Below are 115,343 nucleotides of genomic sequence, written 5' to 3'. Positions count from 1 at the left end.
GCGCGGCGGATGCATGTCGCGGGGTTGCATCACCAGGATTTTTACTTGGGACACTTGTTGATCCGCCAAGGCGACGATGATTTTGACGTGCGGGTCATCGATCTGGGCCGCGCACGGGCGTCCGCCAACCTGTCGAAGCGCTGGATCATCAAAGATCTGGCACAGTTAGACTACTCCGCCCGACACATGCGAATCCGCGAGCAAGTGCGGTTTCTGCATGGTTATTTCGGCGGTTCACGGAGACTCGACCCCGCTGAAAAGCGCCTCGTACGACGAATCCGCAGCAAATCCCGCTGGATTGCACGGCACTCGCAGAAGAATCGGCTGTGAGGCTTGAGGCGACAGGCTTGAGGGGTGAGGCTGTGGACTTTCGGCCGTAGTCGGTAGGACAGTAAACTGTTCCCATGTTCTGACTGGGTCCCGCTTTACTCACGCCTGTTTCCGCGCGCCTCACGCCTCAGCAGCATCGAATCTTGTTGCGGATTCTGGTACCGTCACCGGTTGATGCGGTCTTGTTGTCTTGAGCGGCCGCCGTTTGCCGGGGCTCTTCGGTGTTCCATGGGGATTTCTATTCATGAATGATGCCACCGCTGCTTTGATTGTGGCGATCATTTCTTATCTCGTCGGCGCGATTCCGTTTGGCTATTTGATTCCCAAATGGTGCAAGGGGATCGATATACGCGAGCATGGCAGTGGCAATCCGGGGGCGACGAATGTGCTTCGCACCATGGGGAACGAGTGGGGAATTCTGGTGCTTTGCCTGGACCTGCTCAAGGGACTGTTGCCTGTTTGGCTGTTGCCGATGTGGCTGTTACCCAGCGACAGTCCGGCCATGCTCCATCTGCGTGTGCTGGCAGGCGTGGCGGCCATTGTGGGGCATATGTTGCCGGTCTATTTGCAGTTTCGCGGCGGCAAAGGCGTGGCAACCGCCTTGGGGGTGGTGATCGTGCTGGGAGGATGGGGAACACCGGTGGCTGTGTCGATGTTTCTGATCACATTCGCGGCATGGCGGCTGGTGGCGCTCAGTTCGATGCTGGCGGTCAGCGCATTCGCGATTACGCAACTGGTGATACTTTATCCGTACCCGTCCCAGACGTGGAGCTTGCTGGGTTTTAGCGTTGCGGCACCGTTGCTGATCATCTATCGGCACCGCAGCAATATCGTGCGGTTGTGGAATCGCGAGGAGGAAAGAACGGAGATCGGCAAACGCTCTTCGACAGTAAAAAGCGAGGTGCCGACAGATTCGGGCGAAGATTCTGCGGCGTGATTTGCTGCGGCGCAGCGGTTGCTGGGCCGACGACGCAAAAACGGGCAGGCTTTTAGCCGACCCTGATATCGTTGGTCAATTCCAAAACTTCGTCGATGGTGTTCATCGCCGCGTGCGATGCCAATTGTTTGGCATAGTAGCTGTTCGTCCGTCCCGTGAGCACGAGATGGTCGGCCAGCAGATCGACCTGCAAACCTTGAATCATCCCATTGGTGTGCTTCAGAACCTGTTGGCGGACGCGTTCGTCAAGCGGCATTTTTAGCTCGGCCGCTGGCGTATGCAATCGCATGTCTGTTTCCTCCTTGATGAAAAGTCGCTGTGCGATTTCGTTTCTCAAGTTGCCGGAAGACGAGTCGGCGGACTCCAATTGCATGAAGCAACCGGCGGCCCGATTCCGGTTTTCGGCAATGCGGAGAACTTGCGTCAGCGCGGTCTTGATGAAAGCCCGCTCGAACGGCCAAGCCATTTGCATCGCAGAAAGAAGCCAATCGCGTTTCTCGTGTCCTTGATGTCGCGTCGACTGATTGTACTGGAGCTTGAGGGACTTGCGGGCGGCAGGCTGCTCGTCTTTGAATCGGCTCGTCAATAAGAGGGGACAACCAAGGGATGTCCTCAAAGAACCGCTCAACAAATCCAACACCCAACTGTAGTGCATCCCCCACAATACGTCAAACGATATCTAGCGGCTTACCGTCTGATTCATGAAAAACTCATCATGATTCTCACAAGGCGTTCCCGCGCGAGGACGAATTTGCGATGATACTCGCACGCTCCAAAACCAACCCGCCATTGTGCGGCAACAATTGGCAACGTTTCGACTCATTTCCCCCATCCGAATTTCAATACAAAAACACAAAAGGAATGATGGACACTATGGATCAACCCGCCTTGGAGTTTCTCAAAGCGTTATTGGCCGCCCCCAGCCCCTCAGGCTACGAGCAACCGGTGCAAGCCGTCGTCCGGGAATTCGCCGACAAATTTGCGGCTGAGGTCAGCACCGACTGGCACGGCAACGTCATCGCCGCCGTCAATCCGACCGGCTCGCCGCGGATCATGCTCGCCGGGCATTGCGATCAAATCGGCTTGATGGTCAAACATATCGACGACGATGGTTATGTCTGGGTCGACCCGATTGGCGGCTGGGATGTGCAGATGCTGATCGGCCAAAACATGCTGATCCACAACGCCGCAGGAGCTGTCCCCGGTGTCATCGCCCGCAAAGCGATTCATCTGCTCACCCCCGATGAACGCAAACAGGTCCCCGAGATGTCGGATCTCTGGATCGACATCGGCGCCAAGGACAAAGCCCAGACGGAGGAATTGATCGCAGTGGGTGACCCGGTAACGTTCGAATTGGGATTCCGAGAATTGCAAAACGGCCTAGCGACCGCTCCCGGCATGGACAACAAAGTGGGTGCCTGGGTGGTAATGAATGCTCTCAAGCAGGTGGCTGCCGGGAATCCGCAGGCAGCGGTCTTCGCCGTTTCCACTGTTCAAGAAGAAATCGGTCTGCGTGGTGCCAAAACGAGTGCTTATTCCATTGAGCCGCAATTGGGTATTGCTGTCGACGTGACGCATGCCACGGATTGCCCGACCGTGGACAAACAAAAGTATGGCGACATCAAAATGGGCAGCGGCCCGGTTGTGTACCGTGGACCGAACGTCAATCCGGTGATGCACGAACAACTGAAAACGATGTCCGCCACGAGCAAAATCCCTGCGCAAATCGCCGGCATCTCCCGGCCCGCGGGGAACGACGCCAACGCCATGCAAATCAACCAAGGGGGCATGGCCACCGCTATTGTGGCGATTCCCAATCGGTATATGCACAGCCCGGTGGAGGTGATTTCGCTGGACGACCTAGAAAATGCCGCCCAACTCATCGCGGAATTTTGTCTGTCGCTGACGCCCGAGAGCGACTTCACACCGTAATTGTGAATTTGTGCGTGCCCAGTGAAATTTGCATGAACCGTCGACGGCAATTTTACGTTGCCGCTATAGATAGACGATTTTCACCGAAACACCGGACCTGACAGCAAGCTATGCCGAACATCACCTGCCCCCAATGCCGTGCCGAAATTGATGACGATTTGTGGGAAAGCACGGGACGGGCCGAATGTCCGTTTTGCGGGGCGGACATGCCGGAATTGGCGGCTGCTGCTCCTGCTGAAAACAGAACCAACGGTGCGGAAGATGGACGGATTTCCCTGCCGCCGTTGCCGTCGAAAAGTGTGATTCAGATCATCGAAGTCTCGCCCGACCGCCGCGTATTTTACATACCTGGTGGCCGAGCGGGCGCCATCGGTTTTTTTGCGTTGGTCTGGAACGGCTTTATGGCGGTGTTTACGACGGTGATGATATCGACGGGAGTCGGCGACAAACCGGGCGATATGCATCCCTTGGGAATCGTCGCCTTTATCGGTTTGTTTTGGCTCATCGGACTTGGCTTTGCGTACTGGTGGGTCAAAGCCAAATTCCAAAGGCTGTTCGTGATGCTCGAACCGAAACGGGTCGTGATCCAACGCGTTTTGTTCGGCCGCAAGCGTGTTGCCGAAACCGAGTTAAAGAAGACATCGCGGGCCGAACTGATCGAGTCTTACCAGCAAAATAACAGACCGGTGTATCGCATCGAAATCGTTGGTGAGGATCGTTCCGCTAAGTTCGGCACGTCGTTGAAACGGGAGGAGAAGAACTGGCTCGTCGACCGCATCAATGAGTTTTTGCACCCCGCCGGGACGCCGCCGACCGGTGCTGCCAAGTTTTGTTCTGAATGCGGTGAAGGCCTCCAAGAGGCCGTACCCGACCCTGTGACCGGGGCGGTGACGTGTCCAGCTTGTGGCACCATGGTTTCCACCGCGAACATCGACGCCGAGGGGGAGTTGGCCGAGGCTCAAGAGAATGCGGAGATCGACACGGCCGAGTTCGCCCAACCGGCCGACTTGGTGATCGATGAACAACGCGGGGATCATCTGAAGTTTCATCTCCCCATCTGCTCGCACGCGACGCTGTCCTGGATCGTGGCTGGCATAGCGTTCCTGTTTGGCGGAATTTTTCTGGCAACCAGCCTGTCGAGTTTGTTGAATTTTGAAAAATTTGATGTCGTGAAAACGTTGTTCCTCATCCCGTTTCTGATGGGCGGACTGGTGCCAATCAGCGTGGGCCTATTCGCACTTCTCGGACGCATCACGACTGATATCACCGCGCAACGGATCAAAGTCCGCTATCATTTGGGCTTGATCGGCAAGTCCAAAGAGATGGTGACCGACCAAATCACCGAAGTGAAACTCATGACCGGCGCGCCCTCCAACCCCCGCATCCAGAACAAATCAGGCCGGTCGCACAGCAATAACATCGCCGCCAGCGTGATCAAATCAGCCAACCACATGATCCCACTGACGCTGATCCACAACAAACCAACCGCCCGCTACGTCACACAATTAGTACGACGGCAATTGCGAGAAATGGGTGTCGAGTTCCCGTAGGCCATGTTGTGCACAGGTCTCCGCACCCCACATGTTGTGCGCGGGTCTCCGACCCCGCACTCGCCCGACCGTAGGTCTCCCCACGCAGGCATGAGGCGTGAGGGAACAGGCGTGAGGCTCGCAAGCCAAATCAAACGAGCGCCCAACCCGCCGTAAACGACGGGGCTAATACCGCTACGCGGGGCGCCCGGTGAACCGGGCTTTGTGTTCACTACGGTCTCGGTGTTTGTCGTCCAATTATTGCCTCCTCAGTCGGCTGGCAACGTTAGGACAGCATGACCGAAGGGCTGCGCCGGTAAATCTTGCTGGTCGTTTCACGTTTGAACAGTGGAGAGGGCAACCCAACTGGCTCGAAATGGGACGACACATCATGCGAACGATTCCCTACATGTGCTTGGCGTGCAGTGAGATCGCCGACGTTGCGGTTCCCATCGGTGAAACGGGACCGGGGGAATGTCCAATGTGTGGTGGCGAGTTGACGTGCGATTTTGATTTGCCAGTCAATGAGCACGTCCGGGTTGAGGTTCAGACGCCGGAGCGATTGCGGTTTAGTTTCCCGTTGCGTATTGAACTCCTGTCGACAATTGACATCGTGGCAATATTATTTTCCAGCTTACTGCCCGCTATTCCCTTTTTCATTATAGCATACGAACGATATCAATCCCCGCTGAGGCCATTTAGCCTTACGGGACTCATGTATTGGGGATTGTATTCCATTTTCTGGTGGGGGGTTATGAGTCTAATCGCAATCGCAGACTGCCGAGGACGTAAAGAAATTGAAATCGATCACGATCAACTTGTCACCATTTTTGTGCTCGGTCCTTATCATTGGACTCAGAGAGTGTCATTAACCAAAATCAGCAATGTGATAAACCAAGTAAAAGCGAAATCGCTCGACGCACCAGTTCAAAGAGACGAACAACTAGCAGGTTTCTGTTACTTGGAGAAGGATAATCGCTCCAATGCGTTGTTGACAGCAAACGGCTCACGCAAAATCGCCCGCTACGTCACGCAACTCATCCGCCGACAACTGACCACCATGGGACACGAACTACAGGATGGATAAGATTTTTCCCATTCAATGCCGTAGCTGTGCGGAAAATATGGATGTCACTGCGGACATTGACGTAGCGGCCCCCTACAAGTGCCCAATGTGTGGCACGGATATCGCGATTGCTGAGGCGGAGGACTTCGACCTGCCCTGCCCGGCTGCGGTTGTGATTGAAGAGCATACCGCCGAGCGTTTGCGTTTTCGATTGCCGCGATTCTTGCCGAGATCTGATGGACACCAATTGGCGCGGATTTGTTTGATGGCATATGCCGTTTTTCTCATACCGATAGTTGGGATTTCGCTTGTATTTCATAGTCGACCAGGAACTGGTTGGATGATATTCCCTATCGCGTTCCTTCTATTGGCTTTCGTGATAACGTTAAAGACCCTCAGAAGTTTCATGTTGCTTGAATTCTCGAGCAGTCGGATGGTCATTCGCCATTTTTGGGGGCCATTGGGGTTCAACTTCGCATATAACGTCGTGCCTCCCAGAAATGTATATTTGGAGTCCACGAAATCCAGCCTAAACACATTTTTCTGCTCGTCCGACATTGTCTGCGTGAAGACGAGAAGGCGGACGATTCGAATTGATGCATCACCAAGTCCCGACCTGGCCCGCTACATCACCCACCTCATCCGGCGACAATTGATCACCATGGGACACACACTGCAGGATGGATAAGACCTTCCCCATTCAATGCCGTAGCTGTGCGGAGATCCTGGACGTTGCTGCGGACATGGACGCCGCCGCGCCTTTTAATTGTCCCTTGTGCGGCGCGGACATCGCAGCTGCCGAGGCGGAAGACTTCGATCTGCCGTGCCCGGCGGAGGTGGTGGTTGAGGAGCAGAGGTCCGAGCGATTGCGGTTTAGGCTGCGGTCGAGTTTACCTGGGTCGAATGGCCAGATGTTACGTTTCTTGTTTTCATGGGCACTGCCAATCGATGCACTTTTTTTAGGAATTTGTATCGTATCGGTGAGCAACGGGCATCCGGCGACCGTATTCGAAATATTCACTTTGGTAGCATTGAGTGCGTTCATGGCGTTATTTCTGGCAGTGTTTTTTCGTTTTCGCTCAACTTTCATCGAGTTGTCAGGCGGGCAATTGACAATTGGAGTGCGTTTATGGTTCATAAGGTCTCAGCGGCAACGTCCTATTGATGCTATTACATGCGTGGAGTCGAGGAGCATAAAATCGGATCTTTGGCCGTTTCGATCTCATGTTTACTTCACTCGTGTCCAGGTTGGCCAATGGGGTCGTCAATTTGCGGAATCATCAAATCCCGACCCCGCCCGCTACGTTACCCATCTCATCCGCCGACAACTGATCACCATGGGACACAAACTGCACGATGGCTGAGACATTTCCCATCAAATGTGGTAGCTGCACAGAAATTGTCGACGTCGCTGCGGACAGTGACCCAGCCGCCGCCTACAATTGTCCGATGTGCGGCGCGGCTATCGTGATTGCCGAGGCGGTAGACTTTGAATTGCCGTGTCCGGCGGAGGTGGTCATCGAGGAACAGACGCCTGAGTGTTTGCGGTTTCGGCTGCGGTCAAGTTTACGAGGGTCGAATAGTCATGCGTTTGGTGTGACGGTTTGTGTGGGATTCCCAATTCTTGTCCTGTTATCGGAAATTGGAATCGCTTGGGTGCGTTCCGGCCATCCACCGGGGGTGTTCCAATTATTGACCCAAGCAGCAATTTGCACTCTCATCGCGTTTTTTCTGGCGTCTTTTATTCTTTTTGGATCGACGACCATCGAATTGTCACACGGGGAGTGCTTCGTGCGAGAGCGAGGATTCTTCCTTCCGGTTAAGTGGCAATGTCCTATCGGCGACATGACATTCGTGAGAACCCGAAGCAAGCGATCTCGGCTATGGCCATTTCGTATTTCTGTATACTGCACCGATGTCACGATACGATGGCGGGGCAGCTACCAATGGGCAGAATCACCAAATCCCCGCATCGCCCGCTACGTTACCCATCTCCTCCGCCGACAACTGATCACCATGGGACACAAACTATACAATGGATGAGATCTTTCCCATTCAATGTCGTAACTGTGCGGAGATTATAGATGTCGCTGCGAATATTGACGTAGTCGCGCCATACGAATGCCCTTTGTGCGGCGCGGACATCGCGATTAGCGAGGCGGAGAATTTCGATCTGCCTTGTCCGGCGGAGGTGGTGATTGAGGAGCAGAGTGATAATTTCTTGAGATTTCGGGTGGCAGATAGTCCCAGAGGTAGCGACAGCTTCTATTTGGGACGATTGTTTTTAGTCATCGGTCTCGTTTTTTTAGGGTGTGTTGTATTGATGCACTTTATCGACTTCGATTTTTGGCCTCGATATTTTGACGATCCCCTTTTTGTTTTAATGTACGGATTAGGCTTTCTGGGCACAGGTGTCCTTCAAATGACGCAAGCAAGATCACTAGAATTGGCCGGAAATCATCTGACCGCTCGATATCATGTTCTTGGGGTGACTTATTTTCAAAAGAGGACTCGTTCGGGCCTAATAAACAGCGTACACGTGGTAATACCTGCAATAACTATTTGGCCAGTTCGTATTTGGCAAGTTGTCATTGCCGATCGCCCTAAAACACATGGACGTTTTTTAATTTTCACGTACAACCTAGACGCTGCCCGCTACGTCACCCACACCATCCGCCGACAATTAAAAACCATGGGACACAAACTACAGGATGGATGAACCCAAGGGGGAACGTGAGCGGAGTCCCGTTTTGACGGGGCCGGTGGGTAGAGCGGTGATGGTGCTGGCATTGCCGGTGCTGGTTGAGCAATTGCTGAGCTTCAGCGTGGGGATGGTTGATACCTATCTCGCCAGCATGAGCACCAATGCCACCACGGCGGTCGGGTCAGCGGCGTATGTGGGGTGGTTGGCGTCGTTGATCATTTCGTTTGTGGGCACCGGTACCACGGCGTTGGTTGCGCGGCATTGGGGGGCGGGTGAACACGACGCGGCCAATCGCATTGCCAATCGTTCAATGGCCATGGCGGCTTGCATGGGACTGTTGGTTTTCGTGTTCGTCTTTGTTGCAGCACCAGGGTTTGCCATGTTGCAACAAATGGAGGGCGAGACCTATGACATCGTCGTCCGCTACCTACGGCTTGACGGCCTGGGGATGATCTTTGCCAGCATCACGCTGGTTGGCTCCGCTGCACTGCGCGGCGCGGGCAATATGCGGACGCCGATGAAGATTCTGGGCATCGTGAATGTGCTGAACGTTATTGTCTCGGCCACATTGGTTTACGGCCTCGGTCCGATTCCGGCGATGGGCATTGATGGCATCGTGATCGGAACGGTCGTGGCCCGCACGAGCGGTGGCTTGTTGATGATTTGGGTGTTGTTTCGCGGCAACAGCGGGTTGCAACTGCACCGTCACGAAATTCATCTCAAAGGCTTGGAAGTCACCCGCATCATGCGAATTGGCCTGCCAGCTGCCTCGGAGGGGATCATCATGTGGGCGGGAAATCTGTTGTTCCTGATGATCATTTCACGGCTCAGTTTTGAAGGATTCAGCAAGCCGTTTTATGCGGCGCATATCATTGGCATTCGCGTCGAGGCGCTCACGTATCTGCCGGCGGTCGCTTGGGGACATGCGGCAGCAACAATGATCGGGCAGGCGCTGGGCGCGGGCGATGCTCAGCGCGCGCGACGCGCGGGGCAAATGGCGGTCCTGCAATGCAGTCTGCTGGCAGTCGGGTTGATGGCGTTTTATTACTTCGGGGCGGAATGGATTTATACGTTGATGACCAAAGATGACGCCGTCCGCGCCATCGGCATACCCGCCTTTCAGTTTATGGCGCTGTTTCAAGTGCCGTTGGTATTGTCGATTGTCTACGTCTTGGCGCTGCACGGCGCTGGGGAGACGCGGTATCCGCTGATCTTCACAATCATCGGCGTGCTGTTTATCCGCGTGCCGCTGGGGTATGTGTGCGGCATCGTCCTACACGGCGGACTGATCGGTGCCTGGATCGGCATGAACGTCGACGTCACCGTCCGCGCGATACTATTGTTCATCCGCTTCCGCTGGGGCGACTGGCAAGGCACTCGTGTGTAACGGCACTGACAGTCGAAAACGGTGACGCGGCCTGATCAATACGGATAGGCCACATCCGCCATACCTGCGTCGGTGACAGCGCCGTCCGTGATGCGGACACCCAAATCGTGTTCTACATCCCACGGAGCATAAAATTCAATTCCGATCGATACGGTGCCCTTTTTTTCCGGGTGCACATAGATCGTGGCTATTTCGACAATTGCGTCCAGTTCGTTGCCGGTTTTGATGGGGGGTAAGAATTCACTGACGTCATCACCACCGCTGACATGCATCGCAATCCCTTCTTGATAGACGGGATAGACAGTCTCGTAGTAATCGTAAATCGCCTTACGAACCAGCCGCTTGATTTCGGCACCGTTGGCTACGAACGCGTCAATCGCCGCTTGTTGAGCGGGCGAAGGTCCCGTCTGTTGCGCGCCGGAGACCAGCAGCGCCACCAATTTTTCCGGCCCTGGATCACCATTGCCAAGTGCCCCGTGGAAATACTTGGATTTTATTACGACCACTTTCGCGGCATCTAAGTTGTAGGAACTGTTTTCCCAACGCTCGATAGAGTCGGGATTATCAGGGTCGATCATCGGGACAGCTCCCAATCCACCCACGTTAGCGCCGCAGCCAATACACGACGAAAAAATTAGGTAAGCAAGATTTCGTAATTTGGCAAGCATGGCTCTATTCTCACGAATTGAGGTCTAAGAGGCAAACGCGGTAGCAGAGAGGAAGTCGCTTCATTGGGCATGCGCTGCGACGTCGTACATCACTAGCGTTTGGCCTCCGGTTCCCGGTTGGATGCGGGCGGTGAGTGTGATGGCGTTTTGTACGAACGTGATGGCGGCGCCGAAAGTTGATTTCTCGATGCTCTCTTCATTCCAACCCAGGGCAGAGATCTGCCGGCGACAGTTTTCGATCGCCTCGTCTGGTTCGATGTCAGCGGTGTAGGAGGTGAACTCGGGTGTTTCGAACGTAGCTTCGCCTCCCGCTGGAGCGGGGAGTTTGCGGGTGTCGATGTTTCCCATGTGCAGGAATTCGACGGATGTTTTTTGCCCTTCCACCGAATCGCCCAATGTGTTGAAGAACAGCCGCAGAAGATACCCCTCTTTTTCGTAAATCCGTAACCAGGATTGATCGGTGTCGAGCGCTGCGACAGACTGTTCTCGTTCCTGCCAACCTGCTGCGGAGAGTTTTTCGCGATAGAACTCGCGGGCCTCTGGAATCGTCAGCGGGGCGAGGTAGCCGATATTGTTTTTCTCTGTTGTTTGATAGTCGCCCCCTTCGATGCGGGGAAATTTTTCCAGGTCGAGCATGGCCACAATTTGCTCCATCGTGGCTGCCTCGGGAAGTTTCACCGTTGGTGTGGCGGGCGACTCAGGCTCGTCTGCCGGTGCCCCGACGGTGTCCACTTCGCGCGGTGGCGTATTTTCTTGTTTTGGTTTTTCCGGAGACTTGGCAGACAGGCCCTCGATCGTTTCGGGACGACCGTAGAAGCGCACCATGCCGCCGCTGCTGATGGCGAGCAGTTTTCCATCGGGCGACCAAGTCACGAGATCGGGCGTGGCGTTTTCTTCTTCGATGGTTTGTAGCAATTTTTGAGCGGCAATATCCCAAACGCGGGCCCGCGCATCCATACCGGCGGTGGCCAGCAAGTTTCCATCAGGTGAAAACGCCAACGACGCCACGCCGAACTCGTGTTTCAACGTAGCGGTGAGTTTGCGTTCATCGACCGACCAAATCATCGCGGCGTTTTCAAAGTCGACTGTTGCATCGGCCGTCGCTATGTGTTTGCCATCGGGCGAAAACTCCACGTCGCGTACTGAAATGGCCCGTGGTTCGGAGAGAGCTAAGGGACCAATTTTTTCACCAGTCTCAGCGTTCCAGAGGACCACGTCATCCCAGACAGAGACAACGGTTTTTCCATCGGGAGAGATATCTGAGAAAACCGACTTGGGAATTTTGGTATCGATCACCGCCAATGGTCCGGCGGAATCGGTTTTCCAGGTTTTGACCAGCCCGTCATAACCCGATGAGACGAGCGTCTGACCGTCTTGGGAAAAGGCGACGGAAACGATTCCGGTTTCGTGCTCCTCGATCGTCTGTTTCAATTCCTTGGTCGTGAAATCGAACAGATGGATTTTTCCGTCACCGCCGGCGATCGCTAGCAATTTGCCATCTGCGGAAATATCGACCGCGTCCGCTTCGACAATCGTTCCGGTCAGCGGATACAGGTCTTCGAATTGATGCAATGGCTCTTTGTCGCCGATTTTCCACAGCGTGGGTATGCTCCCCCCGGTGACAAATGTGCGGCTGCCGGGTGCGAACGCGAGGGCGTTGAAGTCGATGACGTCCACTTCCATCTCGGCGAGTAGCTGTAGCGGTTGGTAGCCTTGCTCAGCCGGTGGGGGTGTTTTTGTGGTTTCTTCCGACGAACTCTCAGTCGCCGGTGTCGTCGCTGTGTTTTCGTCAGCACCGCCGCAGCCGATGACACCCACTGAAACGAGAACCGCTAACAAGAACACCCTAATATCCTGACGAAACATCGTGCGAAGACATGTCTTCATCGCTCAGCCCCCTGTTGAGAAGAAACGGTCTCGATTACGAGCGCGGTGCTGGTGTGGCACACCGGAAAGTTTACTCACTTTAGGGGACATTGCTATGGCATTCTTGCGGAATTGCCTGGCGAATGCCGATGTGGACGCGGATGACGTTGGCTGCTGTGTCTGTATGCGACGTCGGGAACGACCGCAAGCGGTCGGTTTGGGATTTGGGTGATGTCGCCGTCATTCCTTTGGTGAAAAATCACAAATTGAGTTGTTGAGCTGCCAGGTAATAATACGTGCCGCGTTTGGCGATCAGTTCGTCGTGTGTTCCCGTTTCGACGATGGCCCCGTCGTGCAGTACGAGGATTTGGTCGGCATCGCGGACGGTGGCGATTTTGTGGGCGATGATGAACGAGGTGCGGTCGGCCAAAATGGCATCGAGGTTTTTTTGAATCTCGCGTTCGCTCAAGCTGTCGAGCGCGCTGGTGGCTTCGTCCATCACCACAATGCGTGGATTGCGATACAAGGCGCGGGCGATGCTAATCCGCTGACGTTGTCCGCCCGAAAGCGTTAGCCCAAACTCGCCGACGACCATGTCGTAGCCCAACGGCATCGCGCGGATGAAGTCATGCGCCCCGGCCAACGTGGCGGCCTCCTCCACTTGCTGACGGTCCGGATTCTCATCCCCGAGGGCAATGTTTTCTAGAATCGTGCCGCTGAACAGCAGGTTTTCTTGCAGCACAAACCCGATCTGCTTTCGCAACGTGCCCAAGTCGATCCGTTCCAGGTCCCAGTCATCGATGGTGATCGTGCCTTCGGTCGGTTGATACAGTCCTAAGAGCAATCGAGCCAGGGTTGTTTTGCCCGAGCCGCTGCGTCCGACGATGGCGATGCGTTGTCCCGGCGCGGCTTCGAAGGAAAGGTTGCGCAACACATAGGGCGCCCCTTTGGTGCCGTAGTGGAAAAAGACGCGGTCGAATTTTACCCGGCCGCGAATGACTTTAGGATAGACACGTTCTTCCGGCGGCGGCTGAGGTTCGGGGTCGTTGTCGAGCACGTCGCTCAACCGTTCCAAGGAGACGCGGGCTTGTTGCAGTTGGTCCCACAGTCCGATGACCCCCGAGAGCGGTCCGATGACTTGTCCGGCCAGCATGTTGAAGGCCATGAAATCGCCCAAAGTCAATTCGTTCCGCTGGACCAACGTCAGTCCATACCAGAGCAGCGCCACGTTGCTGAACACACCAATGGCGCCGTCGATAGCACCGAAAGTTTCTCCTAGTTTTTCACTGCGATATTGCGACTTTAAGTACTTCTCGAACAGGAGTTCCCATTTTTTCTGCATCGGCTTTTCCACGGCCATGGCTTTGACCATGTCGATCCCGCCGATGCTTTCAATCAGGTTGGATTCATGAGCGGCGCCATCTTCCATCAACCGGCGATGCATTAACTTCATGATCGGGCTGACGATTAAAGTGAAGGCCACGAAGACCGGCACGAACGCTAAGACCACAGCCGCCAAACGGGCATTGAGCATGAACATCACCACGAAATAAACGACCACCATCAACGAATCGAGCACGACCGTCATCGTGCCGGCGGTGAACAGCTCGCGCACATTTTCGTTGTCGCCAAAGCGGGCCACGATGTCGCCCGTTCGCCGCAATTTGAAAAACCGCGTGGGCAACTGCAGCAAATGTTCGTAAAACTCGTGCAACATGGTGCGGTCGAGTTTCTGACTCAACCGGACGGCGACCATGCCCCGTAACATCGTCATGCCGATTCCGAAGACAGAGACCACGACCAACCCCAATGCCAGCCAATTCAGAGACAGAAGACTCCCGGGAGGCGCGGTGCCGTCTGGTGGACCGGCATCGGCGGGCATCAGTACCGAATCGATGATGTATTTAGTGAATAACGGCGCGGCCAGACCGACGACTTGCAGTAACAATGAGATCGCCAGAATCACACCCAGCGTCTTAAAGTTGCTCTTCATTAAATTGGTTAAGCGCTGCGCGGCTTTGGGTTTAGTGCGAATCCGCTCCGCGGCCGCCGTGGGAGTCACCTCCAGCGCGAAGCCACTAAACTGCGTTTCCAACTCTTCCAGCGTGACCCGGCACTTGCCCATCGCGGGGTCGGCAATGTACGCGTAGTTCTCATTCAATGCGTACAGCACCACGTAGTGGTAGCCCTGCCAAAAGAGGACGGCCGGCAATTGCAGTTTCGGCAACCGATCAGCGGTGAGCTTCAAGCTTCGTGTTTCGTAGCCCACTTCGTGGGCGGCATGGATCAATTGAGTCAGCGACGCCCCCATGGTGCTCACGCCGGCCAAGTCGCGCAAACGGCTGACGCCGACGGGACGTCCATGATGCGCAGTGATCATGGCCAGCGACGCGGCTCCGCAATCGACCTCCTCGTGCTGGGGGATATATGGAAACTGGTACCGCCGCCAAAATCCACCCAATCCGGTTGAGGGCGGAGTCGGTACATGTTCGCCGGTTGGTGCTACCTCCTCCTCAGCCGGCATCTCCATGGCTGTGACGGGCACCAGCGCTGCGGGCGGAGCGGTTGGTTCGACGATGTCTTCCGGTTCGGTGGTCGTTTTCGCGGCATTTTCCGCAGCTATCGCCGCATCCCGCACCTGGGTGGTCACCGTATCAAAGTGTTCGGCCGCGTCATCCGCGCGAGTATGCGCGGCGCGCTCTTCGAAGTAGGTCCGTACTTGCGGAACGTCGTCCAGTAATCTGCAAAAGTCGGCCGCGGCCAGCGTCAGCATGGTGACCGGTCCGTCTGCCTGAAATGTAAAATAGCTGCCAACCGGTGGCCGCTCCACCAACGCACTGCCGCCGAATGTATCTCCCGACGTCAACGTTGTCTGCACTTCCCCCTCTTTGACGACGTTCACACGACCCGATTGAATCAAATAGAAATGTTCGGGAACTTCTCCAGCGGTGAGGATCGAGTCTTCTGTAGGGAAGTCCTGCGATTGGAACTGATCGACCAGTTCTCGCAGCTGCGGCGGCTTGAGTTGCGTGCCGAGTTGCCCCACCACCTTGATGAAATTCCACAACTGCAAGCGATCGGCATAACGGTCAAAATATTGCCGCAGGTCGCCGTTTTTCTCCAGGAGACTTTGCACAGCTTCGGCCGGAATGCTGATTAGCGTGCTATCGGCCGCGGAACGAATCGTGGCGTTGCGCGGCGCATTGCTGACCAATGACATTTCGCCAAAGTGATCTCCGTCGAACAGCGTATTTAACGGGAGTTCGTCGCCGTTCTCTTCGTGAAGCACACGGACTTTGCCAGAGTAGACGACGTACATCCGGTCGCCCACATCTCCTTGCCGAAAAACGACCTGCCCGAGTTTATAGTGGCGGATATCCGCTTGGTCGCGGATGGCTGCAAGCTCTTCGTCGGACAGCAACGAAAAGCAACTGCAGTCCCGCAAGCAGGTTTCCAATTGATCGACGTTCATTCAGTTTTCCTAACCGGGCGGCAGATGTAGCATCAATGTCCTGAGAATGAAACAGCCAGTGTAAACGTCCCGCATGCGAAGATCGACTACATAAACGATAAAAGATTCCGAACCAGCCGTTTTCCGACAGACGCTGGACCGAAATCACCCGCCCGGTTACGCTAGAGACTGTTTCAAAACCCGGTTGCGCTTGTTTGAGATGTTGAAATTCAAGTGTCAGCGAGATGCGTCAGAGTTTTTTGAGACTAGTTTTAGAGAAAGCCGGAAAGCGTCGCTCGTGAGTGTCCGATGTTTGCTGGATTCCGCCACCATTTATGCCATGATCCCCATTGCGGGGTTACCTGTTCCGTCAAATCAGGAGTACCGATTGTGCGCCACCATTCGACTTCACGCCGTGACTTTCTAAAAACATCCACAGGAGTTGCCGCAGCGGGTCTCGCGGCTCCCTATCTTTGGCCCAGCGCTCTGTTCGCTGCCGACAGTCCGAACGAACGCATCAATGTGGCTTCGATTGGCGTGGGTGGACGAGGTTCGGGAATCGGCCGGCAAGCGGCTGGATTGGGAAACATGGTCGCCTGTTGCGATGTCGATAGCCAGCATGCGGAGAGGTTTGCTGCGCGGATTGACGGAAACTGCGCGACTTACACTGATTACCGCAAACTGTTGGATCGCAAAGACATTGATGCGGTGACGGTCGGTACTCCCGATCATTGGCACGTAAAAATCTCTATTGATGCGATGCGCGCCGGCAAGGATGTCTATTGCGAAAAACCACTAACGCTCACGATCGACGAAGGCAAACAAATCTGTCGCGTTGTGAAAGAGACCGGCAAGGTCTTCCAGGTCGGTACGCAACAGCGCAGCGAAAATGAACAACGCTTTCTCAAAGCGGTCGCGATTGCCCGTAGCGGTCGTTTGGGCGACAAGCTACACGCGCTCTCTTCGGTTGGCGAAGCATCGAGTGGGGGGCCATTCAATGTGACCAAACCGCCGACGAATTTGGATTGGGATATGTGGCAAGGCCAAGCTCCGGAAACCGGGTACATGGCGGAACGGACGCATCACAATTTTCGCTGGTGGCAGGAATACTCCGGCGGGCAGGTCACCGACTGGGGCGTACATCACACCGACATCGCCCTGTGGGCCTTGGGATTGGATGAGACTGGCCCGACCAAGATTTCTGGAAAAGGAACATTCAACAAACAGCAGGACTGTTACAACGTCGCTAAAAGTTTTGACTGCATGATGGACTTTGACGGCGGACATCAAATCCAACTCACCAGTGGAGGGAACGAGTTGGTCATCACCGGCGATCAGGGAAAAATCCGCGTGAATCGCGGCGGACTTACTGGGAAACCAGTCGATGAAATTGCTGCGAGCGCCGAGGAAACCGACTGGCTTAACGACGAAGTCGAAAAACTGTACCGCAAAATGCGGATCGCGGGGCACATGCAGAACTTTTTCGACTGCATCAAAAGCCGCGAATTGCCGATTTCAGACGTCTACACACACCACCGCTCGGTGAGCGCCTGCCATTTGGCCAATATTGCGATGATCCTAGACCGTGAATTGACCTGGGACCCCAAAAAGGAAGATTTCGTTGGCGACGCCGAAGCGACATCGATGCTCAGCCGCGAGCAACGCAAACCGTATACGGTTGATGCCTAATCGACGTCGCGTGCGTCAGGATGCACATTACGGCGTAGGACAACCGATTAGCCACCAAAAAAACCTCACGCTAAGGCGCAGAGCTTGCAAAGTGGATAATCACTTTCCGCGAATTCGCATTGCGAATGGAATGAATCGGGAATTTGAATCGCAATCCATGAATACCGAATGTCCCCACTGCCAGACGCGTGTGAACCTTTCGGCGGATGGACGGTGCCCAATGTGCCGCCGCACGATCGATGTCGCCTCGCAGGACGCGGCCGAAGAGTCGTCCATTGAAACATCGCGCGAGCAATCGCGATACGATGCAGTTATCGACGTTTTGTTGTGCCCGATGTGCGGAGTGGCTTCTCCGGCTGGCAGCATGAGTTGTCCAAATTGCGGGGAGGATTTTGGCACACCGACCGGCAGCATGTGGCGTCAGGGCAACAAAACTCTCGTCATGCACAAAAACGCTGAGATGCCGAACCGTTGCGTCAAAAGCAATCGGCCTTCTACCCGCTACCTCAAACGCAAATTGTCGTGGCATCATCCGGGATGGTACGCATTGATCCTCGTTTGCAATATGATCGTCTATGCGATTGCCGCACTCATCGTACGCAAAACGGCGACCATTTACGTTGGGTTGAGCGAAGAATGGTTTGTGCGGCGACAGCGGGCCATCTTAATCAGTTGGACGTTGTCCCTGTTGGGAATCGCCCTTTTAGTGACTGGGATTGCGCTGGTTGATGCGTCAGAATACGCGGTGGCTATGATCCCGCTTGGAATCATCCTGCTGTTGGGCGGATTAATTTATGGCGTCGTGAGGGCGCGAATCGTAGAGGTCAAAAAAATCAAAGATGATTACATCTGGCTAAATGGCTGTTGCGCCGAATATCTTGACGAACTGCCTGAATGGACCGGCGAGCTGTTGTAACCGCCTGGCAAATCGCAAAACGCCAAGCAAATCAGAGCTCCTTAAAGGTTTCGGTCATCCCGATTTGGGGAGCCGTCGCTCAATAAACGAGTGACTCGATCGCCGGTGATTACTGGCCGTTGCTGGCAATCGCCTTCTGTGTTCGCAGGTTTCCGGACCGGTACGCCGTCGCAATCGCCTTGGGGACATCGGCTTCGGCCAATACGACCTTGGCGCGGTTTTCCTGGGTGAGCGCTTTCATCTCTTGCTCGGTGGCCACGGCTTGGGCGCGACGTTCTTCGGCACGAGCACGGGCCACGCGGACATCCGCCTCGGCCTGATCCGCCTGCAAACGGGCACCGACGTTTTCGCCCACGTCGACATCGGCGATATCAATCGACACGATCTCGTAGGCGGTCTGTGAGTCCAAACTGCGATCCAACACCGCTTTGGCAATCAACATCGGGTTGGCCAACACTTGCTTGTGGCTATCGGATGAGCCAATCGCCGAAACGATCCCTTCACCCACGCGGGCGATGACTGTTTCTTCGGTCGCACCACCGACGAGTTGTGCGAGATTGGTCCGCACGGTGACACGTGCGCGGGCCTTGAGTTGAATCCCATCCTTGGCGACACCATCGAGGGTTGTCCGGCCCGAACCGCGGCGGGGGTCGGGACAATCAATCACCTTGGGGTCGACGGAGGTTTGCACGGCGTCCAGTACGTTCCGGCCGGCCAAGTCGATGGCGGCAGCCGTATCCCAGTCCAAATCGATTTTGGCCCGGTGGGCCACAATTAACGACTGAATGACGCGGCGGACGTTACCTTGAGCCAAATAGTGGGCCGAGAGCGCCCGTGTATCGATCGGTGGCAGTCCTGATTGAACCGCCATGATTTTGGACTCGACGATCACCATCGCATTGACTTTTTGCAGCGACATGCCGATCAGTTGCAAGATGCCGATTCCGGTCCGCGTGACGAAAGCCCGGAGCCAGATATTGAAATATTTGATCCCTACAAAGGCGGCGACCAAAAAGAGCAGCCCTCCCACGAGGAAAACCGCCGCCATGATCAAAAATTGAGGGTCGTCCATTTTGCTCGTCTCCGTATGACCAGGATATCAGTGTCGGCAGCGATCCCGCCGGGCTGAAGGTCCTAACAACTTACGAGATTACCTAGCGATTTGCAATTCCACCAGTCGCACAGAAAAGTCCACGTTTCAAAGCTCCTTGTCGAGTGATGCAGTCGCCAGCTCCCGCGTTTGCTGCTCGTCATTCTCCTCAGAATCGTCCGACTTGCGGCCACCGACGATTTGCGTGAAGTCCATATAGACCATATTCAGCGACGGCACGATAACTAACGTCAAACCGGTAGCGAAAACCAGCCCAAATGTGAGCGTCACGGCCAAGGGAATCAAGAATTTGGCCTGGAAACTGGTTTCAAACATCAAAGGCATCAATCCGGCCACCGTGGTCAATGTCGTCAGCAGGATCGCACGGAGCCGCAATTTCGCGCCGGCGACATTCGCCTCAAACGGCGTCATGCCCTGATGCACGCGGCGATTGATGAAATCGACCAAGACCAGTGAGTCGTTGACCACAATTCCGGTCAGGGCCACGCAGCCAATAAAGCTCAATATAGTGAGCGGATTGCCCGTCACCCAGTGTCCGATGATCGCCCCCAACACCCCAAAGGGAATGGCCGCCATCACGACAATCGGCTGTAAGTAAGCTCGAAATAGCCCGGCGAGCATCATATAGATCAACAACAACGACACTAATCCGCCAATCCACAAGCTGCCCATCGCTTTGCGGAATTCTTCCCCTTTTCCCAATTCTTCGAGCCGGACCTGCGGATGTTCTTTGCGCAGCTCAGTGGAAAACCACCGACGCACATCCGCCATAATGTCCCGCGAGTTGCCCTGTTCGTCGTTGATTTGGCCGATGACCGTAATCGAGCGTGTCTGTTGGCTGCGATGAATCGACGTGAAGCTCTCCCCTTCGGTGAGCCGCGCCACTTCGTTGACCGGAACCCAACCCCGATTGCCGGTCGTCGCCGGGGTGGGAATCCACATCGATTCTAAATTGTAAATGTTGTAGCGAAAGGACTTGGGATAGCGGACCATTATTTTGACGTCTTCCCGATCCCGCGTAATCCGCCGCACCTCGCGCCCATAAAACGCGCTGCGGACATGGCTGCCCAACAGCGTTTCCTGAATGCCGGTCGGCCGTCCCGCATCGCGCATTTCGACGCGGACTTCTCGTTTGCCCCGATCATGGTTGTCGTCCAATCCATAAACCCCTTTATATGTCGCCAACTGCGCCTTGAGTTTTCCGGAGACGACTTTTAACTCCTCAAAATCATCACCTGCAATTCGGAGTTCGATATCCTTGCCGCCGGGACCGCCGCTCATGGCTTCCCAAGTGACGGAATTCACGCCCGATAGTTTTTCCGACACACCGCGCAACTCATCCAGAATCTGGTCACTGGACCGGTTGCGCAGTTCGGCCGGTTGCAGTTCGATAATCAACTGTGCCAAATGCGGTTGGCTGAAATCTCCCACAGCACCCGCTCCGGTGAAGTCAATTTGCAGCGCCACGAAGGATTGCACATTGACGACTTCCGGCAAGGATACGGCATATTGCGTTAATTCGTTGAGCCGTTTTTTGGTGGTGGCGGCTGGTGTTCCGACCGGCATCTCCAGGCCGGCAATGATTGTCTCGCTGTCCATTTCTTGCACCATGACGATCTCTACAATGCCGCCGGCGATCAGGCCAAACGAGGCAATAACCAAAGCCAGCGCGACGGTCAGCGTGACGTAACGCCAACGCAGCGTGAAGCGCAGCAACCGTTCGTAGGTCCCGTTGATCGCCCGCATGATCGTTTTTTCTTGTACGGCGCTGAGCCAATGAAAAAATCTGCGAATCCTGCCCGTTGGTTGTTGATCGCGTTTTTCGGCATCGCTGCGGTGGGGCGGAATATGAGATAAGTGCGCCGGAAGAATCACCAGGGCTTCGCACAATGAAACGCTCAAGGCACACAAGACCACCATCGGCAGCACGCCCATAAAGTCGCCGATTTGCCCCGTGATAAACAGCAACGGCGCGAATGCGCCGATCGTGGTCAAGATGGCGACCGTGACCGGCCACATGACCTCTTCGGCTCCGACGATCGCTGCTTGGCGGGGAGGCATCCCCTCTTCGACGTGTCGATAGATATTCTCGCCGATTACAATCGCATCGTCGACGATAATTCCCAAGACGACAATCAACCCCATCATACTGATCAGGTTCAATGTCTCGCCAAACGCCCACATCATGATGAACGTGCCCATGAACGAAATCGGCAAGCCGATCGCCGCCCAAAATGCCACACGCCAATTCAAAAACAGCACGAGCGAGAGCAGGACCAAAAACAACCCAGACTTGCCGTTGCGGGTCATCAGGTCCAATCGCCCCTCAACGAATCGGGCCAGGTCGCTGTGCAGGTCAAGTTCAAAATTGCCATCAATCGGCTCCGAGGCACTGGTTTCGTATACCTCCTGCAAATCGGGTCGGCCCATGGCCCTGTCCATAACCCATTCCATCGACGAGCCCACCAGCGCTAGCGGTTTCCAATACCAAACTTCTTTATAGGCTTTGCGGAATCCATAGGGATCAAAATCCAGGTCGCGTTTTTTTCCGGCAACATAGGCTTTGACCATCCGCGCGATTTGGATGGCATCCTGGTCGGCCGTTTTGAAGACAATGCAGCTAGCCGACGGTTTGCCGTTGAAATAGCACTCCAGGTCGGACTCGATGAATTCATCGATCACCACTGCAACGTCCGAGAGTAAGATCTTGCGGCCGTCGGGTGTACTTCGCACGACGATGTCGAGTAGTTCCTCCCCTTCCCGTTCTTCGCCGAGCGTACGCAGTGTCATCAACGTTCGATTGCTTTCCAATTCCCCGCCGGAAACATCGCGATTGGTTTGGCGAATCGCATCGGCGACTTCATCGAAGGTGATGTCATATTGCCGCAACCTCTCGGGGCGAATTTCGACGCTGATTTCGTCTTCCCGCGTTCCGGAAACCTCCACATCGCTCACACCGGGTAGCAACAACAAGTCGTCGCGAATCTTGCGGGCTTCGCGTTTGAGAATTTTTTCGCCGCCGTCCCCGAAAATGGCAACGCTGATCACCGGTAGTTTCGGCTCCATTTTGCGGACAACCGTTTTCTCAGCGTCGTCCGGCAGGTCCTGGATCGCGTCGACTTCGACCTTGACCTCCTGCAGCACACGATCGACATCTTTGACTTGGCTGTAGAGCGTAACCGAGGTCATCGATAAGCTCTCCGAGACCGTCGACTCGACCTTTTCGACCCCGTCGATATCGCGGACCGCCTCCTCGACTTTGATCGTAATCGCCCGCTCGATTTCTTCAGGCTGCACGCCGGGATGCAGGGTAGTGATCAAGAGCTTATTGGGTCGGGACTCGGGAAACATTTCTCGAGTCAAAGTGATCGAGAAAATTCCTCCCGCCACCAAAACCACGACCATGATCATATTGACCAAAACCGGGTTTTTGACGCTGAAGCTGGGAATGGACATAAGGTCGCTACTGCCCTCGGACGTTGAATCCAATCATCGAGATGTTTGCGCGAGCCGCCCCAATTTGATTACGACGCCCCCATTGTCTGCCGAGTCATTATAGGCGCCACGGCGTCGTGACAACATTTGCGAATCGCTGGGAATTGATGATTTTCCAGAATTGGTAAAAATCCGCGACCTGGCAATTCTTTCCCAGGGTGGCGCGGATTTTCCGCTTTCCCTAGGCTATGTTAAATCACTCTTGCGGGGAACTGTCCGCCAGTGGAATTTGCTGCTACGGCTCGGACAAACTTGACAGACGCTGATCATGGTCGAAGATGGGCGGATTGTTGTACCTCTCCTTTTTCATCTGTTTCGCCAACGACCATCGCATGCAACGCTTCTTGAAAATCATCCTTTCCGTAATGCTGTGTGGAGCGGCTTGGTTGTCGTTTGATGCATGGTACACGCCGTTGGAAGTGCGGCAGCAGGCTGCGGCGGCGAGAGTGACAGGCGGGCCAGACGAGTTTGCAGCTGCCAAAGCCTTCACCGAAGCTCTCTGGGGATCAATGCGCTGGGCAGCGCCCCTGGCTGTGCTGGTTGCTTTAGTGGCACTTTTTCAATTGCATCGGTTGGCTCCATTTTTATCCTCCGCCGGACGCGGTTTTCAAGCGGCAACGGCCACAGGTAATGAGCCGCACGACGCACGCCAAACGTGGCTGATTCGAGGATTTGTGGCTGCGTGGCTGATCATCGCCATGACGCAATTTGGCGAGAGTGTCGTGCAGCGGATGCGCGACTGGCAGAGCTATGGGCTGCATGCGGGACAGACGTCGTTGCCCAATCTCAGCGACACCAATTATCTGTTGATTCGCTACCTCGAAGAGGCGACGCCCCCGGATGCGAAAATTCTTGTACTCAGCGACCAAAAATTGTTTTTCCTGTCCTATTACCTCTTGCCGCGGCGGTTGTATCACCCGATGCATCCCGACAGTGAATTTGTGATTCCGCTGGCTCAAGGCGAGCGTCAGCTGGCTGCTTATACGCGCGTGGACTTGCCGGCCCAATACCTCGAAGAATTGCAACCAGACTACGTGCTCGAATACTTTGAAGGAGAGGCGTTCGTCGATCCTGCCCGAGTGCGGGAAGATCAGGGTTGGCTCAGGTTTTTGGGACAGGGGAAAGTCACCACTGAGCAACCCAGGATTCAAGTCATTTTGCGTCCCTATCCATCGGAGGGGACGCCGTGATTGGTTGGGGTTTGTTACTCTTCGGCCTGATTGGCCAATGGCTCTTCGGCGCCGCACTGGCCACGCTGATTCTCGGCCGCCGCATTTGGAGACCGTCTCCCCAGGGTGGATGGCTGACGAGCCGAGCTGAGTTGATTGGGTTGGGTATCGTGCTGGGAATTGCCGGGACGAGTTATGTGCAATTTTTGTGGGGACTGGCCGGCGGTCCGCTGGCGCGTTCGACGAGCATCGGTTGGGGAGTGTTGGGTTGTCTGGCCGGAATCGCCGCTTGGGGACTCAGCCGCGCCCCCCGCCCTGCTCCGCTGAGTCACGACGACCAATCCGCTTGGGTCCGTTTTGCTGCGACGATTGTTGTGTTGTTGTTTGTTTCGCTACTGGGCCAAACATTATTAACCCCGCAGCGACTGTGGGATGAACGGGCGATCTTTGGGTTGAAATCGATCGTGCTGTTTGAGGACGCACAACTGCAAAGCGCCGACTTGCTGCATCCAGATTTTGTCCAATACCATCCCCGCTATCCACTGCTGATTCCGTTGGCCGAACAACACATTTATGCCCTGCTGGGAAGCGCCGACGACCGCTGGGCGAAGCTGCTCTTTCCGCTGATGTACCTCGGCATGGTGCTCACATTTGCCGGGGTGTTGCAACGTCAGCTGCGGGCTGCTACCGCTTGGTTGTGGACGTTGGTCTTAGCCACCGTGCCTATTCTGGCGTTCAACGATTACGGGTTCCTCTCCGCCCAAGCCGATGCCCCCGTCGCCTGTTATCACGGCGTCAGCCTGCTCTATCTGTGGAGTTGGTTACGCACGCGGCGCAAAGAACAGATCAGTGCCCCTCGCCCGTTGATTCTCGCCGGCGTGGCTGCGGCAATGACACTTTTTACCAAGGACGAAGGAATCGCGCTGGCGCTCATCGATGGTGGCCTGTTGTGCCTGTTGGTCATTGTTTTGAACTGGGGACCGGAGAATCAAAAACTCGCGGCCCTAAAAACCGCGCTGGGTTGGACGGGACTCTTTGCCGTCACAACGTTACTGATTGCTGCCCCATGGTTCCTCTACCGTGGACGACTGCCGACGACGACGGAGATGAACTACAGCGGGCGAGTGAACTTGGCGACGCTCATGGCGGGACTCGGCACGCTGTCGTGGTCTGTACCACACATGCTGGGCGCCATGTTTCTGCAGGTGACCACCATGGGTCTACAGTGGTGGGGATTGCTCATTGCCGGGGCGACCCAACCGCGCCGCACACTCCGCCCGGAACAACTGTTGTTGCTGGGCGACGTAATCGGAGCATTGGCGGCCCTCTTGGTCGTCGGCATGATCGCTCCCACGCCGGTCGAAGAACACATCGGCGGCTCCAGCCACCGCTTTCTTATGCAGATCACACCGGTCGCGGTGCTGTTTATTGCTGGGCAGTGGAGTGGAGATGAGTAGTTGGTAGAGAGTGGCCGGTGGCCAGAAAGAAGTTCCGCTCCCGACCTCTCACGCCTGTCCCCTCAAGCCTCATACCTGCGTTGCTGGACGCGTTTGCGACGACTTGCCACAATAAGTCAACAATACAAAACACGAAGGAAGTTGCATGGACACCAAGAAACCGGGCGTTGTCAGTTACGATCAGGTCGGCGACGAGTATCTGCAAAACCGCAAGCTGCGCAAATCGGCGGGGTGGATTTTGTTGTGGGCTTTGGGTGTCGGGGCGGTGATTTCCGGGGATTACTTTGGTTGGAATTTCGGTCTCAAATACGGTTTCTGGTCGTTGGCGATTGCAACGGTGCTGATGGCGGCCATGTATATTTGCATGGTGTTTACCATCGCCGAACTCTCCGCGGCGCTGCCGCATGCGGGGGGATTTTTCTCCTTCACTCGCAATGCCTTTGGCCCCACAGGCGGATTCATTTGTGGGCTGACCGACACGATCGAATATGTGATCACACCAGCGGTGATCGTGGTGGGCATTGGCGGATACGTCAACAAACTCGTGTTCGGCGACAGCCCACCACCCGTAGGAGTTACCTTCTTATGGTGGTTTTTGTTCTACGCGGTTTTTGTGGCGATCAACATTCGCGGCGTGGAACTGACATTAAAAATCGGCTTAGTGATTACCGGCATTGCTGCGGCGGTTCTAGTTCTGTTTTATGTCAGTGCCATTTCGACCGGTGCCTTTAGTTGGGACAAACTGCACAACATCCCGGTGGCAGAGACCGCCGCAAACTCTTGGTTACCGCCGGGCGTGTGGGGAATCTTCGCGGCTTTGCCGGCGGCAATGTGGTTTTATTTGGCAATCGAACAACTTCCCCTCGCTGCGGAAGAAGCCCACGATGCCGTCAACGATATGCCCAAAGCACTGATCTGGGGCATGCTGACGTTGCTCGTTTTATCCCTGTGCACATTGGTGTTAAATACTGGTGTCGGCGGCGGAGCGGCGGAGATGGCTGTATCCGATGCTCCATTGGCCGATGGATTCCTAGCTGTGTTTGGCACTGGCACGGCATCGTGGCTGTTGATCCTGATTTCCCTCACCGGTCTGGTGGCCAGTTTTCACGGCATCATCTACGCTTACGGGCGCGTGTTGTTTGCCCTGTCCCGCGCCGGTTATTTCCCCCGCTGGATGTCGCTGACCAGCAAAAACCACACGCCTTATGTTGCCATCATTTTGGGGGCATTCATCGGCTTTGCCTGTGCGGTGATGATTGACTTTATGGGCGACAACAGCTTGGTCGGCAAGTCGCTGCTGAGCATGGCGGTCTTCGGAGCCGTGATTTCCTACGCGATGGTCATGCTCAGTTTTATTAAATTGCGGATCGCCCGGCCGAACATGCCGCGTCCCTATCGTAGCCCGCTGGGGATTTCCGGGGCAGTCGTGGGGTTGGTGCTATCACTGATCGCACTGCTAGCCACCTTCGCCGACGAAGCGGCCCGGCCCGGTGTATGGGGAGTGGCGATCTTCGTGTTCGTGGGGATTGTGTACTTCTTCGTTTACAGTCGGCATCACCTCGTCGCCCAAGCCCCGGAAGAAGAGGATGCTCTGATCGCCCAAGCGGAACACGAATTGTCGCATTAGCGATCGAAGACGCTTTGCTACATGTCCCGCCGATAATAACCAAAGAGGCCACGTTGGACATCCACGACAATGAGGTCACAATTGGAGATTCTTCCCTCTGGGCTGAGCGGCCCGCGGATGATCAGAGCGAAACGAGGTTCACCCTTATGGTTACGCAGTGGCAAAAACCACTTCTCAAGTGATTTCCATCGGCGAAGGCCTTGAGGCTTCTGCTTCAGCCATCGACCATATCCATCAGGAGGCGCACTCGAAAGAATTCTCTTCGCTTCCTCCACTGGGATTCTCAATACGACTTCACGGGTTCCGTCGGCGCCACCTGGAGGAATGGCAATTCCTTTTGTATACGTGTCAATGTGCTCAACAAGTTCGACGGAATCCGTTCTGGGAATGTTAGCCATCCGCAGTACGTTATCAACCGCCGAGTCCGCGCGTGCTTGGTTACTACGGTGAACATGTATTGCGACCGAAATGGCAAGAACCTCGTAAACACAAATCGCGACAAGGCAACCACAAGCGATCCGTTTCATCGCGGGCTCATCCATTGCGAAGAATCGTTTTTGTTTCTGGTTTCCGCGATTGAGAAGGCAACCAGAGACGGCGCAGCCAACAAGAAGCCACAATTACCGTGATTCCTAGCATACAAACAAAAAATCACTTCTCCAAGACCGCAAACTGCGACACAATCGCTTTCGCACATCGCAATCCATCGACGGCAGCGCTGATGATTCCACCGGCGTACCCCGCGCCCTCGCCGGCGGGGTAGAGGCCGGCGATGCCTGGGGTTTGGTAACTCTCGCGATCACGGTCGATCCGTACGGGAGAGCTGCCGCGCATTTCGGGGCCGACGAGCACGGCGTTTTTCAGGAATTGGCCGCGCCATTTTTTGTCCATCACCTTCAGTCCGCTGCGGACGGCTTTGAGGATCACCGGGGGGAGGACCTCCGACAGGTTGGCCGAGACAGAGCCGCGTTGGTAGGAACAGACTGGCGGGCGGCCGTGAGGGCGACGGTCGGCTAAAAAGTCCTCCGCGGATTGCACCGGACAGAGATAATCGCGGCGGCCAATCTCATAGGCGATCGCTTCGTACTTACGCTGCACTTCGACACCGGCCAGCGGATGGCTGCTGCCCATTTCCTCAGGCTCGAGCGTGACGACCAGACCGCTGTTGGCGAAGGGCGTGTCGTGCCGCGAATTGCTCATGCCGTTGGTGCAGAACATCTCCAGTTCTGACACACTCGGAATGATCGAGCCGCCCGCGCACATACAGAACGTAAACAAATCCTTTTGGCCGCGTGCGACGAGATTGTAGTCAGCAGCGCCGAGCAGGTCGTAGTACGACTCCTTGCCGTATTTGCGACGATTGATTTGGTCCTGCGGTTGTTCGATTCGCAGCCCCAGTTGAAACGCCTTGGCCCGCATCGGCACGCCCAACGCGTGCAACATGCGATAGGTATCGCGCGCGCTATGCCCGATGCCCAACACGACTGCCCGCGTTGTTAAGTAGCCGCTCGAAGTTTGCAGGCCGCGGACAACACCGTCGTTGATATCCAGCCCCTCCATCTGGCAACCGAAACGATATTCGCCTCCCAGGGCTTCGATCTTGCGACGAAAGTTCCGCACCAGCATCGGCAGCCGGTTGCTCCCCAGGTGCGGGCGGTGTTCGTAGCGGATCGACGGTTTGCCGCCGCACTCGACAAGTTGCTCCAACACCCAATCCACATCCGGCCCGGTCATGCGACAGGTCAGTTTGCCGTCGCTGAATGTCCCCGCTCCCCCTTCGCCGAACAGGTAATTGTTCTCGCGATCAAATGCGCCGCCGGAATCGAAATCGCGAATCGCTTTCACGCGCGGTTTGACCGCTTGACCCCGTTCTAAAATGATCGGGCAATAGCCTCGCTGCGCCAAATAATACCCGGCCAACAATCCAGCCGGCCCCGACCCCACGACCACCGGCCGCTGCGGCAACGGTTCCGGCCCCGACGATGGCTCGACGAAAACCGGATCGCTGAACAGCGTCACCGCTTCCCCGCCGCTTTGCCGCGCCAACAGCGTCGTTTCGTCCGCACAGTCCACGACGGTCGAATACACAAACTCCATCCGGCTTCGCGACCGCGCATCCAGGCTTTTCCGCAAAATCCGCCACTGGCGAATCTCATCATCACCCACCCCCAACAATTCCGCCGCCGCACTACGGAGCGATTCTTCAGGAGCCTCAACGGGGAGACGGAGATTGGTGATTTTCAGGGACATTGGCGGACATTTCGGGTGGACGGACAATCAAAGCGACAACGTTAGTGGATTCTTCCCGATTCGGTTGTCGCGAATCTAGCCGACGATTTCAAATGCACCAAGCCATTGGATGGTGAATTTTCTTGTAAATCGGAATCTGGCGTTCTATCGTGAACGGCGACAGTATCGCTTACAGGCGATTGACAACTTCGGGACTAGCGTCCGAAGACGGTTGCATTCAAAGCCGATCATGTGATTGACAGAAGAGAGATTCAATGCGTTCATTTTATCTGACTGCGAGTCTGTTGGTAGTGATTTCGTCCCTTATCGGGTGTGGTGGCGGTGGCGGTAACGACAAGGACGATTCCATACAGCAAGTTGGCGTGGACACCAGATACGTTCTCCCCGACACGATATTTGCTGCGGTGATCAATGTACGGCAGATACACGAGTCACCGGTGTGGGAGGATCATCCCCAACACTTGAAATGGTCCGATTCATTCTTAGAGGCTTTCAACTACGCGCAAATGAATCTGAAGTCTGGTGATTTTGGAGGAGACATCCGGCCAGAGAATATCAACCGCATCGTCTTGAGTGTGGGGTTTAGACCAGAAGATGCCACGACTAAAATTCCGGTCGCATTGGTTGCGCACTTCAAAGAAGCTCATGCTGATATTGAAACCATCGAACAATTTTGGGGACTTGCGGGTGATCCCGATTCAATTCAGAAAAAAGCAATTGGTGCCGCAACCTATTATTTCGTTCAACCAAAAAAGTATCTTTCAGAGGCGATGTTCGTTCACTTCCCGGATAAACGGACCGCCGTTGTTGTGAACAACGAAAAAATACTGCAGGCATTCATCGCCGAGAAATCCGATGTCACGTCACCAATTGCAGAGAAGCTTCCAGATCTTGATCTTAGTCCCGACGCAACATTTCTGTTTGCAATGGACGACGAGCAAAGGGACTTTATTAACACCTTTATTAACATCTATGGGCGAATGACTTCAGGGAAATTTCTAGGGAACCTGCCTGAAGGACTGCAAGAAGCGTCTCTCGCCGGATCACTTTCACCAGATTTAGAATTACAAGCCTCATGCAAATTCGTTGATTCGGAAATTGCCACCGCTGCAAACACATCCTTTACGGGATGGACGCAGAATTGTCTGTCCGTCATATCCACTACTCTGGAAAAAAATAATCCGCCCGTTTCAGCGGAGTTGAAAAAAGGAATACTCGCGATCCAAAAATTACTGAGCGGACTTCAGTCCGATCAGAATGGCCGCCGAGTCGACATCCAAAGTGCAAATACTGATGGCATCGACGGTTTAGATGCCATGGCGGCTTTTACAAAATTAAAACTCGCGGCTGTAGAATCGGACCGCAAGAGATATCTAGCACGAGTGGATTATGAAAAATCCCATCCCCGCGGTTTCTCGTCACCCGCCAATTTGAAATACGTGCTGCCAAACGCCACATTAGGCGTTGCCATCAACGTGCACCAAGCCATGCAGTCACCTGTCTGGGAAAACAACACTGAAGTCAAAATGTACCTTCCCATGCTTCAAACTCTACTTCCCGACTTGCCAGAGAGCGGACTGAACCCGTCAAACATGGCTCAGGTTTTCGCGAGCATCGAACCGGCTGACGGGCCGGACATCTCAAGATCATCGGTATCTGTTGTCTTGCAGCTCAAATCGCCGCATGCGGGAGAAGGTTTAGTGGAGCAATTCACAAAATCAAAGGGGCAAGCAAGCAAAATCAAAAAAATGCAATTTGATGGCCAAACTTATTTTAATCTTGACCCCGATCGCCCGTTGGGACGCCAGATGTTTCTTCATATTCCAAACGAAAATACAATCCTATTCGCTGGTCCAACGGAACAAGTGATGCAGCAGTTGCTAAAGCAAGACGCGCCACCCGATTCACCATTAGCCGTAACGTTTAAGACCGCTGATATGACACACGACATCGTATTTGTCGCTATCGCCGACGATCAAATTCGTAACTTCCTACGTAGAGTGTCTGCCATGTACTTAGGCGATGAAATGACCGGGCTGCTAAAACGTGCGGAAAACGCTGTCGTGTCCGGCACATTTTCACCGAATGCTCGATACGAAGCCGATCTAACGTTTACCGATGAAAAAGCCGCTACGGAGATGCGGACGGTCCTGTTGAATAAACTTCAGAGTGTCAAATCCACAGTCGAAACACGCATTGAGAAACTCAAGCCACTGCCGGATGTGAACATGCAAAAGCAAATCATGCCGGAATTGAAAGCATTTCTTGATGGTGTGCGTTCGGAGCAGACAGGAAAAACTACGCGATTCTTTGTTGTCGGTTTGGATGACATGAACCTGATCAAAGTGCGCGAAGCTGAAAAATGGCTAGCCTGGGGTGGCGACGATAACGATGAAGATTCATCAGAGGAGGACTCCTATGGCACTCCGTCAAACGAATCCGATCCAGAGGATATCGAATCAACGATTAAGGACCGAGTCCAATATCATATTGACCACCTCACCAAGGAGAAATACAAATCGTTTGGGCCGGAACTTCGAGTCTCTTTTTGTGAAGCCCTAGGCAAAAGGGGAACACATGCCAAAGCAGCCCTGCCCCATCTCCAAAAAATTGCCGATGATGAGGATGAAGACGAGTCGGTCCGCAAAGCCGCGACACAGGCGATCAAAGATATCAATTCCGACATGAAACAAAATTAGCGACCCGACCAACCAATAATCACAGCGGCTCAAGCTGCCCGCTCGGCGGTGTACTTCAACCGTAACAATTCCTGTCCGGTGGGTTCGTGTACCGATTCGCTTAAGGGTTGGAAGCCGTAGTTGTCGTAGAATTTTCGGCCGATGGCGTTCGCGCGGAAGACTTCGACCTCAAGGACTTTGTGCAAGCCCCGTGCTTGATCCATCAAGGCGCGGCCGGCGCCGGTGCTGTGGAAGTCGGGTTGCACGAAGATCGCGCCGACTTCGTTGCCGATCAGGGCGATGAAACCGATCACGGTGCCGTCCTGTTCAACGACCCAGGTGTCGGCGTTCGGTAGATACATGTTGGGGATGTTGTGCCGTTCTTGGGCGAGGAACTCTTCGGTCAAAAACGGATGCGCCAACCGCGTCGCTGCCTCCCAAGAGGAGAGCACGCCCTCTAAATCTTTGTCGACGTATTGGCGAATTGTGCGTTCCATGCGACTTAAATCCAGAATGACTGCGCCGGCCGCCGATTTTAGGTTTGCTCAGAAAAGACGAACCACGAAAACAGCGAACGGCACGAAATACAAAGGGAAACAGCGATCACCTGACCATCGAATTAGGCCACCGCATCGTGACAGCGGAGCGACATGGTAGGGGTTTGGGCGACGCCAATCAATAACGCGTCACTTCGCAGCCCGGTAGAGCTTGCTGTAGCTCGTCGCGTTGGGCTTCGTTGAGTTCCAATCCTCCTAAATCCAGACGCTGCAGGTTGTGGAGGACGTATAGCTGCCGCACGCCGTCGAACGTCACTGCTGTTTCGGACAAGTCGAGGTCTTCTACTTTGGTTAAGGATAGCAAATGCTGTAGCCCGGTATCTGTAATCTTTTCGCAATAACGCAAATCTAGAATTTTGAGTTCCGTAAATTGACCGATATACGCAAGGTCCTCGTCCGTGGCTTCTCTGAGCAAGACATACTCAACATTTCGCAACCATCGCAAATGGTTCGCCGCGGGACGTAGATGGTTAGCAGATCCCTCGATAGACACCACTCGCTGAAAATCATGGTCCATCCACTCCTACAATATGGCTGGCTCCGCAATGCCAGTCCGGATTAACGTCCTTCTTGGTAGAGGGCCCAGCCCCCAAAAGGAACCTACACGATAATGCAACCCCTCTATTGATGAGGGCAAGTCGCCTACCACGCCCGACATGATGTCAACTTTAGGACACTCCGCACGAATCACCGCGATCGTCCGTTGTTCCATCGCAATCGGCACCAGCCACATGATGCTGATCACGGCCAACACGGCGACTGCGGCCAGCAAATATGGCCAGCGTGCACGACGTTTAGTCTTCGGCAATTGAGTCGTTGTGTCTGCCATGTTGGGTCCTTGGTGAGTATTAGCGGTGAAACGTCGACCAATAACGCGTCACTTCGCAGCCTGGCAGGTCCTGCTGTAGTTCGTCGAACTGGGCATCGGTTAACTTCACTCCTCCCAATCCAAGGCGGCGCAGGTTGCCGCAAGCTCGCAACACCCGGACGCCGTCGAACGTCACCTTTGTTTCAGACAGGTCGAGGTCTTCCAAGTTGTCGAGAGTGAGCAGATGTTTGAGTCCTGCGTCGGTGATGCCGGTCCTTTGTAGACTCAACGTTTTGAGTTGTGACAGCCCGCCCAGTTGCACCAATCCAGCGTCGGTAATGCTATCGCTATAAGCCACGTTCAAATCTTCTAGTTCAGACAATTGGCCGAGATACACCAAATCCTCATCAGTAGCATCGTCGAGTTTGATTCGTTCTACGCTTTGCAACCGATGCAATTGACTCGCAGCAGGGCGCAAATACTCCGCCGGACCGTCGATAGACACCACCCACAAAAGACCATGTTCCATCCGTCGTTGCAGTTCTGTTGGCCCGAGAAAATCCGTTTTGACTAATGTCCTTTGTCGGCGGCGGGTATGGATCAGATGCATCCAACCAACCCGTGAGGGGCCCTTCCTTCCGTCCGGCATGAATTCTGGGACGTCGACATCCACATCCGGACACTCCGCACGAATCACCGCAATCGCCCGCTGCTCCAGCGCAATCGGCACTAGCCACTTCACGCTGATCACCGCCAACAGTGCGACAACAGCTAGCAAATACGGCCAGCGCGCACGGCGTTTCGTCTTTGGCAGTTGAGTCGCTGCGTCTGCCATGTTTTGTCCTTGGCAAGAATTCACTGTGTGGCGCCAATCAATAACGCGTCACTTTGCAGCCCGGCAAGGCTTGTTGGAATTCGCCGCGTTGGGCATCGGTCATCCCAAAGCCTCCCAGTCGTAGGCGGCGCAGGTTGTGGAGGACGTGTAGCTGCCGCACGCCATCGAGCGTCACCTTTGTTTCGGACAGGTCGAGGTCTTCCAAGTTGTCGAGAGTGAGTAGATAGGGCAGTCCGGCGTCAGTGACCTTGGTCTCCAACAAGCTCAACGTCTTGAGTTGCTTCAGATCCGACAGATGTTTTAAGCCGTTATCTGTAATGGGCAACCCCAAGAGCATGAGCGATTCAAGTCGCGGCAGATTCTTCAAGTGGACTAAACCGTCATCCGTCACGCGTGTGCCCGCAAATTGCAACGATTTGAGTCCGCTCAATTCGCAGACGTGGTCTAGTCCGTCATCGGTCAACTGCGTGTGCGTGAGATCCAATTCTTCCAGCTGATCCAGTTCCGACAAGGTGGCGAATCCGCGACCGCTGATATGGGCGTCGCGTAAATTTAAACTTCTTAATTCAAATAAACTGTTAAGCCTCGATATGCCAGCATCCGTGATGCAGGGTTGCCCGGTATCCGTAATTTCGGTGTTTAGTGTCAACGACTCTAGATTGGTGTAATGCCTGACATATTCAATATCGTCATCATATACGCTATACAATTCGACATCGACAACGTCTTGCAGCCATCGCAACTGATCGGCTGCGGGACGCAAATCGTTAGCCGACCCCTCGATCGTTCGCACCCGCAGGAACTCATGCCCAGTCCACTCCCGAAGAAAATCCGGACCGACGTATTCGGCATGTAAATTTGTCGGTTTCCAAATCGACATTGCTAAAGTCGCTCGCAAACTGCGAAACCCCGTGATAACTGTCGGTGGGGCGGGAGGCGGTGCCGATGAATTTTCGATCCCCACATCCGGACACTCCGCACGAATCACCGCCAGCGCCCGTTGCTCCATCGCAATCGGCACCAGCCACTTGATGCTGATCACGGCCAACACGGCCGCAGCGGCCAATAGATACGGCCAGCGCGCACGGCGCTTCGTCTTCGGCAATTGAGGTGCTGGGTCTGCCATGGCGCTTCCTTTGGCAAAGTCGGCTTGGGGCTTGAGGGGACAGGCTTGCGGCGGTTGGATTGTATGTCAAATGTGTTAGGCACGCCAATCGTTTCACCCGCCCTACTCAGGCAACTCCCTTCACCGCTCCGCATCACTCGTTGTGCGCGGGTCTCCCGACCCCGCACCGTCGCGACCGAAGGTCTCCCAACATAGGCATGAGGTGTGAGGGAACAGGCGTGAGGCTCGCACTCAAAATCAAACGAGCCTCCAACCCTATTCTTCACCTTCTCTTTACTGGCCACTCGCCACTAGCCACCGGCCACTCCCCCCACTTGTTGTGCGCGGGTCTCCCGCCCCCGCTACCCTCATGACCGAAGGTCTCCTACCACCGTAAAATTCGAGAGACCGCTAAACCGGCGGCATTCTTCCACGCCAACTCGCCACCAACCTTTCCGTATGACTTCTACTGCCGACTGTCGACCGGTTTGCACGATGCTTGCCACGCCAGCAACTCCGTTTGCATCCGCTTCACGACTTCCGGATGTTCGGCGGCGATATCGTGGGCTTCCTGTGGATCGGCCAGGAGGTCGTACAACTCAAATACTGGTGGTCGGAGCGGTTTGCCGTTTGGGTCGCGTTTGCGTTTACGAGTGTTGTTGATGAGCTTGTAGCGATTGTCCGTCCAGGCCAATGCATCGTGGTGTTGAAAACCGATGGGGCTGGGTCGCTCGGTGACATTTGTTTCGATCAGCGGCAACAGGCTTGCGCCGTCGATCGCGCGATCGGTGGGGATTTGCACGCCGAGCAGTTCCAAGATCGTCGGCAGGTAGTCGCTGGTGACTGCTGGATAATCGCTCACCCTGCCGGCGGCGATCTTTGCGGGCCATTCGATCAGTGCCGGCACGCGGACGCCCCCTTCGTACAAATCGCGTTTGCGGCCGCGATACGGACCGGCCAAACCGGGGGATGTTTTCGCTTGACCCTCCGGGCCGTTGTCGGAACAAAACGTCACCAACGTGTTGTCCGCCACGTTTAAATCACGCAACGTCTGCCGCAGCCGCCCGACTTGTTCGTCCATCGCCGTGATGCAGCCGTAATAGTTTCGCGGAAAGTCATCGTACTCGGCATACAACTTGGCATGGTCCGGACCGGCGACGACCGGAAGGTGTGGGGTGTGAAACCAGACGACGACAAAGAACGGTTTCTGTTGTTCGGCGGCCTGAGTGATAAATGGCACCGCGCGATCCATAATGACCCGCGCATCGTCTCCTTCAAGATTCTCGGTCACGACCTCGCCGCGTTGATCCCAATACCGCGTCCCGTAGGGAACGGCAGCGGCGCGATCCTGCAGATAGTTCCATCCGTTGCCGGATGGCTTGCCGCGCGGTTTGAGCATCGGATCAAACGTGGGGACTTTGGCCTCGGTGCTAAAGCAACGGTCAAAACCGTTGTTCTGTGGCGGTGAAAAATGTGCGACGTGCTTTGGGCCGCCGCGGTTGGAATCGCGAATCGTTTTGGTCATCGTCCCCAAATGCCATTTGCCGAAATGCCCGGTGGTGTATCCCTGTTTTCGGAGCAGTTCCGCCAACGTCAATTCCTGCGGTGTCATGTGACCACTGTTGGCGGTCAGGATTCCGTAACGATACGGATGCCGCCCGGTCAGCACCGATCCCCGTGTGGGACTACAGACCGGTGCTGCGGAATAAAATCGATTCAGCTTCAAACCGGCCCGCGCCATCGCATCGAGGTGCGGAGTCTTGATCACCGTATTTCCGTTAAAACCGGTGTCCCCCCACCCCAGATCGTCGCACATCACGAGCACTATGTTTGGTGGGGCTGCTGGCAAATCGCAGGATACTCCCAGCAACAACACGCAGAGAGTTGCCATACAGCGAAACGACATGAAGAGCTCCCGGCCTATCGCATTGAGAACAATAGCGTTGAGAAATGGAACAAAACTGCATCATACGGTTTTCGTATGGCAATCGGTCAAGGTCATAGAATTCAGACCTTGCAGATTTCAGGTAAAAAACATTGGTTTCCACAGCGAATGAGCAATCGTTTTTCAAATCGTGATCGTAGTGTCGAATACGACCGCAGAGGGTTGGTTTGTGACAATTGTAGTGGAGTCTCTTCGCGACGACGTTGCCCTACGCTGAGTCAACCGCTCGTTGCACAATGGCCGGAAAAACGGGCTCAACTTGCGAGAACCTATTCGGTCGGTTTACAATGAAGTCCACCAAATAGCGTGAGCTCCCTCCCGCATATTCTTCTTTTTGAATCACAGAGGATTTCCGATGTCGATCATCACTCGCCGCCGTTTTTTACAGACCTCGACCGCCGCAGCGGGCGCTTCGCTGTTGCTGACCGGCACACAAGCATCCGGTAAGGTCAATGGAGCCAATGATCGAGTGCGAATCGCCGTCGCCGGTTTGAATGGTCGCGGCAAAAGCCACCTGCAAGGTTGGTTGGGACAAAAGAACGTCGAAGTCGCTTACGTCATCGACCCCGATCAAGATGTCTTGGACCGCACGCTGAAAGCGCTCGCCGAAAAAGGTGTCACCAACGTCAAAGGCGCCGCTGATGTCCGGGAAGCCTTGGAAGATAAAAACGTCGATGCCATCTCCGTTGCCACCCCCAACCATTGGCACTCGCTGATCACGATTTGGGCAGCCCAACACGGCAAACATGTCTACGTTGAAAAACCGATGAGCCACGACATTGCCGAAGGCCGCATCGCTGTCGAAGCCCAGAAAAAATATGGCGTCGTCGTGCAACACGGTACGCAGCGTCGCAGCAACGCACAGCTTGCCGGGCTGGTAAAAGAAATCCAGGACGGGAAATTCGGCAAACTGAAAATCTCCTACGGTTATTGCTGTAAGCCACGGGGTGGCATCGGACACAAGAGTCCGACCACACCGCCGTCGAACTTGAATTGGGACCTGTGGAAAGGCCCGGCACAGATCGACCAATATCATCCCAATTTCGTGCACTACAACTGGCACTGGTTTTGGGAAACCGGCAACGGCGACATGAACAACCAGGGGACGCACCAATTGGACGTCGCCCGCTGGGCACTCGACGAAGATCAAACGCACCCGGTTCGCGTAATGGGCATGGGCGGTCGGTTCCAATGGAACGACCAAGGCGAAACCCCCAATACGATGTTCGCCGTCGCCGAATATCCCAACGGACAGTACGTCTACTTCAACGTCCGTAACGTGAACTATAAAAATTACAAAAAGCAGGTCCTCAACGAGTACTACTTCGAGGATGGTGGAAAGATTCTCCCCAACGCTCAAGCAAAGCACCGTGAAGGGGGCGACTACTGGAGATATTTCGCCAAAGGGGACAATGAGGGGGTCGTGCTGACCGTCGAGGATGGTGACGTCACCCCCGGCGGCAACTGGGGCGCCTTTATTGCAGCTGTCCGCGAAGGGAACCCGGACATGGCCAACGGCAACGCCCTGGATGCCCATTACGGCTGCGTGCTGGGCCACATCATGAACAACTCGTATCGCTTGGGTGTTGACGTTCCGTTCAACAGCAAAGCGGGTAAGTTCGGTGAAAACACCGATGCCTACGAGCACTTTACGGCCTTGCACGACATCATGAGCAAAGACGTGGGTCTGTCCGCCGAGGACAACAAATACACCGTTGGTCCCTGGTTGACCTTCGACGGTGCCAAGGAACGTCACACCGGTGATCATGCCGAAGCGGCCAATTCCTTGCTGAAAGACGCCAACACAACCGGCTTCGAAATCCCGCTGTTAGCGAGCCTCTAAGCCGCCGTGAAAAGCAACAACTGACGAACCCGTATGCCCCCGGTTTGGTAGCGACCAAGCCGGGGGATTTGCATTCACCGAGTCACTGTACGCGTTTTGCCCAACGATCCTCTTTGTTCTCGACAGGTCACGCGTGGAAGCGTCGAACATCATTTTTCAGGGCCGGGGCCTGTGGTGGCTGTGGTTGAGCCTTGCCGCACTCGCGGCCATCGGCGTAATCATGCTATACCGCTACGAACGCCGTTTGGTGGCGGCGCGGATCGGGAATTCGCTGTTGGCCTTACGGCTGTCCGCCATCGCCTTGCTGTTCTTCGCACTGTTGCAACCGGTACTGGCCGTCGTGCGCGAGCGCGCGGCTGAGCGGCGGATCTTGATTGCCGTTGATGTCTCGCAAAGCATGCAGACACCCGATCCTCAAGCGAGCGACGCCGAAAAACTGCGCTGGGCGCGGGCTTTGGGAACCATCGGCAATGACGGCAGTCGCGACCGCTTGGACCAATGGCTGCAGGCGTTGGAAAATGATCAAGAACCGAAATGGGTCGAATCCAGCAACGGCGAAGCAGCGGTGCAGCTCGCACAGACGCGCCGTGATAGCCTGCATCAACTGCTGGATGAAATTGGCGCTCTGCAACGCCGCGAAATTGTCCAGCGGATTCTGACGTCAACGACCACACCCTTGCTCGCCGAGTTGCAACGGATTGGTGATGTGCAAATTCAATTGTTCGCCGATCAGTCTGTGGCCGCCGACGCGGATACGTTGTCGCTCTTGGATCTCAACGAACAGGAGTTAGGTCTGAACGTCGGTGTAACCAATCTACGAGCGGGAATTGAATCCGGAACCTCCTCAAGCGAGGAAACCTCGCTCGCGGGAATCGTCCTCTTTTCTGATGGTCGCGATACCTCAACGCATGATTCCATCGCCACGGCCCGTGCGCTCGGCCGCGAAAACATTCCGATATTCCCGGTGCTTATCGGCAGCCCCCGCAAACCGGTCGACATCACCGTCACCGATCTCGATTTCCCCACGTCCGTCTTTTTAGGCGACACCCCGCGGCTGACGGCAACCCTCGCTACGACCGGTTTTGCAGGACGCGCCATCGAGGTGGTCTTGCAACCGGCAACCGGCGCTGCTTTGCGGAAGACAATCAACGTCGAAGCGGACACGACAACCGTCGCATTTGACTGGCCGGCCGATTCAGCGGGGCGGTCTTCGTTCCGCATCGCCGTCGCAGCACAACCGGAAGAACTTCGCGACGACAATAACTCGGCTGAATTCGCGCTCACGGTGGTCGACGACACGATCCGCGTGCTGTTGATCGAGGAGGAAGCCCGCTGGGAATTTCGGTTTATCGATAATGCCTTTCTGCGCGACAGCCGCGTTGATGTCGCGCAGGTTATCTTTGAACAGCCTTTTCTCGATGTCTTGGATGCATCGTTCTTCCCCCGTCAATTGGACTGGCCGAACGATCCCGCTGGCTGGGACAAATCCGCCTTGGCCGACACCGATGTGGTGATTGTCGGCGATGTCTCGCAAACTCATCTGACACCCGCTGACTGGGAAAGCCTGGAACGTTATGTCGACGCCGGCCGCGGCACGCTCGTGCTCCTCGCTGGGAAAAACTTTTCGACGGATGGCGAACTTCCTCCCGCCTTGCAGCGCCTATTGCCGGTTTCCGATTTGCGGATCGAACAATTCACCAAACGATCCGCCAAGTCGTCGCCCAACGAACGCGGCTTTCATCTCTCGCTTACCCCCGAAGGCGAACGCGAACCGATGCTGCAGTTCGCCGCCGACCCCCAAGCCAATCGTGAAATCTGGCGCGATTTTCCCGGACATGTTTGGGGCATGACCGGTACCGCAAAACCAGGCGCAAGCGTTCTGGCGACCATGGATTCCCCCGCCGACGCTCCACAGGGAACCTCCGCAGATCGCGCTATTCTGGCGCGCCAAACTTACGGCCTGGGACAGGTTTTGTGGCTGGGGATCGACAGCACCTGGCGCTGGCGGCACCGCGCAGGGGACCGGTATCACCACCGTTTTTGGGGCCAGTTGGCACGCTGGGGCGCGCGTCAGCAAAGCCTGGGTGGAACGGACAGCGTGAAATTCGGTTTTGAGCGAAGTGATATTACCCAAGGAAAAACGGCCGTATTGCGTGCGCGATTCAATCGCGTATTTCTCGAACGCTATCCGCAATTGACGGCGACGGCCGAACTGGTCGCCGCGGGGGAATCGCGCATCTTGCAAACACTTCCCTTAACACCCGCGCCCAGTCGGCCCTTGGCGTATGAAGGACAGGCGATCGACTTGCCGCCGGGAGAATACACAGCCCGCTTGAAACTCGACGGGGCAGATTTGGATGCGGCCAAATTCGTGGCGACGTTGTTTGTCTCGCAACCGCCGGCGCAGGAATTGACCGACTTGAGCGCCAACGCGGACTTGTTATCACAAATTGCCACTGTCAGCGGCGGACGGTTGATCGGTCCCGATGCCTTGTCCGAATTACCGCAATTGCTTAACGCTGCTGAGGTCGCGCACGGCGACCGGGATGAAGTTGCACTCTGGCAACACCCGGTGCTATTGCTACTGTTCTGCGCGTTGGTGACGACCGAATGGGTGGTTCGCAAACTAAACGGCTTACCGTAAGCGCCACTAAAGAGCGCCACTAAAGAGCGTTACAGAGCAGCGGTCATTGCGGCAAGACGGGGACCAGCGGCAATTGCAGCAACAAGGAGAGTTGCTTCAACCGTGATTGGCGGCGGATCCCGAGTTTCATGACGCGGGAAATCCTTTGGAACTTCCCTTGCTGGCTTTCAAATTTCTGACAAAACAGCCGCACAAGTTGCGCCCGATCGTCGTCGGCGTTCGTGGTCGACTCCAACCGTCGCAACAACGTGCGCGCTTGGCCGATTCCAGCGGTCAGGTTTGCGGTATGCCGTCCCACATAGGCAGGCAAATTCGATAACAGTCGGCCGATATGCACATGCGTGCTCCGTGCCCCGACGCAATTTTTGCTATGCTGCCGATAGCGAACTGTGGCAGCCGGCAAATAATGAATCCGGCCGGTCGTCGCTGCGCACAAGGCCAACCACCAGTCGTGCAGCGCCGCATCGGTAGGAATCGGCACAGCCAATTCCAACAATGCGCGATTGACCAGGGCTGTACACCCGGTGACAAAATTTTGAACCAGCAACGTCTTGAGTGGTTGATGGGGCGAATGAGCCAAGCCTTCGTAGCCCATAAAGGAGTCGTGAATCAACCGCAGTTCTTCATCCACGACCGCCAAGTCGGAATGCACCAGTTGCGGGACATTGCGACCATCTTCGTCTTCCGCACAGAGAATCAGCTCCATCTGCCGTGCGATTTTTTCGGGATGCCAAACATCATCCTGATCGGCGAAGAGGACATAGGGGGCATCGGCGTCATAGGCCGCTTTGAGCAATGTGCCGAAATTTTGCGTGGTCCCCAACCAGCCTTGCGCATCGTTGAGCAGCGTAATGCGATCGTCGTGGTTCGCTAACTCCCGCACAATATCGACCGTGCGGTCGCTGGAACTATCGTCCCGAACCAGCAAGGTCCAATTGGCATAGGTTTGTTGTTGCAGGCTTTCGATTTGTTCGCGAATGTATTCTTGGCCGTTGTAAGCGGCCAGGACGATCGTCACCGGCGGCCCGGCGCAGACCAGGGACGTTTGCGAACATGGCTCGATTTCGTGGCAGCTCTGGGTGTCTAACACTATCGCATGCTTTCCCGTATCAATACCGCCTCGGCGGCGTGGATTGGGGGTCTCGGTTTTTTTGTCAATGGCGCGAGGCATTTCGCTCTGTGCTGACTGCACGAACATTGCCATCCCGTCATTGCGTGGCGAAGGGTACTCATCCCCGCGAAATTGAGCAATACGACTTTGCTGCTCAGTTGTTACGTAAAAACGGCGTCTCAAAACCACAGCGGTCTTGGCAACAACCGCTTGAACGGGCGGGGTTCATCTCTTATTCACAATAATCGCGCTGGTTTACACGTCAAATCACGGTTGATAGAGTTGGCCGTCGAGCACTCGGATGACGTTCCGTCCTCAGCGGTTAAGAACCTACCTGCCAAACAACGCGGAAACTCCGTAATTCATCTCAAAAGGAATGGGCCATGCCTTTAAAAGGAATCGTTCTCGCCGGTGGCGCGGGAACCCGGTTACACCCGGTCACACGTGTCATCAATAAACAACTGTTGCCGGTCTACGACAAACCGATGGTCTATTATCCGCTCAGCACCCTCATGCTGGCGGGAATTCGCGATGTTTTGATCATCAGCACGCCCGAGGATTTGCCGCTCTTTCAAACGCTGTTGGGGGATGGCTCGCAATGGGGCATGCGGTTGAGTTTTATCGTACAACCGACTCCGGCAGGCCTGGCACAGGCATTTGTTCTCGGTGAGGAATTCATTGGCGACGACCCGGTTTGCCTGATTTTGGGTGACAATATCTTTTACGGACACGACCTACAGTTCGCATTGGAGAATGCGGGGAAATCCACAGCCGGTGCGACCGTGTTCGCCTATTATGTCCGTGACCCACAGCGATACGGTGTCGTCAATTTCGACGCCGACGGCCGGGCGATCGACATCGAAGAAAAACCAACCCATCCCAAATCGAATTACGCGGTTACGGGGCTGTACTTCTACGACAATCGTGTGATCGAAATCGCCAAAAACCTGAAGCCCTCTGCTCGTGGTGAGCTGGAAATCACGGATGTGAATCGCCGCTATTTGAACGATGGAGAGTTGCGGATTGAGCTATTAGGACGCGGCAGCGCCTGGTTGGATACGGGAACCCCCGCATCGCTGCTGCAAGCGGCCTCATTCATCGAAGCGGTTGAGCAACGACAAGGCTTAAAGATCTCTTGCCCGGAAGAGATCGCGTATCGTATGGGATTTATTGATGCTGCGCAACTCCGCGCATTGGCCGAGCCTCTTAAAAAGAATACGTACGGAGAATATCTACTGGAAATCGCCGACGGAGAATCGTCACCGTTGATCGAAGACCGCGATAGTCGTGTCCGCCGCGAGAATGATTAATCACCGCGTCTCTACGCGGCCCCTGTTCGTGTTGCGCGATACCTATCCAGTTCAGTCCGTATGTTAAACCCGACGGTCAGCAATGAAGAACCGTCTGCATTGAAAATAAGATGATCGTCGTCACTTAAGATGGCGGTCACCAACGGTCCGATCCTTTTTGAGATTCGATCTTTTTTCGATCGCAGCGCATTATCAGCTGCAGAGAGCGATATCCGAATTGACCGTTTCGGAGACTCGCCTCTATAATCCGCCGCTGATTTTCCATCCTCCCCTCACGTCCGAATCGCATCGGGTTATCTCAATAACGATGCGCGTTCACACCATTTCTCACTGACATTTCCCATTTGCGGCTGCGCCGATGTTTCGGCTAGTCCCAGCACTGGTTGCGCGATAATGAAACAAACACTCACCCTCGTGGTTGCGTTGGTCATCACCACGGGTTGCAACAAGATTGCCAAGGTCGACAATCCAGTTGCCCCCGAGCCGCCGCCCCGCATGTCTTTCGATAACCGGCCAGCGAGGAGGACCTCCAAACCGGCCCCGCAGTTGGCAGCGCGCGATGAAATGCCGTTGGCCCATGTGGCGGATGAGATTCCCGCGTACGAAGACTTACTACTCAATGAAGAGGGTGTGACGCGCGTCACCAATTCACAAAGTGGCCCCGCATCGACGAATGCAGACCGCGAACTCGGCAACGCTACCGGAACCGTGGTGCTGGTCAACGGCGAACCGATCTTTGCCGAGGACGTCCTGCTGGAATTCGAGAGACGCGTCGCGAAAACTAAACAACGTATGACAGCTGCTCAAATTGAAGAAGCACAACCTGAACTTCGCGCCGCTCGCGCTGAATTTCTCCGTCGCAGTCTTCCCATGCACGTTCAGAGCAAGCTGTTGTCGTCGGCTTTGTTGAAGGGCCTGACTGAGGAACAAAAAGGGCTTTTGGATCAAGGCTTGAAACAGGCCTTCGAAGACAGCTTGGAAAAGAAGAAAAAGGAATTGGGAATCAGCAGTCGTGGTGAATTGGAAGTGGCCATGGCCCAAGAAGGTGTGACGATGCAGCGGATGCAACAGGCTTTTTACGAAAACCAAATGGCGCAGTTATACGTCTCGCAAAATGCCGGCACGCCACCGAAGTTCAGCCGTCGCGAACTGTTTGACTACTATCAAGAACACCAAGAGGAATACGCAGTCGAAGGTAAAGTCAAATGGCGGCAGATCAAAATCGGCTTTAAGGAACGCGGTGGAGAAACGGTCGCGCGCCAGGATATCGCCAAGATTGAACAGTTGCTCATCAACGGTGCCAATTTTTCAGAACTGGCCGAAGAGCACTCCGACGGACCGACGGCGCTCAACGGCGGCATGTGGGACTGGACCGAGAAGGGCAGTCTCGTGGATGAAAACCTGGAATCCATTCTGTTTCAAATCCGCCCCAGCACGGTCAGTGACGTGATCAAATCGGGTGACAGCTATCATATCGTACAAGTCGTTGAACGGATCGATCCGGGTTATGTGCCGTTCGAGGATGTGCATGAAAAAATCAAATTGGAATTGCGCCAAAGCCAATACCAAGAAGCGGCGGCCAAGCTTGTTGACGAACTCAAAAAGACAGCCGTGATCGAACCGAAATACGACTTCGGCGACACGGCATTATTGCAATAACAACTGTAGCCAGGAACGGTCGGTTCGGCAGAAATTGCCGGAGTTGATTTCAACTTGAGCCGGTCTTTTGAAAACCACGAGAAACACTTCAAATTTTATCTGACCGGTCTTGACCGGTATGTCGGGTTTCCGGTATTTAGCCCGCACTTCTACACTCTCTCCACAATTCACACACTCGTTTGTTAGCACAGGCGTGATCGGGCTGCGGCCCCGGCGGCGATACGTTCGTCTCCGGATCCACTCCCTGCCCGGGATCAACGTCTGGCTAGAGAACTATCGCATTCGAGTGATTTCGCCGCACGGCGCGCGACATTGCAATGATGTCGGGCTCAGGCGGCGAGTTCACTCCCACGTTTGGTTAATTTAGGTCATGGAAGCTGTTAGGACCTTTAAGGAGGTAGGTACGTTGGGTAAGGCACTAGGATTATTCGCCTGTGGTAGCCTCATCACTGCATCGTTGTGGTGTGGGCATCAAGGTTTCGCCGCTGAGACAAACTCGAAGCGTTCTGCATCACAGAAGAACGATACGACTGCCGCATCACGCGAGCGGTCGTCACGAGCTTTGTTAAGACTCGGCAAGGAATTGTACGCCAAGGGACGTTACGAGGACGCGGTTCGGTCATTCCGAGCTGCGACATATGCTCCCGGAAATCTCGCCAAGGAAGAACGGGCGCAACTCGAACAATATTTGTCACGCGCCGAACGCAAACTGAAAGCACTGCCTCGTGGGATCACGGCTCGTGGCCAATCGCCCGAACCATCCAATCCGTTCGCCGTCGCGGCGCAAGGTCTTGGATCGGCTGATCGCAAGGCGGCCGTCAAAAAATGGTTGGCCAATGCCCGCCATGAATTCGAACGCGGTAATGTCGCCGCCGCCGAAAAGACGGCACTGCAAGCCGCGAACATCAAAGTCCGCTTTGGACTGTTGGAAGACAGCCCACAACGGCTGTTGGAAGACATTGCGGCCTACAAACGCAAAGCCAACGAAAGTGTGTTCGACGACACCAATACGGTGACCCGCGCACAAAGCACGAATGATTTTGAAATCCGTCAAGCTGGCGGAACACAACCTGCGACGCGTCGATTCCCCACCGGAGTTCCCGGGGACATCGTCCAAGTCGCCGGCAGCCAACCGGCTGAAGCTCCGCATGACGAATGGCGCGTCAAAGCCGATTCGTTAATGCAAAAAGCGCGTGAAGCGGCCGAATCGAAACGCCTCAACGAAGCGTATCGCCACGCCTTAAGCGCACAACAACTCGAACGCAAAGGCAAAGTTCAATACGGTGACGGCGAAATGTCACCCACCGCCTTTATCGAAGTGCTCAACAGCATGGAAGAAAAAGCGTTGGTCGCCACCGGAAAGCCGGATGCCATTAAAATTCAGGCACAACGCCTGCTGGCTGCTGCCGAACGGGACATCGCCTCCGGAAACTTTGAAGCGGCCTATAAGAAGGTCGACCAAGCCGAAAGCATGGACGTCGCTTACGATCTGTTGGAAAAACGGCCCAAGTCGGTTCGTATGAACATTGCTGAAGCTGAAAACGCGGAAGCCAACAAATTCGTCCAAGGTGGACGTTACCAACGTTCGACCGGCAACCAATTTCCTTCGGCCGCTGAGAAATCAGCAACCCCGTTCGAAACGACTCAAGAAGCCAATTCGCCCAAAGCTCAAGCCGTAAGCTTGATCAAACAGGCCCGCAAGGATCTGGCAGCCGGCGATATTGAAGCCGCCCGACAAAAGGCGGTGCAAGCACGAGAGATTCCCGTCGCTTATGACGTGTTCGACGATCAACCCCGGCTGGTCCTCGCGGACATCGCCCGGCAAGAACGGATGTCCAACATCGCGGCGAACGATAACCTCTTCGAAGAAGAACCGGTCAATCCCTTTGCCGAACCGGCCGCTGCTCCGGTGAAAACCGATCTGAACGCCGATAAGCGGCAAGCTTTGAAATTGCTGAACCAAGCCCGCTTGGACCTGAAGGCGAAAGACGTCGACAGTGCCCATGAGAAGGCGAAAATGGCCGCTCAACTGGGTGTTAAGTTCGGTGTGATGGACGATAGCCCCGAGAAAGTCTTGGCGGACATCGACTATTTCAACAACTCCGGCAAACAAGCCCAACGCTTTGCTCAACGCGATACCGAAATCCAAGCCGCCAGTGGCGACCGGGACAAGGGTCAAGTGGAGAACGCCGACGACGCAGAAATTGCGTTTCAAGTCGACGAAAGCACTACGGACGACAAGGCATTGGCCACCCAATTGCTGAACGAGGCCCGCAACTACGCCGACAAAGGTCGGTATGACGCGGCCCGCGCCAAAGCAATGGAAGCCCAAAAGCTGGACGTCGCTTACGATCCGTTTGATGATGATCCCTCACAGGTTCTGAAATGGATTGCCAAAGCTGAAGCTGCAATCAGTACGCCGGCAGCCGTGAGCTTCGACGAAGAGAACGACAACAACCAATCGTTCACGCAGTCGGATAAATCGGGATTGGACTTGTTCAATGCCGGTGAAAGCGAACTGCGCAGCGGTAACCGTAGTCAGGCTTATCAGTACTTTCTGCAGGCTCACCATACCGGTGACCGCCTGAGCCCGCGGCGTGCACAACAACTGCAGGACTACCTGCAGGAATTGCGTCCGCGACGCGACAACAAATTGCGGCAAGTCCAATACCTCGCCGATGAGGGCGAGTTGGCCACCCCGCAAAGTGGTGACAACGGTGGTTCGTTGCTGCCTACGGTCGACAATGAACGAAAAGTCGCCTATTCAAAACTTCGCAATGATGTGATGAACGCTGACTTCCGGGCCGAACGCCTGAAAACGTCCGAACCCGAAAAAGCGTTGCAACTGTTGGGTGAAACCCTAACGAAGGTTGAGAATTCGGATCTGCCGCGTGATATGCTGCAGCCGATGATTCGCCGAATCAATCGGAAACGTGAAAGCATCAAATCGTATCAGGTGCAACACGCTCCCGTGATCGCCCAACAAAACCACAATGCGGAAGTCCGCAACGACATTAAGCGTGACGTAGAAATTGCCATCCGCATCGAACAAGACTTCGCCGATAAGGTGGACGAGTTCAATCAGTTGGTTAAGGAACAACGTTACGCCGAAGCGGAAGTCATCGCCAAACAAGCTAAAGAACTCAGCCCTGAGTCGCCCGAAGCTGAGGTGATGATCTTAAAGTCGAAATTCTTGCGAAACATCTCACGCAGCGAGGACATTCGTACTCGCAAGCAAGATGAATTTTTGAATGCATTGCAAGACGTTGACGAAGCTTCCATTCCCTTTACCGCTGACTATGCAATGCCGGCACCTAAGGAATGGTTGGAAATGACCGCACGTCGCAAAAAATTCGCCGGTGACAATCGTCGACGGACCGAAGCGGAAGAGCGGATCGAACGCAATCTGGAACGTCCCGTCTCGCTACACTTCGACAACGAGCCTCTCGCCAACGTCCTCAACCACCTCGGCAGCTTGGCCGACGTGAACTTGTGGATCGATGACGAGGGTCTGGAAGACGAAGGCGTGACGACAAACACCCCGGTGACGATCAACGTCGACGGCATCCAACTCAAGAGTGCCTTGAATTTGTTGCTGGAACACCGCCACTTGGGTTACATGATCAAGAACGAAGTGCTGCAGATCACCAGCGATATTCGCCGCCAAGGCGAAGTGATGGCGGTCACCTACAGCGTAGCGGACTTGGTTGTACCGATTCCGAATTTCGGAACTCCCTCCACAATGATGGGCCCTGCAGCCAGCACGAGTAATCCCGCCTTCAACGCCGGGTTAGACTACGATGGCTCAAGCCAAATGAATGTGAGCGGCGGTCAGAAATTCTTCGATGTACCTGCAGCCGGTGGACAAACGCCCTTCGGCGGGATTCCTGGATTGCCTGGCGCACGTACCCCCCAGCTCGGTGGTGGTTCGGGTGCGGACTTTGACTCTTTAATCGACTTGATTACGACGACGGTTTCTCCCGACACTTGGGAAGAAGTCGGCGGCCCGGGAACGATTAGCGAATTCGAAACGACCCTGAGTTTGGTCATTCGCCAAACCCAACAGGTTCACGAAGAAATTGCCGAGTTGCTGGACCAGTTGCGTCGTCTGCAAGACTTGCAAGTCACGATTGAAGTCCGGTTTGTCGCTGTATCGGACCGGTTCTTCGAACGGATCGGTATCGACTTCGACTTCGACGTGCAGGACAACGTCGGTGGACCGAACCCACCTATTGGTGGCTGGGGTACAACGACTCCTCCGAACGGCACCTATCCCAACGTGACACTGCAAAGTGGCGCGGCAGGTGGCACGACGGGTACGACCGGAACTACGGGTACCACGGGTACTGCGGGTACTGCGGGTACTGCGGGTACTGCGGGTACTGCGGGTACTGCGGGTGGTACAGCGGGTACAACCGGTGGCACGGCAGGCAGCACGGGATTCTTTAGTGATCCACCGCTGCGACAGTTGCCCGACTTGGACAACTATCCGAAGTACGGCTCGATCGTTGGTTACAGTAACGCCAATGGTGGTGCATTCTCACCTGACTTAGACGTTCCCTTCCGTCAAGGTTCGTTTGACATCGGTGTTCCGGACTTTGGAAACTTCCAAGCTGAAGCCGGTATCAACATGGGTATCGCGATCCTCAGCGACATTGAAACGTTCTTCTTCATCAATGCCGCAACGGGTGACGAGCGGAGCAATATTATGTTTGCCCCGAAAGTCACTTTATTCAACGGCCAAACGGCTACTGTGACTAGCCAAGTGCAACGTCCGTTCGTCACGAGTTTGATTCCGGTCGTCGGATTCTTCTCGGTCGGCTTCCAGCCGGTCATTCAGACGATCGCTGACGGTGTGCAGATGCAGGTCCAAGCGGTCATTTCCGCCGACCGTCGCTATGTGCGACTCACAGTGATTCCTCAGTTCTCGAATGTGACCGACGTCTTCACCTTCTCATTCGTCTCTGGTGGAGGTGGTGTTGCCGGTGGTGCTGGCGGTGCCGGTGGTGGTGCAGCCGGTGGAGTTGGCGGCGGTGGTATCGGTGGCGGTGGCGTCGGTGGTGCCGGTGGTGGTGTCGGCGGTGGTCTCGGCGGTGCCGGTGGCCTCGGTGGCGGTGGAGCTGCTGGCGGACTCGGCGGTGCCGGTGGCGTCGGTGGTGGAACCGGTGGTATTGGTGGTTCCGGTGGAACAGCCGGTACGACGGGTACTGCAGGAACATCTGGTGCGGCGGCGGGTGGATCGATTACGGTTCAACAACCGGTCGTCGAAATCGTCCAGGTCGTCACGACTGTGAGTGTGCCGGACGGTGGTACTGTTCTCCTGGGCGGCATTAAGCGGCTCCGGGAAGGACGGAACATGGCCGGTGTCCCGATCTTGAACAAGATTCCTTATATCAGTCGCTTGTTCAAGAACAGTGGTGTCGGACGTGAAACCGAAAGCCTGATGCTGATGGTCACACCGCGGATCATTATTCAGGAAGAAGAAGAAGAGTTGCTCGGCGTGCCGCTTTAATCAACGGTACTTCCCAGTAACCCTCTAAAAATTGACGCCGCCGGTGGTCCTCAACGACCACCGGCGGTTTTTTTATGCGCTCACTCAACAAGCCTCGGCGGAGAGCCGTTTCCCGCAGGCCGATGTTTGGTCGACTTGGCGAATCGCCGCCAGCCGTTATGATGGAATCCGTTGGATTCAAACCTGAAATTGGGAAACGGTTTTCATGGCGGAGTTTTACACGGTCGCACGCGTGGGAGAGATCCTCGAGGGAGAAGGCCGGTCATTTCCCATCGAAGGCCGCATGGTGGCCGTCTTTTTGCTGGACGGCGAATACTCAGCCATCGACGACATTTGTTCCCACATGGGAGCCTCCCTAGCAGCCGGCAACGTCGAAAACGGCGCCGTCTATTGCCCCTGGCACGCCTGGCGATTCTGCGTCAAAGAAGGGACCTGGCTGGACAACCCCAAATCAGCCATCGGACAAAAATGCTTCGAGGTACGGGTCGTCGGCGAGGAGATTCAGGTGGCGGTGCCGGTGGAGTAGGAACGGGACAGCCCCAAGGTCATTTCCAATTCGATTTTCATCGAGAATCGGTGAATGACTGGTCCCTAGACTGTGGCTGTCGAAATACGATCATATTTCTCAGTTTGCCATGTCTGTAACGACGATACGAGGGAAATTGCGGCGATCCCCAAGGCCACGCATACGACATCGACGACAAGCGAGACTTGGCTTGATGCCAGGAAATCATCAAGCGTTTTTGCCCGCATCGACATACGCGATGATACTCGCCCGATAATGATTGCGATCACCCACATCGTCCACCATCGCGATGTGGCCGGTGGTGAGGAAGACTCCTGCCAGTCGTCATCCATGTTGGGATTCGATGCCTTGAAGATTTCGATCATCACTTGATACGGCTTCCAAAAATTGACTATCGGCACAAAAAACCAACCGACCGCCCAACCGGGAGAGTATTCGAGTTTTTCGGCTACCAACGACCGCGCGTTTCGACTGGCAAGATAAGTCCAGCGCAGAAATAAGACTGCCGTCATCAAGTACACGACAATCGCTGCGCCAAAAATTACCAATTGGCGATTATCGTTTGCATCGGCTTCGCCTTCAGCAACGAATGCACCGTCAACCATTCTTTGCAACATCCGGACTTCTAGCCAATCAGACCAGAGGCCAACCAGCGAGAAGGCGCAGTACAAACCGAGAAAGGATTTGAGCACCAGGGACAATGTCGACGTGTCGCGAAAATCCGTAGGATCAGCCATTAAATCGACTCCGTAAGCACTAGAGAGTTTGATTTATGAATCGCATACGACAACTTATTTGGCCCGCGAATGAAACATCTCTCGAACAGGCAGCATCCCACACAGCTATTCCTTCCGAATCGCCCACAGATTATCAAACGTGCGCAAATAAATCGTGCCGTTGGAAATCGCCGGGGAGGCGGCTAGCGAATCTTTCATTTCGTTTACGGACACCACTTCAAATTCCGGGCCCGCTTTGACGACCGTAATGCGGCCGTCGCGGGCGGTCAGATAGATGTGACCGTCGGCGTAGATCGGCGAGGCGCGGTGGCGTTGCCGGTGTGTCCGCTTCTCCTTGTAAAACGTCTCGCCCGTCTTGGCATCCAGCGTCGTCAGGTTTCCGTTTTCCATGCACAAATAAACAATCCCGTCATAAATCACCGGCGTCGGCACATCGGGCGTCTTCTTGTGCTGCCACAATCGATAGGTCTTGGAATCGGTGATGTCTCCCGTGCCATCCGGACGCAGGGCCAGTAGCGGGCTGCGCTTGGCGGACGGGGCAACGATGATTCCCTCTGCTGTCGTTGGTGAAGCCACCAGCCGCAACGTGCGGTCGTAACGGTCCGGCGGATTCAAGCCGCCGCTGCGCCAAATCTCCTTGCCCGTGTCCAAATCGTGAGCCACGATCAAGTCCGCTCCATGCGTCAGCAAGAATTCCCGCTCGTCGTCGCGATAAATCGTTGGCGAGGCATAGGCATGTTCGTTTTCCGCAACCGCTTCACTGGGGCGGGGCTGCTTCCAGATTTCTTTGCCGGTGAGCTTATCCAAACAGACCACGAGCGCTTCCTGAGTCGCCGCGTCGCCGTCACCATGAATCAATTGAAAATACAACCGATCGCCATCCAACACCGGCGTCGATGTCATGCCGAATTGAATATCAAAGCGACCGTAGCGGTCCTGCATGTTGAAATTCCAAATCTCATTGCCGTCGAAGTCGTAGCAGCCAATCGCGCCGTTGCCCATATAGGACCAGACGTGTTTGCCATCGGTGCACGGCGAGGGTGATGCGGAGTTCCCTTCGTCGGTACGGGCCGTCTTGTTCCCTTGGCCGACTGTTTTGCGCCACAACTCTTTGCCATCGGTGTTGATGCACATCAGTAACAAATCATCGCCGGCGGCTGCCGTGACAAAAATTCGGTCATCCCACACAATCGGCGACGCCCCGCCCGGTCCAGGCATTGGAATTTTCCAGGCGACGTTTTCTGTACTGCTCCACGAGATGGGCAAATCGGTTTCGTGGGAGATATTGTCCAGTTTGGGACCGCGCCATTGGGGCCAATTCTCAGCTTGGGCACTTGGGAGTGCTACGGAAAGGGCCCAGCAAATGGTCGCGGTAGAAATCAGAGAAAAAATACGCATACCGATGACACCTTCAATCAACGCCTGGAGTGAAATAGGTTTGTGGCTGCCTTCCAGTTTGGCGACTGGAACGGCGCAGGTCAATCGATGCGAACGCGACAGCCCCGCAACTCTCCACTTGGTCAGGGGACATGCCAGAATTCCCCCCTCGACTTTCCCCCACATCACCACAGCGATAAGCTAACAGCCTGTGCAATCTATCAGCAAACCCAACAAACCTCATACGGGGAGACGCTCCCATGCAGATGTTTTATAGCGGGCAATGGCAAGACAAATCCGACACGATCGATGTCGTCAACCCATTCAACGGTGAGGTGATCGATACGGTTCCCCGCGGCACAGCTGCCGATGTCGATGCGGCATTGGCCACGTTGGCCGAAGGGGCGCGGATTATGAAGAAAATGTCCGCTTGGGACCGCTGCCAGATCCTCCGCAAGGCCGCGGCGATCATGGAACGTCGCGAAGAAGAATTGGGCCGACTGATTAGTACCGAAGAGGGGAAAATTCTAGCCGAAGGAAACCTCGAAGCCTCGCGGGCGCGGGAAGTCATCGAAGTTTCCGCCGAGGAAGCCCGCCGCATTACCGGCGAAATGGTGCCGCTCGATGCCGCGCCGGGTGCCGCCGGAAAACTCGGTTTCACATTGCGGGTTCCTTGCGGAATCGTCGCCGCTATTACGCCGTTCAATTTTCCTTCCAATCTCGTCTGCCACAAAATTGGACCTGCCATCGCCGGCGGCAATGCTGTGTTGATCAAACCTGCTTCCGACACACCGTTGTCGGCACTGAAACTGACCGAGATCATGCTCGAAGCGGGTCTGCCTCCCGAAGCGATCGCCTGCATCACCGGGCCCGGTAGCGAATTGGGCCAGGCGATCTGCGAAGATTCGCGCGTGCGCAAGATCAGCTTCACCGGCAGCTTTCCGGTCGGAGAAAACATTTGCCGCATGGCAGGCATGAAAAAAGTCACCATGGAACTGGGCAGTAACTCGCCGGTGATCATCATGGACGATGCCGACATCGAAACCGCCGTCAAAGCCATCACTTCCAACGGCTACGCCAACGCCGGCCAGACCTGTATTTCCGCGCAGCGAATTCTGACGTCCAGCAAAATCCATGGCGACTTTCTCGATGCACTGCAGCCGAGCGTCGAAGCGCTCTCGGCCGGCGATCAACTCCAAGCAGAGACTAATGTCGGCCCCTTGGTGCGTGAGGCGGATGCGGAGCGGGTCGAGAAATGGATCCGGCAAGCTGTCGAGAGCGGTGCGCGACTTGTGACCGGCGGCGAGAGAAACGGATCCGTCTGTGAACCGGCAATTCTGGCGGACGTCGCTCCGGATATGCGAATCAGTTGCGAAGAGTTGTTTGGCCCAGCAGTCGCCTTGACCGTTTTCGACGATATCAACGAAGCGATTTCGCTGGCCAATCAAACTGAATTCGGTCTCTCAGCGGGGATCTTCACACAAGACATCGACCGCGCCATGCGCTTTGCCCAAGAAGTCGACAGCGGCAATCTGCATATCAACTGGGGTTCACAATGGCGCGCCGATTTAATGCCCTACGGCGGCCTCAAGCACAGCGGCACCGGTAAAGAAGGCCCCAAGTACGCTGTCCGCGAAATGACCGAGGAGAAGATGGTCGTGATGCATCTGAAATAGGGATGAGCAGACAACGTTGAGGCTTGAGTCAGGGGGATGTCACCGGCATTCCCAAGTAGAGAGATGAGGCCCGCTAGCCTCACTCAAGTCTCATACCGATGTTGGGAGACCTGCGGTCGGGGGAGTGCGGGGTCGGGAGACCCGCGCACAACATGTCACCTCAAGCCTGTCTCCTCACGCCTCTTACCTACACCGATGTGTCTTCGATCGCAGACGTAATGCTATCGAGGTCCAGAGCGGCTTCGAGTGAGGCTTCGTTGTGGGTGCGGCGGGCTTCTTCCAACAACAATTCGCAGTCGATGGTTCCTTCCAAGGAAATGCCGAACATCTTGGCGTTCTCATCAATCTCGCGTTGGCAGGTCACAGCCAGCGCGATGTACCCATCGAGATCGATTCCGAACTCAGCTGCCAGCAACTCCTGCGAAGCGGCGACGTATTTGTTATCCGGCGTCCATAAGGCATGCGCCATCAAGTCGCCGGCGTGCACGGCAACGGTCAACAGCTCCGTCTCTTCACCCTCGACGTGATGCAAGGCGACTGCTTCGATCAATTCTTCCGGCAACTCCCAACGTTGCAGCAAGCGTGCGCCCAACTCAGGATGCGCAAACCCAAACTCCTCGCGTTCGGCTTCTAGTAGATCAAGACCATGTGGGTGTTGGTCGACAATTCCAAAAAACCGTTCCGGTTCCAGTTGTGCGAAGATCAATTCGCCCATGTCGGCCAGCAGCCCGGCGGAATAGGCTTCGTCGGCGTTGAGGTCTTTTTTCAGTTTTGCCAATTCGGCCGCCACCGTCGCGATCGTGAGCGAGCGGCGCCAGAATTCCGAATATTGCTTGCCCCGCGCGCCGCGGGTCATGCTCTCCACCAGCCCAAAGGTTAAGGCAATCAACCGCAACGACCGCTGCCCGATGAATGCAACCGCTTGGCGGACGCTGGTGACTTTGTGCCGCAATCCATACCGTGAGGAATTAGCCACGCGCAGAATCTTCGCCGACAAAGCCGGGTCGCTTTCGATGCACTGGGCGACGGTGCGGACGTCAAAGTCGGAGTCGCGGGTGAGCAGCAGGATCTTCTGCGCCACTTGAGGGGCAGAGTGCAACTGATCCATGCGGTCCAAAAAGCCATCGATGGCACGATTCGGTGTGGGGGCGATCATCGCAAGACTCGTTGTGTTGGCGTATTTTAAGAAAATGACACAAAGTGTGTGTCAAAAACATAGCTTGCCCACCGACGGGGGCAAGCCGCCGCCCATCGCTTTTCGAGTTGCCACCTCACCCATCAAATACCACCGCTACAACCCCCATCAAAAGCGTGACATATCAGAATGTCTTGCTTCGCTTGTGAGGGCGCACAATCGACACGACCGCTACCACTCTCCTGCCGGTCGTTCGGCGCCAGCGGTCAGCTGCGTTTGGTCCGTTTGCGTTTTTTGACGAGACTTCGCAGCGTCGCGAGGTTGATTTCATCCAACGGGGTTCCGTCCTCGTCGCCTTTGGGGGTCTCCATATACATCGGTACCTTGGCGAATCGACGGTCGTTCAGCAGATTGCGAAATGGTTCTAAACCCAAAAAGCCATCGCCGATTTTTTCGTGCCGATCAACGCGGCTGCCGAACTCCTTTTTACTGTCATTCAGATGAAACGCCCGAATGCGGTCCGTGCCGATCAAGCGGTCAAATTCCTTCATCGTTTTTTTGTAGTCTTTCGGCTCAGTGATCGCATAACCGGCGGCAAAGATATGGCAGGTGTCGACGCACACCCCCAGCCGCTCGCTTTGCTCGACATGGTCAAAAATATAGGCCAACTGCTCAAAGCGGTGACCCAGATTCGTCCCTTGTCCGGCCGTCGTCTCCAACAGAATCTGTGTTTGAAAGCCCTCGGTTTGTTGGTGGGCTTCGTCAAGCGCCTGCACAATTTTTTCAAGCCCTTCCTCCTCGCTCGATTTCACAAAGCTCCCCGGGTGCATGACCACACCGATCAAACCCAACGCCTCAGCACGCTGTAATTCGATGACAAAGGCATCGAGTGACTTCTTCCACAGCGCGTCGTCAGGACTGGCCAGGTTGATCAGATAACTGTCGTGCGCGACCGGGTGCGTGATACCGGTCTCTTCAAGAGCCTCGCGAAACAGCCGGATATCCTCTTCGGTGAGCGGCTTGGCACGCCACTGATTGTTGTTCTTCGTAAAGATTTGCACACAGTCCATGTCGAATTCCGCTGCGGCGCGAACCGCTTTGTAGTAACCGCCGGCAATGGACATATGGGCGCCAAGAAGGGGCATGGTCGAACTCAATCTTGAAAAAACGGTGAAACTTCCAAGCAATTTACGTTCAATAACCATAGACATATCAGACACTTACGGTCAACCGCCTCTGTCGAAATTGTCCACCTCATTCGCTGGAAAACGCAATTCTGCTGCCATTGCCTAACCCCTTCGCCCAGCACTGGTTCGGGAAACTGACTGCCGAATTTGCAAGATGTTCTTGCCAGGAGGCAGTCGTCGCGTCTAAGATTTCGTCATGGCTCCGAATATCTAGGGGAATTCGCCATGGAATGGAATGCTTTAACCATAGTTGCTTCTCTCGTGGGGGGCGTGTTGATTGTCGCGGGAATGTTGGGAGCAGTCGTGCCATTGCGCCGGCGGTTAAAATCCAATGAAGGCCGTCGCGCCTGTCAGGCGTTTCGTTTTCAGCGGGAAATGCTCGAAGCCAAGTTCTTCGACATTGCCGTCACCTTGGGAAAACCCCGTGGGTTGCGCTGGATCGATTGCCGTTGGGAGGACAATGTCACGTTTGCCCGGGATAAGCAAACTGGGCTCCTCACTGCGTTTGTAGCGGTCAATATCCGCTTCGAAGCGATCGAAGGGGGCGATATGGAAGACGTGGCGGCTGTCGACACAATTCGCGATGCGGCGGCGCTATTCCACTACCAAAATGGACGCTGGGGAACCGGCGGGCGGGCCCTATTTAACCTCAATCCCGACGAAGCGCTGATCCGGTTGGAAAATCAGTTCGAACCGTTGGCGCCAATGACGTAAGATATCAGGCCGGTCGATCTGCACAGCTGTGCGGGTTAGTGATTGTCGGTCGGGCTTTCGGCATCGTCGGACGTCACCGCAAAGCGGGGTTGGCGGATCGATGCACGTCATTCCGACTTTAGCAGAACTGACCTCGCTGAAAATGTCATCAAAGAACAATTGTCTCAACGTTCGATGTTGGAGAGGGATCGCGGCATCTCAGAACCGGGCGGATCGCGGATAATATGGCTGCTGCCCCAGTCGCCACTGCGAAAAACTCGCCAACCGAGACCAGTGTCATACTTGAGATGCCTCGGTTCGACCGTTACGATAGGGGTGTATTCTTAAATAGGAAGACACGCCAGCGGTGGTCGGTCAGAACAATCATGTCCTCCGTAACAAGGCGGAACTTTTCGAATGAGTGAATATTTGAATTTAGAACTGACAAAAGAACAGCGTGAGCTGTTACTCGACGGGCTGCGATTTGTCCGGAGCGCACGGGCCTTAGACGTCCGTGATCCACAACCGGGGGATGATCCTACGCGTAAAGCGGAATTGTCCGAAGTCGACGAATTGGTGGGCTTGCTCGAAAAAGGGCCGACCTCGACCGTCAATGCATGAACGCGTTTTCACAGGACCGGCGACGCCGGCATTGATTGTTCCTCACCCGGAACGATCAGATAGCCAAGTCTGTCGGATGAGAAAACCCTCGAAACGAAGGCCGCTTGCTGCGGATGTCCCGGAATGCGTTATCAGAACGTGTGCGTTGAGGCACTGACTTTCACACTGCCTCCGCATGTCGTGAGCTCCGTGGATATCGAGGAGCAACTTGCCCCAGTCTATGACGGGCTGGGTATGTCCGTCGGCCGCTTGGAACTGATGACCGGAATCCGCGAACGGCGATTTTTTCCGCCAGGAACCTCGCCCGGTCACGTCAGTGCCACAACCGCCAACGACGCCATTGAAGCCTCGCGGATCGACCGCCGCCATTTCGGTTGCTTGATTCATGGTTCCGTTTGCCGCGACCAAATGGAACCGGCGACCGCTTGCGGTGTGCATTACGAAGCCGGCATGCCGGGCGATGCGCTGGTACTGGATGTCAGCAACGCCTGCCTGGGCATATTAAATGGCGTGATGATTCTGGCCAACATGATCGAACTGGGGCAGATTCGCGCCGGGGTCGTGGTGGGAACCGAAACCGGTCGCGATTTGGTCGAAGGCACGATCGACTCCCTACTCCGCAATCCGGACGTGACCCGCAAGGATGTCAAACTGGCATTTGCCTCATTGACGATCGGATCGGGATCGGCGGCCATCGTGTTGTGTGATCGCAAGTTGAGCAAGACTGGGAACCGCCTGCTCGGAGGCGAATTCCGCGCTGATTCCGAAAGCCATCACCTGTGCATGGGGGACAGCGAGATCGAAACCCACGGCGACGGTCGCCCCCGCATGCTGACCGATGCCGAAGCTCTGCTGCATGCCGGCATCGACCTAGCTGCCGTGACTTGGGAGCGAACTAAACTAGCTCTGAATTGGACCAACGCGTCGGTCGACAAAGCGTTTACACACCAAGTCGGCAAAGCCCATAAAAAGCTGCTCTACGAACGTCTGGACCTGAATCCCGAAATTGATTTTTCGACGCTGGAATTCTTAGGAAACACCGGAGCCGCCGCTCTGCCGACCGCCACTGCTGTCGGTATTGAACGGAAGCATGTTCAAGCAGGAGATCATGTGGCGCTGCTGGGTATCGGCAGCGGACTGAACGCCATCATGCTCGGCATGCAATGGTTGGGCCATCCTTAGATTGCCGGCGGGCGATCCCAAAGGGATATGCGAGAGTCTCCCAAACCCACACCTGAAGAACTGCTTGGGGGTGAGGCATGAACGTCATTCTGCAAACCCAGCGGCTCTCTCTGCGGGAAATGTCGTTGGACGATCTAGATTTCGTCGCAGACATGCTGTCCGACCCCGAGGTGATGCGGTATTACCCCAAATGCTACACACGCAGCGAAGCTCAAGCGTGGATCGAACGGCAGCTTCTGCGATACGAACAGCACGGGCACGGCTTATGGTTAGTGACCGAAAAAACTACCGGCGAACCGGTGGGGCAAGTCGGGTTGGTTCAGCAGCTAATTGAGGCGACCGCCGAAACCGAAGTGGGATACCTAATCCACCGTCCGTTTTGGAGGCGAGGACTGGGTACGGAAGCAGCGCAAGGCTGTCGTGATTTTGCGTTTCAGGAATTGGGCAAAGAGGAACTCATCTCACTGATCCGTCCGGTCAACGTCCCCTCGCAAGGGGTGGCGACGAACATCGGCATGTCCTGGAACCGCCGACGAGTGCAACACGCCCATTCAGAACATTGCGTATTCTCAATCACCCGCAGCGAATGGCAAGCGGAGCAACTGATTTCGTAATCCGCTGGACGCGGTCGAGTGGCTCGCGCACAATGCCATGCGCAGAAAAAAGCCTCACGCAAAGTCGCCAAGGCCGCTAAGGAGTTCTCGGGAGAGTCCAATTCACGAGTGGCAACTGCGTGGTTGAGATATCGATTTTGAAAGAAATTTGCTTTGATAGATTCGACGCGATCTACGCAAACCATTCCCAACCGAATCAACGTTGCAAATCTATTAGCGGCCTTGGCGACTTTGCGTGAGGCTTATTTGAAAATCGGCATACTGCCTACTAAGGCCGTGCCGCTTCGGCGGCGAAGCTGATGGATTGATAACCGGCGGCGCGGCAGAGGTCGTAGACGTGGATCATGTCGCCCACGGGGACATCATCGTCGATGTCCAGGATCACCGGGCTTTCGGCATCGAGTCTGGCGACTTCTTGGAGAACAGGCGCTAACTGGTCGAAGCTGTCGTATTCGCGGTCAGCCAGCTCGATTAAGGTCTGCTGTTCTGCGCTGCGGCTGAGATAGATCCACAGTTTGACCTTGGGGACGATTTCTTCAGGCGGAACGACCGGCGCCTCGATGCTGCCGGAGGGGGGCATATCGGTGGGCAATAGATCCTCGATGGTTTGTCCGCTGGCGGCACAGACAAAGAATATCAGCAATAGAAACACAACGTCGATCATCGGCGTCATCGCGCCGGTCGCCGAGAGTTCATCGATGGGGGGATAAGGGGGGCGTTTCATGGGATTTGCTGTGCAAATCAGTGGCGAGTGGTCAGTGGCCGGTGGCCAGTAACAATTGATTCATCACGATCGAATGTTTCGATGGGGTGCCACTGGCTTCGCCAGTGCCACGTCCAAAGTATGTGCAACTTATAAAAACACTGGCAGAGCCAGTGGCACCCACCAAGTGCTTAGAAAAGTTGGTGTTGTTTAAACCTCTCTGTCTCTGGCCACTGGCCACTCACCGCGTAGGCAAGACCGCCCAGTTTAGTTTTGTGATACCCACTTTAACGCAAGAGAGCATCAGTGGTTCGACGGTGCCGTAGGGGACGGTGCGATCGGCGCGGATTTGGACCTCCAGCGGTTCTTCGCCGGCATCGATCTTGGCTTGTTGAATCAAAAATTCGAGTTGCGGCAACAACATTTCATTGCCACCGACAAAAAACCGCTCCTCGGCAGTGATGGTGACCACCACCCGTTGGGCCAGTTCGGCTTCGTCGGTTTGTCGCGTCGCTTCGGGAAGTTCGACCGCTTGGGCGGTTTCGGAGCGGGCGAGGTGACTGGCGGCCAGGAAGAAAATGATCAACAGGAACACGATGTCGATCAACGGCGTGATATTGAAATGCAGCCCGCGTTCGCGGCGGCGCAAGGGGACTTTCATGACGAAGTCGGCTCCTCGCTACTACCGGTCGTTGGCGGAGACGGTGTGGGAGCTTTGGCTGACGGTTGCGTCACAGCAGGTTGCGAAGTGGCGGTTTGTGAGGCAGGTTCGACAGCCTTCTTTTTTTGCTGGCGACGCTGCGCGACGGTGCGTTTGTATTTTGTAAAGACATGCTCGGCCATCAGCGTCGATTCGGCGACTAGTTCGTCGACGCGGTTGCGGAAGATTGCGAAGGCCGCCAGCGCGGGGACGGCGACGCTTAGTCCCAGCAGTGTGGTCACGAGCGCGCGGTATATTCCGGGAGCCAGTTCCGAGACTTGGGGATTGGCTTTGGTTTCGAATTCCATGAAGGCCAAGATCATGCCCCAGACCGTGCCGAGCAGTCCCAGCATGGGGGCGAGTGTGCCGATGACGGAGAGGTATTCGATTTTTCGAAACAGCCGCGCAGCTTGTTCCATACTGGCATCCTCGACCGCTTTTTCGACGGCGGAGTAGCCCATTTCGACCTCGGCCAAACCGGCGGAAATCACGTAGCCTAAAAAGCTGGGCTGCAGTTTGCATTGCTGTTCGGCTTGGGCGTATTGCTGCAGGCCGACAAGGCGATGGGCTTCTTCGGCCAGTCCGTGCGGCATCAGCGTTGCATGGCGGATGGAGATCAGGTGCTCAAAGATCAGCGCGATCATTGCCACACTGAGTGCGAGGATGATGTAGCCGACGTACCCGCCGGCCTGGATCATTTCTTTAATGTCCAGCTTCGTCGCCTCAGGTTGATCCTGAGCAAATGTCGGAGCTTGCGCAAAACCGGTCTGAGCCACCACCAGCCAGAGACAGCCGCCGAGCAAGACGATTGTCACGAGTCGTCGCGTATGCATCCGCACACTTCCTTTGTCCATGGAAGAGGTCGCGCCGTCCTTTGGCCCGAAAGAAACCGCGTATTTTCAGGAAATCTGTCGCGCCGTATTACTGCGCGGGGGGGAAAAAAGAAAGTGCAATTTGCGGTGGAGGCCGGATGGAGCTGTCTTAAAACAGCGTGTGGTGTTTTATGGTCGGAATTTCAGGACTGTTTTGAGATGGAGCACGTATATCTTCCGTCACGTTAAAACAACGCTTGGAGACGAAGTGATGCATTACAGACCTTGCACGGGTCTGAACCTCCTCATGTTTACTTGAGTCGATTCAGTGCATCACTGATTGCGTTGGGATTGCGTTTCGTCCTGCAGGTAACGGTGTGCGTCGCAACGCACCCTGCATTTGCTGAGTTGCTGCAATTTGACTAGAACCAGTTTCAAAACCCGCTTGCGCTTGTTCCGGACACCTACATATTAGTGTCAGCGAGATGCGTCAGAGGGTTTTGAAACGACTTGTCGGAAAATCGCTTTACACTAGGGCTGTGCCAGCGCCTGTTCGATTTGTTTGCTGACGATGTGTTCGAAGATTTGCACCTGCTGTTGATCGATTTGATCTTCTGGGCCATTTTTGTCGAGCGGCCAGGGGATCGATAGCGTCTGGGCTGCCTGGTAGAACATTTGCATGGCCGTTTCTTCTTCGAGTGCATCGGCGTTGAAAGCAACGCGGCCGTTGCGACCGATGACGACGAACCCCGAATCGTTGCCTGCGAGATACTTCTCAGCCGAAGCCCCTACGTTAGATCTCGTGGTTGCATCAATGCCAACCAAAGATTTCCAGCCGCGAGCTTTTTGGAAATCACGGACACGCTGCATGTTCGACTTGGCACCAAAAACCTCTAAGAAGATGACTCCCTTGGAGCCGAATTTTCCTTGGAGAGTCTTCATGAAGGCGACAGCGTCGTCGTTGCTTTGATCGTCTTGAGTGTCACCCATTTTTTGTGAGAAAACGAGCACCACGACCTTACCCTTGAAGCTGTCGAGATTTCGTGATTTGCCGTCGATCCATTCAGCAATTTTCAGCGGCGGCGCGACTTGAGAGGGCTGAATAGGCTGAGGTGCCGGGGGCAATGGCTGAGAATCGCCGGTGCGGTAGGTCCGTTCGTCGACCGCGTTGATATAGAGAGCTCCCTTGGGGAACGCGAGTGCCAAAGCAGCCGGTTCGATCGCTTTTTTCGGTTCAAATTTTGTGGCTTCCCAGGCAGTGATACGTCCCGTGACCAACGGTGGGCGGGGCGCGTCTTTGGCCAAGGTGCCGGCAGCGAATTCCTCGCGTTGTTTTTGAGCAATTTTTGCGTCGGGAATGAGATCGCGGCGTCTTATTTTCGCCGGATAGAAGCCATTGGCGACTTTTTTGACCGCCAGGATCTGCAAGTCGCGATGAAACGGGGTGACGACTTTATCGGCCGTGCTGACGTAACTCCATTCCATGCGTAGCGGCAGAGCGCCTTGCCGGGGATCGATCCAGACACGCGCCCGCTCCCCTTTTTCAACAACTTCATCCATGACATACATAACGCGGCCTTTGACCTCAGTCCGCTTGACGACTTTAAAACGACTCGGATCGGCGGTCATAAACAGATCCCATTCATGCCAATCCCTTTTGTGGGTCCAGTCCTCTTTGACAAAACCCATCGGCGGGAGCGAAATGGCGATGCAGTCGTTGAGGACATTTGCCACACGGCCCTGGCCGGGGGCATTTCCGCCGAACCAACACCGCAGCGGCGGGTCGTTGTCTTTCGACCACGATGCCAACACGATCGAGTTATACAGCTCCGATAATTTCTCCGGAGGAGTCAGTGCGCCGGGAAACAACGTGTCATCGGATGCGGAGGGATTGTTTGACCGGCGAAGATGAAGTGATTGGCCATCGGTCCAGACATACGGCCGCTGAATCACCCACCCCTTGAGGCGATTTTTGACCGATTCGTCGGAAAGGGTCTGCGTCAGGTATTGAATTTCCTCGCCGACATGTCGCATGGTCTCTTTGAATTGCGCCTCATCCAACGCTTTCCCGTTGACTACAATAGATCCCGGATTTGCCTTGGTGAAGTCTTGTTTTTCCTTGAGACGCTGCCGTTCGGTTTCAATCGCGGCTTCCGTATCGGTGATCGTCATGCGGTATTCAACACCCAGCGGCATGAACTTGGTGAAGTTCTTGTGATAGGCCGCTTGGATGGCTTTGACGGAAGGTAATTTTGCGGTCTTGCGCGATGCAGTCGCCCGTTTGCGAGGCGCAGCCGGGCGTTTGCCGGTTGAGGCAGTCCGTTTGCGCGTAGCGGATGTCGGTTTGCCTTGAGAGGCTGTTGCCGGCTTGCGCTGAGGAGCGGTTTGTTTTTTAGCAGCGGGCGGGTCAGCGGCGTGGGCGTTGAATCCCCCAACCACAACGGTGAAACCGCAAAGAACGGCGAACAGGGCGCTGAGCGAACGGCCGTAAGGGCGCAATTTCCCGACGGGCATTGAGTTCTCCTCCATGAGAAGTTGCAAGCATTTTTTTGAGGTGCGGCGGCATCTACGGCGCAACTGCCGCGGGCCCGATCCACAATGGAGCGAGTCTTTTAGCGGATATGAGACAGGTTGGCTAGCCGAAATTGCTGGTTGAAAACCGAGAAGAATTCCGCTGCGATTTATCTCAATACGGTGAGGGTCGGATTCGATTCGGACTGTCGAATCTACATGGCCGTCGGTACAGTGATTGATGCCACCAGACGATGCAGCCTGCTATTCCAGCGATATTTATCAGAACACGCTCAGCTATCTGGAGTTTCCGATGTTTCTACCTGGTCCGATGGAACTGCTGATCATCGCCGCGATTTTTTTGATGCTCATCGGCGTGCCGTTGCTCATCGCTGTGCTGGTGATTTATCTGGTCAAAAGCACGAAGTCGCCGGAAGGCGACGATCGGCACGATTAGTAACGTATTGGCCCGGCTGTGCCGGACGGAACCGCGGTGTTTTGATATCCAATTGGTAACTGCCGATGGAACGGGTCCAAAATCAGTGGTTATCTAAAGGGATTCTTTACGGTTATTGAATGGCCTGTTTAGCGAGAAGATCCGCGGGTTTATCTCAATTTGGCCACAGTCATCCGGTCGTACCGGCACACGTTCTATCAGCTCCAGTCTATTGACGGTTTAGATTTGCTACTGCATTGATCGATTGCAGCGGAAAATACTTCCGCCTCTCGGTCTTGCTGCCTCGACTTTCACCCCATCCAGTGGACTTGCCAATGTTTTCCCCAATTCCTAGTCCGACTGAAATAATTCTGCTCGTTGTGAAATTTGGGTGTAACGTGGGTGCCTGCGTAATCATTTTCATGCTTGTGGATTATCTCGTGGAAAGCATGAGGACACCGCGGGATGACGAACGGCATCAATAGTCCGCCCCAAGGCATAGCCGGGGGCTGACGGAAACTGGGACAAATGTCGGTGAATTACCACGCCTTACCATCGGCGCGGGTGCCGCAGAGGGCGACTTCGATTCCCAGTTCGGCGGCCATTGAGGCTTTGGCGAGTAACGCTTTGTCGGCATCGGCGGCTGACTTGGCGTAGGCGACTTGGATGTGATTCGATTTGTGACGGGCCATCATTTGGTCGCGCGACGTACCGTAGGTAACGGCGTGCATGATCGGCCATTGCGGGGTGGTTTCGTTCCAGCGTCGCTCGGTTTCTTTTTTGGAGAGCTTCACCACGCCGCCGCGGCCGAGGTCCATTTTCAGGCGATCGTCTTCGACATAAATCCGCGACCAGACGATTTCACCCGGTTTGGAAATTCCCCGCAGCGTGCTGCCGCCGGCGGGGAAATACATGGGGACTTGCCGTAGGCCGTCGGCCCCTTTCCATCCACCGATGAAATGCGCCGGCGGGGCGGCGCCGCTGATGAGCAGCACCCAGATGTAGTCATCGACCTTACCCGTGGCATCGTGATCGCCCCAACGAATATCGTGCAACGTGTTTTCGACCGGCTGTCCCATTGCTTTGTGGACGCGATAGGTAATCAAGCTGTCGAGACCGGCGCACTCGTCGACTTCGTTGAAGTGCGGGATCGCTTCGCCGGCGTACAATTCGCGTTGTCCATCGCGACTGGTCACGGGCGGGCGGGCCTGGTTGTTGAGGGTGCCTTCGACCAAATCACTAGCGGGAAGCAGGTCTTTGAGTCCTTGTTGGTATTGAATCCCGATGCAGTCGCAGCCGAAATCATCGGCAATCCGCACCGCAGCGATGTACATTTGGCATTGCTTGTGGATTTGATCGTCGGTGAGATCGGTTTCGTGGGTGCGTCCGGTGTGGAAGGTCATGCCTTTGTCTTCCATCCACTTGCGGACCGCTTTGGCTTCAGCATTTTTGACTTGTGTCGACTCATGGTACAGCGCCGACTGACTGAGACGTTCTTTGTAGAGGCCGGTCGGGTTGAGGAGATGGTCGGGAATGATGGCGTTGAACATGCCCATGCAGCCTTCGTCGAAGACACCCATGATGGCTTTTTCGGATTGCATTTGGGCGGCCAACGACTCGCCGAGTTTGCGTTCCTTGGCTGAGACCTTGACCTTCTTGAGCGGTTTGACATGTTTGGTCGCGTGCTTGCACGTGCCGGTCGTCAGCCATTTCTTGAGCCGAGTCGTGAAATACTTGTCGGTGAAGTCCTCGCTCCAGAGCGTGGAATACTCAACACCCGCCTTGGTGAGCGAACCGTTGAGATTCAGCATGCCGACCAAACCGGGCCAAGTCCCCGACCAGTTGGCGACGGTCAGAATCGGGCCTTGATGCGTAGCCAATCCCGAGAGAACATGATGCGAGTACTGCCAAACCGCTTCGGCCACGATCAACGGCGCGTGCGGATCGATGTTTTCAAAAACCTGCATGCCCTGTTTTTGCGAGCCGATGAAGCCGTGCTTTTCGGTTTCGTCATAAGGATGCGCGCGAACGATTTCATAACCGGCCGCTTCGACCGCTTGGGTCAGCGCAGCTTCCATTTGCTCTTGCGCTTCCCAGCAGTTTTGGTTCGCGGAAAGCCGCAAGTCGCCACTGGCGATCAATTGAACTTGGTTCTTTTTGAGTTTTGGTTTTTTGGTCGGTTTAGAAATTGAATAGGCAGACATCGTGCGTGTGTCCTAATTGGTAGTTTACGGGTGTTTTCGATTAAGTAGTGAAATTTGATAGAGACCGTCAATGGTCATTGCATTCTAGAATTCTTCAGCGACGAGCACATCGGCCAGTTTGCGGTAACGTTGATAGATGTTTTCATAGGCCGCTTGTGCATCTGCTTCTGGCTCGACGATTTTCGCCGCACGACTGGGATCATCCGCACGCGGGCCGGCCATGGCGGCGATAGCGTCGGCGGTGGTGGCAAAGTGTTTTCGATCGGTGTCGGCGGCCAGAACGCCGAGTATCGCCGCCCCGAGTGCGGGGCCTTGTTTTGAGGGATGCACGGTGATCGGCAACCCCAGGACGTCGGCGTAGATTTGTACCAACAGCGGATTGTGGTGCGGGAGTCCGCCTGTGGCAACGATGCCGGTGACCGGCACGCCGTTTTCTCGCAGCAGGTCAACGATCCAACGCACTCCAAAGGCGGAGCCTTCCATCAAAGCGCGGTACATGTGCCCTGCCCCGTGGTTCATGGTGAGCCCAACAAACGCGCCGCGCAGCCCACCATCCATCAGCGGCGTGCGACAACCGTTGAACCAATCCATGCAGAGCACGCCGTCAGCCCCCGGGGACAATTGTGCGGCTTGTGCGGTGAGTTGATCGAAGTTGTCGTGGCCAGTCGTACGCCGCAACCAATCAAAGGCGTCTCCCACAGCGGCTTGGCCGGTTTCGTAACCATAGAATCCGGGGAGGATCCCCCCTTCGACGATTCCGGCGACACCGGGGACGTTTTGTTCGGCGTCGGCATTGAGCATGTGGCAACTACTGGTTCCCATGACCATCACCAACGTGCCTGCTCCAGCGGCACCGGCTCCGGGGACACCAGCGTGCGCGTCGATCGTGGCTGCACTGACGGGGATTCCGGCGGGAAGTCCGAATTTCTCTGCGATAGAGGCACAGAGGGTGCCGGCCGCTTCGCCCGGCGCGAGGAATTTTCCCGGCATTTTCTCGGCGACAACGTTTTCTAGTTTGGGATGCAGAGCGGCTAAGAATTCGTGGGAGGGGAAACCATCGTGGCTGTGCCACATGCCTTTATAACCCGCTTGACAGGTGGAACGGGGCAGTTTGTCGGCGGGGCTATCAACCAGTTGCCAGACGTACCAGTCCCCTGCTTCGAGCCAGACTTCCGTCGCATCGTAAACGGCGGGTGCCTCTTCGAGGGTTTCCAGCATTTTGGGAAAGAACCATTCCAGACCGATGATGCCGCCGTAGCGGGCCAGCCAAGGTTCGTTGCGCGCGCGGGCCAGTTCGTTGATTTTCTCGGTTTGTGTTTTCGCGCCGTGATGTTTCCACAGTTTGGGCCAAGCAAATTTTTCAGTAGCCCACTGCGGCACCAGGCACAGCGGCGTGCCATCGCTCAGCGCGGGGAGCATGGTGCAACTCGTGAAATCGACACCGATGCCGATGATCTCGTCGCCGGTCAATCCAGCAGCGGCCACTGCGTCGCGGACCGCCTGAGCGGAGGCTTCGATCCAGTCGCTGGGATGCTGAAAGGCAAAATCGGCGGGGAGTTTTTCACCCGTGCCGGGCAAGGTCTCGGTAATTTGACCGTGCTCATAGGGCCCGACAGCAGAGGCGAGTTCGTTGCCGTTCAGATCGGCCAACAAGGCCCGGACCGATTCGGTGCCAAAGTCGAGTCCGAGTGCAACATGTGCCGGTTGATTCATGAGGTGGCTCCGCTGAGATTTGTCGATCGTTGATGAGAGGTGTTATAAAATAAAGTCTCGCGCAGAGACGCTGAGGCGCAGAGAAAAAAGTTGGTGGAAAAACGGGGTTCCGAAAAGTTGCCAGGATAGCGTAAAACGGCGGCGACTGCGAATGGTGGCGGGGGAATTTTGTGGGGTTGGGGCGGTTGTCTCCGCAGTCTTGGCTGAAGTTGGTACACTGCGGGGGCGTGAACCGGTGGGCCGTCGGATGCGTTACCGTAATAGCGGCCCGAATGGGCTGTTTTCGAGCTATTTTTGAGTTGAAGCAATCGCCTCGCAAGGACGTTTGTTGTGAATTGGTTTACTATAATCATGAAACTGCCGGTGATGCGGTCGTTCATCCGGCTGCTGCTGGGAATGGTCGCGATCCCAACATTCCGCGTCTTTCTGCGCAAAGTTGTGCGTCTGCAGGAAATGGACGAGGAACTTGAGAAAGACCTGGAGCAGTGGTTTCGGGCATCGCTGGTGTTGATGGCGGCCACCGCCAATATGGAAGACCTACTGTTTTTCTGGGCGACCGGCGACCACTTAAGTTTCAATCTGGACTGGCTGGTGCTAGGTGGACGCATCCTCTTGGCTGTCGGTGTGATCGAGACGATGCCGGACCAAGAGCTGTTTTCCATCATCTACCCCGGACCGCCGAAATTGAAATTTCGTCGCGGGGAAGTTCTCAGTACCCTCAAGGAGAATTGGCGGCCCTACGTGAAGGGCCTGCTCTGCCAGCACGTCAACCGCTCATCGCCCGTATTCGCAATCCTCTCGACCATTTTCCACGGTCCGGCGGGTTGGGTGTTTTACGTGATCGCGATCATACAATACCTAATTATGGGCTTGGTCACATCCCGCGATCACGCAATGAGCGTGCTCAGTGAGTTTGATAAACAGGTTACGAACCGGCGGCGGGAGTTGATTGAAGAGTTTGACCTAGGCGAGTCAGACACGCAGGTTGCACCGCCCGAAGAACAAACGACCGCGGAAGACGCCCCGCCCCCCGATGGCACCGAATCCGACAATACGGCACAACAACCGGCGCCTGAACCGACGCGAGATTCGTCGTCATAGCCGGTTAGCAGTGATCGGGAGATGTTTGGCCAACGGCCAAATGACATCTTAGCCTAGGGCATTCGCCCTAGGTATTTGCGTTGGCAACAATTTTATCATTGGCCAACGGCCAATTTCACGTTTTCGTCGCGTGCGCAAAGCATGTGAATTTGGCCTTCGGCCAACAAATCTTCGTTGCCATAATAATTCCAGGGGCGTTGCCCCTGGCTAGGGTGGGGATTGGCCGTTGGCCAATCTTGTGTGGGGCGCTCGTGGTGTGCTCGTATTGTGCTCGTGGTGTGCGGTTGGGGTGGTGCTGGTTGATCGCGTCGATGCTGGGAGGCGCTGCGGAATGCTTTGGTCGACTTGCACGCTTCTCTAATATGTAGCGTGGAAATTGCGGCTTCTTGCGGGCTTTGCCCGACCCGATTGCGAAGCAATCGCGGCCACCCTCTGGATGGTTCTCGCCGGTTACTCGTAATAGTAACCCAGGCTGCGGGTCATTCCGCGCATTGTGTCGGCGGTCTCTTCGAATTCTAAGTCGTTGGCTTGGTAGAGCACCAGGGCGGAGAATAGGTCGGTTTGGAAGGTGCGGACCCAAGCGCTGTTGTAGACCTCCATCGCGCGGAATTCGAGGTCCCAGGCGACTGCATTCTCGTCGCAGATGTTGTCGTCACCTTCATAGATGTCGAGGTCGTCGTATTCCTGCCGGAAGGCATCCAGGGCGGCTTCGGCGATTTTTTCAGGATCGGGCCGGTCGAAAAATACGGTCAACAACCAAAATGAAGTTTCCGGGCTTTGCACCGTGATGGCGACTTCCTGGGCGTCTTGTTGTTCAATGATTTCCCAATCGTCGGGATATTCAAAACTAACACCGTGTGACTGATAGGTCTCGACCATGAGGGAATTCTCCACGAAAGCACGACTGCCAATGTCAATTCTTGGGGGTATTTTCCAAACGTTAGACGGGACGGCGGCGGAAATCAATACTCGACGTTGGTGAGATCTGTGTCGGGGGGATGGGGTAAGCCGTGCACTGCTTCAGCGGCCGCATCGAGCAACTGGACAGCTTCGAGGGCGGGGGCTTGAAGAGCGGCGGCGGTATCGTCGTCGAGTCTTAGCGGCGTGCCGCCTTGGAAGACGTTGGTCACAGCACCGGGACTGCTGCGCAGCACACCGCCCAGATACCGGCCGGCCATCACGAACAGCCGCACATCCCAAAAGTTGCCGTCGCGAAGTTGCGGGATGATCCGCTCGGACAGCAGATGATTCCCCGAAAACAGCTGGGGCGAATCGTGCGGATCGGCAATTTGCACGCCATGCCCGCCAAAACCGACGCGGGGTTTGATCACATACCCGCGTTCAAACAGATCGGGATGTGCACTGAGGATTGCGGATGCCTCATCGGGAGTTTCAACTGCAAAACTGCGAGGGACACGGAAGCTTTTTGCCGCTGCCAGCGAGGAATAACAGGCAAGCTTGTCGCGGACTGCGACCCAGGCGGCATTGGGATTGATCACGCAGACGCCGCTACGCTCATACGACCAAGGCAGATCATACCACCAACGAAAAATACTCCCGGGGCGAATGCGATTCCCATCGCGGGTCAACAACTGATCAGAGTCTTGCTGGTTGTCCTCCACGTGGCAGATGAATACCTCTCGGTCGAGGTGCAAACGCAGGTGCCCGGCAATCCAACAGGCGTCTTCATCGGCGTCGGGCAAAGGATCATCTTGGCGCCACATCAGACAGGTGGGACCGTCGGCTGCGCTTAAGACCTCAGCGATGAGTCGAAACGGAGTATCGTCGTTGTAGAGCAACAGGTATTCCCACAGCATGTGCGAACAACGATTGGCCTCCAACAAGACCGGCGTCCCGTCGGCATCGAACATGAAGTCCAACCCGGCCCACTGGTAATGCTGCACGGCGACAGAAGCAAATTCAGGCATTGGCGTACACCGTTGGATCGTCAACACCTGCCGCAATGAACGCCTGTTGGCGGCTGCCGCATTTGAGGCATTGCCCGCAATGTTGGTTGTCGCGAGGATCGATACAGGAGAAGCTGTACGCCAAGGTGTCGTGATCGGTCACGCGAATGACGTCGGTTTTGGTCATTTGGAGATAGGGAGTGAGAATTTCAATCGGTCGGCCTGCTTCGAGGCTGAGTAGTTCCTGCGAACGATCAAAGTATTCGCGGCTGCCATCGCGAAAGGAATTGTCGGCAGTGGTGCCGAGGGCGCATTGAAAGTCCGGCAGATGCGCGACTTTGGGGAGCGCAAAACTCAACAGGGTGAGATTGCGCAGGGGGATTTCCAAATCGTGGCCACTAGCTCCCGCACGGGGGATGTTGTTGCCCGTGACGGCCCAGTGATCGTCGAGCCAACCGGCAAGGGGAATCTGAAATTGAATGAGCGGATCCAAGTTGTCTGAAGCACGCGCCTGGCAAAATTGTTGAACGAAGAGCGTCTCGACGTCATCCCAAATCAAGCCGCAATGCACGTGCACGGGGACGACGCGTCGCTGTTGGTCGAGAAACCGGCTGACCAACGACGTGCTTTCGACACCGCCGCCAAGCAGTACAACGATCGGACATTCCAGAGTGTTTGTCATCGCGGGTTTGTGGTGGTGTGCACAATGGGAAAAGGGCGAAACCGGCGTTGGCACAGCAGGATGTTATTTGCCTTCGGCGGCCCAACGTTTCATTTGGTTGATGTTTTCCTGCAATTCTTGGAGCTCTTCAGCCGATCCGCGGCGGCGGCGGGAATTGAGGTACAGGGCCATATCGCTGTCGTACATGGCTGCGGATTCGGGATTCCGGCCATGGTCGTTGGTGCGGACGATCCAATCATCGAGGCGGTTTCGCATGTCGGTCAATTGCGAGGCGAATTTGGCGTCGCCGGCAAGATTGTGGATTTCGTGCGGGTCATTTTCTAGGTCGTACAATTCTTCCGGTGGGCGGGTGGGAGCGAAGAGTTGTTTCTGGATGTCGTTCAACTCACCAGCAGCAAAGGCGCGACGTAGATCGATGAGGATCGATTTGTGATCTTTGTAGGCGCACGGCTGGAGGTGCGGTCGTTGTGGCAAATAATTGCGGATGTACTTGAAACGATCCGTCCGCACGCAACGCAGATGTTCGACCGTTTCGTCGCAGCGGTCACGAGCGGCAAAGATGGCTTCACGGGGTTGATAGTCCTCGGCGAGTACGTCCTGCGCCTGCATGGTTTCGGGGAGCGGAATTCCAGCGACCGCGAGGGAAATGGCCGCCATGTCGATATGTTCGATCAAGTCCTCCCGGATGGTTCCCGCTGCAATGCCTGGGCCGCGGAGGATGAAGGGGACATGAATTCCCTCTTCGTACAAAAACTGTTTGCCGCGAGCGTGGCTGATGCCGTGGTCGGTTATTAACAGCACCAGTGTTTGGTCAAGAACGCCTTCGTCCTTGAGCCGAGCGATGATCTCCCCGACAACGCGATCAGTTTCACGGACGGAATCCAAATAGGCGGCCCAGTCTTCGCGCTGCACCGGTGTGTCGGGGTAATAGGGAGGAAGCATTACGTCGGCGGAATCGGTTTTGCTTCCAAACTTTCGCTTTGCCTTTTGAGCAAATTTTTGCGCCGATTGCCGTGTGCCGCCGCGGAGTTTTCCTCCGGGGAGTTGGATTTGAGCAAAAAAGGGCTGTCCCGGTTTACGCTTGGCCCAATTGGACCCGTCGTACATTGCTGGATCCCACTCGAAATTGTAGTCGGTTTTGCCGAGTCGTTTGGGGTGAATCGGCCAACCGCTGATGGACGTGTAATACCCGGCACGTTGGAACAACAGCGGAATCGGTTCGACGCCGGGCGGGAGGTGAATTTTTTCTTCACCGCGTCCACTGCGATGATGGTGCGCTCCAATAGCAGTTTGATACATGCCGGTGATGAAGGCCGAACGACACGTAGAACAAACCGGAGCGGTCACGAACGCCTGATTGAACTGCACACCCTCGCGGGCGAGTTGATCGACATGTGGCGTTTCGATCAGCGTTTCACCGTAACAGGAAAAATTGGCCGACATGTCGTCGACAACAATCCAAAGGATGTTCGGCCGCGCGGGAGCAGAATCGGCGGCCTTGGTCAGGGTCGGCGAAAACGCACAGAGGAATACGAGTATGGGCAGAAAATGTGTCGAGCGTTTTGTGTTTGTGTTGTACATGCTGGTGGGCGCCTGATTTTGCTGTAAAAACCTTCACCCCGGCCCACTCCCAGTGTGAGAGAGTTTAGCAGGGTGACGGGTGGTGCGGTTTGGGGTTGGTCATTGGTTAACAGTATAAACCTGGATTGCTTGGATCAATAGCGTGGCGGTGGGGAATAAACGACATGTATTGGGGATCTTACCCTTGTGCGATCTCACGAATTCTTTCATCGAGGTTTTGAAAGGGCGCTCTCCATGGTAAGACCTTGTGCGATGTGGTGTCTGCTTTTGTTGACCGGTTGTGGTGCAGCAGAGGGAATCGATAAGAAACCAGTCGTCGCCGCTGCCCCTGAGCGCGGCGACAATGCGGTGGCCGGCGAAGGGGACTTGGCTCGGGCGGGGAAACTGAGGCGCAAGATCATCTATCGTGCTGACATGGATATCGTTGTTGAAGATTTCTCCGGTGTACCCGCCCAGGTGCAGGCAATCATCAGCCGCTTTGATGCATTTGTTGCAGATGCTCAAGTATCCGGCACCGCTAACGTGCCGCGGCACGCGTATTGGACAATCCGCATTCCGGCGGAGAAGTTCGAGGAGTTTCTCGTTGCCAGTCGACTATTGGGAGAAGTTCGTAGCGAAAGCCAAACCACTCAGGAAGTCAGCGATAATTTTTATGACCTGCAGGCGCGGCTGGCTAATCAACAACAAGAAGAGCAGCGGCTCAAGGAATTGCTCGATCAGCACAGCGGCAAATTGGAGGAAATCTTGGCCGTGGAACGCGAGATCTCGCGGGTCCGAGGGGAAGTGGAACAACTGCAAGGTCAACTCCGCGTTCTATCGGATCTAACAGCCTATTCGACGGTCACACTTCGATTCGAAGAGATCAGCAATTACGCACCTGTGCAATCGGCATCGTTTACGACACGCATCGAACGCACATGGTCATCGTCGATAGAATCGTTTAGTGAATTGGCGCAATCGATAGTGCTGGCCGGCGTCTTCGTTGCTCCCTGGGTTTGCGTAATGGTTATTCCGTTGGTGGCAATTGTTGTATTTCTAAAGTGGAATCGACGTAAACCGATTTCGATGTAAACAGAATACGGCCTTCGCTGTTATTGGTAATTAGTCACTAGCGGTGGCACCGTAAAAAGGAGCGGTATTCGGTGACAGGTTGTCTAGGTCGATAGGTTTACCGGCGTGGCGGTGGGTCTGGCGTTTGAACAAACCTGGCGCGTCGTTGGGTTTGTTCCGCTGCTGTGTGGGGAGGCAAAGTTTTCCCAGGCCACCAATTCGGCCGAAACTCGCTTTTACGGCGCTTTGATTTCGTGAAATCCCGGAAATTCATCTTCACAGCCCCTAAGAGTCGGGTATGTTGAAGTTAGCAGATTCGAAAACATTTACGAACGGGTCTCGCGTTTCTGGGTCAGACGCGCTAACCGTTCGACGAATCATAACTGGGCAGTGACGACCGGCGGCGACTTCTTTCATCGCGGGCGATTTCTATATTTCTTGCTTTCGCGGTGTCTGCTGCGCGGTCGGTCCGGCTGACGAGATAGTTACGACTTAACGTGCCAGGGTGGGCAGGAAGACTGACAACGGAATGGCCGATTCATCCGACGAGGAGGACCATGATGTTCAAATTAAGCACGATTACCCCTGCCACACTTTTGCAGAAAGGGAGACCGGCGGCAGTCGCGGTCTGTTGCTTGATGCTGTGCTCGGCAGTTTCGGCACAGGCCGCAGAGTTGACGTGGGCAGAAAAGATGTTCGACCGGCTGAATCAAGATTTCGGCACGGTTCCCAAAGGTTCGGTGGCCAAGGCTCGGATTAAGATCACCAGTCATTGGCGGGATGACACGCACATTGCCGATGTCCGCACGACCTGCGGTTGCTCGGCTGCCGAGCCGGAGAAGACGACGCTCAAAAGCAATGAATCGACGTACATCGAAATCACGATGAATACGCACAAGTTTTCGCACCGCAAGAACTCGAATGTGATCGTGACCTTCGACAAACCTCAGCGGGCTGAAGTGCGGATTCCGATCACGGCATTCATTCAACCGGACATCATTTTAGCGCCGGGGAGTGTGAAGTTTGGGACGGTCGATTATGGAACGGGATGGCGGCAAAAGGTGCAGGTTTCCCACGCTCGTTCGCCCAATTGGAAAGTCCGCAGCGCACATACGGACAACGAACACTTGGACGTGACTGTCACGCCGAACGCAAACGGAAAACCGGGTTATGAAGTTTCGGTTCTGTTGAAACCGACGGCACCGGTGGGAGACTTTCGTGATCAAGTCGTGCTAGACACCGTGGGCGGAGAATCATCGCAAGTGACGGTTTTGGTTGAAGGAAAAATCGCCCCTGACGTGATCGTCTCACCTCAAACCGCTTCGGTGGGCAAGCTGCACCCGGGCGACAAAAAAACAGTGCAGTTCGTGGTCCGCGGGAAAAAGGCGATCATGATCGAGAAGATCACCTCAGGCGCAGATGAATCAGCATTTGCTTGGCAATCGCCGACGGATGAAAAGAGCGTGCACGTGATTCCGATTCACCTCAAAGGGGACTCGCCCATGGGCAAGTTCGTGGAGGAATTCGACGTCCGCATCGCAGGTCGTTCCGAACCGGTACGTTTCAAGGTGTATGGTGAGATTGCCACGGCGGAATAATATTCTCCGCAGTTTGGGAACACGAGAATAGCGCTCGGCCTCCAGGTAACGATACCGGGGGGCCGAGCGTTTTTTTCTCTGGCGGCTGCACTTACGGGCCGTCCCAGCCTCACTCATTTGTCGAGTTCGGCGATAATTTCCTTGGCTTTTGTCCGCCCGCCATGCGTACGGCTGATTTTGGCGAACGTGACTTTCTGATCCCCATCGATGATGAACGTCGAGGGGTACGAGGTTTCTTTCTCGCCTTCCCAGCGCAATCCGTAGGCATTGGTGAACTCAAAGTCAGGATCGAGCAGGAACAGGAAATTCGGGGGGAACTTCTTTCCCTTAATGAATTGTTGGGCATGCTTGGCCACCCCGTCTTTTTTGTCGGGATACACAAACACAACCGTCGATTCCTGCTCTTTGAACCCCTTGGAGGCGTTGAGAAATTCGGTCATTTGGCGGGAACAGAGCGGGCATTGGTAGGTGGGAAAGCCGCGGAGCATGACGACCACGACCGGTCCGTCTTCGACCAGCTTGCTCAGTTTGTGTTTTTTCCCGTCCAATGTCGCGAGTTCAAAATTGGGTGCCTTTTTACCAACGGCTGGCGGTTTGGTTTCCTTTTCTGCGCTGCGAAGTTCGCCGTCTATCCAAAATAGTCCACAGGCGATGGCTAGCAGTGTCAACGGAATGTGTATTCGATTCATGGTATTTTCTTTCTGGAAAATGCCGTGCCGCTGGGTTGGGGAAAGGCGTCTTGATCATCGGCCGGTTCGCTGCATAGGAAACGGCCTTCTCTACGCTCACGGCAGAATTATGAGACTTAAGGTGCGTGGCGACTGTGAACTGCAGCACAATCGTTGATTTCACATTGCTGATTTCCATGCGGTGTTATTCGCCCATTTCCGAGAAGGCTGCCTCAATTTCTTTGCGGCTTGCCAGCGAAGGTTGCGCCCCAGAGCGGGTGACGGCCATGGCCGCGGCGACGGTTGCCCAGTGTGCGGCCTGTTCCAGCGCCAGGCCTTCGGAGACTGCTACGGCGAGTGCGCCGTTGAAAGCGTCTCCCGCAGCGGTGGTGTCGACGGCTGTGACCTTCCGACTGGGGATGCGCACATTCGCTTCGCCAGTGATCTGGCAGCCGTCGGGACCTAAGGTGGTGATGACGCAGCCACATCCGAGATTGCGCAACTGTTGCGCTGCCTCCTCGACACCCTGCATCCCGGTCAGCAACGCAGCCTCGCCGGCATTGGGGGTCAGCACGTCGACCAACTTCAGGATCTCAGGAGTCGCAATTTCAGAGAGCGCCGGTGCGGGGTTGAGGATGGTGATCAGCCCGGCGGCTCGCGCGCGCTGTAGACCCCGGACGACAGTTTCTACGGGGGATTCCAAACAGCACAGAAACACCCCTGCAGCGGCGAACAGGTTCTCGGGGAGGGCGTCGACGTGCTGGGGAGTGAGATGCAGGTTAGCGCCGGAGGCAACGCTGATCGCGTTTTCGCCCTGCTCGTCAACGAAAATCAGCGCCACGCCTGAAGGTTGGTTGGGCACGGTCGTGATGTACTGACTGACGAGGTTTTCGCGAGAGAAATTATCGAGCGCACCGCGTCCGAATTCGTCATCCCCGACAGCGGCGATAAAGGTGACCGGATCGCGCGCGGCGCGGGCAGCGGCGACGGCTTGGTTGGCCCCCTTGCCGCCCGGCGCTTGAAAGTATTCGCCCCCCAGAACCGTTTCTCCAGGAGCAGGAATCCGTGGTGAACGAATGACTAAATCGGTGTTCACCGAACCGAGCACAATGATGGCCGATGGCGGCATGAGTGGTGAGACATCTTAATTCAGGGATTCGTGGTGGATGGCGAACAAACGTGACGGTAATGGTCGTTGCTTCGGGACGTAAGGGGCACACTGAGATTTGCCGCTTTCGCCATCCGTTTCACAACCTGAAGTGAAATGTCTCAGCGAGATATCGCCAAGCGACTTGTGCGAGGGTACGGCGTTGGCATTCGATTTTGGCGCGGCCTTTTAAGCCGGACACCAACAGATCCATGGGAAAATGGCCCTCTGGATCTTGGATGAATACGAGTGCTTGATAGGAAGTGTTGAGCGGCTTCATGCGGCCGGAGGAATCCTGGGTGGTGGCGAGTTCACCGCCCAAGGAGTTGGAAAGCTGGCTGGGGGAGTCTTCCATCACGCGTCGCGAAAGCTGTTCGATTTTGCATTGAAAGGTTTTGTCGGGAAACGCATCGAATTTGATGTAGACCGGAAAACCTTCTTGGACAAACTCGATCTCGGATTGATCGATGATCAGAATGGCTTCTTTTTGGTGAGGATCTCCGATTGTGCAAACGGACGTGCCCGGTTCTAAGAAAGTACCGAGGTTGCGTTTGTCGAGCGGACTCCCATGCCAGCGGGGGAGCGTTTCGTAAATATCGTGGTGGGGTGGTTCGGAGACAATTTCGGGAGGAAACACGGTCCCGTCGACCGGTGCTGTGACGTGGAGGTCGTCGATCTGCTCCTGGCGGATTTCGACTTGTTTCAGGGCGTCACGATGCAGCTCCTCGGATTGGGCTCTTTCTCCGCCAAATTTGCTGCCTAGATTGCGATAAACGACTTCCGCGTATTTTTGGTCGGTGGCAATGCGTTCCTGTGCGCGCAGTTCGAAGTTGAAGTCCTCGTTTTCTAATTCGACGAGCACGTCCCCTTTTTTGACCTGATCGCCCGGTTGCACGAGCACCTTTTTGATGCGTCCCCCGCCTTTGACGAACACCGCTTCGGCGTCGCGAGGCCGGACGGTAAAGACCGTATTGACTCGCTTGGGGACCGGGATCATTAAAAAGCCGACCAGCAATGCGACAGCGACTACTCCACTGACTGTGGCCCGGAATTTTTTGATCATTTCCAACCTTCCCGGAGTAAAGATGAACTTCACCATTTTGACGACCGGCATGACAAACATCATGATGACTATACCGGTGGCCATCATAGCGCTGATGGCGCCTAACTTGTATGGTTTGAGAAACGTGTACAAGAACAGCAGAATTCCAAACGTGACCATCCAGCGATAACACCAACTGGCAATGGCATAGGTGATGAACCACCCTTTGCGGGCTTTGGGCATGAAGGGATCGGCGGGCATCTCTAGGCCGAGGCAGACCTGCGCGGCGGTCCGTTGCAGCAGTTGGTTTGCCTTGGTTCGCAGGTTGGGAATTTCCAACCAGTCGCTCATGACGTAGTAGCCATCGAACCGCATCAGCGGGTTGGCATTGAGCAGGATGGTGTTCACCGAACAGACAAACATCGTGCTAAAGGCGATGTTGTGTATCAAGCCGGGTGCGGAATACCACCAGATGAACGTAGAGATCGAAGCCAGCACCACTTCGACGTAAATTCCAGCCAGACTGATGGCGATGCGATGCCATTTGTTGGGCATCGTCCAGGAGTCCGAGACGTTGCAATACAGCGCCGGAGAGAGCACGAGAAACAGCATCCCCATTTCATGACATTCTCCGCCGAAATGATGGCAAGTCAGACCGTGTCCGAACTCGTGAACGATTTTTGTCATCCCCATGGCGATCCACAGCCAGACGATGTTTTTCATGTTAAAAAAGGAGTGAAAGCTCTCCATTTCCGGGCGGCCGCGGAACTCATGGAAGTTCACCAACACCAACGTCAAAGCGGAGAGCGCCAGCAGGACGACACAGGCCAGCGCCCACGGGGTGTAAATCCATTCAAAGCGGGGATACAGCCAATTGAGCGCCCGCGCGGGGTCAAAACCTGGGAGTTTGATGTAAAGCACGTTCGACAGCGTGGACTTCAATTGTTTTTTAGCGCGGTCTTCACGCCGTTTAAGTAGCTTCGCCCCCTGCCCTGCCGCTTCACTGATGACCATACCCGATTCATGCAGCCGGCCGATGAATTGCTGCAATTCCTCGAGCGTGATTTTTTGCGGAATGAATTCCGCCTCGAAGTCGTCTTTGATTTCCTTGAGGCTCCGCACGCCATCGAGCGACGCGAGGATTTTGTATTCTTCTTCTTGAAACCGGTAGTACTTCAGCCCGACCGGATCCTTAATCAGGTAGTAGGTCCGCCCCTCGTAGCGTTGCTCGCTGACGACCAAATCGGGACGGCGGCGCAAAATCACTGGCCGTTCGATCGAGGCAGCCATCGAGGGGTTGGGGGGAGCCATAGTTCACGTCGTGTAAAACGGTGGTTGATTTGTAGGGTGCGTCACGACGCACCTTTCTACATAGGACGATTGGTTGCCCAAGAGTAGGGGCAATCGTTTGTGGAGCGAAAACCCTCACCCCGGCCCTCTCCTAAAGGGAGAGGGGGTATGTTGTTGGGTGCGTTGTGATGCACCGGACCTTGTTAGTAGCCTAGCCAGAACTTGACGTTGTAATAAAACGCATCGATGGCGGGGTGGAAGTAGACGTAGCCTAGGGGGCGTTCGCCGCAAATGATGCCCGCTTTGACTTCAGCACCGGGGCGGAGTTTTTCGGGCATGTCTTCGGGGTCGGGGGTAATCGTCAATAGGACGACGTTTCCTTCTTCTTCGACAACCTCGGTGATCATGGCGGTTTTTTCGACTTTGCCGTGATAACGCCGCTCGGGATTGGTGGCCAGGACGTACGTGACGTCGAGTTGTTCTCCCTCTTTCAATTCCTGTTGCGCGCGGAGGATGTGGCCGACGCGGTCCTCGGGGACTTTGACTTCCAACACCCAGGATTTCTGGTCATCGGCAACGCTGACTAGCAATGTCCCGGGTTGAACGGGGCGGTTGGCGATGCGTTCTTCGATACCCCAGGTCGTGACCACTCCTTCGATGGGGGATGTGATGTTGAGATTTCGTTTGCGTTGCTTGAGCGCTTCCACATCCGCTTCTAAGCTTTCACGGTTAGCATTTAGCGACATTAAATCGCCCGTGATTTGGATTTTTTCTTGTTCGGAAATTTCCTCAGCGTTACGCTGATTGCGTTTGATGTTGTATTCGCTTTCGGCGCGATGCAGCTCGATCTGGGCTTTTTGAAGTTGGCTTTCGAGATTGAGATCTTCCATCTCGACCAAGATGTCGCCCGGATGAACTCGATCGCCATGATCCACGCGGATATTGCGGACGGTCCCTGCTTCGCTGGCAAATAGGTCGCGGCGGGTCCTGGGCTGCAATTTCCCGTCACCTTCCAGACGGAACTCACCCGGTACCAGCGTGAGCACACCGATGATACCGGCCAGCAACATGAGCACGGCTAGAAATTTCGCCAGTCCGCGGCCTTTGAGTTTGGAGACCTGGCTTCCCATCCATTGCCAAACGGGAAGTAGAAAGACGCGCTGGTAGCGCTGCGAGTTAAACAAGGCGGTTTCGCTGTGCCGTACGACGATCTCGGCCAGTTCCCGCAATTGCGGTTCGGGCTGATTGTCCTCGATCTGCTCCACGACCAACGCACCAAAATAGCGGCTCTCTGCTTCGGGATCGTCTTGAGTTTCTTTGAGCGGCATGACAAACACCGCTTTGGAACTTCCTTCGTCGACATAGTCCCGCAGGGCCTCTTCGATTCGAGGAGGGAGATCGTCGGTTGAACCGGTATAAACCAACGGTTCGCCGGCGAAGACAACCGAATCGACCAGCGCCGACATCAGTTGTGTGAGGTTTGCGCGGCGGTCGACGACGTCCTGCCCGCTGATGGCCTCAATCCGCATTTTTTTTCCGTACCGCAGCGCGACACTGACGCGGTCGCAACCGATGAGTCGACGTCCGTCGTTGGCAACGGTGTAAGCAACGGCGTTAGTTTTTAGCGAGGTATGCACTTGCCGTGTGAAGGACTCCAATCGCGACCAAAGATGTTGGCGATCGACAAGTCCCCGCAGGCGGCGGTTTTTAAGGAAACCTGCACCGAGTTCGCAGACTTGATTCAAAAAGCGTTCGTAGCCTTGTTGCACAACGGGCGCCGCCGAGGCGTTGTGAAAAACTTCCACGAGGCCTTCAGCTGTGCCATCGACGGTTAAGGGACTGGCGACGATAAGATAGTCGGTCGGATTACCGGGGCTGCCGGGTTCGCTTCCCCCGCTCTTGGCCGGGATAGCAGCTCCGCGATTGTTGGTAAGAATTTGCCCTAGCAAGCGACCGTGTGTTTGTTGTCCAGCTTCGCCAAGTTGATCAAAACCAACTTCTTGCAGATTGATTTGATAAACAAGTTCCAAGGCGCCGGCATCGTTGCGGAGCCATACCGCTCCGGCGGGCGCCGCTAAAGCGGCCAGGATTCGCCCCAGGTAATTGGGGAAATACTCCTCGTCCGAGACGTCGGTCTCCGACAGCCGCGCAATCTCGCCCACCAGACGGCGGATCTGCTGTTTGGTTTTTTCAATTTGGCTGGCGCCGGCGGTTTCGGTCGTAGACATGAAAGTCCTGGTGGAATGACCACTTCAATTTGTCATGCGGCAATTTGCCGATTCCGCACGAACCCCCAACGGGCTTCGTGTCCTGATCGCTACGATAATTTAGGTTGTCGCGAATAAACGACAGCATCGTCCGAGTGTGAGCAGGCCTTCGGTTGTTGTATTCTGCCAGATGCATGGCAATCCGTCCAACGGGAATTGCTGCCTAGCCTAGAATAAGGCGAAATGTACGAACGGCTCATTCGGCAGTGTCCGTCACGGTGAACGGTATTTCCTTTTATAATGGTTGGGTAATTCACCGGTGAATCAAGCCTCACGCCGCAGACTGCAGGCGAATGCGTGCTGGAAATGTAATCGTTACGCTAAAAAATCGCCAAAGTAGGCACTGCGTGAGAAATTCGTGCCGAGACTTCCGTTACAGACCACGGAAGTCAGATACCCCGGCAAATCATCCTCTCGCCAAAATCGAATTGGTTTCGTACCTGAAATGACACCGGGGTGTCATCCGGCACGGATCGCACACTGCGACCGCAAGCGGTCGGTTTGGGAGTTTTGCTTTCATGCCGGAAAAACTGTGTTTCGTTGGTGTTTCTTCTATGGCTAGAAAATAACGGCCACGCTGAGTTGTGGCATCGCGACGCATCCTATTGTTGTGGGGTTATTCTGCGGTGTTGAGGAAGGGGTCGAGGCCCATGTTTTCTTGCATCTCGGTACGGCGCTTTTCGAATTTCATCATTTGTGTGCGTCCGCGGGAATGTTTGCGTTCGATCCTGCGTTGCGCTTTGCGGAGCAATTTGACGAGGCGGTCCTTTTGTACGCCGCCATTGGAAGCTGCGGAGCGGTAACTTTCGCGAATGCGACGCGCTTTGGCGGTGCCGTAGCCTTCAAGCAATTGGTCGTCCAGTGAGAGGAAAAACTGGCTGGAACCGGGTGCACCGTGGCGGCCGGAACGACCGATCAGTTGGTTGTCGACACGTTCCGAGTCGTGCCGTTCGGTGCCGATGACGTGCAAGCCCCCCATGGCATCAACCTCTTTGGACACTTTGATGTCGGTCCCGCGGCCGGCCATGTTGGTAGCGATAGTCACGGCGCCGAGTTCTCCGGCTTTAGAAACGATCTCCGCTTCCTTAGCGTGTTCCTTGGCATTGAGAATTGTGTGGGGGACGCCGTTTTCTTTGAGCAGCTTGCTGATGTGCTCTGACGCATCGATGGAGCGGGTCCCGATCAAGACCGGTCGTTTTTGCTCATGCAATTGTCGCGCTTCGCCGACGACCGCTTGCCAACGCGCCTCGGCTTGGGTGAACATTTGGTCCGGCAAGCGTTTGCGTTTTGAGGGATAGTGCGTAGGGATTTTCAGGGCGGTTAGGTTGTAGATCCGTCGGACTTCCCAGCGCGAACTCCAAATTGTTCCCGTCATGCCCAAGAGATTTTTGTACCTTAAAAAATAGTTTTGAATCGTTGTGCGTGCCGCTTGGCTAGTGCCGACCGTCACAGCAACGCGTTCCTTGGCCTCGATGGCTTGATGCAGTCCGCCGCGGAGTTTTCGGCCATGCATGATCCGCCCCGTGCCTTCGTCGACAAGTTGAACCTCGCCATCCATCACGACGTACTGCTGATCACACTGAAATTCGAGCAGGACTTTGATCGCCCGCTCGATGTATTCGTACAGTTCCTCCAGCGGCATCTGCCGGACGAGATTGGACATTGGTAGCGCGCGGACCTTCCAACGTCCCTCGCGTTTTAATTCGATCGTTTTCTTTTCCGGATCGCGGGCAAAGTCTTCGCGGTCCTGAAACTCGCCGGCATGCCGCGCCGCCCATTCGTAGGTATCGACAACCTGTTGTTCCGGCTCGGAACTCGGGGCACTGATGATCAATGGTGTGCGGGCATCGTCGATCAGTACGCTATCGGCTTCGTCAATAATGGCGCAATAATGCCCGCGCTGCATGGTGGTTTCGGTTTTGCCCTTCTCGCCGAACAACAAATCCGCCGCACCAGACGCGGTTGCCTCGCCCCCCATCGCCAACCGGTCTTGCAGAAAGTCGAAGCCAAACTGCGTCGCCGTTCCGTAGGTGATGTCGCATTGATAGGCTGCGCGGCGGGTGTTTTTGTCGAAATCGGGATTGGTCACCCCGACCCGCATACCCAACAGGTTATAGACGGGCGACATCAGCTCGGCATCGCGCTGGGCCAGATAGTCGTTGACGGTCATCACATGCACGCCCTGTCCGGCCAGGGCATAGAGGTAGACCGGGAGCGTGGCAACCAGGGTCTTGCCTTCACCCGGTTCCATTTCGATGAGGGCACGGCGGGTCATGGCGGTACCGCCCAGCAGTTGCACGTCGTGGTGTCTCAGTCCGACGGTGCGTTGCGCGGCCTCGCGGACGATGGCGAACGCGCGGGGCATGACTTTCTCAAGGGTTTCGCCCCCTTTGATCCGCCAACGGAGGTCTAAACTGGCCTTGCGCAGTTCGGAATCGGTGAGCGCTTTTATCTCAGTTTCCAGGGCATTCACACGGCGAACGTTGAGCGCCGATTGCGCAAAGGCACGTGCAGCGCGGCCTCCGATACGGGCTCTAATCGCATTCCACCAAGCGGGTCCAAATCTCGACATCGACCGCGAATTTCCCCTCTTTATCGGCGACGACCTGACAATCATCGCATGATAGCAGGGCGGACTGGGTTTGGCGATTCAACTTTTTGTAGGCTAGGGCAGTTGATTCCGACGGCAATCCCTCTACAACGCACGAAGAGACTTCAGGCTACGTGGCAATGCTGTAAGTTAGTCGTTACGCTGCAAGATGTGCTTTTCAATTCCGCTGAAAATGTGATTTTTCGCTGCAGTCCGCCATGACCGAGACCCATGACCAACTTGCCAAGGAATACCGACCGTCGCTTTGCGGCCTGCCGAAAATTGTGTGGGTGATTCCGGCGGCAGCTGTGTTGATTGTGGCCGCAATTGTGATCCGGACGACGTACGGGCCGCTTTGGCAAAAGGACGGGTCGGGGGGATTTCAGTCCCGCCCTGCCCCAGAAATCGTGTTGCTCGATCAACGCAAAGAGCGGCATCGCACGGCGCGGTATCTTGGCCGGCGGTCGCTGATCGTGCTGTTTTTTGACGGTCAGCAGCAACCGGAGGATGTCCGTCAATTGGCCTTGCTCCGCGACGCCTATCCGCAAATCCGGGCTGCCAACACTGAGATTGTGGCAGTCAGCGGGGCACCGTCGGAAACGATAGCGCAATGGGGCGGCGGCTCGATCCCCTTTCCCATACTGGCCGATGTCGACTATGCTGTACACAAGCAGTGGGGTGTTTCGGTTCCCGAAACGGGACCGCTCGTACCGGTCATGTTTCTGGTCGATATCAGCGGCGTAATCCGCGATTCGCTAGAGTTTGATCCACCCGATTCGCCCCTCGACTTGCCCAAGCTTCTCGATCAACTCGCGCGACTTCAGTAGGGCTTTGCCAGTGCAAGTCGAAGTCGAGATGCTGGGGTTATTTACAATTCACTGGCCGAGCCAGTGGCACCCTAATTTCTAGGTGTGACAAAACACTAGTGGCACTGCCACGCAAAATTGTGACCAATCGAAATATGTCTTCCGCTGATACCGACGAGCCGCAATCGGACGCCGCCCCCCGCACAGTATCGGGTCGCTCGGTGGTCATATCGATGTTTATTCTGGGTATCATCGGTGGAACGATTTGTGTGACCTATGCGATTTGGCACAACGCGCCGTTCATTGAACTGAAGCAGGCCTTGGCAGCGGAATTTCCTAAGTCGGTCCCGCAAATCGAGGGGGGCCAGCATAAAGGCTCGCCGATGACATTGCGGATCGTGATGAAAGTCGATTTTCACCCCGGCGAGGAAGACAACGCGGCGCTCGCGGAGGCAGCCACGAAGAGGATCGTTGAATTGGCGCAGCAACACCAAGATCTGTCCCCTTATGAGATATTGCGTGTCCACTTGGTCAAGCAGCGTCCGCAGGACATCACATCGCGAAAGACGGTTGATTTTCGCGTCGCGGATTTGCCAGACGAATCGGCTCAATGAGCCAGTGGCACCTTATTTTTTAGTCTGGGACAAGACGCGCGTTGCTTGGCCGCTCTCGAAATGCACGCCACATGGTTGGGTTACGTGCTCTAAGACCGTACTAGTGGACGTGTCGTCAGCGGCCTCCTCTTTTGAGATGGCGATTTATCGGATTGGGAATTCTCCTCAATCGGAATCAGAAATTGTTGAGAGGCGGCGGTTCCGGGTTTCCAAGATGTGGATTGATTGGTATGTTCCGCCTCCCTCGCTGAATGCGGAATGCCGTGTATCTCAAAACAGCGGTCCATCGCGGCGAGGTCTCTACGACTTCGACGACTTTTTTATTGGCTGTTGAAATCCTCATGTTAAAATCACGAATCCTGCCAATCGCCACCTTATGCCTGGGTATAGCGCTTTTGGTTACGAGTTCCGGTTGGTTTGGCAAGTCGGCTGACAGCGACGACAAGACAGAGGCCGAATCTGAACAGACAGCCGCGCTGCCTGCTTCGTTTCTTGATGACGTCGAGCCACCCGCAGCGGTGGTTGCGCCGGGTGAAAGCAGTCTGCGGATTGGCAACCGCTATGCGTACTTAAAGACCGTGGAGCAACGCATCACACAAGATCAAGCCGTGGGTGCAACCAGCGGCAGTTCGCGGTTGACGATTGGCTTGACCTTGGAAGTCGAGGATACGGTCGGCAACGATGAGTTGCTGGTCGCCAGTTCGCAACAAAAGACCGGAGACACGCTGTTCAACGTGCGGTATCAAAATGTCAAATTGGTGCAAGATATTCCGGGACAAGAAATCAATTACGACTCGGACCAACCCCACGGTCCCGTGCCGCCTCAAGCCGAAGCTTATCAAGGATTGCCAGGCCACGGTTTTTCATTTTGGCTGGACAAACATAATCGATTACGGAATCTCGTTGGGTTTCAAGACTTCTTGCAATCCTGCCTGCAAAATGCGTCGCCTGAACAGCGAACCTTTGTTTGGAAATCACTGGCCGGGATGACCGAGGAAGACTATCTGGCGAATTTTATTGACGACGGCATGGGCCTATTGCCGCTGGACACGATTGTGCGCGGCAAGACTTGGCAACAAGAACGAAAGATTCACCAACCGCTGCCGGTGAACCTGCAATTGACGTATACCATCGAAGAGGTGCAGGACTCGATGGTGGAATTGGCAGTCGGGGGAACCGTGACGCCGCAGGCGGCGCAGGAACTCGGGTCTGTGCAACTACAAATTGTCGGCGGCCGGATTTCGGGTCGTTGTTCGATTGACCGTCACACGGGATTGCCGCAGAATAGCCGCATCGAACAAGTGATGCAGATGGTCGTGCATCTACCCGGCGGTGAATCAATTCCGCAGACCAAACAAACGATCTCGCAATTGACGGCGGTTCCGGAATCCGATGATCTCCGCGTGCCGCTTCCCTATGCGGGTATGGAGAAAGAATCGCGCCTCCGCTGACTCATCATGCGAGCAAAGGGTTGCGGCATTGATCTGCAGTTGTCCGCATGAATTTCTGCTTACTCGTCGTCGTTGCCCCGTTTGAGGAAACGAAGCCAGCGCCCGCTGTTGGCATCTTCGCCAGATTGCGAGCCACTATTGGCCGGCCCCGGCTGGCCAGTGACGCCCATTTTTTCGCGATGCTTTTGCATTTGGTGTTGTTGCTGCTGCAATTCCGCTTTTTCGCGGGCAATTTTGGCGCGTTCCAACGAAAGCTCGACTTCGGTTTCGCGAATTTTGTCCTTCCACTCTTCTTCAAGAGCATCCAGTTTCTCACGAAATTCGTCCGGCATGCTATCCATCGTGTCAAACTTGACGACTTCGCCCGAGCCTTCTTGTTCCTCGATCTGCTGTTTGAGCGAGGCAATAATCCGATCGCGTTCCTGAACAGCTTGCCGCAATTGTTCGATGTCGGCACTGTGGAGATCGATAGGTGTCGGCGTATTGGTGAGATCCTCAGCGGCTTCCTCAACCACGTCGTCTGTTTCGGTGGCGGGTACTTCCACTTCAGCGACGGGTTCGGGTTTGGACTCCGGAACCGGTTCGCCCGCCATTAAAGCGGCGCGTTGCGCTTCCCAGCTGCCCGGTTTGAAGTCGTTGGAAGGAGCTGCTGCTGCTTCTTGGGGCTCCTCAGCGGCAGGAGCGGGTTCGGATTTGGTAAGCGCTGACAACGCGCTGCCGATTCCACCGCCGCCATTTCCATCACCCAGGACGTTCCCGGCAACCAGATCGCGCAGTTCGGTTACCTGCAGTTCAATTCGCCCCAAGGTGACACCTGGTTGGGTTGCCTCCCATTGGGCGATCATTTGCCGCATTTCGTCAAAGAGCGACTTTTGCTCCTCGACGATTTCTTTAGGCATTCCGCCACCGGAGCGGCTCTGCCTGGCGCCGGCTCTGCGGTAACGATCTAACTGTTCGGCCGCTTGTTCCAGACGCTCGGTGAGTGCAAAGACCAAATCTTCCTTCTCTTGAAGTTGCGACTCCAAGAGTTCGATTTGTTGTTGCGGACCTTGCCCTGGTTCAGTCATAGAGGCGCCATTCTCCAGGGTTTCTTCAGGTGCAGGCAAAGAATCGAAATCAATGCCTTCCAGGTCGGCGTTGTTGTCTGTATTTGAGGACATCGTTGAGGCAATCTCCGAGGGGTGTCGTGCCACACCTGTGATTTGTGACAGAAGAAATGCCGTTTCCAAAACAGCACTTCGACAGAGGTCACAGGCTACAAAAGATATAGGTCACACATCTTGTAGCGTCAAATTGTCCTCGTTGAAGACGAGCATCATGGCCCCTGAGGCGGCGATCAATCAGTTGGGATTCGGCCAAATCTGCGGATTGACCAGATGTTCCGGTTGGCGGGCATGCAACATGTCGGCGATTTGACGCGCGACGCGGATGCGTAATTCCGCCAAAGATTGCTGCGAGACGAACGCCGCATGCGGTGTGACGATCACCCGTGGGTCTAGATACAACGGTTGTGACAAATCAGGAGGTTCGGGGTCGAAAACATCCAGTGCTGCGCCGGCGATTTCATTGTTCTTTAATGCGTACCACAAATCATCCGTAACGATCACCCCACCTCGCGAGGTATTGACCAAATAGGCGGATGGCTGCATCCGCTGGAATTGCGGCAGCCCGAACATTCCCCGCGACTGTGGAGTCAATGGGCAATGCAATGATAGAAAATCACTACGATCCAACAATTCGTCAAAACCAACCATCTCGCAACCACTGTTGCGCGGATTGCCCGAAGGGGTATATGCGAGCGTCTGCATCCCGAAGGAACGGGCCCGTGCTGCGACTTCGCTTCCGATGCGGCCCAAACCGACCAAACCGAGCACGCATTCACTGAGACGTCGCATGATCGAGGCGGCCCCCAGGTCGTATTCCCCCGACTTGGTCCGCGCGTGAAAAAAGGCCACGTTCCGGGCACAGGCCAATATCAACGCCAGCGTATGGTCGGCGACCTCGCTGACGCAGTAGTCGGGCACATAGGTGACTGGAATTTTTAATTGCGTCGCCGTGTCGACAGCAATGTTGTCCAAGCCGATTCCGAATCGCGCAATTGCCCGGCAACGTGGTGCCGCTTTGATCACAGCTTCGGTGACCTGCGACCAACAGGTACCAATGGCGTCACAATCCTGGGCCAAATCGACCAGCGTAGCTTCATCTCCGTCCGGGGCTTCGATGATTTCGGCATCGGAGGCAGTGAGAATTTTTCGTTCAATTTCCCAATCCGACCAAGGCCGGTCAGTTAACAAGACTTTAAATTTCGACATGGTGGTGACTCGTGTGAAAATTGGCAGTGGTTGGGGCGCGCTTCCGGCCAGTCCACAATTTAACAAAACAGGCAGCGAAGTCGTCAACAGGCGTTGCGTGTTGCAGCTGTCGACGGGAATATGTCAGATACTCGAACCGACTTCACAATCACGTGCGACGCATTACGAATTCTACAGAAGGCACTGACCATGGCCGTTGAAGATCCGGCAACAATCACACTCCCGCAGATGCGGGAACAACTTTACAGCGCGGTCGTTAGCGACGCATTGGATGGACTGGGATATTCCAATCAATCGCCGCGCGTTCCCTTGCCTCCCATCACGGTCGACACCACGCTCGTTGGCCGCGCCAAAACGACGTTGTGGGCGGATATGGCACATGAAGATCCGCAGCCGTACGAATTGGAATTGCAGGCGGTCGACAGTTGCCAACCGCACGACGTCTTCGTCGCAGCCGCCGGTGGGTCGTGGCGGTCCGGGGTGTGGGGCGAATTGTTATCGACCGCGGCAAGCAACAGCGGATGCGTGGGAGCAATCATCGACGGTGCCGTCCGCGATGTTGTAAAAATGCGAGCGATGCAATTCCCCGTGTTTGCCCGCGGAACTTGCGTCTACGACAGCATGCACCGTCAACGTGTGATCGACATCGACGTGCCGGTACAAATCGACCGCGTGACGATCTGCCCCGGCGATTTAATCTTCGCCGACGAAGACGGCGTAGTCGTCGTACCCCAAGCCGTGGAACAGGAAGCCATCCAGGCAGCATGGAATAAAGTGCATGCCGAAAACATCACACGCGACGCGATCAAAAACGGTATGAAAGCGGTCGATGCTTATGCCAAGTATGGCGTGCTTTGAGCGGGGCGTTCAATTCACCACGGATGTACACAGAGAAAAAAGTTTGATCTGTGGCTAATAAGACTTTGACCATTTACGGCGTCTAGACTTTTACGAGGGAGTGGGGATTGATGCGGGTTGGGATATTGGGGATTCAGCATGAGTCGAATACATTTTTGCCGGTCCCCACCACGGAGGAGCATTTTTGCAACGGTGCCTTGCTGAGCGGTGATGCCATCCGCGAGGAGTATGCCGATTCGCACCATGAACTAGGCGGGTTCTTCGCGGCGCTCGATGAGAGTGACATCCAAGCGGTGCCGCTCTTCTTTGCTTGGGCATTACCCAGTGGAACAATCACCAGCGCGGCGGTGGAGTTTTTGTGCAGACAACTCAAGGAGGCCGTAGATGCCGCTGGAGAATTGGACGGTCTGCTTGTTGCGCCACACGGAGCGGCGGTCAGCGAGCCGTTTGCCGATTTCGATGGGCATTGGTTGTCGCAATTGCGTGTACACGTCAGCGCCGATGTGCCGATTATTGGAACATTGGACCTGCACGCCAATCTATCGCAACAGATGGCCGACGCTTGTGATGCCTTGATAGCCTACCGGACGAATCCTCATCTCGATCAACGTCAGCGGGGACAGCAAGCGGGGGAATTGATGATTCGTACATTGCGCGGCGAGATTCGCCCCGTGCAAGCGGCCGCGCTGCCAGCGGTATCGATCAACATCGAACGACAATTGACATCCGACTCTCCCTGCCGGGAGATGTACGCTTTCGCGGATGAATTGTTAACACGCGAGGGTGTGATTGCAAATAGCCTCCTCTTAGGATTTCCCTACGCCGATGTTGCGGAGATGGGATCGGCGTTTCTTGTCATTACCGATGGCGACCGGGCGTTGGCGCAACGGACCGTTGATGAATTGGGCGACTATCTCATCCAGCATCGCGACGATTTTTTGCCGCAAATGGTGGAAATCGACGAAGCCGTGCCCCGCGCACTCGCCGCGACTGCGCCGGCCTGCCTATTGGACATGGGAGACAATGTCGGGGGCGGTTCGCCGGGCGATAGCACGTTTTTATTACACGCGCTTTGTGAGGCGGGTGTGGAGGAGGCGTTTGTTTGCATTTACGACCCCGAGTCAGTGCAGCTCGCCGACGCAGCCGGACCGGGAAGCACGGTGGAATTGAACATCGGTGGCAAAACGGATGATCGCCACGGCGCCCCCTACCAAACGACCGCTACGGTCGTCAGCCTGCATGAAGGCAAATTTCGCGAGGACCAACCGCGACATGGAGGACGGACACATTACGATATGGGCCGGACCGCTGTCGTACGAACCGCAGTGGGTCCAACAGTGATGTTAACCACACGGCGGATGGTGCCGTTTAGTTTGGCGCAATTAACAAGTTGCGCTATTCAACCGGCAGAGTACAAGATTCTGGTGGCAAAAGGAGTCCACGCACCGACAGCCGCCTATGCTCCGGTTTGCCCGACGTTGTTGCGCGTGAACACACTGGGGGTAACGACGGCCGACATGCAGCGGCTCGATTTCAAAAACCGCCGCCACCCACTGTTTCCCTTCGAGCGATAAACATCGCGTTTCAAAACCTGCATCGCAAATACAAACCAGCGAACCGAGAGGGCGAAGCTCCTGCTGAGCCGCGAGTAAAAGGAGACCGTCGCTCTGTGCGAGGTTTTCTTAAAAAGGTTAATTTCCCGTACTATTTAGAAAGGTGCGTCGCGACGCACCCTACAAGAATGAGTAGGCCAGCCTTATTGGTATAATCGAAATAATCGCGTCCCGTTGGCGAGAGATTGTTGTCTGCGGCGGATCTTAATTGGTTGTGGGGACGGAAGTTGCGGAGATGTGTTTGACTCCGCCTATCCGTGAGATAGTCTTTTCTGGCGATTGCGGACCGTGCGCGGTGCCAAGATGACCTCGGAGAATTCCCCCCATGACAAATGTCACTGAAGTACCGGCCCCCTCCAACTCGAACAGCCAACAGTATCTCACCGACTCCTCGCAAGTCTTGTTGGGTTTGTTGACGTTGTCCGACAATTGCGTAGCGCATCCCCGCACGACTGATGACGATACCGGCGACGTGATTGCGCGGCCGGCGTTGACCAGCTTGCTTTCGGCGCTCCATTATCGCGACGTGGCGACTGTCGAACATGCGCGGCGGGTGGCGATGTTGTCATTGGGTATGGCATCGCAAATTGGCTGGGAAGACCGGGAACTGAAGATCCTGGAAGTGGCCGCTCTGCTGCATGACATCGGCAAAATCGGCGTTCCGGACAGCATCCTGTTTAAGCCAAGCTCCTTGAGTCCCGAAGAAGCGGAACTCATGTCGCTGCATTATTACATTGCCAACGACGTGCTGCAGGCCTACCACGTTGATCCTGAAGTCCTAGAAATCGTCAGCCAATGCCACGAACACTACGACCGTGTTGGTTATGATTCCCAACGTGTGGGCAGTGACGTCCACATGGGCGCACGGATTTTAGCGGTGGCCGACGCCTACGATTCCTTGGCGACCGAACAGGTGTACCGCAAAGCCAAGCCGCACGATGAGATCATGCAGATCTTGATGCTCGGCGCAGGAACACAATTCGACGGAAATATCATTTGTTCGTTGTCGCGCTGGGTGGAAGATGGCCGGGTGCCGACGGGAATGCATCTGAACAGCAAGGGTTTGCTGCCCTCTGAAGTCTCGGACCGTGAATTTCGCGGCGACTCCGAAAATGCTGGCGCGCTGTGCCATATTTTTGCTTATCTGCACTTATTGGAGAATCTGTACGACGGATTCTATTTAATGAATTCCGATCAACGTTTCGTCGTTTGGAACCGCCGCGCCGAAGATCTGCTGGGGCATCGCCCACACCATATGTTGAACAACGTCTGGTCGAACAAGACCTTGGGCTACTGCAACGACAAAGGCAAACCGCTTGCCGACAAGAAATGTCCGCTCTTCCAAGCATTGGCCGAACGAAAGCCGGTCACAACCACGCTGCCAGTGCGGCATCGCAGTGGCGAACTGGTTGAAGTCGAAGTCCAGACCGTACCGTTGATCGACAGCGATGGTGTCCTGAAGGGCGTCGCGGAGATCTTCCGCAATACCTCCCGGCAAGGGGGCAAAACCAAGCAGTATCGCGAACTCAAAGAAGCAGCCAGTCGCGACTCGCTGACGCAAACGGCTAATCGCGGCGAGATGGAACGGCAACTCGAACAGACATTGGCCGAGGCGACAAATAGCCAGACAGCCGAGACGTTCTGCGTCATTTTTATTGATGCCGATCACTTCAAGAGCATCAACGATGATTTCGGCCATACGGTCGGAGACGACGTGTTAGTGGAATTCGCCAAACTCTTACAGAATGAAACCTATTCCGGCGAATTGGTGGCGCGCTACGGCGGCGAGGAATTTGTTGTCATTTGTCCCGCAACGGACCTCGACCAAGGTTACAAGCGGGCCGAGCGACTCCGCATCGCCGTGAGTAAACTCAAGATCGCCGATCTGAAAGGTCGCAAACTGACCGCATCGTTGGGTATTGCGGTGAACGAACCAGGCGATACCGTCACCGATCTTCTCAGCCGCGCGGACAAGGCGCTGTACGAAGCCAAAGGGGCCGGCCGCAATACGACGCGGGCGTACGCAAACAAAGAGTTGGACATCAAGTGTCAAGTCGAGAACGCCCAAAAAGAGGCCAAAGAGGCGGAGGCATTTATGTACAAAGGTACTTTCCATGCAGTGATCGCGTCGGACATGCTGGTCTATAAACTGGCGGGCTTTGTCGACGATTATCAATCGAAAATTATGGAAGTCACACCCGAACGCGTTGTCATGCGTCTCGGCAATCGCGGCGTCATTCCAGGATGGGGGAACCATGACGGCCGACGACCGGTGACGATCGAAGTCGTCATCGGCAAGGAAGAAGTCCCCGAGCCCGGCAAAGCACGAGCACGGGCCAAACGGGTGGAGATCCTGGTCACAATCAGTCCCGTGGGCTGGATCCGCAAAAAGGACGTCTTCCAACACCGCGCTGCCGGCGTATTTAAGGATTTGAAGAGCTACTTCATCGCCGATATGGATTTGACGCCGTAGAACGTCCGTTCGTTGCGCGGCTTCTCGATGCCATGCAACTTCGCGCGACAATATAGTCGCACCCTGCAATACCTAAAAAGCCTCGCACGGAGTCGCGAAGGCGTAAAGAGTGTTGTGCGAGACGGATGGACCTGTGCGTGACTCGCTGCCGGAGTCTTGCGTTTTCAGGTTTTCGCTAATTCGGGATTGCAACCCTCGCTTCTCTTTGCTTCTTTGCGCCTCGGCGTCTCTGCGCGAGGTTTTATCTTGCGAAGTTCTCTCGTCCTATGCAGAAAGGTGCGTCACGACTCACCCTACATTGCTGGCTGCGCCGGTTGGCAACAGGGACAGCCCAAGAGTTGCGGAATGACCGACTGTCGTTCTAACATAGCGCGGCTGCCCGGAACCGTCGCTCTGCCGGAACACATTTTCAGAGAACTGTTGAGGACTACATCATGGCGAAACAAATTTTAATGCTCGTCGGCGATTTCGTTGAGGACTACGAGGTGATGGTGCCGTTTCAGGCGCTCTGGATGGTCGGGTTGGAAGTGCATGCGGTTTGCCCGCAGAAAAAGGCGGGGGATTCGGTGCGGACCGCCGTGCATGATTTCGAAGGGGACCAGACGTACAGCGAAAAACCGGGGCATAACTTTACACTCAACGCCGATTTCGATGCGGTCGATCCAACAGCCTACGACGGATTAGTCGTGCCAGGAGGAAGGTCGCCGGAGTATTTACGGCTGGATGGCAAAGTCCTTGAGATGGTGCGGCACTTTGCCGAAACCGGTAAGCCGATTGCATCGATTTGCCACGGCCCACAATTGTTGGCGACTGCCGGGATTCTCAAAGGCCGCAGCTGCGCCGCTTATCCCGCTTGCCGACCGGAGGTCGAAGCGGCCGGCGGTAAGTTTGCGGAAATCCCGGTCGACGGTGTACACGTTGACGGCAACCTGGTCACGGCACCGGCATGGCCCGCGCATCCCCACTGGTTGGCGGCGTTTTTGGAGGTATTGGGCGTTACGATTGAACATGGATAATTTTTACGTGTTCGACGACAATCTAATGATAACGGCTAATCAACTCCTCCCTGGGATTTGCCAGCATTCTTAATGCTTGGTAAGGTTTCGCCCGAAAGCATGTTTTCCCTTGGTATCTTTTTAATCGTCGTGGGTTTGGTGCTATCGTTCGCCAATTGGTGGACACTGCTCGCATCCTCACGTAGCGGACAATTTGTATCCGCGATTCCTCTCGTTCCGGCCATCGCGCTTGGCGCGGGAATGGTGATTATTCCTCAAACACGATCTTTCGCTTGGGTGGCCGTCCTCCTCGACTACGGCACTTTAATCCTCATTATCTCGCTACCACGGATGTGTTTTGAATCCTGGTGTACATCGCGCCACAATTTAATGATTACGTTTTATTCCAGCGAGCAAGGGCGACAAACGGAAATTAGATTGTACCGGCGTCAAATAGCGGTCGTCTCAGTAACGTACAATCCTCCCGTACAATGCAACGAACACGGCGCGTTGCAAGTCAGCGGCGGCATGGTCGCTCAATGGGAAATTGTTGGCAACAGTTATTCCTTGGTGAAATACGATGGTGATCGTGAACTTATCATCGCAAGGCATGGCGATGACTACGAGACGATCGAGTTGCATTATCCCGAAGGTATCAAATACGATCACGACCGGTTGGGTGACCTGACTTTGAAAGAAATCGGTTGAATGCTTTAACAGCTAAGGAACTTCGAGCCTGGCACACGATTACGCCAACGCAAGATACTGCCCCCGCTTAAATCACAGGTCTTATCCGTTGACCACAAGGAGAGGCGATCTGGATGTGTTGCTCTAAAAGTTGGACATGGGTTGGGGCTGTGATAGCCGGTTTGGCGGTCGTAATGGGGGCGTTTGGCGCGCATGGTGTGGATGGGTATTTCGCTAAAAAATACGCGGACCAAACCAAAGAAATCGCCGGGGGACAGATCCCCGCTGCACAGAAATATCTGCGCGATTTTAACACGGCGGCGGATTACCAGATGTATCACGGGTTAGCCTTGCTGGCAGTGGGATTACTGTCGACGATGCAGCCGAAGCGGTCCCTGCAGATCGCTGGTTGGTCGTTTGTGGGGGGCGTGTTTTTGTTCTCGGGGTCGCTGTACGTGCTCACGCTCACCGGCAATACGAAGTTGGGGATGATTACACCTTTTGGTGGTTTGCTGTTCCTCGTGGGTTGGGTAGCATTAGCGATTGGGGCATGTCCCTGTGGGACGACCAAGGTTGAATTGAATGCGTGATGTCGCCGGCCAGTAATGGCCATCTTTTCAGGAGTCTGATTGCCTTATGAAATTCCTGGTGCTGCTGTTTATCTTCATTATCATGTGCATGGTCGGCACAATTCTGATCTTTCAGTATTTCGGATGGACCGGGCTGGCTTGTGTGTTGGTCGTCCTATTTTTGGGCGTGATCTTCCTCAAGCGACTGATGAGTTGGTTGTTTATTCGGCTGATGATGACACCGTTTCGCAAGAAGGCGGCGGTACTCAAAAATGCGACCGTCGAAGTGCATCGCGTCACCCCGGCTGATCCTCCGGATCGCAGTGACGAAATCGCCGAAGAACGAGCTCTGCTCGAAGCAGCGGGTTTAGATGATGAAGATTTAGAGGAAGAGGAAGAAGAGTACAGCTCTGAGGAATATCTACGCGACTTGATCGCACACGACGCGGCTGCCGATTGGTACGAAATCGATGTGACGATCACCCCTGCGACACCAAGCGAACAGCGCGAACAGACGCCGTTTCAATATTGGGAACCGGCAGAGTTGATGCTCGTCCCTTTTGATTATTCCGGAAACCGGTTTGAGGACGACGATCCGGACGAAAATGCCGGTCTGGGGATTCACGCGGTACAAATCTGGCAGGGAAGCGCGTTTCAGGAAGACGAAGAGGGAAAATACGCCGGACCCCAGCGAATCTTACTGCACGTGGGTGTTCCCCGCGGAAGCAACGACATGGCGTTTGTGTATTATTTCGAAAAATTCGGGAAGGTGGAATTGCCCACGATCAACGTCTGAACTGTTGGCACAATCCGGTCGCCCGGCAAAGCCGGGGGCTGAAGAGCGAAATTTTGCGGCATCCGCTCACGAACCCGCCGCATGTTGCCAAAATGCATCGTATGTTTCCAGTAGACCACAGCCATTCCGGTTCCCGTTGCGATTTGTGAACGTAAAACCGGCATGTTCCCTACATTTGTCCGAAGACTCGCGAATCCCCGCGTCGTTTCGGTCCCCTGGTCCGCCGGAGACAAAGCATGTTCAATCGCACAATCCATCGGCCCGCCACACACATTCCGCAGCGGGGAGCCCACGCCGATATCGCCCAGCCGGCACAAGCCGCGGCGGTGGTCGGCGCACAGCTTCCACAAACGCAAACCCCCGCCGCTGCCGCTTATCAGGACGTGCATGAAACACTCCATCTGACCAAGGACCGGAACTACGACTTATCGTCGTTCCGCCATACTTGGCAGGAGCCGGAGTTTACGCATCTCGTACAACAACTCTCCCAAAAAACCGCAACAACGGAGACCGCCGCGCTGGAGCGTCGTTGTCTGCAAATGTTGGGTGATCTGTTCCATACCGCCGGGCCGGCGGGAGCCTCGGTGTCGAGCCCCGCGCTGGCTGTGCAATTGGCAGGGTTGGCGATGCTATGGAATTGGCGCCGCCATCACCGGACGCCGGGTCGACCGATTACTCGTCCAAATATCATTTGGGGTCGGACGCCCTCACCCGCATGGGCGCACTTCGCGCGCATCTTTGAAATCGAACCGCGCAGCGTAGAGACGTCCGACGAACGCTTCATGTTGGATGTTGAGAGCGCGTTGGCACGGATTGATGCGAATACGATTGGAGTCGTCGGTGTGCTGGGCAATGATGTGACCGGCAATTACGACTCCCTGGCGGAACTCAACGCCGGGCTGACCCGCATTCACAAGACAACTGGCTACGAGGTGCCGATTCACGTTGATGCAGCAGGCGGCTTTGTGGCGCCGTTTCTGACACCCGAATTGCCATGGGACTTCCGTTTGCCACGCGTACAATCCATTCACGTTTCGGGAGGACAGTATGGGATGGTCCAACCCGCGGCTGAGTGGGTCTTGTGGCGCGACCCGGCGACATTGCCCGATGGATTGAGCGACACAAATCACGATGACAACGCGACCTCCGCACCCGAACGGGTGATGGCCCAGTATTACAGTTTTCTCAGACTCGGACGGGACGGGTATACGCGGATCATGCAGGATCTGCAGGACGTTTCGCGAATCGTTGCGCAAGGATTGGCGGCGACGAATCGATTTGAAGTATTGAGCGACGGGCAATCATTGCCGCTGGTGTGCGCCAAGTTGCGGGATGGCTCCCGGTTTTCGGTACTTGACATCTCACAGGAATTGCACGAACGGGGCTGGCGGGTGCCTGCTTCGCGCGTCGGCAGTGATCAAGTCGAGATCCTCCGTATCGTGCCGGGTGAGGGATTCGATCGCAACCGCGCGGAGATGCTGGTTCAGGATATCCGTAGAGTCCTGAAAGTCCTCGACATTCGTCCTCCGCGACGATCCCGGCAAGAAATCGAGGAATCGTTGTTGCACGATGTCTCCGAAACGCTGCAGGATCTGCGCGGCATCCATACACGGATTCCGCTGACCTCGCCTGCCCGCGTCAGCTGACGCGCCTCTGCTTGACTCCATTCCTCCAAAACGATCGCAACAATTGCGCCGATTGTGACGATGCCGCTGCTGTTCGTGTGCGCTCCCAGAGGAATTGAGCGAAACGCTTTTTTTCGGGCCGATGCTCCGACTTTTGTCGTGAAGGCGGACTAGGCTTTAACTGACCGATTGCGCAGGCGACTACCGCATTGCGTTCGCACTGCCCTGCCCTCGGTTGTTGATCGCAAAAGTGTTTCAGGATTTAGTCGAGGATTTGCCATGGTGTCTTCCGATATGAGTACGGAATCGTTGTTGGCCTCTTTGTTTGCGGAAAAAGGGGTTGCTCAACCTTCCGCGTCAGATGCCGTTGCTGCCGCCACCTCCCCAACAGATTCAGAATTCATTCCCGAGGAACCGACTACGTTTGAAGAAGCGGATCTGCATGAGGCCGAAGTCGAAGCGCTCATTCTGAAATTTCTGATGAACACGGCTTCTGCGACCGGGGCGGAGATCGCAGAGCAGATCAAGCTGCCGCAAAAAATGATCGATCCTGTGCTGCGGCGTCTCAAGGATGAACAGCAGCTTGTCTACAAAGGAATGGGATCGCTGAATGATTACATTCACGAGATCACTGAAATTGGCGCTGTCCGCGCGCGGCGTTTCTCGGAGAAAAACACACACTTTGGATCTGCGCCGGTTTCGATCAAGGATTACATTGCGGCCATCGAAGCGCAATCCATCGATAAGGACAAACCGACGGTTGCCAAACTGCAGACGGCGTTTGCGGGATTAACGCTGTGCGACGATTTGATGCGGCGCGTCGGACGAGCAATCCATTCTGGACGAGGCCTGTTCCTTTACGGAAGTCCCGGAAACGGAAAGACCAGTATCGCCGAACGGATTACCGGCGCTTTCGGGGAACATATCTGGATTCCCCGCGTCCTGAACATGTACGGTGAAATTGTGCGGTTGTTCGATCCCAGTAGCCACGAGGAATTGCCAGCCAATTCCAACAACGGATTGGAAAACGGTATCAAAGTCGACAGGCGGTGGATCAAAATTCGCCGGCCGACGATCATCGTAGGTGGCGAATTGACAATGGACAATCTCGAGATGACCAAAAACCGCGACTCGGGAATCAGCGAAGCGCCGGTGCAACTCAAAAGCAATTGCGGCACATTGCTGATCGACGATTTCGGTCGGCAACGCATGAGCGTCGCGGAGCTGCTCAATCGTTGGATTGTTCCGTTGGAAAAACGATACGACATTTTAAGCATGGCCAGCGGCCGCAAGGTGCGCGTGCCTTTTGACCAGATGATTGTGTTTTCGACCAACCTAGATCCTTCGGATCTGGTCGACGAAGCCTTCTTGCGGCGCATTCCGTATAAAATCGAAGCCAAGGATCCCACCGAATCTCAGTTCCGCGAACTGTTCGCAGAGCAGGCAGCTACGTGGAACATTGAACTGCCCTCCGGTGCTCTTGAACATCTGATTGAGCAGCACTACAAGTCGCCGCGCCGCAACATGCGGTTTTGCCATCCCCGCGACATCCTGCAACAGGTGCGCAATCTGTGTGAGTTCGAAGCACAGCCGCGGATCGCCAACATTTCCGCTCTGGATGCTGCCGTGGAAACCTATTTTGGAATCATGTACGGAACCGAAGATTGGGTGTGAGTCGCACCCTGCTCCGCTTGCTGCGTGCGAGGTTCTCGCCCTGACAATTTAGTACTGGTTTCCCGGCTCCGTATCGTCGGTCGACTGGGTGATTTGTCACAAATACTTTGTGTCCTCCACGGTGATTGGGCTGACTTCACATTCAGTCTTGCCCGCCTTCATTTCGTCCATTCGGCCATTTTCGAGGGCGGTTCAAGTGGGAACTATAACAGGTGACTAGCGACATTTCTCGAAATGGTCGTTGATTGCTACTTAGCAGTTGCGTAGAGTGCTTATTATGAATGGGCCAACGCAACGTGCTCCAATCGGTTACGACTCTTCTTCCGCGAATCAGCGGCTCGCCCCTCCCCCACCTGGGCGGTCGAAGTCCCAACGGACTGCGCACGAAATGAAGCCCCTCGCTGGTGAATCTGGCGACAGCAGTCACCCTGCGTCATGGCCCTTTCGCAACTTAGGTGATGCCCCGGGATGGGTCTGCAGCCTGTTAGTTCATGCCGCTCTGCTGATTATTCTTGCACTGATCACCGTCACGCATCAGTTTCGCGATCGCTTGCCGGAGATTCTAGCAGTCCTGGGCGAACGCGAACGAGCACCCGTGGCGGAAAAGTTAGAGACCACCTTTCAGCCCATCGAAGTGGCTGAAGCGGACAGCTCGCTGGAATCGTTTGATGCGCAGGATTTGGTGTCGAGCTTGTCGTTACCGCTGCCGCTGGAGGAAACACCGCAAGAGCCGATCCGGGTCTCGACGAAGACCGATTTGATTTCGTTGGAATCGATTCCAACGGTCGGGTCGCCGGAGTTTTCAGGGCGGACGGGTGTCGGAAAAGCGGCGCTCATTGCGCGGGAGGGCGGCACGCCGGAAAGTGAAGCCGCTGTCGCGTTGGGATTGCAATGGCTGGCCAACCATCAAAATCGCAACGGCAGTTGGAGTTTTAATCACACAACCCGGCAATGTCGTGGTCAATGTAGCCATCCTGGTTCACTCAACAACTGCACGACCGGCGCGACCGGTTTAGCCTTGTTATGCTTTTTGGGCGCTGGGCATTCGGACCAGACGGGGGAATACAAAAGAACCGTGTTTCGCGGGTTGAAATACCTCCTGTCGCAGATGAAATCCTCGCATCGTGACACGGGCAATCTGATGGGCCGCACCGCCCGACGCGGTCGGCGTGGAGGTAATGAAGGGATGTATGCGCAGGGCATCGCCACGTTGGCACTTTGCGAAGCGTATAATTTGGGCCACAGCAAATTTTTGCGAAAGCCCACACAAGATGCGCTCAACTTTATTATCCGGGCTCAAGATACCTCCGGCGGAGGCTGGCGGTACAATCCCGGCGACCCCGGCGATACGTCTGTTGTCGGCTGGCAAGTGATGGCACTCTATAGCGGCCGCATCGCGGAAATGGATGTGCCGCAACAAACGTTTGACGGCGCGTGGGCATTCTTGGACAGCGTGCAATCCGATGAAGGGGTCGGCTACGGTTATCGACGTCCTGGTGCCACACCCACGTTGTCGGCTGTCGGTTTGTTGTCGCGGATGTACCTGGGCAAACAGCACGGATGGGATCCCACCAATCCGGTCGTTAAACTGGGCGCAAAACGACTGTCCGTCTTGGGGCCTTCGGCCAAGGACATGTATTACAACTATTACGCCACGCAGTTTATGTACCAAGTCGGCGGCGACACCTGGATCAGTTGGAACAACGAGTTGCGGGACCAGTTGGTGGCTAAGCAAGATAAAAAGGGCCATGCCGCCGGGAGTTGGCTCCCGACCTGCCCGCACGGCAGCCGTCCGGGCGGACGCTTGTACATGACAGCGATGTCGATTTTGACGTTGGAAGTCTACTACCGGCATTTGCCGATTTATGCCCGCAGCGGCGACGTCCCGATAGATGGCGGGGATAGGCCGATCGACTTTTAAATGCGTTGCAGTGAATGCCTGCCGGAGTTAGGAAATAATCCGTGGTTCTCGGCGGGGGACGTAGCCGACTTCGCTGATCTTGATCCCAAATTTCTCACCGATTTTGACCGCTTCACCACGGGCATACATCTGGTTGCTCACCATCAGTTCCAGCAGATCCTCGCACGGCTTGTCGAACGAGACGATGGTTCCGGGACAGAGATGCAATAGCTCGTCGATTTCAATTCGTCGCTCAGCCAGTTTCACAATCACGGGAACATTGATGCCACGAATGCGTGCCAACGGATCGACCGGCGGCGGCGCCTTGGGTGAACTGGCGGCCGCAGCGACGGGTGCCTCGACAGCGGTCTCAGCTACTTTCTCATTGGCTGGTTCGGCACTGGCCGATGCAGTGGCAGCGGCGGGAAGCGGCCATACGATCCATAAACCACTTTGGTCCTCATCGACAGTGACCGGCAATATCGTCGCGGAAGTCTCTGAGCCGGGCTGCGCCATGGCCGTGAGTAGATTTGCATGCGCAGTCGTTGTGAATTCTTCGCATTCAATATCGGGCGGCAGCAGATTCATCGACCATTCCATGGCCAATGTATCCAACCGCGCGCTCTGGCTGTCTCCAGGTTCGGTGTACCACTCGGGAAGCGGCAGAGATGCGGGAATGGCGCACACCAACGATTCATCGCCCACGCGGCAACAAACCAGCAATCCCGGTCCGGCAAGTTCGGAGGGGGCATAGTCGCTCATCCAATCCGCTGGCTCGCCGACAGTTAATGTCTGCTGGCTGTCAAAGCATTGATTGAGCGACTCGGCAATTGCGGCACTGTTTTCGCTGCAAATGCTGACAATAGCCTCAACGTTGGTCGATGAGAAATCGGCCATGGTCCCCCTTTATCTCGAAACCGCGTCCTAACCAGTGATGTCGACGCGCGCACTCCCGGTGTCTTGAAGTGTTATCGGCGCCAACAGATCCGGAGCTTTTGGTAAAGCCGTTGCAATCGCTGCAAATTCCCATGTGAAGGGATCACGACTTCATTCCGCCATAATCTTCCACTGATAGCGAAAAACGCGAGCGTGCTGTCCCAAATCGCCGGGCAGGAAGAAAAGCTGGTCGCCCCTTATGGCCAACCCCTCACGGGTGAGGGTCAGTTCGGTCCCCTCAGGACGGGGCAGGCGGGCAGAGGCGATCATTGTTCGCTTGGGGATATCCAAGATAGCCACCACCGCGGGGGATATTGCCGGATCGCGGTCGCGATTTTTGTCGATCCCACCGGCAAGGATTTGATGGTTGTCGAGTCCCTTCCAGTCTTGGACTGCCATGGCCCAAGTTTTATCGTCGCTGACTAATTCCTGGCGGGGAATGGTTTCCACCACCCTACCATCCATTCGCCAACGATAGACGAGCTTCGTATCCCAATTGGCTCCGTACAATTCGCGGGATAGAGAATCACAGGCGATGGCCCCGATGTGATCATCGCTGGTGAAGGCCACTTTACTCACTGTGGCAGATAATCGTTTGTCCGGTTGATGGGGGAACCTTAGTACTACAGTGCGGCTCTGGGGCCGACTGGCGGAGATAGGAATCCAAAACTCCCGACCGTCGAAATCGAAGCCGCCGGGATGATCTAAACGCAATGCATCGGCTGGGTTCTTTTGCTTTGGGGTTATATCAACGAATTCGACTGTTTTCAAATCCTTGCGATCAAATCGCAACAACAATGCGCGGCGCGGCGGTGTTTCCAAACGACCAGTGACGTAGTAGTGCCGCTGTGTGACGAATAATCCTTGCGTATGAATCCGCGCCGGCTTTCCATCGATGTCAAAATTCGGCAATGCCTCGACGGCTTCATACTCCAGCGTCAGCGATTGCGCTGTGGCGAGCGAGACAGACCAACCGTTCTGCATCGCCATCGCGATCACTACGATTCCCAACCAACGTTTCATCACAACTCCCCCAGCGCTATATGACCAACGGCGGGTAAAAAGACAGCCACTTCTCTCCGTCCATCCTAACAAAAAAGCCGCCCCCGGGATGCGGGGACGGCCGAATGCCAAATATCAAATTGTCGTCAGGTGGTTTCAAGCAACCGCTTGACGTTGCTTACGACGACGCATGCCATAACCGGCCAATCCGACCATGCCGATGCCGAGCAGCACCATGCTGGACGGTTCGGGAGTGACGACCACTTGCGCTGTCGTCTGAGCTAGCGATCCTCCATTGGCGTCCAGAACCGACAGACGGAAATCGTAAATTCCATCGGCAAAAGGATCGAACGGGATTGGCGCCCAGCCGAGGTTTTGCGAGTTCTGCACGACGTTGTAGAGGTTCAGATTAGCGTTGTCGATGACGCCGCCGCCGTTTCCAGTGGCGTTGGTGCCGACCGCATTATCTGTCCACGCAGAGAAGACATCAAAAGGCCCCAAGAAACTTACGCCAGCAGAGGGATCGACGTCGATCTCCAGCATCACCTGCACGTCAGCCAGGGTCAAACCGCTTGTACCGTCCCAATCGACATTTGCCGAAAATTCGTAATTCCACGTTGCTGCAGTTCCGGAAGAAATTCCAGGAGTGGCCTGATAAACGCCTCCGCTGTTCGGAAGCACAGGTCCAAACCGCTGCTTGCCACGCAAACCAACTTCCACTCCATTGGACTGGCTAATCGTCCAGCCGCCGTTTGGATTACCGCTGCCAAAAATCACATCGGGCGTTACGTTTCCAGCCTGTGCCGATGTCGTCAGCAAGGCGACTACGGCAAGAACCGCGAATCCGTTTACAAGTCTCTTCATAGGGGTATCTCTCCTCAACATTCCATGGTTTAAGTGGGCAGGACGAAATCAAAATCCAAGGTGGCCCGCATGGAAATTCGCTGTATTGAAGCTGGGCCGATTTTCGTCGGTAGCTGGAGCGCAATTTGATTGCATCAAATGTGTTTGGCCCATTCTGAAGCCTCGCAGAGGGAATTACAAGCAGAATCACCCAATTCAGTACAATCCCTACAATTAACTGCTCTTAACATTCCTGAAAGAGCGGTAGAGCGAGATTGTCCAGGCGCAGCGGGCTACTGATTCAGCCCGAATTCCTTGATTTTGCGGTAGAGCGTCCGCTCACCGATCCCCAGGATGCGGGCTGCTTCCTCACGTTTGCCCTCGGTCAACAAGAGGGTCTTTTCGATGTAATACCGCTCGATGTCTGAGAGCGACTTGCCTACCAGAGCATCGTGGCCATCGAATCCTAGAATCGGCTCATCACCCGCACGCGGCGGGGGCGCAATCTCTTCGGGCAAATCGTCGACATCCAACAATCCATCCATATCGACGACCACCATCCGTTCGATGACATTTCGCAATTGGCGGATATTGCCCGGCCAGTCATAGGCCATCAGCGCTTGTCGGGCCGATTTGGACATATGTTCGACCTCGCGCCCATGTCGTGCCGTCATCTCTTTGATGAAATGCTCGATCAATAACGGGATGTCTCCCCGGCGTTCCCGTAGCGGCGGCAGATTGATTTTGACCACATCCAGGCGATAGTACAGGTCCTTGCGAAACTTTTTATCTTCGACCATCTGCGCCAAATCGGCATTGGTGGCGGCCACCAAACGGACGTTCACTTTAATTGGCTCGTTGGCGCCGACGCGATTGATCTGTCCGTCCTCTAAGACGCGGAGCAATTTGATCTGAGTCGACATGGGCATTTCGCCGACTTCGTCGAGAAACAGAGTTCCGCCGTTGGCGTATTCAAATTGTCCGATCCGCCGCCGTTCCGCACCGGTGAACGAGCCTTTTTCATGGCCAAACAATTCGCTTTCGAGAATACCTTCGGACAGTGCCGAGATATTCAGCGGTACGAACGGCTTGTTTTTGCGGCGACTGTTTTGGTGAATCGCCTTGGCCACCAGTTCCTTGCCGGTTCCATTTTCTCCCAAGATCAACACCGAACTATCGGTCGGGGCGAGTTGCTGCAGTTGCGTGATGATCTTCAGCATTTGCGGCGTGTTGCCGACCACCCCTTCGAAGCCGAATTTTTCGTCGAGTTGTCGTTTGAGCTGCGTATTGTAGCGGGCCAATTTGAGGCGTGACGAAGCCTTTTCGACTGCCGCTCGCAGTTCAGAAATGTCGAGCGGTTTGGTGAGGTACGTATAGGCTCCGTGTTGCATGGCCGTGACGGCGGAGTTGATCGAACCGTGGCCAGTGAGCAGGATCACCTCAGCGTCGGGGAGTTCCTCCTTGGCTTTGGCCAGAATCGCTAACCCGTCCATGTCGTCCATCTTGAGGTCGGTGACGACGACATCGAATGTATCACTCTCAATCAGGGCAGCTCCCCGTACGCCCGAAGCAGCGACGGTGCAATCGTAGTCGACCCGTTCTAAACTTTCGGCGACCGCCTGCGCGTGCGGTTCATCGTCGTCGATAATCAGCACGTGGATCTGAATCGCCGAAAGGTCGATGGAATTGTCTTGGGAGTCCGCCATGGACAGTCAGCTTTTTAATGGGGGTATGGCGCCGGGCGTGTCTAGATCGTCTTCTGACGTCGAAATCGCGGGCCTGACGTGTTTCAACATGAAAGCTAAGAGTAGACGTTCCGATGGAAATGATCAATCCGCGGCGGGCAAAGCGATTGTGAAACGTGTCCCGCGCCCCGGTTCGCTATCGACGGCTATGCGGCCGCGGTGAGCTTGAACAATCTTGCGGGCGGTGGGCAGTCCCAGTCCGCTGCCGCCGGATTTGGTGGAGTAGAACACTTGAAACATCTTTTCCACCGTCGCGGGACTCATGCCAACGCCGTTATCAATCAAATCCAACAGCACTTCTCCGTCGCGTGCATAGGTTTGTAATTCCAGCAGTCCGCCTTCGGGCATGGCTTGTTGCGCGTTTAAGGCGAAATTCATCAGGACTTGCCGAAACAGCGCGCGATCGAGGCGGACGTGGGGAATATTGCTTTGAAAGTGCGGACTGATTTCCACGTTTTGTTCAGCGGCTTCGGCTTTGTAGAATTCAACGAATTCGCTGATCACTTCATTCAAATCAGCCGGGGCCAAGTCGATTTCGCCCATGCGGGCAAAATTGAGGAATTCTTCCAAGATGGACTGCAGGTGCTGGCATTCGCGCTGTACGGTCTCCACTTTCCGCAACATACGGTGACCGTTGGCGACTTCGCTTTCCACGATATCTTCTTGCAACAACTCAAGGCTCAGCAAGATGGTCGAGAGCGGATTTTTGATTTCGTGCGCCAATCCGCCGGCGAGCGCAGCGATCTCCTCGTATTGGTCAAGCAACCGCTGCTGTTCGGCTGCGTTCATGGATTCGGCGGCCATCCGGATCACCCACTTTCCGCTGGAACGCGCAAAAGGAAACGAGGCTGCGATGCGAGTCGCAGCCTCGTGAAATTCTTAACTATCTATCACGACGCAAAGTTAGGACTCGTCCGATTCGGCCTTTTCGTCGGATTCACCCATTTCGACCATGGCAGCTTTGCGAGAGAGTTTGACACGGTTTTGGTCGTCAACGGCAATGACCTTCACGTGCATCTTGTCCCCTTCTTTGCACACCTCGCCAACCGATTTCACATAACCATCGGATAGTTCGCTGATGTGGCAAAGGCCATCTTTTCCGGGAGCGATTTCGACAAATGCGCCGAAGTCCTTCACGGAGCTGACGGTTCCGCTATAGATCTTGCCGACCTTGATCTCTTCGGTCAAAGCTTCGATACGCGCCAGGGCGTCCTCGACTTGTGATCCGCCGGCACCGGCGATAGTGACCGTGCCGTCTTCACCCACATCCAAGGTCGTGCCAGTTTCCTCTTGAATGGCACGAATCGTCTTGCCGCCTGGTCCGATCAACAACCCGATCTTGGACGGGTCGATCGAGGTTTGCAGCAATTGCGGCGCGAAGCTTGAGATCGCTTCCCGCGGACGGCGAATCGCACTCAGGATCGATCGCAGCAAATCCAATCGTGCGACTTTGGCTTGATCCAACGTTTCGCGAATGATTTTTTCGCTGATCCCGTCGATCTTGAGGTCCAATTGGATACCGGTGATCCCTTTTTGGGTTCCAGCAATTTTGAAGTCCATATCGCCGAAGTGGTCTTCGTTCCCAATGATGTCGGTCAGAATGACGTATTCGTCACCCTCTTTGACCAAACCAATGGAAATTCCGGCCACCGGTTGGCTGATCGGCACACCGGCGTCCATCAGGCTCAATGTGGCGGCACAAACCGTCGCCATCGAGCTACTCCCGTTGGACTCGGTGATGTCGGAAATCACCCGCATGGTATAGGGGAAGTTTTCGGAACTGGGCAACACCGGTTTGACCGATCGTTCGGCCAAGGCACCATGTCCGATTTCCCGGCGTCCGGGTCCGCGAATCGGGCGGCACTCACCGACCGAATACGACGGGAAATTGTAATCGAGCATGAACCGTTTGCCGTAGTCGTCAAACAATCCATCGACCCGTTGTTCATCACGCGTCGTTCCCAAGGTAACCGTGGAGACCGATTGGGTTTCGCCACGAGTAAACAGGGCCGAACCGTGGACGCGGGGCAGGATCTCTACTTCGCAAGATACGGCACGCAAGTCGGTCGGTCCACGACCATCGAGCCGTTTGCCGCCAAGCGTCATTTCCCGAATCGCCCGGGCTTCGACGTCGTGGAACGCCTTTTTCAAATCGCCGATCGTCGCGCCGTCGGCAGTCGCTTCGACACCTTCGGGGAAGAACTCTTCCATCAGTTCGTCGCGAACAGCCTTCGTGGCGTCGGCTTGGGCGTGTTTGCCCGAGACTTCCTTAGCGGCCCGGATTTTATCCAGCGCTTTTTCGGTGACGATAGCATCGAAGGGATTTGCGGGCGGAGCCTCGTATTCGACTGGCGAATTCCCAACCTTTTCGATGAGTTCGAGTTGAATTTCGCACAGCGTTTTGATGTGCTTGTGAGCAAACAGGATCGCTTCGGACATGCGCTCTTCGTCCATCTGGGCAGCAAACCCTTCGATCATCAACACCGAGTCTTTCGAGCCGGAAACGATCAAGTCCAGGTCGCTAATATCCAGTTGCTCCTGCGTCGGCAGGACGGCGAATTCGCCATCGACGTGGGCGACGCGGACGGCAGCAATCGGCCCTTGGAAGGGCACCGGAGCGATGCACAACGCGGCACTGGCACCCAGCATGGCCAGGATGTCCGGGTCGTTTTCATGGTCGAACGCCAAGACGTTGGCCATGACTTGTACTTCTTCGTGGTACCCTTTGGGGAACAAGGGGCGAATCGGACGGTCGATCAAGCGGCTGGTGAGGATTTCCCGTGTCGTGGGCCGTCCTTCGCGCTTGAGGAACCCGCCGGGGAATTTACCGGCTGCCGCCATGCGCTCACGGTAATCGCAAGTCAACGGGAAAAAGTCGATTCCCGGTCGTGGGGGACCGGATTGGGCGGCCACAAGGACGACCGTCTCTCCATATTGCACCAACACACAACCGTCAGCCTGCTTGGCAATTTCGCCAGTTGTGATACTGAGTTTTCTGCCTGCAAATTCGCGTTCGACGACAACTTTCACTGCTATTCACCTCACCCGGCCCAGCCGGTACCTAACGACACAAATTTCCGCTGATGCAACCACTTTTGACGGGTTGCACCGGTAATCCAACACAAAAGCCAACACATCTCTTCCTGACCAACCCAATTGATACCGCGTGGCTCGCAATACATTGGGGTGGGTGTATTTCGCGTATGGCTGCCAAGCGTCGAATCGCATGGGCAACCAAACGGCGGAGACGAGTGCACTCCAGTTTTGATAACTGGAACTCGCCTATCTCAAACAGCATTGCCGCCGGATCATGGTTCCGCGCAGCCGGAAACCGCGCGGCGTTCCGGACGGAACCTTTATTTACGAATCGACAATTTCCCGATGATGTCGACGTATTTCTGCTGATTCTTCCCTTTGAGGTAATCCAACAGTCCCCGTCGACGGCTGACTAGCATCAACAAACCGCGCCGACTGGCGTGATCCTTGGGATGCGTCCGCAAGTGCGAGGTCAACTCATTGATCCGTTCGGTCAATACGGCGATTTGTACTTCCGGCGAACCGGTATCTCCGTCTGAACGAGCGTACTCTTTAATCAATTCCGACTTACGATCCTTGGTAATCGACATCCAATAATTCCTAGTTTTCCCGTAACAGCATAGTGAGGACGGGTGCCCAAGTTGCGGGGTCAGGCAGCCCGTTTCCAGCATTTGGAAGTGAAGTTCCGGCCCCGGTAAAATTCGGGGTCGAAGAATTGCTTTAACTCTATCAATGCTGAGGGAATATGCAACGGTAAATCCAACCCCGCCAGCGCGACGCATCAAGTTTCAACCGGTCCGTCGTCCACCCTCGACGACTGCGAAACCAGCGAGTTGCCGCGCTGCCTTCCCGGCACAATACATCACACTTAAACAACTACCCAAAAAAGACTTACAGCAAACAACCCACTCTATCACATGCTCATCGTCGTCTGGAAATTGCTCCACTTCGATGTGCTGGAAGGCATTCAGAACCGGAGAACCTGTGGCAAAGTCGCCAATTTGACTCTCCCGTACATCCGGGTCATCGCTGGGGAGGTTTTAGGCGAAGGGTGCGGGTTAGCTGTGGTCTTCTACAGTTACGACTCGAGCAGCACCGATACGATTAGTGTTATCCAAACGAAACCTACGACACGACCGCGACGCACGTGTCTACACGGAACGTTCTGAAACCCAGAAAAATGATCGGTGGGAATCTTCCATGACGGACCAACACGATTGCCAAAAACACCTTGCTGAAATCAAAGCTCTCCGCGAAGAATTGATGCAAGCGCAAAAGATGAGTTCCGTCGGCGCACTCGCCTCTTCGGTGACGCATGAATTCAACAACATTCTCACCACCGTCATCAATTACGCCAAAATGGGCTTGCGGCATAAGAACGAAGAGACACGCGAGAAAGCATTCAACAAGATTCTGGCTGCCGGGCAGCGCGCCAGCAAAATCACGACCGGCATGCTCTCCTACGCTCGCAACGGCAGTGATCGCCGGGAAGCGATGGATCTTGTAGAACTCGTACAAGATGTGTTGGTGTTGGTGGAAAAAGACCTGCAGAATCATCGCGTACGCATGCAGACGCATGTCGAAGGCCAACCGGTCGCCGAAGTGAATGCCAGCCAGATTCAGCAAGTCTTGTTGAACATGATCATCAATGCCCGCCAAGCGATGGACGGCGGAGGACGTTTGGATATTGGTATCCGGGCGAATCCGGAGTCAAATTGTGCCGAAATCTCGATCCGCGACTCGGGACAGGGAATCCCCGCCGATCAGCTGCGAAAGATCTTCGACCAGTTTTATACTACCAAGACCGCCGACGAGCAGGGACAAGGCGGCACGGGATTGGGCTTGGCGCTGGCTCGCGACGTCATCGAGGCACACAACGGCCGCTTGCGAGTCGATTCGGCTGTCGGCAAAGGGACGACGTTTACCTTGAAATTCCCCTTGGCCCAGGCGAGCGACGTCAAAAAACCCACCAACATCTACCGTGGTCCCGCTGCGACTTCAAAATCGTAACGCAGCCCAAGTTGGCCGGGTTTTCTTAGCCACAGATGGAACACAGATGAAACACGG

The 115,343-nt window shown here is 55.3% G+C and carries 87 protein-coding genes (1 of these 87 only partly in view); 44 read left to right on the top strand and 43 right to left on the bottom strand.

Annotation, left to right across the window (positions count from 1 at the left end; translation table 11 throughout):
• Together CA54_RS11445 and plsY are read left to right on the top strand one after the other, a co-directional pair.
• On the top strand, window positions 1–330 hold the end of the coding sequence (locus CA54_RS11445) for a lipopolysaccharide kinase InaA family protein (protein ID WP_197532394.1). Its footprint begins 480 nt before the window's first position; only the last 330 of its 810 coding nucleotides appear in the window; the start codon falls outside the window, past its left edge; it ends in the stop codon at window positions 328–330.
• A gap of 244 nt (window positions 331–574) precedes the next feature.
• The gene (gene plsY, locus CA54_RS11440) at window positions 575–1,267 is read left to right on the top strand and encodes a glycerol-3-phosphate 1-O-acyltransferase PlsY (RefSeq protein ID WP_146370898.1); all 693 of its coding nucleotides are present in this window, start codon (window positions 575–577) and stop codon (window positions 1,265–1,267) included.
• Between the two features lie 52 nt (window positions 1,268–1,319).
• Here the strand turns inward: plsY and CA54_RS11435 are convergent, their stop codons facing one another.
• Entirely contained in the window at window positions 1,320–1,556 is a 237-nt protein-coding gene (locus CA54_RS11435; RefSeq protein ID WP_146370897.1) for a BON domain-containing protein, read from the bottom strand.
• Here CA54_RS11435 and CA54_RS11430 point away from each other — a divergent pair.
• From CA54_RS11430 to CA54_RS11400, 7 genes are all read left to right on the top strand, one after another.
• Window positions 1,545–1,856 (top strand): hypothetical protein, encoded by a 312-nt coding sequence (locus tag CA54_RS11430; RefSeq protein WP_146370896.1) that lies wholly within the window; start codon window positions 1,545–1,547, stop codon window positions 1,854–1,856. The genes CA54_RS11435 and CA54_RS11430 overlap by 12 nt on opposite strands.
• Before the next feature lie 284 nt (window positions 1,857–2,140).
• The gene (locus CA54_RS11425; protein WP_146370895.1) at window positions 2,141–3,199 is read left to right on the top strand and encodes a M42 family metallopeptidase; all 1,059 of its coding nucleotides are present in this window, start codon (window positions 2,141–2,143) and stop codon (window positions 3,197–3,199) included.
• 110 nt (window positions 3,200–3,309) lie between these two features.
• Window positions 3,310–4,749 (top strand): hypothetical protein, encoded by a 1,440-nt coding sequence (locus tag CA54_RS11420; protein ID WP_146370894.1) that lies wholly within the window; start codon window positions 3,310–3,312, stop codon window positions 4,747–4,749.
• A 370-nt stretch (window positions 4,750–5,119) separates the two neighbouring features.
• Entirely contained in the window at window positions 5,120–5,815 is a 696-nt protein-coding gene (locus CA54_RS11415) for a hypothetical protein (RefSeq protein WP_146370893.1), read from the top strand.
• A gap of 659 nt (window positions 5,816–6,474) precedes the next feature.
• On the top strand, window positions 6,475–7,158 hold the full coding sequence (locus CA54_RS29810) for a hypothetical protein (RefSeq protein ID WP_146370892.1): 684 nt from the start codon (window positions 6,475–6,477) through the stop codon (window positions 7,156–7,158).
• A 671-nt stretch (window positions 7,159–7,829) separates the two neighbouring features.
• Window positions 7,830–8,513 carry a hypothetical protein gene (locus tag CA54_RS11405; RefSeq protein ID WP_146370891.1) on the top strand — a complete coding sequence of 228 codons (684 nt, stop codon included), beginning with the start codon at window positions 7,830–7,832 and terminating at the stop codon, window positions 8,511–8,513.
• Window positions 8,506–9,885, top strand: a complete 1,380-nt coding sequence (locus CA54_RS11400; protein ID WP_146370890.1) for an MATE family efflux transporter — start codon at window positions 8,506–8,508, stop codon at window positions 9,883–9,885. Before CA54_RS11405 ends, CA54_RS11400 begins: the two co-directional genes overlap by 8 nt.
• A gap of 35 nt (window positions 9,886–9,920) precedes the next feature.
• Here the strand turns inward: CA54_RS11400 and CA54_RS11395 are convergent, their stop codons facing one another.
• The 3 genes from CA54_RS11395 to CA54_RS11385 all read right to left on the bottom strand — a co-directional run bounded on the left by CA54_RS11395 (window position 9,921) and on the right by CA54_RS11385 (window position 15,891).
• Complete coding sequence (locus CA54_RS11395) at window positions 9,921–10,463, bottom strand: DUF6985 domain-containing protein (RefSeq protein WP_146370889.1); 543 nt, start codon at window positions 10,461–10,463, stop codon at window positions 9,921–9,923.
• A gap of 150 nt (window positions 10,464–10,613) precedes the next feature.
• Window positions 10,614–12,440, bottom strand: coding sequence for a WD40 repeat domain-containing protein (locus tag CA54_RS11390; RefSeq protein WP_146370888.1), 1,827 nt, complete (start codon window positions 12,438–12,440; stop codon window positions 10,614–10,616).
• A gap of 238 nt (window positions 12,441–12,678) precedes the next feature.
• Window positions 12,679–15,891: a peptidase domain-containing ABC transporter gene (locus CA54_RS11385; RefSeq protein WP_146370887.1), complete on the bottom strand. Its 3,213-nt coding sequence runs from the start codon at window positions 15,889–15,891 to the stop codon at window positions 12,679–12,681.
• Window positions 15,892–16,260: 369 nt separating this feature from the next.
• Between CA54_RS11385 and CA54_RS11380 the strand changes: the two genes are divergently transcribed.
• Together CA54_RS11380 and CA54_RS11375 are read left to right on the top strand one after the other, a co-directional pair.
• Window positions 16,261–17,559 (top strand): Gfo/Idh/MocA family protein, encoded by a 1,299-nt coding sequence (locus CA54_RS11380; protein WP_231963037.1) that lies wholly within the window; start codon window positions 16,261–16,263, stop codon window positions 17,557–17,559.
• A gap of 220 nt (window positions 17,560–17,779) precedes the next feature.
• Window positions 17,780–18,475 (top strand): hypothetical protein, encoded by a 696-nt coding sequence (locus tag CA54_RS11375; protein WP_146370885.1) that lies wholly within the window; start codon window positions 17,780–17,782, stop codon window positions 18,473–18,475.
• A 109-nt stretch (window positions 18,476–18,584) separates the two neighbouring features.
• Here the strand turns inward: CA54_RS11375 and floA are convergent, their stop codons facing one another.
• Together floA and CA54_RS11365 are read right to left on the bottom strand one after the other, a co-directional pair.
• Window positions 18,585–19,547, bottom strand: a complete 963-nt coding sequence (floA, locus tag CA54_RS11370) for a flotillin-like protein FloA (protein ID WP_146370884.1) — start codon at window positions 19,545–19,547, stop codon at window positions 18,585–18,587.
• 126 nt (window positions 19,548–19,673) lie between these two features.
• On the bottom strand, window positions 19,674–23,042 hold the full coding sequence (locus tag CA54_RS11365) for an efflux RND transporter permease subunit (protein ID WP_146370883.1): 3,369 nt from the start codon (window positions 23,040–23,042) through the stop codon (window positions 19,674–19,676).
• A 371-nt stretch (window positions 23,043–23,413) separates the two neighbouring features.
• On the opposite strand from CA54_RS11365, the gene CA54_RS11360 reads away from it, so the two are divergent.
• The 3 genes from CA54_RS11360 (at window position 23,414) to eat (ending at window position 27,334) form a co-directional block, all read left to right on the top strand.
• Complete coding sequence (locus tag CA54_RS11360) at window positions 23,414–24,271, top strand: hypothetical protein (RefSeq protein ID WP_146370882.1); 858 nt, start codon at window positions 23,414–23,416, stop codon at window positions 24,269–24,271.
• Window positions 24,268–25,707: a hypothetical protein gene (locus CA54_RS11355; protein ID WP_146370881.1), complete on the top strand. Its 1,440-nt coding sequence runs from the start codon at window positions 24,268–24,270 to the stop codon at window positions 25,705–25,707. Before CA54_RS11360 ends, CA54_RS11355 begins: the two co-directional genes overlap by 4 nt.
• 145 nt (window positions 25,708–25,852) lie before the next feature.
• Complete coding sequence (eat, locus tag CA54_RS11350) at window positions 25,853–27,334, top strand: ethanolamine permease (RefSeq protein WP_146370880.1); 1,482 nt, start codon at window positions 25,853–25,855, stop codon at window positions 27,332–27,334.
• 17 nt (window positions 27,335–27,351) lie between these two features.
• Here the strand turns inward: eat and CA54_RS11345 are convergent, their stop codons facing one another.
• Complete coding sequence (locus CA54_RS11345; protein WP_146370879.1) at window positions 27,352–27,861, bottom strand: hypothetical protein; 510 nt, start codon at window positions 27,859–27,861, stop codon at window positions 27,352–27,354.
• 124 nt (window positions 27,862–27,985) lie between these two features.
• The gene (locus CA54_RS11340; RefSeq protein WP_146370878.1) at window positions 27,986–29,584 is read right to left on the bottom strand and encodes an NAD(P)/FAD-dependent oxidoreductase; all 1,599 of its coding nucleotides are present in this window, start codon (window positions 29,582–29,584) and stop codon (window positions 27,986–27,988) included.
• Between the two features lie 254 nt (window positions 29,585–29,838).
• Between CA54_RS11340 and CA54_RS11335 the strand changes: the two genes are divergently transcribed.
• Window positions 29,839–32,283: a HEAT repeat domain-containing protein gene (locus tag CA54_RS11335; RefSeq protein WP_146370877.1), complete on the top strand. Its 2,445-nt coding sequence runs from the start codon at window positions 29,839–29,841 to the stop codon at window positions 32,281–32,283.
• Between the two features lie 29 nt (window positions 32,284–32,312).
• Here the strand turns inward: CA54_RS11335 and CA54_RS11330 are convergent, their stop codons facing one another.
• The 6 genes from CA54_RS11330 to CA54_RS11305 form a co-directional block, all read right to left on the bottom strand.
• On the bottom strand, window positions 32,313–32,759 hold the full coding sequence (locus CA54_RS11330) for a GNAT family N-acetyltransferase (protein ID WP_146370876.1): 447 nt from the start codon (window positions 32,757–32,759) through the stop codon (window positions 32,313–32,315).
• A 178-nt stretch (window positions 32,760–32,937) separates the two neighbouring features.
• Window positions 32,938–33,264, bottom strand: coding sequence for a hypothetical protein (locus tag CA54_RS11325; RefSeq protein WP_231963036.1), 327 nt, complete (start codon window positions 33,262–33,264; stop codon window positions 32,938–32,940).
• 78 nt (window positions 33,265–33,342) lie between these two features.
• Entirely contained in the window at window positions 33,343–33,648 is a 306-nt protein-coding gene (locus tag CA54_RS11320; RefSeq protein ID WP_146370874.1) for a hypothetical protein, read from the bottom strand.
• A 19-nt stretch (window positions 33,649–33,667) separates the two neighbouring features.
• Window positions 33,668–34,462 carry a hypothetical protein gene (locus CA54_RS11315; protein ID WP_146370873.1) on the bottom strand — a complete coding sequence of 265 codons (795 nt, stop codon included), beginning with the start codon at window positions 34,460–34,462 and terminating at the stop codon, window positions 33,668–33,670.
• Between the two features lie 37 nt (window positions 34,463–34,499).
• Entirely contained in the window at window positions 34,500–35,588 is a 1,089-nt protein-coding gene (locus CA54_RS11310) for a leucine-rich repeat domain-containing protein (protein WP_146370872.1), read from the bottom strand.
• Window positions 35,589–36,033: 445 nt separating this feature from the next.
• Window positions 36,034–37,473, bottom strand: a complete 1,440-nt coding sequence (locus CA54_RS11305; RefSeq protein ID WP_197532392.1) for a sulfatase family protein — start codon at window positions 37,471–37,473, stop codon at window positions 36,034–36,036.
• 394 nt (window positions 37,474–37,867) lie between these two features.
• Between CA54_RS11305 and CA54_RS11300 the strand changes: the two genes are divergently transcribed.
• Both CA54_RS11300 and CA54_RS11295 read left to right on the top strand, forming a co-directional pair.
• Complete coding sequence (locus CA54_RS11300) at window positions 37,868–39,355, top strand: Gfo/Idh/MocA family protein (protein ID WP_146370871.1); 1,488 nt, start codon at window positions 37,868–37,870, stop codon at window positions 39,353–39,355.
• Between the two features lie 133 nt (window positions 39,356–39,488).
• Window positions 39,489–41,999: a hypothetical protein gene (locus CA54_RS11295; RefSeq protein WP_146370870.1), complete on the top strand. Its 2,511-nt coding sequence runs from the start codon at window positions 39,489–39,491 to the stop codon at window positions 41,997–41,999.
• 43 nt (window positions 42,000–42,042) lie between these two features.
• Here CA54_RS11295 and CA54_RS11290 read toward each other — a convergent pair whose 3' ends face one another.
• Entirely contained in the window at window positions 42,043–43,170 is a 1,128-nt protein-coding gene (locus CA54_RS11290) for a glycosyltransferase family 2 protein (protein ID WP_197532391.1), read from the bottom strand.
• Window positions 43,171–43,493: 323 nt separating this feature from the next.
• Between CA54_RS11290 and rfbA the strand changes: the two genes are divergently transcribed.
• The 4 genes from rfbA to CA54_RS11265 all read left to right on the top strand — a co-directional run bounded on the left by rfbA (window position 43,494) and on the right by CA54_RS11265 (window position 52,117).
• Window positions 43,494–44,420: a glucose-1-phosphate thymidylyltransferase RfbA gene (gene rfbA / locus CA54_RS11285; RefSeq protein ID WP_146370868.1), complete on the top strand. Its 927-nt coding sequence runs from the start codon at window positions 43,494–43,496 to the stop codon at window positions 44,418–44,420.
• 393 nt (window positions 44,421–44,813) lie between these two features.
• The gene (locus CA54_RS11280; protein WP_146370867.1) at window positions 44,814–46,079 is read left to right on the top strand and encodes a peptidylprolyl isomerase; all 1,266 of its coding nucleotides are present in this window, start codon (window positions 44,814–44,816) and stop codon (window positions 46,077–46,079) included.
• A gap of 406 nt (window positions 46,080–46,485) precedes the next feature.
• The gene (locus CA54_RS29285) at window positions 46,486–51,591 is read left to right on the top strand and encodes a type II secretion system protein GspD (protein ID WP_197532390.1); all 5,106 of its coding nucleotides are present in this window, start codon (window positions 46,486–46,488) and stop codon (window positions 51,589–51,591) included.
• Between the two features lie 205 nt (window positions 51,592–51,796).
• A complete protein-coding gene (locus tag CA54_RS11265; RefSeq protein ID WP_146370866.1) occupies window positions 51,797–52,117 on the top strand; it encodes a Rieske (2Fe-2S) protein in 321 nt (106 codons plus the stop codon).
• A gap of 65 nt (window positions 52,118–52,182) precedes the next feature.
• Here the strand turns inward: CA54_RS11265 and CA54_RS11260 are convergent, their stop codons facing one another.
• Together CA54_RS11260 and CA54_RS11255 are read right to left on the bottom strand one after the other, a co-directional pair.
• Window positions 52,183–52,854 carry a DUF4328 domain-containing protein gene (locus tag CA54_RS11260; protein ID WP_146370865.1) on the bottom strand — a complete coding sequence of 224 codons (672 nt, stop codon included), beginning with the start codon at window positions 52,852–52,854 and terminating at the stop codon, window positions 52,183–52,185.
• A gap of 105 nt (window positions 52,855–52,959) precedes the next feature.
• Window positions 52,960–54,252, bottom strand: a complete 1,293-nt coding sequence (locus CA54_RS11255) for an outer membrane protein assembly factor BamB family protein (protein ID WP_146370864.1) — start codon at window positions 54,250–54,252, stop codon at window positions 52,960–52,962.
• 239 nt (window positions 54,253–54,491) lie between these two features.
• Here CA54_RS11255 and CA54_RS11250 point away from each other — a divergent pair, with 239 nt between their 5' ends.
• A complete protein-coding gene (locus CA54_RS11250) occupies window positions 54,492–55,907 on the top strand; it encodes an aldehyde dehydrogenase family protein (RefSeq protein ID WP_146370863.1) in 1,416 nt (471 codons plus the stop codon).
• Window positions 55,908–56,094: 187 nt separating this feature from the next.
• On the opposite strand, the gene CA54_RS11245 is transcribed toward CA54_RS11250, so the two are convergent.
• Both CA54_RS11245 and CA54_RS11240 read right to left on the bottom strand, forming a co-directional pair.
• Window positions 56,095–57,063, bottom strand: coding sequence for an HDOD domain-containing protein (locus CA54_RS11245; protein ID WP_146370862.1), 969 nt, complete (start codon window positions 57,061–57,063; stop codon window positions 56,095–56,097).
• A gap of 245 nt (window positions 57,064–57,308) precedes the next feature.
• The gene (locus CA54_RS11240; protein ID WP_146370861.1) at window positions 57,309–58,187 is read right to left on the bottom strand and encodes a deoxyribonuclease IV; all 879 of its coding nucleotides are present in this window, start codon (window positions 58,185–58,187) and stop codon (window positions 57,309–57,311) included.
• Between the two features lie 267 nt (window positions 58,188–58,454).
• On the opposite strand from CA54_RS11240, the gene CA54_RS11235 reads away from it, so the two are divergent.
• The 4 genes from CA54_RS11235 (at window position 58,455) to CA54_RS11220 (ending at window position 61,339) form a co-directional block, all read left to right on the top strand.
• Window positions 58,455–58,943 carry a hypothetical protein gene (locus tag CA54_RS11235; protein ID WP_145379922.1) on the top strand — a complete coding sequence of 163 codons (489 nt, stop codon included), beginning with the start codon at window positions 58,455–58,457 and terminating at the stop codon, window positions 58,941–58,943.
• A 396-nt stretch (window positions 58,944–59,339) separates the two neighbouring features.
• Window positions 59,340–59,543 (top strand): hypothetical protein, encoded by a 204-nt coding sequence (locus CA54_RS11230; protein WP_145379924.1) that lies wholly within the window; start codon window positions 59,340–59,342, stop codon window positions 59,541–59,543.
• A 123-nt stretch (window positions 59,544–59,666) separates the two neighbouring features.
• Window positions 59,667–60,725 (top strand): 3-oxoacyl-ACP synthase III, encoded by a 1,059-nt coding sequence (locus tag CA54_RS11225; RefSeq protein ID WP_146370860.1) that lies wholly within the window; start codon window positions 59,667–59,669, stop codon window positions 60,723–60,725.
• A 77-nt stretch (window positions 60,726–60,802) separates the two neighbouring features.
• Window positions 60,803–61,339 carry a GNAT family N-acetyltransferase gene (locus tag CA54_RS11220; RefSeq protein ID WP_146370859.1) on the top strand — a complete coding sequence of 179 codons (537 nt, stop codon included), beginning with the start codon at window positions 60,803–60,805 and terminating at the stop codon, window positions 61,337–61,339.
• A 268-nt stretch (window positions 61,340–61,607) separates the two neighbouring features.
• On the opposite strand, the gene CA54_RS11215 is transcribed toward CA54_RS11220, so the two are convergent.
• From CA54_RS11215 to CA54_RS11200, 4 genes are all read right to left on the bottom strand, one after another.
• Window positions 61,608–62,063 carry an ExbD/TolR family protein gene (locus CA54_RS11215; protein ID WP_146370858.1) on the bottom strand — a complete coding sequence of 152 codons (456 nt, stop codon included), beginning with the start codon at window positions 62,061–62,063 and terminating at the stop codon, window positions 61,608–61,610.
• A gap of 220 nt (window positions 62,064–62,283) precedes the next feature.
• Window positions 62,284–62,703 (bottom strand): ExbD/TolR family protein, encoded by a 420-nt coding sequence (locus CA54_RS11210; protein WP_146370857.1) that lies wholly within the window; start codon window positions 62,701–62,703, stop codon window positions 62,284–62,286.
• Window positions 62,700–63,575 (bottom strand): MotA/TolQ/ExbB proton channel family protein, encoded by an 876-nt coding sequence (locus CA54_RS11205; protein WP_146370856.1) that lies wholly within the window; start codon window positions 63,573–63,575, stop codon window positions 62,700–62,702. Before CA54_RS11205 ends, CA54_RS11210 begins: the two co-directional genes overlap by 4 nt.
• Before the next feature lie 510 nt (window positions 63,576–64,085).
• Window positions 64,086–66,068 (bottom strand): hypothetical protein, encoded by a 1,983-nt coding sequence (locus CA54_RS11200; protein ID WP_146370855.1) that lies wholly within the window; start codon window positions 66,066–66,068, stop codon window positions 64,086–64,088.
• Window positions 66,069–66,306: 238 nt separating this feature from the next.
• Between CA54_RS11200 and CA54_RS11195 the strand changes: the two genes are divergently transcribed.
• Window positions 66,307–66,522: a Sec-independent protein translocase subunit TatA/TatB gene (locus CA54_RS11195; protein WP_146370854.1), complete on the top strand. Its 216-nt coding sequence runs from the start codon at window positions 66,307–66,309 to the stop codon at window positions 66,520–66,522.
• Between the two features lie 518 nt (window positions 66,523–67,040).
• Here the strand turns inward: CA54_RS11195 and CA54_RS11190 are convergent.
• Entirely contained in the window at window positions 67,041–68,705 is a 1,665-nt protein-coding gene (locus tag CA54_RS11190) for a fucose isomerase (RefSeq protein ID WP_146370853.1), read from the bottom strand.
• A gap of 84 nt (window positions 68,706–68,789) precedes the next feature.
• Window positions 68,790–70,418, bottom strand: a complete 1,629-nt coding sequence (locus CA54_RS11185) for a ribulokinase (RefSeq protein ID WP_146370852.1) — start codon at window positions 70,416–70,418, stop codon at window positions 68,790–68,792.
• Window positions 70,419–70,748: 330 nt separating this feature from the next.
• Here CA54_RS11185 and CA54_RS11180 point away from each other — a divergent pair, with 330 nt between their 5' ends.
• Window positions 70,749–71,519, top strand: coding sequence for a DNA topoisomerase I (locus tag CA54_RS11180; RefSeq protein ID WP_146370851.1), 771 nt, complete (start codon window positions 70,749–70,751; stop codon window positions 71,517–71,519).
• 450 nt (window positions 71,520–71,969) lie between these two features.
• Here the strand turns inward: CA54_RS11180 and CA54_RS11175 are convergent, their stop codons facing one another.
• The 4 genes from CA54_RS11175 to CA54_RS11160 all read right to left on the bottom strand — a co-directional run bounded on the left by CA54_RS11175 (window position 71,970) and on the right by CA54_RS11160 (window position 75,689).
• Complete coding sequence (locus CA54_RS11175; RefSeq protein WP_146370850.1) at window positions 71,970–72,398, bottom strand: hypothetical protein; 429 nt, start codon at window positions 72,396–72,398, stop codon at window positions 71,970–71,972.
• Between the two features lie 83 nt (window positions 72,399–72,481).
• On the bottom strand, window positions 72,482–73,447 hold the full coding sequence (locus CA54_RS11170; RefSeq protein WP_146370849.1) for an ATP-grasp domain-containing protein: 966 nt from the start codon (window positions 73,445–73,447) through the stop codon (window positions 72,482–72,484).
• On the bottom strand, window positions 73,440–74,108 hold the full coding sequence (locus tag CA54_RS11165) for a 7-cyano-7-deazaguanine synthase (protein ID WP_146370848.1): 669 nt from the start codon (window positions 74,106–74,108) through the stop codon (window positions 73,440–73,442). The genes CA54_RS11170 and CA54_RS11165 overlap by 8 nt, the downstream gene beginning before the upstream one ends.
• Before the next feature lie 63 nt (window positions 74,109–74,171).
• Window positions 74,172–75,689, bottom strand: coding sequence for a sulfatase family protein (locus tag CA54_RS11160; RefSeq protein ID WP_146370847.1), 1,518 nt, complete (start codon window positions 75,687–75,689; stop codon window positions 74,172–74,174).
• Between the two features lie 234 nt (window positions 75,690–75,923).
• Between CA54_RS11160 and CA54_RS11155 the strand changes: the two genes are divergently transcribed.
• Complete coding sequence (locus CA54_RS11155) at window positions 75,924–76,760, top strand: DUF4349 domain-containing protein (protein WP_146370846.1); 837 nt, start codon at window positions 75,924–75,926, stop codon at window positions 76,758–76,760.
• Between the two features lie 536 nt (window positions 76,761–77,296).
• Window positions 77,297–78,337, top strand: a complete 1,041-nt coding sequence (locus CA54_RS11150; RefSeq protein ID WP_146370845.1) for a DUF1573 domain-containing protein — start codon at window positions 77,297–77,299, stop codon at window positions 78,335–78,337.
• Window positions 78,338–78,450: 113 nt separating this feature from the next.
• Here CA54_RS11150 and CA54_RS11145 read toward each other — a convergent pair whose 3' ends face one another.
• From CA54_RS11145 to CA54_RS11125, 5 genes are all read right to left on the bottom strand, one after another.
• Entirely contained in the window at window positions 78,451–79,026 is a 576-nt protein-coding gene (locus tag CA54_RS11145; protein WP_146370844.1) for a peroxiredoxin family protein, read from the bottom strand.
• A gap of 184 nt (window positions 79,027–79,210) precedes the next feature.
• Window positions 79,211–80,134 (bottom strand): ribokinase, encoded by a 924-nt coding sequence (rbsK, locus tag CA54_RS11140; protein WP_146370843.1) that lies wholly within the window; start codon window positions 80,132–80,134, stop codon window positions 79,211–79,213.
• A 118-nt stretch (window positions 80,135–80,252) separates the two neighbouring features.
• Entirely contained in the window at window positions 80,253–82,505 is a 2,253-nt protein-coding gene (locus CA54_RS11135) for an HlyD family efflux transporter periplasmic adaptor subunit (protein WP_146370842.1), read from the bottom strand.
• Between the two features lie 182 nt (window positions 82,506–82,687).
• Complete coding sequence (locus CA54_RS11130) at window positions 82,688–84,712, bottom strand: HlyD family efflux transporter periplasmic adaptor subunit (protein WP_146370841.1); 2,025 nt, start codon at window positions 84,710–84,712, stop codon at window positions 82,688–82,690.
• A 655-nt stretch (window positions 84,713–85,367) separates the two neighbouring features.
• The gene (locus CA54_RS11125; RefSeq protein ID WP_197532389.1) at window positions 85,368–87,323 is read right to left on the bottom strand and encodes a preprotein translocase subunit SecA; all 1,956 of its coding nucleotides are present in this window, start codon (window positions 87,321–87,323) and stop codon (window positions 85,368–85,370) included.
• A 236-nt stretch (window positions 87,324–87,559) separates the two neighbouring features.
• On the opposite strand from CA54_RS11125, the gene CA54_RS11120 reads away from it, so the two are divergent.
• The 3 genes from CA54_RS11120 to CA54_RS11110 all read left to right on the top strand — a co-directional run bounded on the left by CA54_RS11120 (window position 87,560) and on the right by CA54_RS11110 (window position 90,212).
• Window positions 87,560–88,168 carry a peroxiredoxin family protein gene (locus CA54_RS11120; RefSeq protein WP_146370839.1) on the top strand — a complete coding sequence of 203 codons (609 nt, stop codon included), beginning with the start codon at window positions 87,560–87,562 and terminating at the stop codon, window positions 88,166–88,168.
• Window positions 88,169–88,302: 134 nt separating this feature from the next.
• Complete coding sequence (locus CA54_RS11115; RefSeq protein ID WP_146370838.1) at window positions 88,303–88,761, top strand: hypothetical protein; 459 nt, start codon at window positions 88,303–88,305, stop codon at window positions 88,759–88,761.
• Between the two features lie 341 nt (window positions 88,762–89,102).
• Window positions 89,103–90,212 carry a DUF6263 family protein gene (locus CA54_RS11110; RefSeq protein ID WP_146370837.1) on the top strand — a complete coding sequence of 370 codons (1,110 nt, stop codon included), beginning with the start codon at window positions 89,103–89,105 and terminating at the stop codon, window positions 90,210–90,212.
• Between the two features lie 59 nt (window positions 90,213–90,271).
• Here the strand turns inward: CA54_RS11110 and CA54_RS11105 are convergent, their stop codons facing one another.
• Together CA54_RS11105 and CA54_RS11100 are read right to left on the bottom strand one after the other, a co-directional pair.
• Complete coding sequence (locus tag CA54_RS11105) at window positions 90,272–91,372, bottom strand: hypothetical protein (RefSeq protein WP_146370836.1); 1,101 nt, start codon at window positions 91,370–91,372, stop codon at window positions 90,272–90,274.
• Window positions 91,373–91,552: 180 nt separating this feature from the next.
• Window positions 91,553–92,524 (bottom strand): C-terminal binding protein, encoded by a 972-nt coding sequence (locus tag CA54_RS11100; protein WP_146370835.1) that lies wholly within the window; start codon window positions 92,522–92,524, stop codon window positions 91,553–91,555.
• Between the two features lie 120 nt (window positions 92,525–92,644).
• On the opposite strand from CA54_RS11100, the gene CA54_RS11095 reads away from it, so the two are divergent.
• The 10 genes from CA54_RS11095 to CA54_RS11050 all read left to right on the top strand — a co-directional run bounded on the left by CA54_RS11095 (window position 92,645) and on the right by CA54_RS11050 (window position 105,735).
• Window positions 92,645–93,382 (top strand): RraA family protein, encoded by a 738-nt coding sequence (locus tag CA54_RS11095; protein WP_231963035.1) that lies wholly within the window; start codon window positions 92,645–92,647, stop codon window positions 93,380–93,382.
• 110 nt (window positions 93,383–93,492) lie between these two features.
• Complete coding sequence (locus CA54_RS11090) at window positions 93,493–94,956, top strand: M81 family metallopeptidase (protein WP_146370834.1); 1,464 nt, start codon at window positions 93,493–93,495, stop codon at window positions 94,954–94,956.
• A gap of 364 nt (window positions 94,957–95,320) precedes the next feature.
• Entirely contained in the window at window positions 95,321–97,468 is a 2,148-nt protein-coding gene (locus tag CA54_RS11085) for a sensor domain-containing diguanylate cyclase/phosphohydrolase (RefSeq protein WP_146370833.1), read from the top strand.
• A gap of 434 nt (window positions 97,469–97,902) precedes the next feature.
• Window positions 97,903–98,484 carry a DJ-1/PfpI family protein gene (locus CA54_RS11080; protein WP_146370832.1) on the top strand — a complete coding sequence of 194 codons (582 nt, stop codon included), beginning with the start codon at window positions 97,903–97,905 and terminating at the stop codon, window positions 98,482–98,484.
• Window positions 98,485–98,583: 99 nt separating this feature from the next.
• Window positions 98,584–99,171 (top strand): hypothetical protein, encoded by a 588-nt coding sequence (locus CA54_RS11075; protein ID WP_146370831.1) that lies wholly within the window; start codon window positions 98,584–98,586, stop codon window positions 99,169–99,171.
• 113 nt (window positions 99,172–99,284) lie between these two features.
• The gene (locus tag CA54_RS11070; protein WP_146370830.1) at window positions 99,285–99,740 is read left to right on the top strand and encodes a DUF423 domain-containing protein; all 456 of its coding nucleotides are present in this window, start codon (window positions 99,285–99,287) and stop codon (window positions 99,738–99,740) included.
• Between the two features lie 46 nt (window positions 99,741–99,786).
• On the top strand, window positions 99,787–100,515 hold the full coding sequence (locus CA54_RS11065) for a hypothetical protein (RefSeq protein WP_146370829.1): 729 nt from the start codon (window positions 99,787–99,789) through the stop codon (window positions 100,513–100,515).
• Window positions 100,516–100,751: 236 nt separating this feature from the next.
• Entirely contained in the window at window positions 100,752–102,161 is a 1,410-nt protein-coding gene (locus tag CA54_RS11060) for a pyridoxal-dependent decarboxylase (RefSeq protein WP_146370828.1), read from the top strand.
• 258 nt (window positions 102,162–102,419) lie between these two features.
• Window positions 102,420–103,814, top strand: coding sequence for an AAA family ATPase (locus tag CA54_RS11055; protein ID WP_146370827.1), 1,395 nt, complete (start codon window positions 102,420–102,422; stop codon window positions 103,812–103,814).
• A gap of 388 nt (window positions 103,815–104,202) precedes the next feature.
• On the top strand, window positions 104,203–105,735 hold the full coding sequence (locus CA54_RS11050; RefSeq protein WP_146370826.1) for a prenyltransferase/squalene oxidase repeat-containing protein: 1,533 nt from the start codon (window positions 104,203–104,205) through the stop codon (window positions 105,733–105,735).
• Between the two features lie 27 nt (window positions 105,736–105,762).
• On the opposite strand, the gene CA54_RS11045 is transcribed toward CA54_RS11050, so the two are convergent.
• The 7 genes from CA54_RS11045 to rpsO form a co-directional block, all read right to left on the bottom strand.
• Complete coding sequence (locus tag CA54_RS11045; protein WP_146370825.1) at window positions 105,763–106,611, bottom strand: FliM/FliN family flagellar motor C-terminal domain-containing protein; 849 nt, start codon at window positions 106,609–106,611, stop codon at window positions 105,763–105,765.
• 150 nt (window positions 106,612–106,761) lie between these two features.
• Window positions 106,762–107,673, bottom strand: coding sequence for a DUF6454 family protein (locus CA54_RS11040; RefSeq protein WP_146370824.1), 912 nt, complete (start codon window positions 107,671–107,673; stop codon window positions 106,762–106,764).
• 135 nt (window positions 107,674–107,808) lie between these two features.
• The gene (locus CA54_RS11035; protein ID WP_197532388.1) at window positions 107,809–108,471 is read right to left on the bottom strand and encodes a PEP-CTERM sorting domain-containing protein; all 663 of its coding nucleotides are present in this window, start codon (window positions 108,469–108,471) and stop codon (window positions 107,809–107,811) included.
• 317 nt (window positions 108,472–108,788) lie between these two features.
• Window positions 108,789–110,201 carry a sigma-54-dependent transcriptional regulator gene (locus CA54_RS11030; protein ID WP_146370822.1) on the bottom strand — a complete coding sequence of 471 codons (1,413 nt, stop codon included), beginning with the start codon at window positions 110,199–110,201 and terminating at the stop codon, window positions 108,789–108,791.
• A gap of 123 nt (window positions 110,202–110,324) precedes the next feature.
• On the bottom strand, window positions 110,325–111,044 hold the full coding sequence (locus tag CA54_RS11025) for a sensor histidine kinase (RefSeq protein WP_231963034.1): 720 nt from the start codon (window positions 111,042–111,044) through the stop codon (window positions 110,325–110,327).
• A 99-nt stretch (window positions 111,045–111,143) separates the two neighbouring features.
• Window positions 111,144–113,270 (bottom strand): polyribonucleotide nucleotidyltransferase, encoded by a 2,127-nt coding sequence (gene pnp, locus CA54_RS11020; RefSeq protein ID WP_146370820.1) that lies wholly within the window; start codon window positions 113,268–113,270, stop codon window positions 111,144–111,146.
• 326 nt (window positions 113,271–113,596) lie between these two features.
• Complete coding sequence (rpsO, locus tag CA54_RS11015; protein WP_146370819.1) at window positions 113,597–113,866, bottom strand: 30S ribosomal protein S15; 270 nt, start codon at window positions 113,864–113,866, stop codon at window positions 113,597–113,599.
• 610 nt (window positions 113,867–114,476) lie between these two features.
• On the opposite strand from rpsO, the gene CA54_RS11010 reads away from it, so the two are divergent.
• Window positions 114,477–115,286, top strand: a complete 810-nt coding sequence (locus CA54_RS11010; RefSeq protein ID WP_146370818.1) for a sensor histidine kinase — start codon at window positions 114,477–114,479, stop codon at window positions 115,284–115,286.
• The last annotated feature ends 57 nt before the right edge of the window (window positions 115,287–115,343 follow it).

Origin of the sequence: Symmachiella macrocystis, assembly GCF_007860075.1 — a bacterium.
Taxonomy (GTDB): domain Bacteria; phylum Planctomycetota; class Planctomycetia; order Planctomycetales; family Planctomycetaceae; genus Symmachiella; species Symmachiella macrocystis.
This window is presented reverse-complemented; position numbering and strand designations above follow the sequence as displayed.

Excerpts from the sequence above, each read along its gene's own strand:
- plsY (WP_146370898.1), top strand. The coding sequence starts at position 575 with ATGAATGATGCCACCGCTGCTTTGATTGTGGCGATCATTTCTTATCTC.
- CA54_RS11430 (WP_146370896.1), top strand. The coding sequence starts at position 1,545 with ATGCAATCGCATGTCTGTTTCCTCCTTGATGAAAAGTCGCTGTGCGAT.
- CA54_RS11435 (WP_146370897.1), bottom strand. The coding sequence starts at position 1,556 with ATGCGATTGCATACGCCAGCGGCCGAGCTAAAAATGCCGCTTGACGAA.
- CA54_RS11425 (WP_146370895.1), top strand. The coding sequence starts at position 2,141 with ATGGATCAACCCGCCTTGGAGTTTCTCAAAGCGTTATTGGCCGCCCCC.
- CA54_RS11420 (WP_146370894.1), top strand. The coding sequence starts at position 3,310 with ATGCCGAACATCACCTGCCCCCAATGCCGTGCCGAAATTGATGACGAT.
- CA54_RS11415 (WP_146370893.1), top strand. The coding sequence starts at position 5,120 with ATGCGAACGATTCCCTACATGTGCTTGGCGTGCAGTGAGATCGCCGAC.
- CA54_RS29810 (WP_146370892.1), top strand. The coding sequence starts at position 6,475 with ATGGATAAGACCTTCCCCATTCAATGCCGTAGCTGTGCGGAGATCCTG.
- CA54_RS11405 (WP_146370891.1), top strand. The coding sequence starts at position 7,830 with ATGGATGAGATCTTTCCCATTCAATGTCGTAACTGTGCGGAGATTATA.
- CA54_RS11400 (WP_146370890.1), top strand. The coding sequence starts at position 8,506 with ATGGATGAACCCAAGGGGGAACGTGAGCGGAGTCCCGTTTTGACGGGG.
- CA54_RS11395 (WP_146370889.1), bottom strand. The coding sequence starts at position 10,463 with ATGATCGACCCTGATAATCCCGACTCTATCGAGCGTTGGGAAAACAGT.
- CA54_RS11390 (WP_146370888.1), bottom strand. The coding sequence starts at position 12,440 with ATGAAGACATGTCTTCGCACGATGTTTCGTCAGGATATTAGGGTGTTC.
- CA54_RS11385 (WP_146370887.1), bottom strand. The coding sequence starts at position 15,891 with ATGAACGTCGATCAATTGGAAACCTGCTTGCGGGACTGCAGTTGCTTT.
- CA54_RS11375 (WP_146370885.1), top strand. The coding sequence starts at position 17,780 with ATGTGCCGCCGCACGATCGATGTCGCCTCGCAGGACGCGGCCGAAGAG.
- floA (WP_146370884.1), bottom strand. The coding sequence starts at position 19,547 with ATGGACGACCCTCAATTTTTGATCATGGCGGCGGTTTTCCTCGTGGGA.
- CA54_RS11365 (WP_146370883.1), bottom strand. The coding sequence starts at position 23,042 with ATGTCCATTCCCAGCTTCAGCGTCAAAAACCCGGTTTTGGTCAATATG.
- CA54_RS11360 (WP_146370882.1), top strand. The coding sequence starts at position 23,414 with ATGCAACGCTTCTTGAAAATCATCCTTTCCGTAATGCTGTGTGGAGCG.
- eat (WP_146370880.1), top strand. The coding sequence starts at position 25,853 with ATGGACACCAAGAAACCGGGCGTTGTCAGTTACGATCAGGTCGGCGAC.
- CA54_RS11345 (WP_146370879.1), bottom strand. The coding sequence starts at position 27,861 with ATGAAACGGATCGCTTGTGGTTGCCTTGTCGCGATTTGTGTTTACGAG.
- CA54_RS11340 (WP_146370878.1), bottom strand. The coding sequence starts at position 29,584 with ATGTCCCTGAAAATCACCAATCTCCGTCTCCCCGTTGAGGCTCCTGAA.
- CA54_RS11335 (WP_146370877.1), top strand. The coding sequence starts at position 29,839 with ATGCGTTCATTTTATCTGACTGCGAGTCTGTTGGTAGTGATTTCGTCC.
- CA54_RS11330 (WP_146370876.1), bottom strand. The coding sequence starts at position 32,759 with ATGGAACGCACAATTCGCCAATACGTCGACAAAGATTTAGAGGGCGTG.
- CA54_RS11320 (WP_146370874.1), bottom strand. The coding sequence starts at position 33,648 with ATGGCAGACACAACGACTCAATTGCCGAAGACTAAACGTCGTGCACGC.
- CA54_RS11315 (WP_146370873.1), bottom strand. The coding sequence starts at position 34,462 with ATGGCAGACGCAGCGACTCAACTGCCAAAGACGAAACGCCGTGCGCGC.
- CA54_RS11310 (WP_146370872.1), bottom strand. The coding sequence starts at position 35,588 with ATGGCAGACCCAGCACCTCAATTGCCGAAGACGAAGCGCCGTGCGCGC.
- CA54_RS11305 (WP_197532392.1), bottom strand. The coding sequence starts at position 37,473 with ATGTCGTTTCGCTGTATGGCAACTCTCTGCGTGTTGTTGCTGGGAGTA.
- CA54_RS11300 (WP_146370871.1), top strand. The coding sequence starts at position 37,868 with ATGTCGATCATCACTCGCCGCCGTTTTTTACAGACCTCGACCGCCGCA.
- CA54_RS11290 (WP_197532391.1), bottom strand. The coding sequence starts at position 43,170 with ATGCCTCGCGCCATTGACAAAAAAACCGAGACCCCCAATCCACGCCGC.
- rfbA (WP_146370868.1), top strand. The coding sequence starts at position 43,494 with ATGCCTTTAAAAGGAATCGTTCTCGCCGGTGGCGCGGGAACCCGGTTA.
- CA54_RS11280 (WP_146370867.1), top strand. The coding sequence starts at position 44,814 with ATGAAACAAACACTCACCCTCGTGGTTGCGTTGGTCATCACCACGGGT.
- CA54_RS11265 (WP_146370866.1), top strand. The coding sequence starts at position 51,797 with ATGGCGGAGTTTTACACGGTCGCACGCGTGGGAGAGATCCTCGAGGGA.
- CA54_RS11260 (WP_146370865.1), bottom strand. The coding sequence starts at position 52,854 with ATGGCTGATCCTACGGATTTTCGCGACACGTCGACATTGTCCCTGGTG.
- CA54_RS11255 (WP_146370864.1), bottom strand. The coding sequence starts at position 54,252 with ATGCGTATTTTTTCTCTGATTTCTACCGCGACCATTTGCTGGGCCCTT.
- CA54_RS11250 (WP_146370863.1), top strand. The coding sequence starts at position 54,492 with ATGCAGATGTTTTATAGCGGGCAATGGCAAGACAAATCCGACACGATC.
- CA54_RS11245 (WP_146370862.1), bottom strand. The coding sequence starts at position 57,063 with ATGATCGCCCCCACACCGAATCGTGCCATCGATGGCTTTTTGGACCGC.
- CA54_RS11240 (WP_146370861.1), bottom strand. The coding sequence starts at position 58,187 with ATGCCCCTTCTTGGCGCCCATATGTCCATTGCCGGCGGTTACTACAAA.
- CA54_RS11235 (WP_145379922.1), top strand. The coding sequence starts at position 58,455 with ATGGAATGGAATGCTTTAACCATAGTTGCTTCTCTCGTGGGGGGCGTG.
- CA54_RS11230 (WP_145379924.1), top strand. The coding sequence starts at position 59,340 with ATGAGTGAATATTTGAATTTAGAACTGACAAAAGAACAGCGTGAGCTG.
- CA54_RS11225 (WP_146370860.1), top strand. The coding sequence starts at position 59,667 with ATGCGTTATCAGAACGTGTGCGTTGAGGCACTGACTTTCACACTGCCT.
- CA54_RS11220 (WP_146370859.1), top strand. The coding sequence starts at position 60,803 with ATGAACGTCATTCTGCAAACCCAGCGGCTCTCTCTGCGGGAAATGTCG.
- CA54_RS11215 (WP_146370858.1), bottom strand. The coding sequence starts at position 62,063 with ATGAAACGCCCCCCTTATCCCCCCATCGATGAACTCTCGGCGACCGGC.
- CA54_RS11210 (WP_146370857.1), bottom strand. The coding sequence starts at position 62,703 with ATGAAAGTCCCCTTGCGCCGCCGCGAACGCGGGCTGCATTTCAATATC.
- CA54_RS11205 (WP_146370856.1), bottom strand. The coding sequence starts at position 63,575 with ATGCATACGCGACGACTCGTGACAATCGTCTTGCTCGGCGGCTGTCTC.
- CA54_RS11200 (WP_146370855.1), bottom strand. The coding sequence starts at position 66,068 with ATGCCCGTCGGGAAATTGCGCCCTTACGGCCGTTCGCTCAGCGCCCTG.
- CA54_RS11195 (WP_146370854.1), top strand. The coding sequence starts at position 66,307 with ATGCCACCAGACGATGCAGCCTGCTATTCCAGCGATATTTATCAGAAC.
- CA54_RS11190 (WP_146370853.1), bottom strand. The coding sequence starts at position 68,705 with ATGTCTGCCTATTCAATTTCTAAACCGACCAAAAAACCAAAACTCAAA.
- CA54_RS11185 (WP_146370852.1), bottom strand. The coding sequence starts at position 70,418 with ATGAATCAACCGGCACATGTTGCACTCGGACTCGACTTTGGCACCGAA.
- CA54_RS11175 (WP_146370850.1), bottom strand. The coding sequence starts at position 72,398 with ATGGTCGAGACCTATCAGTCACACGGTGTTAGTTTTGAATATCCCGAC.
- CA54_RS11170 (WP_146370849.1), bottom strand. The coding sequence starts at position 73,447 with ATGCCTGAATTTGCTTCTGTCGCCGTGCAGCATTACCAGTGGGCCGGG.
- CA54_RS11165 (WP_146370848.1), bottom strand. The coding sequence starts at position 74,108 with ATGACAAACACTCTGGAATGTCCGATCGTTGTACTGCTTGGCGGCGGT.
- CA54_RS11160 (WP_146370847.1), bottom strand. The coding sequence starts at position 75,689 with ATGTACAACACAAACACAAAACGCTCGACACATTTTCTGCCCATACTC.
- CA54_RS11155 (WP_146370846.1), top strand. The coding sequence starts at position 75,924 with ATGGTAAGACCTTGTGCGATGTGGTGTCTGCTTTTGTTGACCGGTTGT.
- CA54_RS11150 (WP_146370845.1), top strand. The coding sequence starts at position 77,297 with ATGATGTTCAAATTAAGCACGATTACCCCTGCCACACTTTTGCAGAAA.
- CA54_RS11145 (WP_146370844.1), bottom strand. The coding sequence starts at position 79,026 with ATGAATCGAATACACATTCCGTTGACACTGCTAGCCATCGCCTGTGGA.
- rbsK (WP_146370843.1), bottom strand. The coding sequence starts at position 80,134 with ATGCCGCCATCGGCCATCATTGTGCTCGGTTCGGTGAACACCGATTTA.
- CA54_RS11135 (WP_146370842.1), bottom strand. The coding sequence starts at position 82,505 with ATGGCTCCCCCCAACCCCTCGATGGCTGCCTCGATCGAACGGCCAGTG.
- CA54_RS11130 (WP_146370841.1), bottom strand. The coding sequence starts at position 84,712 with ATGTCTACGACCGAAACCGCCGGCGCCAGCCAAATTGAAAAAACCAAA.
- CA54_RS11125 (WP_197532389.1), bottom strand. The coding sequence starts at position 87,323 with ATGTCGAGATTTGGACCCGCTTGGTGGAATGCGATTAGAGCCCGTATC.
- CA54_RS11120 (WP_146370839.1), top strand. The coding sequence starts at position 87,560 with ATGACCGAGACCCATGACCAACTTGCCAAGGAATACCGACCGTCGCTT.
- CA54_RS11115 (WP_146370838.1), top strand. The coding sequence starts at position 88,303 with ATGTCTTCCGCTGATACCGACGAGCCGCAATCGGACGCCGCCCCCCGC.
- CA54_RS11110 (WP_146370837.1), top strand. The coding sequence starts at position 89,103 with ATGTTAAAATCACGAATCCTGCCAATCGCCACCTTATGCCTGGGTATA.
- CA54_RS11105 (WP_146370836.1), bottom strand. The coding sequence starts at position 91,372 with ATGTCCTCAAATACAGACAACAACGCCGACCTGGAAGGCATTGATTTC.
- CA54_RS11100 (WP_146370835.1), bottom strand. The coding sequence starts at position 92,524 with ATGTCGAAATTTAAAGTCTTGTTAACTGACCGGCCTTGGTCGGATTGG.
- CA54_RS11095 (WP_231963035.1), top strand. The coding sequence starts at position 92,645 with ATGTCAGATACTCGAACCGACTTCACAATCACGTGCGACGCATTACGA.
- CA54_RS11090 (WP_146370834.1), top strand. The coding sequence starts at position 93,493 with ATGCGGGTTGGGATATTGGGGATTCAGCATGAGTCGAATACATTTTTG.
- CA54_RS11085 (WP_146370833.1), top strand. The coding sequence starts at position 95,321 with ATGACAAATGTCACTGAAGTACCGGCCCCCTCCAACTCGAACAGCCAA.
- CA54_RS11080 (WP_146370832.1), top strand. The coding sequence starts at position 97,903 with ATGGCGAAACAAATTTTAATGCTCGTCGGCGATTTCGTTGAGGACTAC.
- CA54_RS11075 (WP_146370831.1), top strand. The coding sequence starts at position 98,584 with ATGTTTTCCCTTGGTATCTTTTTAATCGTCGTGGGTTTGGTGCTATCG.
- CA54_RS11070 (WP_146370830.1), top strand. The coding sequence starts at position 99,285 with ATGTGTTGCTCTAAAAGTTGGACATGGGTTGGGGCTGTGATAGCCGGT.
- CA54_RS11065 (WP_146370829.1), top strand. The coding sequence starts at position 99,787 with ATGAAATTCCTGGTGCTGCTGTTTATCTTCATTATCATGTGCATGGTC.
- CA54_RS11060 (WP_146370828.1), top strand. The coding sequence starts at position 100,752 with ATGTTCAATCGCACAATCCATCGGCCCGCCACACACATTCCGCAGCGG.
- CA54_RS11055 (WP_146370827.1), top strand. The coding sequence starts at position 102,420 with ATGGTGTCTTCCGATATGAGTACGGAATCGTTGTTGGCCTCTTTGTTT.
- CA54_RS11050 (WP_146370826.1), top strand. The coding sequence starts at position 104,203 with ATGAAGCCCCTCGCTGGTGAATCTGGCGACAGCAGTCACCCTGCGTCA.
- CA54_RS11045 (WP_146370825.1), bottom strand. The coding sequence starts at position 106,611 with ATGGCCGATTTCTCATCGACCAACGTTGAGGCTATTGTCAGCATTTGC.
- CA54_RS11040 (WP_146370824.1), bottom strand. The coding sequence starts at position 107,673 with ATGAAACGTTGGTTGGGAATCGTAGTGATCGCGATGGCGATGCAGAAC.
- CA54_RS11030 (WP_146370822.1), bottom strand. The coding sequence starts at position 110,201 with ATGGCGGACTCCCAAGACAATTCCATCGACCTTTCGGCGATTCAGATC.
- CA54_RS11025 (WP_231963034.1), bottom strand. The coding sequence starts at position 111,044 with ATGGCCGCCGAATCCATGAACGCAGCCGAACAGCAGCGGTTGCTTGAC.
- rpsO (WP_146370819.1), bottom strand. The coding sequence starts at position 113,866 with ATGTCGATTACCAAGGATCGTAAGTCGGAATTGATTAAAGAGTACGCT.
- CA54_RS11010 (WP_146370818.1), top strand. The coding sequence starts at position 114,477 with ATGACGGACCAACACGATTGCCAAAAACACCTTGCTGAAATCAAAGCT.